Annotated in this window: 100 protein-coding genes and 1 other RNA gene (2 of these 101 only partly in view); 62 read left to right on the top strand and 39 right to left on the bottom strand. The window is 32.1% G+C overall.

Annotation, left to right across the window (positions count from 1 at the left end; genetic code table 11):
* The 15 genes from ychF to MARIT_RS07040 form a co-directional block, all read left to right on the top strand.
* On the top strand, positions 1–922 hold the 3' portion of the coding sequence (ychF, locus tag MARIT_RS06970; protein ID WP_024742132.1) for a redox-regulated ATPase YchF. The gene continues 170 nt to the left of window position 1, outside the view; only the last 922 of its 1092 coding nucleotides appear in the window; its start codon lies beyond the left edge, outside the window; it ends in the stop codon at positions 920–922.
* Between the two features lie 125 nt (positions 923–1047).
* Entirely contained in the window at positions 1048–1722 is a 675-nt protein-coding gene (locus MARIT_RS06975) for a DUF2461 domain-containing protein (protein WP_174683265.1), read from the top strand.
* Between the two features lie 397 nt (positions 1723–2119).
* Entirely contained in the window at positions 2120–8755 is a 6636-nt protein-coding gene (locus MARIT_RS06980) for a T9SS type B sorting domain-containing protein (protein ID WP_157926222.1), read from the top strand.
* 18 nt (positions 8756–8773) lie between these two features.
* On the top strand, positions 8774–9724 hold the full coding sequence (locus MARIT_RS06985) for a PorP/SprF family type IX secretion system membrane protein (protein ID WP_231975175.1): 951 nt from the start codon (positions 8774–8776) through the stop codon (positions 9722–9724).
* Between the two features lie 18 nt (positions 9725–9742).
* The gene (locus tag MARIT_RS06990) at positions 9743–11677 is read left to right on the top strand and encodes an OmpA family protein (RefSeq protein WP_100211137.1); all 1935 of its coding nucleotides are present in this window, start codon (positions 9743–9745) and stop codon (positions 11675–11677) included.
* Positions 11678–11838: 161 nt separating this feature from the next.
* The gene (locus MARIT_RS06995; RefSeq protein WP_024742594.1) at positions 11839–12333 is read left to right on the top strand and encodes a helix-turn-helix domain-containing protein; all 495 of its coding nucleotides are present in this window, start codon (positions 11839–11841) and stop codon (positions 12331–12333) included.
* Positions 12302–12910 (top strand): IS630 family transposase, encoded by a 609-nt coding sequence (locus tag MARIT_RS07000; protein ID WP_100211083.1) that lies wholly within the window; start codon positions 12302–12304, stop codon positions 12908–12910. Before MARIT_RS06995 ends, MARIT_RS07000 begins: the two co-directional genes overlap by 32 nt.
* 554 nt (positions 12911–13464) lie before the next feature.
* Complete coding sequence (locus tag MARIT_RS07005; RefSeq protein ID WP_100211138.1) at positions 13465–13857, top strand: acyl-CoA thioesterase; 393 nt, start codon at positions 13465–13467, stop codon at positions 13855–13857.
* A 31-nt stretch (positions 13858–13888) separates the two neighbouring features.
* Positions 13889–15007 (top strand): DEAD/DEAH box helicase, encoded by a 1119-nt coding sequence (locus tag MARIT_RS07010; protein WP_024742500.1) that lies wholly within the window; start codon positions 13889–13891, stop codon positions 15005–15007.
* 2 nt (positions 15008–15009) lie between these two features.
* Positions 15010–15639: a trimeric intracellular cation channel family protein gene (locus tag MARIT_RS07015; protein ID WP_100211139.1), complete on the top strand. Its 630-nt coding sequence runs from the start codon at positions 15010–15012 to the stop codon at positions 15637–15639.
* A 175-nt stretch (positions 15640–15814) separates the two neighbouring features.
* Complete coding sequence (locus tag MARIT_RS07020; RefSeq protein WP_024742498.1) at positions 15815–16363, top strand: LysM peptidoglycan-binding domain-containing protein; 549 nt, start codon at positions 15815–15817, stop codon at positions 16361–16363.
* Positions 16364–16497: 134 nt separating this feature from the next.
* Positions 16498–18183 carry a glycosyl hydrolase family 18 protein gene (locus tag MARIT_RS07025; RefSeq protein WP_100211140.1) on the top strand — a complete coding sequence of 562 codons (1686 nt, stop codon included), beginning with the start codon at positions 16498–16500 and terminating at the stop codon, positions 18181–18183.
* A gap of 8 nt (positions 18184–18191) precedes the next feature.
* Complete coding sequence (locus tag MARIT_RS07030; RefSeq protein ID WP_100211141.1) at positions 18192–19817, top strand: Ig-like domain-containing protein; 1626 nt, start codon at positions 18192–18194, stop codon at positions 19815–19817.
* Positions 19814–20737: a chitinase gene (locus tag MARIT_RS07035; protein ID WP_100211142.1), complete on the top strand. Its 924-nt coding sequence runs from the start codon at positions 19814–19816 to the stop codon at positions 20735–20737. Before MARIT_RS07030 ends, MARIT_RS07035 begins: the two co-directional genes overlap by 4 nt.
* Positions 20738–20832: 95 nt before the next feature.
* Complete coding sequence (locus tag MARIT_RS07040) at positions 20833–21738, top strand: IS982 family transposase (protein ID WP_038026585.1); 906 nt, start codon at positions 20833–20835, stop codon at positions 21736–21738.
* A gap of 135 nt (positions 21739–21873) precedes the next feature.
* On the opposite strand, the gene MARIT_RS07045 is transcribed toward MARIT_RS07040, so the two are convergent.
* From MARIT_RS07045 to MARIT_RS07060, 4 genes are all read right to left on the bottom strand, one after another.
* The gene (locus MARIT_RS07045) at positions 21874–23700 is read right to left on the bottom strand and encodes an ABC transporter ATP-binding protein (protein WP_024740860.1); all 1827 of its coding nucleotides are present in this window, start codon (positions 23698–23700) and stop codon (positions 21874–21876) included.
* Complete coding sequence (locus tag MARIT_RS07050; RefSeq protein WP_100211143.1) at positions 23701–25410, bottom strand: phospho-sugar mutase; 1710 nt, start codon at positions 25408–25410, stop codon at positions 23701–23703. It abuts the gene before it with no gap.
* 33 nt (positions 25411–25443) lie between these two features.
* Positions 25444–26400 carry a glycosyltransferase family 2 protein gene (locus MARIT_RS07055; protein ID WP_024740858.1) on the bottom strand — a complete coding sequence of 319 codons (957 nt, stop codon included), beginning with the start codon at positions 26398–26400 and terminating at the stop codon, positions 25444–25446.
* 67 nt (positions 26401–26467) lie between these two features.
* Positions 26468–26989 (bottom strand): DUF4199 domain-containing protein, encoded by a 522-nt coding sequence (locus tag MARIT_RS07060; RefSeq protein ID WP_100211144.1) that lies wholly within the window; start codon positions 26987–26989, stop codon positions 26468–26470.
* 179 nt (positions 26990–27168) lie between these two features.
* Here MARIT_RS07060 and ffs point away from each other — a divergent pair.
* Positions 27169–27267, top strand: an RNA gene (gene ffs, locus MARIT_RS07065) — signal recognition particle sRNA small type.
* A 27-nt stretch (positions 27268–27294) separates the two neighbouring features.
* On the opposite strand, the gene xerD is transcribed toward ffs, so the two are convergent.
* Positions 27295–28209 carry a site-specific tyrosine recombinase XerD gene (gene xerD, locus MARIT_RS07070; protein ID WP_024740856.1) on the bottom strand — a complete coding sequence of 305 codons (915 nt, stop codon included), beginning with the start codon at positions 28207–28209 and terminating at the stop codon, positions 27295–27297.
* Positions 28210–28313: 104 nt separating this feature from the next.
* Here xerD and MARIT_RS07075 point away from each other — a divergent pair, with 104 nt between their 5' ends.
* From MARIT_RS07075 to aroQ, 5 genes are all read left to right on the top strand, one after another.
* On the top strand, positions 28314–28802 hold the full coding sequence (locus MARIT_RS07075; protein WP_100211145.1) for an outer membrane beta-barrel protein: 489 nt from the start codon (positions 28314–28316) through the stop codon (positions 28800–28802).
* A gap of 150 nt (positions 28803–28952) precedes the next feature.
* Positions 28953–29543 (top strand): porin family protein, encoded by a 591-nt coding sequence (locus tag MARIT_RS07080; protein ID WP_024740854.1) that lies wholly within the window; start codon positions 28953–28955, stop codon positions 29541–29543.
* A gap of 187 nt (positions 29544–29730) precedes the next feature.
* Positions 29731–30333, top strand: a complete 603-nt coding sequence (locus MARIT_RS07085; RefSeq protein ID WP_157926223.1) for an outer membrane beta-barrel protein — start codon at positions 29731–29733, stop codon at positions 30331–30333.
* Positions 30334–30792: 459 nt separating this feature from the next.
* Positions 30793–31296 (top strand): outer membrane beta-barrel protein, encoded by a 504-nt coding sequence (locus MARIT_RS07090; protein WP_136438222.1) that lies wholly within the window; start codon positions 30793–30795, stop codon positions 31294–31296.
* Between the two features lie 17 nt (positions 31297–31313).
* Entirely contained in the window at positions 31314–31736 is a 423-nt protein-coding gene (gene aroQ, locus MARIT_RS07095) for a type II 3-dehydroquinate dehydratase (RefSeq protein ID WP_024740850.1), read from the top strand.
* Here aroQ and MARIT_RS07100 read toward each other — a convergent pair.
* The 3 genes from MARIT_RS07100 to MARIT_RS07110 form a co-directional block, all read right to left on the bottom strand.
* On the bottom strand, positions 31704–32906 hold the full coding sequence (locus MARIT_RS07100) for a lipoprotein N-acyltransferase Lnb domain-containing protein (protein WP_100211146.1): 1203 nt from the start codon (positions 32904–32906) through the stop codon (positions 31704–31706). The genes aroQ and MARIT_RS07100 overlap by 33 nt on opposite strands.
* Positions 32890–33960, bottom strand: coding sequence for a putative type IX sorting system protein PorV2 (locus MARIT_RS07105; RefSeq protein ID WP_024740848.1), 1071 nt, complete (start codon positions 33958–33960; stop codon positions 32890–32892). The genes MARIT_RS07100 and MARIT_RS07105 overlap by 17 nt, the downstream gene beginning before the upstream one ends.
* A 77-nt stretch (positions 33961–34037) precedes the next feature.
* Entirely contained in the window at positions 34038–35021 is a 984-nt protein-coding gene (locus tag MARIT_RS07110) for a YheT family hydrolase (RefSeq protein ID WP_024740847.1), read from the bottom strand.
* A 95-nt stretch (positions 35022–35116) separates the two neighbouring features.
* On the opposite strand from MARIT_RS07110, the gene MARIT_RS07115 reads away from it, so the two are divergent.
* The gene (locus MARIT_RS07115; RefSeq protein ID WP_095341186.1) at positions 35117–35860 is read left to right on the top strand and encodes a CDP-alcohol phosphatidyltransferase family protein; all 744 of its coding nucleotides are present in this window, start codon (positions 35117–35119) and stop codon (positions 35858–35860) included.
* Between the two features lie 145 nt (positions 35861–36005).
* On the opposite strand, the gene lptB is transcribed toward MARIT_RS07115, so the two are convergent.
* The 4 genes from lptB to MARIT_RS07135 are packed head-to-tail and all read right to left on the bottom strand — an operon-like array spanning position 36006 to position 38897.
* Complete coding sequence (gene lptB / locus MARIT_RS07120) at positions 36006–36740, bottom strand: LPS export ABC transporter ATP-binding protein (RefSeq protein WP_024740845.1); 735 nt, start codon at positions 36738–36740, stop codon at positions 36006–36008.
* A gap of 30 nt (positions 36741–36770) precedes the next feature.
* Positions 36771–37124: a carboxymuconolactone decarboxylase family protein gene (locus MARIT_RS07125; RefSeq protein ID WP_024740844.1), complete on the bottom strand. Its 354-nt coding sequence runs from the start codon at positions 37122–37124 to the stop codon at positions 36771–36773.
* Positions 37117–37923 (bottom strand): twin-arginine translocase subunit TatC, encoded by an 807-nt coding sequence (gene tatC / locus MARIT_RS07130; protein WP_024740843.1) that lies wholly within the window; start codon positions 37921–37923, stop codon positions 37117–37119. The genes MARIT_RS07125 and tatC overlap by 8 nt, the downstream gene beginning before the upstream one ends.
* 2 nt (positions 37924–37925) lie before the next feature.
* Positions 37926–38897 carry a KpsF/GutQ family sugar-phosphate isomerase gene (locus MARIT_RS07135; RefSeq protein ID WP_024740842.1) on the bottom strand — a complete coding sequence of 324 codons (972 nt, stop codon included), beginning with the start codon at positions 38895–38897 and terminating at the stop codon, positions 37926–37928.
* Between the two features lie 267 nt (positions 38898–39164).
* Between MARIT_RS07135 and recQ the strand changes: the two genes are divergently transcribed.
* Positions 39165–41345: a DNA helicase RecQ gene (recQ, locus tag MARIT_RS07140; protein WP_038025467.1), complete on the top strand. Its 2181-nt coding sequence runs from the start codon at positions 39165–39167 to the stop codon at positions 41343–41345.
* 76 nt (positions 41346–41421) lie between these two features.
* Here the strand turns inward: recQ and MARIT_RS07145 are convergent, their stop codons facing one another.
* The 4 genes from MARIT_RS07145 to porX all read right to left on the bottom strand — a co-directional run bounded on the left by MARIT_RS07145 (position 41422) and on the right by porX (position 45073).
* Complete coding sequence (locus MARIT_RS07145; RefSeq protein ID WP_024740840.1) at positions 41422–41796, bottom strand: DUF4258 domain-containing protein; 375 nt, start codon at positions 41794–41796, stop codon at positions 41422–41424.
* A gap of 63 nt (positions 41797–41859) precedes the next feature.
* A complete protein-coding gene (locus tag MARIT_RS07150; RefSeq protein WP_024740839.1) occupies positions 41860–43056 on the bottom strand; it encodes an alanine dehydrogenase in 1197 nt (398 codons plus the stop codon).
* Between the two features lie 5 nt (positions 43057–43061).
* Positions 43062–43469 carry a tRNA (adenosine(37)-N6)-threonylcarbamoyltransferase complex ATPase subunit type 1 TsaE gene (tsaE, locus tag MARIT_RS07155; protein WP_100211147.1) on the bottom strand — a complete coding sequence of 136 codons (408 nt, stop codon included), beginning with the start codon at positions 43467–43469 and terminating at the stop codon, positions 43062–43064.
* 56 nt (positions 43470–43525) lie between these two features.
* The gene (gene porX, locus MARIT_RS07160; protein WP_100211148.1) at positions 43526–45073 is read right to left on the bottom strand and encodes a T9SS response regulator signal transducer PorX; all 1548 of its coding nucleotides are present in this window, start codon (positions 45071–45073) and stop codon (positions 43526–43528) included.
* Positions 45074–45222: 149 nt separating this feature from the next.
* On the opposite strand from porX, the gene MARIT_RS07165 reads away from it, so the two are divergent.
* From MARIT_RS07165 to MARIT_RS07200, 8 genes are all read left to right on the top strand, one after another.
* Positions 45223–46458, top strand: coding sequence for an HD domain-containing protein (locus MARIT_RS07165; RefSeq protein WP_024740836.1), 1236 nt, complete (start codon positions 45223–45225; stop codon positions 46456–46458).
* Between the two features lie 29 nt (positions 46459–46487).
* A complete protein-coding gene (gene lpxD, locus MARIT_RS07170; protein WP_024740835.1) occupies positions 46488–47519 on the top strand; it encodes a UDP-3-O-(3-hydroxymyristoyl)glucosamine N-acyltransferase in 1032 nt (343 codons plus the stop codon).
* A gap of 2 nt (positions 47520–47521) precedes the next feature.
* Complete coding sequence (locus MARIT_RS07175) at positions 47522–48913, top strand: bifunctional UDP-3-O-[3-hydroxymyristoyl] N-acetylglucosamine deacetylase/3-hydroxyacyl-ACP dehydratase (RefSeq protein WP_100211149.1); 1392 nt, start codon at positions 47522–47524, stop codon at positions 48911–48913.
* Between the two features lies 1 nt (position 48914).
* On the top strand, positions 48915–49697 hold the full coding sequence (gene lpxA / locus MARIT_RS07180; protein ID WP_024740833.1) for an acyl-ACP--UDP-N-acetylglucosamine O-acyltransferase: 783 nt from the start codon (positions 48915–48917) through the stop codon (positions 49695–49697).
* Between the two features lie 29 nt (positions 49698–49726).
* Positions 49727–50293 carry an elongation factor P gene (efp, locus tag MARIT_RS07185; RefSeq protein ID WP_024740832.1) on the top strand — a complete coding sequence of 189 codons (567 nt, stop codon included), beginning with the start codon at positions 49727–49729 and terminating at the stop codon, positions 50291–50293.
* A gap of 36 nt (positions 50294–50329) precedes the next feature.
* Positions 50330–51256, top strand: a complete 927-nt coding sequence (locus MARIT_RS07190) for a UDP-3-O-(3-hydroxymyristoyl)glucosamine N-acyltransferase (RefSeq protein ID WP_100211150.1) — start codon at positions 50330–50332, stop codon at positions 51254–51256.
* Between the two features lie 67 nt (positions 51257–51323).
* A complete protein-coding gene (gene sucD, locus MARIT_RS07195) occupies positions 51324–52205 on the top strand; it encodes a succinate--CoA ligase subunit alpha (protein WP_024740830.1) in 882 nt (293 codons plus the stop codon).
* Positions 52206–52300: 95 nt separating this feature from the next.
* Positions 52301–55276: a M16 family metallopeptidase gene (locus MARIT_RS07200; RefSeq protein WP_024740829.1), complete on the top strand. Its 2976-nt coding sequence runs from the start codon at positions 52301–52303 to the stop codon at positions 55274–55276.
* Positions 55277–55803: 527 nt separating this feature from the next.
* On the opposite strand, the gene ttcA is transcribed toward MARIT_RS07200, so the two are convergent.
* Positions 55804–56598: a tRNA 2-thiocytidine(32) synthetase TtcA gene (gene ttcA / locus MARIT_RS07205; protein ID WP_100211151.1), complete on the bottom strand. Its 795-nt coding sequence runs from the start codon at positions 56596–56598 to the stop codon at positions 55804–55806.
* A gap of 121 nt (positions 56599–56719) precedes the next feature.
* On the opposite strand from ttcA, the gene MARIT_RS07210 reads away from it, so the two are divergent.
* The 15 genes from MARIT_RS07210 to MARIT_RS07280 all read left to right on the top strand — a co-directional run bounded on the left by MARIT_RS07210 (position 56720) and on the right by MARIT_RS07280 (position 69627).
* A complete protein-coding gene (locus tag MARIT_RS07210; RefSeq protein ID WP_100211152.1) occupies positions 56720–57871 on the top strand; it encodes a class I SAM-dependent methyltransferase in 1152 nt (383 codons plus the stop codon).
* A 14-nt stretch (positions 57872–57885) separates the two neighbouring features.
* Positions 57886–58479, top strand: a complete 594-nt coding sequence (locus MARIT_RS07215) for a Crp/Fnr family transcriptional regulator (RefSeq protein WP_231975206.1) — start codon at positions 57886–57888, stop codon at positions 58477–58479.
* Positions 58480–58567: 88 nt separating this feature from the next.
* On the top strand, positions 58568–59230 hold the full coding sequence (locus tag MARIT_RS07220; protein WP_100211153.1) for an NAD(P)H-binding protein: 663 nt from the start codon (positions 58568–58570) through the stop codon (positions 59228–59230).
* 14 nt (positions 59231–59244) lie between these two features.
* On the top strand, positions 59245–59877 hold the full coding sequence (locus tag MARIT_RS07225; protein ID WP_024740824.1) for a nitroreductase family protein: 633 nt from the start codon (positions 59245–59247) through the stop codon (positions 59875–59877).
* Between the two features lie 213 nt (positions 59878–60090).
* Positions 60091–60426 (top strand): DUF2834 domain-containing protein, encoded by a 336-nt coding sequence (locus tag MARIT_RS07230; protein ID WP_024740823.1) that lies wholly within the window; start codon positions 60091–60093, stop codon positions 60424–60426.
* A gap of 108 nt (positions 60427–60534) precedes the next feature.
* Positions 60535–61323 carry a type 1 glutamine amidotransferase domain-containing protein gene (locus tag MARIT_RS07235; protein WP_100211154.1) on the top strand — a complete coding sequence of 263 codons (789 nt, stop codon included), beginning with the start codon at positions 60535–60537 and terminating at the stop codon, positions 61321–61323.
* A gap of 318 nt (positions 61324–61641) precedes the next feature.
* Entirely contained in the window at positions 61642–62499 is an 858-nt protein-coding gene (gene hisG / locus MARIT_RS07240) for an ATP phosphoribosyltransferase (protein ID WP_024740821.1), read from the top strand.
* A gap of 1 nt (position 62500) precedes the next feature.
* Positions 62501–63799, top strand: a complete 1299-nt coding sequence (hisD, locus tag MARIT_RS07245; RefSeq protein ID WP_024740820.1) for a histidinol dehydrogenase — start codon at positions 62501–62503, stop codon at positions 63797–63799.
* On the top strand, positions 63799–64845 hold the full coding sequence (gene hisC, locus MARIT_RS07250) for a histidinol-phosphate transaminase (protein WP_100211155.1): 1047 nt from the start codon (positions 63799–63801) through the stop codon (positions 64843–64845). Before hisD ends, hisC begins: the two co-directional genes overlap by 1 nt.
* A 1-nt stretch (position 64846) precedes the next feature.
* On the top strand, positions 64847–65980 hold the full coding sequence (hisB, locus tag MARIT_RS07255; protein WP_100211156.1) for a bifunctional histidinol-phosphatase/imidazoleglycerol-phosphate dehydratase HisB: 1134 nt from the start codon (positions 64847–64849) through the stop codon (positions 65978–65980).
* Between the two features lie 27 nt (positions 65981–66007).
* Positions 66008–66595: an imidazole glycerol phosphate synthase subunit HisH gene (gene hisH, locus MARIT_RS07260; protein WP_100211157.1), complete on the top strand. Its 588-nt coding sequence runs from the start codon at positions 66008–66010 to the stop codon at positions 66593–66595.
* Positions 66596–67327 (top strand): 1-(5-phosphoribosyl)-5-[(5-phosphoribosylamino)methylideneamino]imidazole-4-carboxamide isomerase, encoded by a 732-nt coding sequence (gene hisA / locus MARIT_RS07265; RefSeq protein WP_100211158.1) that lies wholly within the window; start codon positions 66596–66598, stop codon positions 67325–67327.
* Positions 67328–67341: 14 nt separating this feature from the next.
* On the top strand, positions 67342–68097 hold the full coding sequence (gene hisF, locus MARIT_RS07270) for an imidazole glycerol phosphate synthase subunit HisF (protein ID WP_024740815.1): 756 nt from the start codon (positions 67342–67344) through the stop codon (positions 68095–68097).
* Positions 68098–68109: 12 nt separating this feature from the next.
* Entirely contained in the window at positions 68110–68715 is a 606-nt protein-coding gene (gene hisIE / locus MARIT_RS07275; protein WP_100211159.1) for a bifunctional phosphoribosyl-AMP cyclohydrolase/phosphoribosyl-ATP diphosphatase HisIE, read from the top strand.
* 15 nt (positions 68716–68730) lie between these two features.
* Positions 68731–69627, top strand: a complete 897-nt coding sequence (locus MARIT_RS07280; protein ID WP_024740813.1) for an EamA family transporter — start codon at positions 68731–68733, stop codon at positions 69625–69627.
* 197 nt (positions 69628–69824) lie between these two features.
* On the opposite strand, the gene aroB is transcribed toward MARIT_RS07280, so the two are convergent.
* The gene (gene aroB, locus MARIT_RS07285) at positions 69825–70889 is read right to left on the bottom strand and encodes a 3-dehydroquinate synthase (RefSeq protein WP_100211160.1); all 1065 of its coding nucleotides are present in this window, start codon (positions 70887–70889) and stop codon (positions 69825–69827) included.
* Between the two features lie 103 nt (positions 70890–70992).
* Here aroB and MARIT_RS07290 point away from each other — a divergent pair, with 103 nt between their 5' ends.
* From MARIT_RS07290 to MARIT_RS07300, 3 genes are all read left to right on the top strand, one after another.
* Entirely contained in the window at positions 70993–72156 is a 1164-nt protein-coding gene (locus tag MARIT_RS07290) for a proline dehydrogenase family protein (RefSeq protein WP_100211161.1), read from the top strand.
* On the top strand, positions 72156–72440 hold the full coding sequence (locus MARIT_RS07295) for an LETM1 domain-containing protein (RefSeq protein ID WP_024740810.1): 285 nt from the start codon (positions 72156–72158) through the stop codon (positions 72438–72440). Before MARIT_RS07290 ends, MARIT_RS07295 begins: the two co-directional genes overlap by 1 nt.
* An 84-nt stretch (positions 72441–72524) precedes the next feature.
* Complete coding sequence (locus MARIT_RS07300; protein WP_100211162.1) at positions 72525–73838, top strand: DEAD/DEAH box helicase; 1314 nt, start codon at positions 72525–72527, stop codon at positions 73836–73838.
* A gap of 119 nt (positions 73839–73957) precedes the next feature.
* On the opposite strand, the gene MARIT_RS07305 is transcribed toward MARIT_RS07300, so the two are convergent.
* The 3 genes from MARIT_RS07305 to dnaX form a co-directional block, all read right to left on the bottom strand.
* The gene (locus MARIT_RS07305) at positions 73958–76183 is read right to left on the bottom strand and encodes a SulP family inorganic anion transporter (RefSeq protein WP_100211163.1); all 2226 of its coding nucleotides are present in this window, start codon (positions 76181–76183) and stop codon (positions 73958–73960) included.
* A gap of 2 nt (positions 76184–76185) precedes the next feature.
* Positions 76186–77019, bottom strand: a complete 834-nt coding sequence (locus MARIT_RS07310; protein ID WP_024740807.1) for a universal stress protein — start codon at positions 77017–77019, stop codon at positions 76186–76188.
* 63 nt (positions 77020–77082) lie between these two features.
* Positions 77083–78789, bottom strand: coding sequence for a DNA polymerase III subunit gamma/tau (gene dnaX / locus MARIT_RS07315; protein WP_100211164.1), 1707 nt, complete (start codon positions 78787–78789; stop codon positions 77083–77085).
* A gap of 185 nt (positions 78790–78974) precedes the next feature.
* Between dnaX and msrA the strand changes: the two genes are divergently transcribed.
* Entirely contained in the window at positions 78975–79625 is a 651-nt protein-coding gene (gene msrA, locus MARIT_RS07320; RefSeq protein ID WP_024740805.1) for a peptide-methionine (S)-S-oxide reductase MsrA, read from the top strand.
* A 147-nt stretch (positions 79626–79772) separates the two neighbouring features.
* Here the strand turns inward: msrA and lysA are convergent, their stop codons facing one another.
* The 4 genes from lysA to MARIT_RS07340 all read right to left on the bottom strand — a co-directional run bounded on the left by lysA (position 79773) and on the right by MARIT_RS07340 (position 84063).
* Positions 79773–80978, bottom strand: a complete 1206-nt coding sequence (lysA, locus tag MARIT_RS07325; RefSeq protein WP_100211165.1) for a diaminopimelate decarboxylase — start codon at positions 80976–80978, stop codon at positions 79773–79775.
* A gap of 171 nt (positions 80979–81149) precedes the next feature.
* Complete coding sequence (pepT, locus tag MARIT_RS07330; RefSeq protein WP_100211166.1) at positions 81150–82388, bottom strand: peptidase T; 1239 nt, start codon at positions 82386–82388, stop codon at positions 81150–81152.
* A gap of 36 nt (positions 82389–82424) precedes the next feature.
* Positions 82425–82988 (bottom strand): hypothetical protein, encoded by a 564-nt coding sequence (locus MARIT_RS07335; protein ID WP_157926224.1) that lies wholly within the window; start codon positions 82986–82988, stop codon positions 82425–82427.
* Between the two features lies 1 nt (position 82989).
* Complete coding sequence (locus MARIT_RS07340) at positions 82990–84063, bottom strand: DUF3810 domain-containing protein (RefSeq protein WP_100211168.1); 1074 nt, start codon at positions 84061–84063, stop codon at positions 82990–82992.
* A gap of 138 nt (positions 84064–84201) precedes the next feature.
* Between MARIT_RS07340 and dnaB the strand changes: the two genes are divergently transcribed.
* The 4 genes from dnaB (at position 84202) to bshA (ending at position 89765) form a co-directional block, all read left to right on the top strand.
* Positions 84202–85722, top strand: coding sequence for a replicative DNA helicase (gene dnaB / locus MARIT_RS07345; protein WP_024740801.1), 1521 nt, complete (start codon positions 84202–84204; stop codon positions 85720–85722).
* A gap of 148 nt (positions 85723–85870) precedes the next feature.
* Complete coding sequence (locus tag MARIT_RS07350; RefSeq protein WP_038025463.1) at positions 85871–87055, top strand: hypothetical protein; 1185 nt, start codon at positions 85871–85873, stop codon at positions 87053–87055.
* A gap of 114 nt (positions 87056–87169) precedes the next feature.
* Positions 87170–88015, top strand: a complete 846-nt coding sequence (locus tag MARIT_RS07355) for a transketolase (protein ID WP_100211169.1) — start codon at positions 87170–87172, stop codon at positions 88013–88015.
* Positions 88016–88637: 622 nt separating this feature from the next.
* Positions 88638–89765, top strand: a complete 1128-nt coding sequence (gene bshA / locus MARIT_RS07360; RefSeq protein ID WP_100211170.1) for an N-acetyl-alpha-D-glucosaminyl L-malate synthase BshA — start codon at positions 88638–88640, stop codon at positions 89763–89765.
* Positions 89766–89811: 46 nt separating this feature from the next.
* On the opposite strand, the gene MARIT_RS07365 is transcribed toward bshA, so the two are convergent.
* The gene (locus tag MARIT_RS07365; RefSeq protein WP_100211171.1) at positions 89812–91632 is read right to left on the bottom strand and encodes an endonuclease; all 1821 of its coding nucleotides are present in this window, start codon (positions 91630–91632) and stop codon (positions 89812–89814) included.
* A 153-nt stretch (positions 91633–91785) separates the two neighbouring features.
* On the bottom strand, positions 91786–94362 hold the full coding sequence (locus tag MARIT_RS07370) for an endonuclease (RefSeq protein ID WP_100211172.1): 2577 nt from the start codon (positions 94360–94362) through the stop codon (positions 91786–91788).
* 174 nt (positions 94363–94536) lie between these two features.
* On the opposite strand from MARIT_RS07370, the gene pheT reads away from it, so the two are divergent.
* The 4 genes from pheT to lon all read left to right on the top strand — a co-directional run bounded on the left by pheT (position 94537) and on the right by lon (position 101411).
* Entirely contained in the window at positions 94537–96963 is a 2427-nt protein-coding gene (gene pheT, locus MARIT_RS07375; RefSeq protein WP_100211173.1) for a phenylalanine--tRNA ligase subunit beta, read from the top strand.
* Between the two features lie 173 nt (positions 96964–97136).
* Positions 97137–98186, top strand: coding sequence for a quinone-dependent dihydroorotate dehydrogenase (locus MARIT_RS07380; RefSeq protein ID WP_100212015.1), 1050 nt, complete (start codon positions 97137–97139; stop codon positions 98184–98186).
* On the top strand, positions 98186–98803 hold the full coding sequence (locus MARIT_RS07385; protein ID WP_100211174.1) for a LysE family translocator: 618 nt from the start codon (positions 98186–98188) through the stop codon (positions 98801–98803). The genes MARIT_RS07380 and MARIT_RS07385 overlap by 1 nt, the downstream gene beginning before the upstream one ends.
* Before the next feature lie 151 nt (positions 98804–98954).
* Positions 98955–101411, top strand: a complete 2457-nt coding sequence (gene lon, locus MARIT_RS07390; protein WP_024740793.1) for an endopeptidase La — start codon at positions 98955–98957, stop codon at positions 101409–101411.
* A 100-nt stretch (positions 101412–101511) separates the two neighbouring features.
* Here the strand turns inward: lon and MARIT_RS07395 are convergent, their stop codons facing one another.
* From MARIT_RS07395 to ruvX, 5 genes are all read right to left on the bottom strand, one after another.
* Complete coding sequence (locus MARIT_RS07395; RefSeq protein ID WP_024740792.1) at positions 101512–102240, bottom strand: SDR family NAD(P)-dependent oxidoreductase; 729 nt, start codon at positions 102238–102240, stop codon at positions 101512–101514.
* Between the two features lie 49 nt (positions 102241–102289).
* Positions 102290–103069, bottom strand: a complete 780-nt coding sequence (mazG, locus tag MARIT_RS07400) for a nucleoside triphosphate pyrophosphohydrolase (protein WP_100211175.1) — start codon at positions 103067–103069, stop codon at positions 102290–102292.
* Positions 103070–103140: 71 nt separating this feature from the next.
* Positions 103141–103569 carry a DUF5606 family protein gene (locus MARIT_RS07405; RefSeq protein WP_100211176.1) on the bottom strand — a complete coding sequence of 143 codons (429 nt, stop codon included), beginning with the start codon at positions 103567–103569 and terminating at the stop codon, positions 103141–103143.
* Between the two features lie 29 nt (positions 103570–103598).
* Positions 103599–104186, bottom strand: coding sequence for a peptide deformylase (gene def / locus MARIT_RS07410; protein ID WP_024740789.1), 588 nt, complete (start codon positions 104184–104186; stop codon positions 103599–103601).
* A gap of 55 nt (positions 104187–104241) precedes the next feature.
* Positions 104242–104652, bottom strand: coding sequence for a Holliday junction resolvase RuvX (ruvX, locus tag MARIT_RS07415; RefSeq protein WP_024740788.1), 411 nt, complete (start codon positions 104650–104652; stop codon positions 104242–104244).
* A gap of 186 nt (positions 104653–104838) precedes the next feature.
* On the opposite strand from ruvX, the gene MARIT_RS07420 reads away from it, so the two are divergent.
* Genes MARIT_RS07420 through MARIT_RS07435 form a run of 4 tightly spaced genes read left to right on the top strand, consistent with a single transcriptional unit; the run spans position 104839 to position 109060 of the window.
* A complete protein-coding gene (locus tag MARIT_RS07420; RefSeq protein WP_100211177.1) occupies positions 104839–105654 on the top strand; it encodes a 2,3,4,5-tetrahydropyridine-2,6-dicarboxylate N-succinyltransferase in 816 nt (271 codons plus the stop codon).
* 35 nt (positions 105655–105689) lie between these two features.
* Positions 105690–107468, top strand: coding sequence for a glycosyltransferase (locus tag MARIT_RS15475; RefSeq protein WP_157926225.1), 1779 nt, complete (start codon positions 105690–105692; stop codon positions 107466–107468).
* 6 nt (positions 107469–107474) lie between these two features.
* Positions 107475–108491: a hypothetical protein gene (locus tag MARIT_RS07430; protein WP_157926226.1), complete on the top strand. Its 1017-nt coding sequence runs from the start codon at positions 107475–107477 to the stop codon at positions 108489–108491.
* Positions 108492–108499: 8 nt separating this feature from the next.
* A complete protein-coding gene (locus MARIT_RS07435) occupies positions 108500–109060 on the top strand; it encodes an L-threonylcarbamoyladenylate synthase (RefSeq protein ID WP_024740784.1) in 561 nt (186 codons plus the stop codon).
* Between the two features lie 4 nt (positions 109061–109064).
* Here the strand turns inward: MARIT_RS07435 and pseI are convergent, their stop codons facing one another.
* The 7 genes from pseI to pseC all read right to left on the bottom strand — a co-directional run.
* Positions 109065–110084 carry a pseudaminic acid synthase gene (gene pseI / locus MARIT_RS07440; RefSeq protein ID WP_024740783.1) on the bottom strand — a complete coding sequence of 340 codons (1020 nt, stop codon included), beginning with the start codon at positions 110082–110084 and terminating at the stop codon, positions 109065–109067.
* 218 nt (positions 110085–110302) lie between these two features.
* Positions 110303–110884, bottom strand: a complete 582-nt coding sequence (locus MARIT_RS07445) for a GNAT family N-acetyltransferase (protein WP_024740782.1) — start codon at positions 110882–110884, stop codon at positions 110303–110305.
* Positions 110868–111446, bottom strand: a complete 579-nt coding sequence (locus MARIT_RS07450; RefSeq protein ID WP_231975207.1) for a GNAT family N-acetyltransferase — start codon at positions 111444–111446, stop codon at positions 110868–110870. Before MARIT_RS07450 ends, MARIT_RS07445 begins: the two co-directional genes overlap by 17 nt.
* 13 nt (positions 111447–111459) lie before the next feature.
* Positions 111460–112767 carry an aminotransferase class III-fold pyridoxal phosphate-dependent enzyme gene (locus tag MARIT_RS15755; RefSeq protein WP_024740780.1) on the bottom strand — a complete coding sequence of 436 codons (1308 nt, stop codon included), beginning with the start codon at positions 112765–112767 and terminating at the stop codon, positions 111460–111462.
* A 1-nt stretch (position 112768) separates the two neighbouring features.
* Entirely contained in the window at positions 112769–113527 is a 759-nt protein-coding gene (locus MARIT_RS15760; protein WP_024740779.1) for a cytidylyltransferase domain-containing protein, read from the bottom strand.
* The gene (locus MARIT_RS07460) at positions 113524–114402 is read right to left on the bottom strand and encodes an aldo/keto reductase (protein WP_024740778.1); all 879 of its coding nucleotides are present in this window, start codon (positions 114400–114402) and stop codon (positions 113524–113526) included. The genes MARIT_RS15760 and MARIT_RS07460 overlap by 4 nt, the downstream gene beginning before the upstream one ends.
* A 12-nt stretch (positions 114403–114414) precedes the next feature.
* A protein-coding gene (gene pseC, locus MARIT_RS07465) for a UDP-4-amino-4,6-dideoxy-N-acetyl-beta-L-altrosamine transaminase (RefSeq protein ID WP_100211178.1) crosses the window boundary here: on the bottom strand, positions 114415–115343 show its 3' portion. It continues 217 nt past the right edge of the window; the window shows 929 of its 1146 coding nt (coding positions 218–1146); the start codon falls outside the window, past its right edge; the stop codon is at positions 114415–114417.

Here is a 115343-nt window from a genome sequence, read left to right on the forward strand (position 1 = left end):
TCCAGAAAGAGTCTTGCCAGCTACTGTTGAAATAGTAGATATCGCAGGTTTGGTTCGTGGAGCAAGTAAAGGAGAAGGTCTTGGAAATCAGTTTTTAGCAAATATTCGCGAAACAGATGCTATATTACATGTTTTAAGATGTTTTGATAATGATAATATTATTCATGTGGATAGTACTGTAGATCCTGTTAGAGATAAGGAGACTATTGATATAGAGCTTCAGTTAAAGGATTTAGAGACTGTTCAAAAACGTTTAGAGCGGGTAAAGAGAACGGCGAAGACAGGAAATAAAGAAGCTCAAATAGAATTAGAAATATTATTAAAGGTAGAAGCAACTTTATTAGAAGGGAAATCAGTTCGAGCTATAAAATTTACAGAAAAAGAGTTAGAAGTAGTAAAAACATTACAATTTATAACAGCAAAACCAGTATTATATGTATGTAATGTGGATGAGAAAGCTGCTGTTTCAGGAAATGATTATGTAAATAAAGTAAAAGAAGCTGTAAAGGACGAAGAAGCAGAGGTAATCGTATTAGCGGTGGGCACTGAAGCAGATATAGCAGAGTTAGAAGATTATGAAGAACGTGAAATGTTTTTAGCTGATATTGGTTTAGAAGAGGCAGGTGTTTCTCGTTTAATACGTTCTGCATATAAATTGTTAAATTTACAGACATATTTTACAGCGGGAGTCAAAGAAGTTAGAGCTTGGACTATTCCAGTAGGAGCAACAGCACCACAAGCAGCAGGGGTTATCCATACTGACTTTGAAAAGGGGTTTATTAGAGCTGAAACAATTAGTTATGAAGATTATGAAACTTATGGAAGTGAAAATAAGGTGAAAGAGGCAGGAAAAATGAGAGTTGAAGGAAAAGAATATATAGTAAAAGATGGTGATGTAATGCATTTTAGGTTTAACGTATAGTATCTTTTACCGAAAAGAATTAGATAGCGTAGCAATATACTTTGCTACGCTATTTTTGTTGTTATAGAAATAATCGATTTGTTTTATGCTTTTTTTTATTTAAATTGAAATGCAAATAAAAGTAAATGATACAGATAGAAAAATCAACTTTTTCATTTTTAAATGAGTTAAAATCAAATAATAATCGCGACTGGTTTTCTGATAATAAATTAAGGTTTATTAAAGAGCAAAAAAGAGTAAAAGATTTTTACAATGAAGTGAGAGGAGCTTTAGAAAAGCATGATGAAATTGATGATTTTAAGTTGTTTAGGATATATAGAGATATTCGATTTTCAAAAGATAAGACACCTTATCAACCTCATTTTGCGGGAGCTTTTTCAAGGAGGACTAAAAAGTTAAGAGGAAGCTATTATTTGAGAATACGGCCAGAAGGTAGCTTTTTAGCGGGAGGTTTTTGGAAGCCAAATAAAGAAGATCTATTAAGGATAAGAAAAGAGATAGAAATAGATCCTGTTGAAATTCAAAATATTTTAGAAAATAAAAATTTTACTAAATGTTTTGGAGGGGTTCTTCATGGAGAAGAACTAAAAACAGCTCCTAAGGGCTTTGATAGAAATCACAAAGCAATTCACTTAATTCGAAAAAAAGGGTTTATAGCAATTCGCAATTTTACAGATAAAGAAGTCTTGTCAAAACAATTTTTGGTAGAGATAGATAGATCTTACAAGACATTAAGACCTTTTTTGGATTATATGAGCGATGTATTAACTACCAATGAAAACGGAGAGTGTTTGATTTAGAAAATATTTTTTAACTTTTTTTTAAGAAAAAAAATAAAAATATAGCAATATCTCTAAAAAAAAAGTATGTTTGTAAGTAAGGCTGTTGTAGTTAGCAGCCTTAATGTAAAGAAAGATAATCATTAAATAATCCTCCAAATGAAAACAAAAAACTTAAGAAGAGCCCTACTCTCCCAATTCCATTTTTAGTAATCTAACAAACTAAACTACTATAACTAACACGGCACAAAATACAACTCTTTTTTATGAAAGAGTTTTTTGTGAATCAAACGATCAGGGTAAATCTATTTTTAGATTTACTATTTTGTATAGGGTAAAATATGGTAATAAACATAACTTTATAATGATCAGGTTTGAAGGAGCATATTAAAAATGAACAATACCAAAAATCAAATATATGAACAAAAAATACTTTTTCTTTCAAAAGAAAACTTTCAGGAATAGCGTTCTATTCATAGGGATGATGGTTTTTTCTTTGAGTTTATTCAGTCAAGGTGCAACATGTCCCACAGCGGAAGTATTGTGTACGCCAAATGCAGCCTTTCCAGCAGAAACTTCTGCTCCTGATTTAGGACCGCTTCCTAGTTGTGGTACGTCGGGAGTTGAACCAGGGTATCCAGTAGCGCCTACATTGAGTACAACTCCCAACCCTGCTTTTTATACTTTACAAGTAGTTCAGTCAGGAGATTTGTATCTCTTTATAAATACATCACCTCAGACAGATGTGGATTTTGCGATTTGGGGACCCTTTTCAGACCCAGACGCTGTAAACAACTGTCAAGGAGGGAATTTTCCGCCAGGAGTACCTATAGATTGTGATTATAGTTCAAATAAATCAGAGCAGATAGATGTACCAGGAGTATTGGCAGGTGAGTCGTATATTTTAATGATAACTAATTATGAAGGCCTGCAAACTGATATTACGCTTTCTCCTAATAATGACCATGGAACAAATACGGCAGTTTTAGGAGGTCCTCTTGCTTTTCAAGTTTCAGCTGCAGGACCTTATACAACAGGAGATACTCCGGTTGATTTAGCAATAACTCCAGAGGCTTCAAATCCAAATGTAAGCGGTGTTAGTTTTTCAGGAACGGGAATTATAGATACTACTAATGGTACTTTTGATCCTGTTGCAGCGGGGGTAGGTACTCATAAAGTGACAGTAACAGGAACATCTTATGGGTGTGTTGTTTCTACAGAAATTGATATTGTAGTTAATGATAAATGTGATCCAGTAACTTCAGGAAATCTAGATTCCGATAATGATGGAGTCTCAGATGTTTGTGATTTAGATGATGATAATGACGGTATTTTGGATGTGAACGAAAGACCTTGTGCTGTGTTATCTGAAGATTTTGGTTCAGGAGTAGGAAGTCCTGAAAATAGCCATCCTAATGTACCTGCGGGGAATGTAGGAAATGTAAGAGTAGGAGCAAATGCTGATTTCAATGGTCAATCTTGGTTTCAGCCGAACTCGGGAGCAGATGCAACAGGTAACTCAGTAGGTAAGTATTTAGCATTAGATAATCCTAATGGAACCTCGCCTGTACTCATGTACCAAGAGAATATAGCGGTACAAATAAATCAACAGTATTCATATAGTTTGTTTGCGGCGGCAGCAAAAGAAGCTAGTGGTCAGCCAACAAGTGTTTTTCCTGATGTTAGAATGCAAATAAAGGATGGGACAGGTACTGTTTTACAAACAATAAATACAGGAGTGCTTAGTTTAAACTGGCAGAGGTTTGAGTTTTTATTTGTCTCTACTACACCTACAGTTACTGTAGAAATTTATAATAATAATGTTGGAGCTCAATATAACACATTGTTAATAGATGAAGTTTTTGTTTCGTTAATTTCATGCGATACAGATGGAGATGGAATTCCTAATTATTTAGATTTAGATTCTGATAATGATGGATGTAATGATGCTATAGAATCAGGAGGAGCAGATGCCAATGATGATGGGCTTGTAGATGGAGATGGTGTTAATTCTTCTGGTCAAGTAACTACTGGAGGAGCGATTTTAGGAACTAGCTATAATGGAACGACAGGAAGAGAAGATATTGCTACAAGGTTAATTGTAGATGCTGCAAGTTTAGTTAATCAAGCTGTGTTAAATGGAAACCCCGTAACGTTTGGAATAACTTCAGCAATTGCAACTAGTACAACTGTTTTTACAGGTACGGCTCCATCAACGGTGCCTAATTATGCAGATGCATCTGCTATGGATGTTTCAGGTGCTATTGTATATCAATGGCAGGAAGATGGTGTTGATTTATCAAATACAGGGGTGTATTCAGGAGTCAACACAACTATATTAACAATAAGTAATGTAACTGGGTTAGATGGAAAAGTATATAAATTAGTAGTAACGCATCCTGATAATCCTTGTACAAGGATAGTAAATGAAGCAACTTTAAAAGTTATTCCAATAATAGATGCATTAGATGATGATTTTACAGGAAGTCCAGTTACAGCAGGAGATAATACGTCTAGTGTAGTTGGTAATGATACGTTTGACGGCAGTGGAGTAGTGATAGGAACAGGAGTTGGCGAGGTAAGTTTAAGTGGAGTTACGGTTCCAGCAGGCTTGACGCTAAACGGAGATGGAACAGTTAGTGTGGCTACTGGTACACCTTCTGGTAGTTATGCAGTGGTGTATGAGATTTGTGAGAATGGAGCGACTCCGGCGAATTGTGATCGAGCTACGGCAACTATAGTGGTATCGAATCCAATAGATGCAGTAGATGATGATTTTACAGGAAGTCCAGTTACAGCAGGAGATAATACGTCTAGTGTAGTTGGTAATGATACGTTGGATGGCAGTGGAGTAGTGATAGGAACAGGAGCCGGCGAGATAAGTTTGAGTGGAGTTACAGTTCCAGCAGGCTTGACGCTAAACGGAGATGGAACAGTTAGTGTGGCTACTGGTACACCTTCTGGTAGTTATGCAGTGGTGTATGAGATTTGTGAGAATGGAGCGACTCCAGTAAATTGTGATCGAGCTACGACAACTATAGTGGTATCGAATCCAATAGATGCAGTAGATGATGATTTTACAGGAAGTCCAGTTACGGCAGGAGATAATACGTCTAGTGTAGTTGGTAATGATACGTTGGATGGCAGTGGAGTAGTGATAGGAACAGGAGCCGGCGAGGTAAGTTTGAGTGGAGTTACAGTTCCAGCAGGCTTGACGCTAAACGGAGATGGAACAGTTAGTGTGGCTACTGGTATACCTTCTGGTAGTTATGCAGTGGTGTATGAGATTTGTGAGAATGGAGCGACTCCAGTAAATTGTGATCGAGCTACGACAACTATAGTGGTATCGAATCCAATAGATGCAGTAGATGATGATTTTACAGGAAGTCCAGTTACGGCAGGAGATAATACGTCTAGTGTAGTTGGTAATGATACGTTGGATGGCAGTGGAGTAGTGATAGGAACAGGAGCCGGCGAGGTAAGTTTGAGTGGAGTTACAGTTCCAGCAGGCTTGACGCTAAACGGAGATGGAACAGTTAGTGTGGCTACTGGTACACCTTCTGGTAGTTATGCAGTGGTGTATGAGATTTGTGAGAATGGAGCGACTCCAGTAAATTGCGATCGAGCTACGGCAACTATAGTGGTATCGAATCCAATAGATGCAGTAGATGATGATTTTACAGGAAGTCCAGTTACAGCAGGAGATAATACGTCTAGTGTAGTTGGTAATGATACGTTGGATGGCAGTGGAGTAGTGATAGGAACAGGAGCCGGCGAGGTAAGTTTGAGTGGAGTTACAGTTCCAGCAGGCTTGACGCTAAACGGAGATGGAACAGTTAGTGTGGCTACTGGTACACCTTCTGGTAGTTATGCAGTGGTGTATGAGATTTGTGAGAATGGAGCGACTCCAGTAAATTGTGATCGAGCTACGGCAACTATAGTGGTATCGAATCCAATAGATGCATTAGATGATGATTTTACAGGAAGTCCAGTTACAGCAGGAGATAATACGTCTAGTGTAGTTGGTAATGATACGTTGGATGGCAGTGGAGTAGTGATAGGAACAGGAGTTGGCGAGGTAAGTTTAAGTGGAGTTACGGTTCCAGCAGGCTTGACGCTAAACGGAGATGGAACAGTTAGTGTGGCTACTGGTACACCTTCTGGTAGTTATGCAGTGGTGTATGAGATTTGTGAGAATGGAGCGACTCCAGTAAATTGTGATCGAGCTACGGCAACTATAGTGGTATCGAATCCAATAGATGCAGTAGATGATGATTTTACAGGAAGTCCAGTTACGGCAGGAGATAATACGTCTAGTGTAGTTGGTAATGATACGTTGGATGGCAGTGGAGTAGTGATAGGAACAGGAGCCGGCGAGGTAAGTTTGAGTGGAGTTACAGTTCCAGCAGGCTTGACGCTAAACGGAGATGGAACAGTTAGTGTGGCTACTGGTACACCTTCTGGTAGTTATGCAGTGGTGTATGAGATTTGTGAGAATGGAGCGACTCCAGTAAATTGCGATCGAGCTACGGCAACTATAGTGGTATCGAATCCAATAGATGCAGTAGATGATGATTTTACAGGAAGTCCAGTTACAGCAGGAGATAATACGTCTAGTGTAGTTGGTAATGATACGTTGGATGGCAGTGGAGTAGTGATAGGAACAGGAGCCGGCGAGGTAAGTTTGAGTGGAGTTACAGTTCCAGCAGGCTTGACGCTAAACGGAGATGGGACAGTTAGTGTGGCTACTGGTACACCTTCTGGTAGTTATGCAGTGGTGTATGAGATTTGTGAGAATGGAGCGACTCCAGTAAATTGTGATCGAGCTACGGCAACTATAGTGGTATCGAATCCAATAGATGCAGTAGATGATGATTTTACAGGAAGTCCAGTTACAGCAGGAGATAATACGTCTAGTGTAGTTGGTAATGATACGTTGGATGGCAGTGGAGTAGTGATAGGAACAGGAGCCGGCGAGGTAAGTTTGAGTGGAGTTACAGTTCCAGCAGGCTTGACGCTAAACGGAGATGGAACAGTTAGTGTTGCTACTGGTACACCTTCTGGTAGTTATGCAGTGGTGTATGAGATTTGTGAGAATGGAGCGACTCCAGTAAATTGTGATCGAGCTACGGCAACTATAGTGGTATCGAATCCAATAGATGCAGTAGATGATGATTTTACAGGAAGCCCAGTTACGGCAGGAGATAATACGTCCAGTGTAGTTGGTAATGATACGTTGGATGGCAGTGGAGTAGTGATAGGAACAGGAGCCGGCGAGGTAAGTTTAAGTGGAGTTACAGTTCCAGCAGGCTTGACGCTAAATGGAGATGGAACGGTAACAATTGACGCAAATACTCCTGCGGGTAATTATACTATAGAGTATGATATTTGTGAGAATGGAGCGACTCCAGTAAATTGTGATCGAGCTACGGCAATCATTGTAGTGGTACCACCTGTAATAGAAGCAGTGGCGGATACAGTAGCAGGTGTTGATGGATTAGCGGGAGGAACGACACCAGCGTTGACGGGTAATGATACATTAAATGGAGTGCCAGTAAATATTGGGACAGGTCCTGGAGATGTTGAGTTAACGCCAGATAATGTTCCAGCAGGATTGACTTTAAATGCAGACGGAACAGTAACGGTAGCACCAGGTACTCCTGCGGGTAGTTATGATGTAGAATACACGATTTGTGAGGTAACGAATCCGATGAATTGTAGCAGTGTAATTTCAGTAGTAAATGTATTAGGAGCGCCAATTGTAGCAAATAACGATACGGATGCATCTGGATTGGATACAGTCAATGGATTTACAGGAGGCATCGCAGGAGATGTAACAGAGAACGATACGTTAAATGGTGTTTTGGTAGATGACAATGATATTTTAATAACAGTATTAAATGAGGGAGGACTGACAGGAGTTAGTATAGATGGTTCAGGAAATTTAATAGTACCTTCAGGTACTCCTTCGGGAAGCTATACAGTTACGTATCAGATATGTGAGGTTTTAAACCCAGGGAATTGTGATACGGCAACGGCTTTGGTTGTTGTAGAACCAGATACAGATGGCGATGGGGTTGTAGATTCAGTAGATTTAGATGATGATAATGATGGGATTTTAGATGTTATAGAGGAGAACGGTACCCCAGGATTGGATACAGATAACGATGGTATTCCAGATACCTTAGATTTAGATAGTGATGGGGATGGTATTTTGGATATAGTGGAGAGTGGTCAAGATGCAGGGAGTTTAGATACAGATGGAGATGGCGTTTTAGATAGTACAACAGATTTAGATGGCGATGGAATTGTGGATACTGCAGATGCAGATGATACGAATCCTTCGGGAGGAGGAAAGGTAAATCCAGTAGATACAGATAATGATGGTTCACCAGATTTTCAGGATATCGATGACGATGGCGATGGAGTGAATACGATTGATGAGAATCCAGATCCAAATACAGATGGTAGTGTTACAGATGCACAGGATACGGATAATGATGGTATTCCAGATTATTTAGATACGGATGATGATGGTGATGGAGTGAATACGATTGATGAGAATCCAGATCCAAATACAGATAGTATTATAACAGATGCACAGGATACGGATAATGATGGAGTTCCAGATTATTTAGATACGGATGATGATGGCGATGGAGTGAATACGATTGATGAGAATCCAGATCCAAATACAGATGGTAGTATTACAGATGCGCAAGATACGGATAATGATGGTATTCCAGATTATTTAGATATGGATGAAACCGTTACTATCTATAATGAATTTACGCCTAATGGAGATGGTGATAATGATACTTTTTATATTGAATTTATAGAGCGTTACCCGAATAATAATTTAGAGATTTATAATAGATGGGGTAATTTGGTTTATAGTAAGAAAGGATATGATAATACATTTAAAGGAGTTTCGAATGGACGCTTAAATATAGATGAGAATTCTAAATTACCAGTAGGGACGTATTTTTATGTACTGGATTTAGGGGAATCAGGGAAAGAACCTTTAAAAGGATGGTTATACATTAATAGGTAGTATAAATTCACAGGAAACATGAGATTAACACAAATACAAAGCAATATGAATATTTTACTACAACGCAATATTTTATTACTAGGAATATTCTTGCTATCATTTACGATATATGGTCAGCAAGACCCTCAGTACACACAGTATATGTATAATACGATGAGTGTAAACCCTGCGTATTCTGGATCGCGGGGGCATACAACAATTACAGGTTTGGCACGTACACAATGGGTAGGATTTACAGGAGCCCCAGAAACACAAACACTAAGTTACGATACTCCACTAGGTTATAGTGGAGTAGGCTTAGGAGTTAATTTGGTAAATGATAAGATTGGTCCCGTAAATGAAACGTCATTAGATGTGAATACTTCTTACACCTTGCGTACTAGTGATGAAGGGAACTTTGCCTTTGGACTAAAACTAGGAGCTCGTTTGCTTAATATTGATTGGAGCAAAGGGAGGTACCGAGATGCAACGGATAAATTATTGAATGAAAATATCAATAATAAGTTTTTACCTACGGTAGGAGCGGGGTTGTATTATTATACCCCAAAATGGTATGCAGGTATTTCTGTTCCAAATTTTTTACGAACGGATCATTATGACAATGATTTAGAATCTGTAGCAGCAGAGCGTATGCATTATTTTTTAATAGCAGGATATGTTTTTGAATTAAACGATCGTATAAAGTTTAAACCTGCGGTTTTAACAAAAGTAGTATCCGGAGCACCTTTATCTTTAGATGTTTCAGCGAACTTTTTATTCCATGATCGATTCAATGCGGGTATTTCTTGGCGTTGGGATGATTCGATCAGTGGTATTTTAGGATTTCAAGTAACGGAGGGTCTTCATATAGGATATGCTTATGATTTGACAACGAGTAATTTGCAGAATTACAATTCAGGAACTCATGAGATTATGTTACGCTATGAGATCTTTAAGGAGGTAAGTGTACTATCACCAAGATTTTTTTAACTCAAATAAGGAACAATTATGAAACACTATATATTAATATTCGTTGCCTTATTGGTAACCACGTTTAGTTTTGGTCAGCGAAAATATGCTGCGGACCGGTATTTTAAAGAATACTCTTATAAAAAAGCCTCAGAATTATATAAGAAGTTATATGAAGGAGGAGATCGATCACAATTAGTTTTGGAACGTTTAGGAGATTGCCATTACCTTAATTCAGAAACGAATGAAGCATCACATTGGTATGGAGAGTTATTAAGCAAGTATGCGTCCAGTGTATCTCCGGAGTATTTGTTTAAATATGCTCAAAGTTTAAAGAGTAATGGGGAGCAATCTTTATCAGATAGTTGGATGTTAAAGTTTAATGCATTACAAAAGGAAGATAGTCGTGGAGGAGAGCTATTGAGTAATAAAGATTATTTTTCAGCTTATACCAATAAGCCAGAGACTTATTTGAATGTGCATAATTTATCAAGTAATACGAAGTACTCTGACTTTGGAGGTTTTATTCAAGGAAATAAGCTTTATTATGCATCTTCTAAGGCGGTTGGAGGCAATCCGAAGTTGTATAAATGGAATAAACAACCTTATTTGAACCTATATGAATCGTCGATGAAGCTGGATGAATTAATGGGTGATTCGAGTGATATTCTAGAGGTTGAAGAAACGGTTTCAATAAAATCACCAATAGCAACGGGATACCATGAATCAAATGCGATCTTAACCAAAGATGGTCGCACAATGTATTTTACGCGAAATAACTATGATGGAAAGCGTTTGCATAAAGATAAAAAACGAACGTCTCGTTTAAAGATTTATAAATCGGTATTAAAAGAGGGAGTTTGGAGTACTCCGGAGGAACTTCCTTTTAATAATGCGTCTTATTCCGTAGGGCATCCAGCATTAAGTGTAGATGAACAAACGTTGTATTTTGTATCAGACATGCCTGGAGGATTAGGATCTTCAGATATTTATAAAGTATCTATAGAAGCATCAGGAGGATATGGGAAACCAGAAAATTTAGGAAGACCAGTTAATACAGAAGGTAGAGAGATGTTTCCATTTATAGGATCAGACCAAACGTTGTATTTTTCGTCAGATGGGCATTTGGGCTTAGGGTTATTGGATGTATTTGAGAGCAAGAAAGAAAATGGAGTTTATACAAAACCGGAGAATTTAGGAAGTCCAATTAATAGTAATCGGGATGATTTTTCATTTGTATTGAACCAAGGTTTAGATAAAGGATTCTTTTCCTCTAACCGTGATGGAGGAAAGGGAGATGATGATATTTATAGTTTTTTAATTTATGAATGTGTTCAAGGAATTTCTGGAGAGGTAAGAGACTTACGAACAGGAGTAGTTTTAGCAGAAGCAATGGTGAAGCTCATTGATGAATCAGGGTCGATCATAGCGAGTCAGCAAACCGATTCGAATGGAGTATATACTTTTGAACAGGTTTCGTGTAAATCGAATTATGTAGTTGTAGCAGAGCAGTCAGATTATAAATCAGCACAAGAGGCAGTGGCTACTAGTGGTAAACGATCGGGAATACAAGAAGTAGATTTAGGATTAGTTCCATTAATAGTGGAGGATCAAATAGTAATTAAACCTATTTATTTTGATTTTGACAAGTGGGATATTCGAGAGGATGCGGAGTATGAGTTAGAGCATATTGTATCAGTAATGAATAACCACCCGAATATGGTGATAAGGATAGAATCGCATACAGATAGTCGAGGGTCTAAGGGGTATAACCGAAGATTGTCAGATAGGAGAGCTAAATCAACCCGAGATTATTTAATTTCACGAGGTATTGAGGGTTCAAGAATAGCGAGTGCAATAGGATATGGCGAAGATCAATTATTAAATCATTGTGATGACGCACATAGAAATAAGTGTAGTGAAGAAGAACATCAACTAAATCGAAGATCTTATTTTTATATAGTTAAGAAATAGTGATTATAGTTGTTTGTTTGAGAAGCAAGTAAATAAAAAGTGCCTTAGAATTTTAGTGATTCTAAGGCTTTTTTGTTTTATGGAGAGTACTAGGAAGTCTCGTATTGTTGGTGTAATACCAATTAAACTTTAATTTAAGTTAAATTTATTATCTTTAAGGTATGGGAAGACTGACTCAAATCCGTATTAGAGAAGATTTAGACACATTAGAATCGTACAAACAAAAAGTAACCAATTTTAAGAGTTCACAAAAGCTTAAAGTTTTGTTTTTAATTAGCTCAGGAGGTTATAAAACATTAGGTCCAATAGCTAGTATCCTTTCTATCAATTATAGTACTCTTCATAGATGGTTGAAGATATATAGAGAAAAAGGAATAGATTATTACCTAAGTCCAGACAAACGTAATAGATCCTCAAAAATAATTACTCCTGCTATTCACAAGGAGTTACAGAATCTGTTGAACCAAGAAAGAGTTCAATTCAATGGTTATAAAGATGTTCAAAAGTGGTTAGAAGTAAATCACGGTGTTAAGATTGAATATCAATGGCTTTGGAAATACTTAAAAACTAAATTAGGTACTACTCTTAAAGTTCCAAGAAAAAGTAACGTTAAGAAAGATAAAGATGCTTCGGCTGAATTTTTTAAAACTTCCTGATAGGTTTAATTCGATTAGAGATAGTCTAAATAAGAATAATAGATTTGATAGCGTCAATTTATATTTTCAAGATGAATCTCGATTTGGTCTGAAGACCTTTGTAGGTAAATGTCTATCGTTAGTAGGATTAAAACCAGTAGTGTCTTACCAACATAAATTTTCTAATACTTACCTGTGGGGTAGCTATTCTCCTATAAATGGAGATAGTTTTGTGTGGGAAATTAATGGAGTAGATTCAAAAATATTTGAAGCCTATTTAGCGGCTTTTTCTCTACATAATCCTAACGAATATAAAATTGTAGTTATAGATAATGCCGCTTTTCATTCCTCAAAAAATATTAATGTGCCTGATAATATTTTTCTCTTGAGAATACCTCCGTACACACCAGAACTTAATCCCTGTGAACAAATATGGCAATATATCAAGTATCGTTTTAGAAATAAGTATTTTCAAAATATGACAGAATTAAAACAATGGTTATATCAAATTGTAAATCAAATGGACAATGAACTTATAAAATCAATTGTAGCTGATTATAGATACAAAGAAATATTTATAACGCATTTTAAAGTTTAAATCGTATAATTCATAGTTAATATAAAAAAATAATAAAATAACCTTAAAAGGAAATGTTGTTGATTTCGAATGATCAAGCTAGTAAAATGTATGATAAGGCACTAGGAATGAGTAATAAGTCTCTTCCTAATACTGGCAGCTTTCAATAAAAATAGTTTGACTCAAATCAAGTAGTTTGTAGTATCAACATCACAGAAATCATTGGTCAGTAGGTTTGGAAACGTTAAAAACTATTGTAAACAACTTTAGAAAGCGCCAACGATTAGTAGCATAGTCTTCTATGATAAAATAAAATTTAAAGTATTATTTTTTATTTGCATGATTTATAATCAGCAGTTATTTTTTGCGGAAATCGATAGATATTATAGTGATAAATAGACCTTTTAAATAAAGAGAATAGTTAGGAATCAATTGTTAGAATATCCTGAGCTAGACAGATATCTAAGAAAAATGAGAGTATTCAAATAGCTCCATAAAATATATCTAACGAATAAATACGAATTATAATGAGTATTGTTAAATAAAATGCTAGTAATTTCGCTTAAAAAAGTATTATGGAATTTTTTGAATTTAAACATACCGTTATCTCAAGCGAAATAGATTATTTAAACCATGTAAACAATGTTGTATATTTAGAATGGGTGCAAAGGGCTGCTGATAAACATTGGAGTTTTCTAACTCGTAATGAAAAAGATTTTCCTTATATGTGGTTTATTATCCGTCATGAAATTGACTATTTACAGCAAGCTGTATTAGGAGATGTAGTAACTATAAGAACTTGGGTAGGAAAAACAGCAGGAGTAAAATCGGTAAGACATGTGCATATATTAAAAGAAGAAAAGGTACTAGCAAAAGCAGAAACAACATTTTGTCTGTTAGATAAAAAAGGAAGACGACCGGCCAGAATAACAGAAAGTGTTTTAAATCTATTAAATCCAGTAAAATAAAATTACCTTTGCCTGAATTATAGAAAAGATTATGTCAACATTTTTAGAATTAGGAGTCCATAAAAGTTTTGTAAAAGGATTAAAAGAGTTAGGGATAAAGCACCCAACTCCAATTCAAAAAGAAACAATTCCTTTATTATTAAATGCTTCTACTGATTTTATTGGATTAGCACAAACAGGAACAGGAAAGACGGCTGCTTACGGTTTACCTGTTTTAAATAAGATTAATACTTCTAATTCCAATATACAAGCTTTAATTTTATCGCCAACAAGAGAATTGGTTCAACAAATAAAGAAACAGTTATTTAAATTTACCAAGTATGTTGATAGTCAGATTTTTGTAGAGGGAGTTTATGGAGGAGAAAAGATAGAAAAGCAAGTTAAAAACTTAGAACGAGTAACCCATATTGTTGTTGCAACGCCTGGGAGGTTAATCGATTTAATAGAAAGAGGTGCTATTAACTTGAGAGAGATAAAAACATTGATACTTGATGAAGCAGATGAAATGTTAAGTATGGGGTTTAAGCAAGACCTCAATAGAATACTAAGATATACAAATGGAGCTCGTAATACATGGCTATTCTCAGCAACTATGCCTGAGGAAATCCAAAGAATCATAAAAACTTATATGTCTCCAAATGCTAAAAGGATAGAAGTAAATAAAAATGCATTAGTAAATGCTAATATTACACATAGGTTTGTAAAAACAACAATAAAAGAAAAGGTAGATGTTTTGATTCGTTTTTTAGAAGGCAGAGGAAGCGAACGAGGTTTGATTTTTTGTAGAACGAAAGCAGGAACTCAAAATTTAACAAAATTATTAAAAGAAGAAGGGTTTTCTGTAGATGCTCTAGAAGGAGATATGCAGCAAAGAGAAAGAGAAAAAGTAATGCGTATGTTTAAAAATGAGAGCTTACAATTATTAGTTTCTACGGATGTGTCTGCTAGAGGGATTGATGTTCATAATTTAGCCTTTGTATTACATCATCAATTGCCAGAAAATATAGAGTATTATACACATAGAAGTGGTAGAACTGCAAGAGGTGGAAAGAGAGGTATTTCTTTGGCATTGATTCTTCCTAATGAATTAGAGCGTATTTATGAGATGCAAAAAGCCTTAGATATTGAGTTTACTGAAGTGAACATCTAAAAATGAGTGTAATTTATGCATTAGACATTTTAGGTACTTTTGCTTTTGCAATTTCGGGTGCATTAGTAGCTATAAAGAAGCAGTTTGATATATTTGGAGTAATTATCATTGCATTTGTAACCGCAGTTGGTGGAGGAATGTTGAGAGATGTTCTAATTGATTCACATCCGATAAATTGGATTAGTGATATGAACTATATTTGGACAATACTCATAGCTGTATTTATAACTTTCCTGTTTAAGAGTAAAATTGCTCCCTTACGAAAAACGTTCTTTTTATTTGATACCGTAGGAATTGGTGTTTTTACTCTATTAGGATTGGAGAAATGTCTTGATTTTGGATTGCACCCTTTTATTGCTTTAATCATGGGAGTTATTTCAGCAGTTTTTGGAGGGGTGATTCGAGATGTTTTAACTAGAAAAGTTCCATTAATATTTAAAAAAGAAATTTATGCTTCTGCTTGTTTTATTGGTGGAATAGTGTATTTGATACTAGAGTTTTTAAGTACGAACGCTACCATTCAATTTGTAATTTCTGCTTTAACTATCATTTTAATTAGGGTACTTGTAGTTCGTTATGAGCTAGAGCTTCCAAGGATAAGAAAAGATGTTTTTGGAAAAAAAATGGAATAGATTCTATAAAAGAACATTTAGATGTGTTTCGGGTCTTTTTCAAATAAAATAGCAAGGATAAAAAGGCATTTCATTTTAATATTTTCAAGTTATAACTAGTGTCAAACTATTTGTTTATGGTGTAAATTTTGTGATTAAGAATCAAATTCATAAAATTGCATAAATTTGTTAAGTTATGATTATTAGTAAATTAAGGAAGGAGTTGTTTATATTAGTTTTTACTGTGTCAGTGAGCTTTTCGCAAGAAAAAACATTACCAGAAGGTTGGGATGAAATTCTTTTAGAAGGGAAGACAGCATATATGAATTTGGTTACGGGAGATGTTAGCTATAATTATCCAGAGAAACCATTTAAAAAAGAAAGAGCGAAAGAAGAATTTGATCCTACCATAACGCATCGCGTAAAAAAAGGAGAAACATTGTATGCTATTGCTCGAAAATATGGCATTCGTATTCAAGATATTTATAATTTAAATGCGTATTTTGATTACGACGATATAAAACCAGAACAAGATATTGTTATTGGTTATAAAAAAGAGCGTGAACAAGAAAAAGAAGTTTCTTTAGAACATAAATTAAGAGAAGGAAAGCACCACGTTGTTAAAAAAGGAGAAACATTGTACCGGATTTCTAGGATATATGGAATTTCTGTAAAAGAATTAAAGGAGCGGAATGGAATAGAGTTAAATAGAATTTTAGTAGGAGAGGTATTAGAAATAGAATAGTGATCTTACCTATTTCTATAGGTTAAAAAAGGTTGTATATTGGCTTTTTTATGTTGTTAATCTATTTTTTTTTGAATTAATTATTAGAAATCTCATTTTGCGTGGATATTAACTAATAACTTAATTTAAAACTTATGAATTCCCTTCAACAAGTAAGGAAGAATATATTATATGTATTCTTCTTTTTAATTACAACTACATTTTCGCAAGTAAATACAGGTGGAAAAGCTACTACAGCACATCATCAAAAGCAAATTATAGGCTATCTTAGTAATTGGGATGCTTGGAAAACAAATAATGCAGGTGTTCCTGGACAAGGAGCTTTAACACACCTTAATATTGATTATACTAAATATACGATTTTAAATTATTCTTTTTTTGGAGTTGCTAATGATGGATCATTGCATAGTGGCGATTTAAGAAACAAGAAAATACATGAAAAAGGAGAAGTACAATTACCAGCAGATATTTTTTATACAGATATTTATAGTAGCTGGGATTTGCATATTCTTTTTGGAGAGCTAGATCCTGTACAATATATAAATCAAAATGCGAAGGAAAGAGCTGAAAAACAAGGTTTCGAGGTGGCGTTGAATGGAACTACGTGGAGGCATCCTATTTGGGGACTTAGTGGAACGTTACCTGTACCTTTACATAAAGAAGGAGGTGCTTTGGGGGTATTAGAATTAGCGCATCAACAAGGAGTAAAAGTTATGGCTTCTATTGGAGGATGGAGTATGAGTAAACATTTTCCTGAAATGGCGGCTGATCCTGTAAAAAAAGCAAGGTTTATAGCAGATTGTAAAAGGTTAATCGCTATAGGTTTTGATGGTATCGATTTGGATTGGGAGTATCCTGGTTATTCAGGAATGAATTTTACAGGAACAAAGGCAGATTTCTATAATTTTGAACTATTAGTAAAGGATTTGAGAGCTGCTATTGGTACTGAAAAATTAATAACTACGGCAATGTCTTCTGATCCGAATAAGTTAGCTAGTTTTAATTGGGATACTTTAACGAATACGATAGATTATTTTAATATGATGTCTTATGATTTCAATGGAGGTTGGTCAGATAAAGCAGGACATAACGCACCAGTTTATCCTTATACCAATGCAGAAGTAAGACACTTTAATTGGAAGTCAACATTGAAAAAAATGTTAGCATTAGGGGTACCGAAAAATAAAATATGTATGAGAGCTCCGTTTTACGGGAGAGGTGTAATTACTGCAAACAAAGCAGCTTTGAATGGAAACACGGTTAAGCGTTTAGAAATGGTACAGCCAGATGGTTTAGTAGCAACATCCGCAGATTTTACTAATTGGAAAAAAGATATCTATGATGGAACTCCTATGTATCACTATATCAAGCAAACAGCTTTAAAAGAAGATAGTGGTTGGGAAAGAAAATGGGATAGCGAAGCAAAGGTGCCATATTTGGTGAAAAATAATTTCTTTCTTAGTTATGATGATGAGGAATCGATAGCTATAAAGGCAGCATTTATAAAAGATCATGATTTAGGGGGAGCAATTATTTGGACTGTTTTTGGTGATTTGGAGTTTCAAGGTGCTTATACTTCTTATGGAACTAAGTTAAAGAGGTGGAATGAAGTGAAATCCCCTTTGGTAAATACAATCAACGAAGTTTTTGCAAGTAAAACGGATTCGTCTAATGATAATATAGTTCCTATAGTAAGTATAATAGCTCCTCTAAATGATACAATGGTTGAAGAAGGAACTTCTTTAAATATAAGAGCAACGGCATCAGATATAGATGGAAATATTGTTAAAGTAGCTTTTATAAAGAAGGTGTTTTTTTAGGAGAAGATATGAGTTTTCCTTATGAATATAACATAACAACTTTAGAAGTAGGGAAACATACTTTTACTGTGAAGTCTTTTGATAATGAAGGAGCTTCAACAAAATCTTTAGAAATTACAATTTTAGTAGAGGAAAAAACACAACTCCCTAAGATTAAAATAACAAATCCTCAACATGACACTTTTTTAAAATTAGGAGAAACAATAGAATTGTGGGCAATTGCGGAGAATTTTAAAGAGGGTATTGATGAAGTTTTTTTTGAAGTAAATGGTATTAAAATTACGGGAAAGAAAGAAGGTCAAGTTTATAAAGGAGTATATACCCCTTTAGAAGAAGCAAAATATGAGGTAAGAGCAATAGCAATTGATCGTAATGGTGTTAAGAGTGAAGATCAAATTTCATTTTATACAATGCCTACAACGGTGAGCTTTTGTGATAATTATGAGGTATGGTCTTCAGAAAAAATATATGTGAAGGGAGATAATGTTCAAAAAAATGGAACTCATTATAGTGCTAAATGGTGGACAAAAAATGAGAACCCAGAAACTAACTCAGAAAATGGAGTTTGGGAAAGAATAGCAGATTGTAGTGGAGAAATTGATAATACTGCACCTGTTATTGATATGAGTGTTTTGAATGATAAAACAATGATAAAAGAAGGAGATCCTTTGGAATTATTCATAAATGCTACGGATATTGATGGGGAAATAAGCTTTGTAAAGCTTTATAAAGGAACAGAAGAATTAAAAATAATTGATAAAGCTCCTTATACACATATAATTTATGATTTAGCAGTTGGAACCTATGAGTTTTGGGCAATAGCAACTGATAATCAGGGTGCTGTAACAGCTTCTAATAAAGTGATGGTAACGATTACTAATGTTGTGTCAGATGAATGTAATGGTTTGCCTACTTATGTAAAAGGAAGTTCTTATACAGAAGGTGAAAAAGTTCAAAATAAAGGAAGTCGGTTTAGTTGTAGTGTACCAGGGTGGTGCTCCTCAGAGGCAGCATGGGCGTATGCTCCTGGAGAAGGAACTTATTGGGAAGATGCATGGATAAAAATAGGTGGTTGTACGGTAAATATAGAAGAAGATACAGTTGGTACCTCATCTATAAAAATAGAATCGCCTATTAATTATTCGACATACAATAAAGGAGAAAATTTAATTATAACTACAGCATTAGTAAAGAAGGAAAATATTTTAAAGGTAGTATTTTACAATGGAGCAACTTTATTAGGAGAAACAACTACAAGTCCGTATTCTTATACAATTACAAATGCAAATTTAGATAGTTATGACCTTACAGCCGTGGCTATAAATGAGGAAAATGATCGTATTGTATCAGAAAGGGTGCTGGTTAATGCGGTTACAAGTAATGAAGAGCATACTAGTACAGCAATTTCAGAAAAGATATTGGTAGGGTATTGGCATAATTTTAATAATGGGGCTGCAATTCCGAAGTTAAGAGAGGTTGCTACTGATTGGGATGTAATTTGTGTAGCTTTTGCTGAGCCTGTAGTAGGAAGTACTTCTAAGATGACATTTGCACCGTATGAGATATATGGAGGGAATAAACAAGAATTTATAGATGATATTACTTTTTACAAGAAAGAGGGCAAAAAGTATTGATATCAATAGGAGGGGCAAATGCAATGGTGCATTTGGAGACGGAAGAAGACAAAGAAGCTTTTGTTTCTTCTATGACAGATATTATAAGAACTTACGGATTTGATGGGTTGGATATTGATTTGGAAGGAAGTTCTCTTTCGCTAGATCAAGGAGATATGGATTTTGAAAAACCTGTAACTCCTGCAATTGTAAATTTAATAGCAGCAACAAAAGAAATACGTGCCTTTACAGGAGGAGCTAATTTTATTTTAAGTATGGCACCTGAAACAGCTTACGTACAAGGAGGTTATGGTTCTTATAAAGGTATTTTTGGTGCATATTTGCCTATTATAAATGGACTTAGAGATGAATTGACGTATATTCATGTACAACATTATAACACAGGGTCTATGTTTGGTAAAGATGGAAAAATATACCAACCAGGAATGGCAGATTTTCATGTAGCAATGGCAGAAATGCTAATTACAGGTTTTCCAATAGCTCAAACAGGATTGTTTTTTCCTGGTTTGAGAGAAGAACAAGTACTTATAGGCTTGCCCTCAACAGTTCAAGCAGCTGGTAGTGGATATACTTCTGAATTCATTGTACAACAGGCAATGGATTATTTGGTAAAAGGAACTGAATATGCAAATAGTACCTACAAAACAAGTAAAATATATCCTAAATTTAGAGGGATAATGACTTGGTCTATTAATTGGGATTTAACTAATAACTCGTCTTTTTCTAAAAGTCACCGTAGTTATTTAAACGGGGTATTAAATGAAAAAGCTTTATTGAAAGAAAGTTTAAAAAATGATTTTACGAAATGGGATAAAGTAACTAGAGTTTTCCCAAATCCAACCAATGCCTTGCTTCATTTGGAAGGTTGCGAAAAAGGAGGTAAAGTAGAAATATTTGATGCTAAAGGTATTTTAACGTGAGTTCGACGTAAGAAATCTATTTTTACTATAGTAAAAAAGCAGAAAATTTAGTATATTAAAGTGTTGAATTCCAATAAACTAAAATTATTCTGCTTATGATTTCTGACACTAAAATAATTGAAATATTTTGTAATCTTGACGATTTTATGAAAGAATTTGAAACAGTTTTAATAAAAAACAGTATTTCAGAGAGTTCTAAAGTTAAAAAGCGCAAGAGAAAATCCAAAATGAGCAAAAGTGAAGTAATGACCATTATGGTTATTTTTCATCTAAAATCCTATCGAAATTTAAAACACTTTTATTTGTATTACGTGTGCAAATACATGGATGATTTCTTTCCTGATCTTGTCTCCTATAATCGATTTGTAGAACTACAAAAGAAAGTTATTCCACCTTTAGCAGTGTATTTAAAACTACACGGATTAGGTAAGTGTTCTGGTATCTCTTTTATTGATTCCACAGCACTAAAAGTGAGTCATTATAAAAGAGAAAAACAACACAAGGTATTTAAAGGAATCGCAGAAAAAAGTTACGGGACATTGGGTTGGTTCTACGGTTTTAAACTTCATTTAGTCTGTAATGATAAAGGACAAATAGTTGATTTTATGATTACTAAAGCAAATGTAGATGACAGATATCCTTTAAAGAACAAGTGCTTTCACGATAAGATATTTGGAAAAATATATGGTGATAAAGGTTATTTAGGCAAAGATCTATTTGATAAATTATTTGTGGATGGTATCCATTTGGTTACCAAATTAAGAAAGAACATGAACAAGAAAGCTCTTGATTTTATGGATAAAGTTTACTTAAGAAAAAGAGCAATTATAGAATCTGTAAATGACGTATTAAAAAATACCTGCCAGATGGAACATTCTAGACATCGCTCGTTTGATAACTTCTTAGGAAACCTAATTGCTGGATTGACTGCTTACTCTTTTCTTGAATCAAAACCGAGCATTAAAATACAAAGGTTCTTACCTAATCTTGGAATAAGTTAAGTCGAACTCACGTTAATTATTAATTATATATGTAAGTTTTTGAGTAAGTATATTATTAAAGCCCCTAAAGAATGATTTGATATTCCTTTAGGGGCTTTTATTTTTATGATTTTAATTTTTCTAATATAGTTTTTATTAAGTTAAGGATTGCATATCAACAAGTTTCTTGTATACATTATTATTCGCAATCAGATTTTCATGAGTTCCTTGCTCTACTATTTTACCTTTTTGCATTACTACGATAATGTCTGCTTTTTGAATGGTAGATAATCGATGTGCAATAATAATAGAGGTTCTATTTTTCATCATTTTTTCCAAGGCATTTTGCACCAATTTTTCAGACTCTGTATCTAGTGCAGAAGTTGCTTCATCTAAAATCATAATAGGAGGGTTTTTAAGGATAGCACGAGCAATACTTAAACGTTGCTTTTGACCTCCAGATAGTTTATTACCGCTATCTCCTATATTTGTATCATATCCATTGGGCAATTCAGAAATAAACTCATGAGCATTTGCAATTTTTGCAGCTTCTATAATTTCAGCATCTGTTTTGTTAGGAACACCTAAGGCAATATTGTTTTTGATACTATCATTAAATAAAATAGAATCTTGGGTAACCAATCCTTCTAGTTGTCTTAAAGATGATTTTTGGAGAGCTTTAAGATCAACCCCATCAATTGTAATAGCTCCTTTATTTACATCATAAAATCGAGTTAATAAATTTGCAATAGTTGATTTACCACTACCAGATTGCCCTACTAAGGCAACCATTTTACCTTTAGGAATCGTTAATGAAAAATCTTTTAAAACGTATTCTTGTTCGTATTTAAAAGAAATGTTTTCAAAAGAAATATTATTTGTAAAAGCATCCTTCTGAATAGCATTAGGAATATCTTCTAAAACATTTTCCGTTTCTAGGATTTCAAGCACTCTTTCTGCCGCGGCATTTCCTTTTTTGACACTATAACTAGCTTTTGAAATAGCTTTTGCTGGAGTTAAAAAATTATATGCTAAGCCCATGTAAGCAAGAAAATCTTCCCCATCTAGAGACTGATCAACAAGAACAAGTTTTCCTCCATACCAAAGCAATACAGAAATAACTCCTATTCCTAAAAATTCACTAGTTGGACTAGCTAGGTTGGTTCTATTTAAAAGAGTATTTGAAAAATGATAAAATCGAGAGGTAGATTGCTGAAATTTTTTGTTAAAAGTTTGTTCAGCATTAAATGCTTTAATAATTTTTAATCCACTTAGAGTTTCTTCTAAAAGAGATAAAAAGTGCCCTTGTTCTTGTTGAACGTCATCTGATTTTTGTTTGAGACTTTTTCCTATCTTAGAAATAAAGAAACCAGCAATTGGGATAAAAATAAATACAAAAACGGTTAATTTAAGGCTAATCATGACCATGGCAATTAGTGTAAAAACCAAGGTAAGAGGTTCTCTTACTAACATTTCTAGGATAGACAAGAAAGAAACTTGTATTTCTAAAACATCGGTTCCTATGCGTGCCATGGTATCTCCTTTACGTTTTTCTGAAAAGAAAGAAATAGGTAAATTTATAATTTTATTATATAGATCATTTCGTATATCCTTTAAAACACCATTTCTGAGATAGGTGATAAAGAACATTGCCAAATAGTTAAAAATATTCTTCAAGAAAAATGTTGTAATCACCAAGGTAACCACTGCAATCAAGGCTTTAGATTTATCTTCTCCAGCAAATTGATGGATAGCATAATTCATATAGTTTTTAAAAAAATCTATAGATTTCGTAATCCCTGTAAAAATAGGAGCTTCTGTAATTGGTTTCTTATCAGGTTTAAAGATAACTTCTAAAAGAGGCATCAAAACAATGAAAGATAGCGTTGAAAATATTGCATATAAAATGTTAAATACGATGTTTAAAAAACCATATTTTTTATAGGGTAGTGCGTATCTTAATATTCTTTTAAAATAATTCATTTATAATTTTAATTCTTTAATAACTCGTTGAATTTTAGCGTCTAATTCTTGCTCTACTTCAAGAGCATTATCCATAGAATCCAATGGTGATTTTACACTAAAATAGAACTTTATCTTAGGTTCTGTTCCACTTGGTCTCACTGCTATTTTAGCTCCGTCTTCTGTATGATAAATTAATACATTAGATTTAGGAACGTCCATTATTATTTCCTCTCCTGTTAGTAAGTTTTTTTGAATAGACGATTGGTAATCACATAAAAACTTTACTTTAGAACCATCTATTTCCGTGAATGGGGTATTGCGTAAATTAATCATTATTTGTTTAATTTGCTCGGCTCCGTCCATTCCTTTTTTAACAATGGCAATTAAGTGTTCTTTATAAAATGAATGGTTTGTATATAAGTTTAGTAATTCTTTATAAAAAGAGCTATTGTTGGCTTTTGCATTCGCAGCTATTTCGCAAGCTAGCAATGTAGAAGTAACAGCATCTTTATCACGTACAAAACTACCAACCATATATCCAAAACTCTCCTCGCCACCGCCAATGAATTCTTGTTGAGGATGGTCTTTAATCATTTTAGCAATCCATTTGAAGCCTGTAAGTCCAACTTTTGTTTCTACCTCGTAACTTTTTGCTATTTCATTAACTAAGTTAGTAGAAACTATAGTTGATCCAATGAATTGTTTTCCATTTAATTTCCCCTTTTTTTTCCATTCATTGATTAGGAAGTTGGTCATCATACTCATTGTTTGGTTTCCGTTCATTAGCTTCATGTTGCCATTTAAATCTCTAACAGCAATTCCTACTCTATCAGAATCAGGATCTGTACCGATAACAATATCTGCATCTATCTCATTAGCTAAGTCAATAGCCATTTGTAAGGCTTCTGGTTCTTCGGGATTGGGTGATTTTACAGAAGGGAAATCACCGTTAGGTATTTCTTGCTCTTTAACGACGTGTACTTGAGAATATCCTGCTCTTTTTAAAACTTCAGGGATTAGAGTTATAGAGGTGCCATGTAAAGAAGTAAACACTATCTTTAGATTTTCACGCTCTTTTACTCCAAAAGTACCATTTGCGAGAGAAGCTTCCCAAAAAGCTTCATCCATTTCGACTCCTACATAAGAAATTAAGGAGTCATTACCATTGAAATTAATATCAGCATATTCCAAAGAGTTTACTTCATCGATAATGCCTTTATCTTGAGGGGGAACTATTTGCCCTCCATCATTCCAATATACTTTATATCCGTTATATTCAGGTGGGTTATGTGAAGCTGTTAATACAATTCCAGCATCGCAATTCAAATAACTCACCGCAAAAGATAACTCAGGAGTAGGGCGTAAGTCTTTAAATAAAAATACTTTTATATGATTAGCTGAGAGCACATCGGCAACGAGTTTAGCATATTTCTTACTGTTATGACGGCAATCATAGGCAATGGCTACCTTTAGCTCTTTATTAGGAAAAGATTGTTGTAAGTAATTGCTAAGCCCTTGTGTAGCTTTTCCTAAGGTGTATTTATTAATACGATTGGTGCCTGCTCCCATAATGCCTCGCATTCCTCCAGTTCCAAATTCTAAATTTTTATAAAACCGATCTGCTAATTCGTCGGATTTGGTAGCTATTAGTTGTGTAATTTCATTTTTTGTTTCAGCATCAAAGGTATCTGAAAGCCATTGTTTCGCGTTGTTTATTATCTTCTCCATGAATAGGGTTAAAAGAGTGAATAAAGATAGTTTTTAGAAATTTAGTTTTTCTTTTATAGCATAGTGCTTTTGATTTTCATTAGATTTTAGAAGTAATTCGCCAATGAATCCAGCTAGGAAAAGTTGCGTACCAATAATCATACAAGCTAATGCTATGTAAAACCAAGGATTGTCTGTTACTAATATGGTTTTCATGCCTTTTGCTAATTTATATAGTTTCATAAAACCTATATAGAAAGCAGATAAAAAACCAAAAGAAAACATGAGACTCCCTAAAAGTCCAAAAAAATGCATTGGACGTTTTCCGAATTTAGATAAAAAAGAAATTGTTATTAAGTCTAAAAACCCATTGATAAAACGACTCATTCCAAACTTAGTAACACCGTATTTACGAGCTTGGTGTTGCACTACTTTTTCTCCAATGTTGTTAAAGCCTTCATTTTTAGCAAGTACAGGAATATATCTATGCATTTCCCCACTTACTTTGACGCTTTTAATAACTACATTTTTGTATGCTTTTAGTCCGCAATTGAAATCATGTAATTTTAAGCCAGATGTTTTACGAGCTGCCCAGTTGAATAGTTTAGAGGGAATGTTTTTAGTGACAACATTATCATAACGCTTCTTTTTCCAACCAGAAATCAAATCGAAGTTCTCTTCAGTAATTAGTTGGTATAGTTCAGGAATTTCATCAGGGCTATCTTGTAAGTCAGCATCCATTGTAATTACTACCTTTCCCATAGCCATTTCAAAACCAGCATCTAAGGCCTGTGATTTGCCATAATTTTTTTGAAACTTAATCCCTTTTACAGTGTTGCTTTCTTGTGACAGTCTTTCAATAATTTTCCAAGAAGTATCTGTACTTCCATCATCAATAAAAATTACTTCATATAAATAGGAATTGGATTGCATAACTTTTGCAATCCAATTATATAATTCTTTTAGTGACTCTTCTTCATTAAGAAGTGGTATTACTACCGATATATCCATATTTAATGCTTAATATAAAACAAAGGTAAGAAAGTTTTATGTGAGACCTTGGGTATTTGGTGAATTATTAATATTGTTCTTCTGGTGTCTTTTTCATAACAGCTCCAGCAATAGCGGATATGATAAAGCCTATAATTGCAGAGCTAATAATTCCCATTGCAGCTCCCATGATGGGAGAGCTCATTCCTTTAGCCATTGCGTTAGCGGCATCAATTTGCTCATCAGTCATTCCGTTTTCTAACATCCTTTGGTTTTGAATTTCCATCATTTGATTCATAAAATCAGGTTCTATAAAAGTTACAAATGTATAGTTGTAAATAACGCTGGCTAAGGCAGCTATAAGAGAAATTCCTACACCTACTTTTACAGCTTGCCCCCATGAGATAAAACCACTGCTTGCAACTTTATATTGTTTAATCCCCATAACAATTAATACCACAAATAAAATACCTGAAATTATAGATAATGACCAGTGAGGTTCTAAGTGTTTACCCATGGCATACATGGTCACACTTAATAAAATACTAATGATACCTAAGATGAGACCATTATTAATAATAATACTTTTACTATTTATTTGATTTTCCATTTTATCTGGTGTTTAATTAGTGAGACAAATATATTGATTTGCTTTAATGAAATTGCAGTTATAAAATATTTTAAAAAAATATTAAAAACAATATATTAGTACACAGTGACTTAAAAATGTTACATGAAATTTCATGAATTTTTAATTGTGAGAAAGAAAAAAAGGATGTAAGTTTGCAGCGGCAAGTCCTACACAACTAGCTCCCTTTGAATCCCCCAGGGCGGGAACGCAGCAAGGGTATTAGGTTGTAGCAGTGTGATGTAGATAGCTTGCCATTTTTTGTATCCAAACATTTCCTTTTTTCTTTAATTATTCATGTTGATATTGCTTCTAGGGTGGTGTAAATCAATAACTTCCTTTAAATAGCTAGTGTCTAAATGTACATATATTTCGGTAGTGGTAATGCTCTCATGACCTAGTAATTGTTGTATCGCTCTTAAGTCCGCGCCTCCCTGTAGTAAATGAGTAGCAAAAGAGTGGCGTAATGTATGAGGACCAATTTTTTTGCTTATTTGTGCTTTAATTGCCAATTTTTTAAGAATAATAAAAATCATTTGTCGGGTTAATTTTTTTCCCCTTCTATTTAAAAATAAAATATCTTCATCAGCATTACAAGCAGTAATTCCGCTTCTTATTTCTTGAAGATAATGGAGAATTAAAAGCTGGGTTGTATGGTGTATAGGTACAAAACGGTATTTATTCCCTTTACCTAATACTTTAATATAGTCTTCTTCAAAAAACAAATCAGAGCACTTTAAATTAATTAATTCACTAACACGTAAGCCACAGCTATAAATAGTTTCAATAATAGTTTTATTTCTTTCTCCTTGCGGATGTCCTAGATCTATTGCTTTTATTAATTGGTTAATTTCGTCATTAGAAAGTGTATCGGGCAACTTTCTAGCTAGTTTTGGAGACTCAATGAGGTCTGTAGGGTTATCTTTTCTATAATTTTCAAAAATTAAATAATCGAAGAAGCTACGCAATCCAGAGATTAGTCTAGCTTGGCTTCTTGGATTATTTTTTTTAGCCACCTCATATATAAATTGTTGAATAATAGTATTGGTAACAAATGAAGGCGAGCTATTAATAGTATGCTCAGAAAGATAATTAATCAATTTCTTAATATCTCTAATATAAGCGTCGATAGAGTTTTTTGATAGCCCCTTTTCTATTTGTAGGAATTCTTTATAATCTTGTGTTAATTCTTGCCAATTCATAGTGTATCCTGATAGGGTTTTTAACCTTTTTTTAACGGGTGTAAAATAACTTTAAAAATACGTAAAATGCTACTTTTGTCGTAAATTATAAAACGATAGATATTATGAAAAAATTGTTGTTATGCGCAGCTATGATTGCATTTAGTTTAACAGCTAATGCCCAAGAAGGAAAGTTAAACGTAGGAGGTACTGTTGGATTACCTACTGGAGGAGCTAGTGAAGCAAATGTTACAGGAGCAGTTGAAGTTAATTACTTATTAAAGGCAACTGATAAATTTATGGTTGGACCTTCTGTATCCCATTTACATTTTCAACAAGAAGGAGCTGATGTAGCATTTATCCCTTTGGCAGCTGCATTTCGTTATGAAGTAGCTGATAAGTTATTTGTAGGTGCTGATTTAGGTTATGGTCTTGGAGTTAGACCGTCAAAATCTACTGTAAACGGGGTTTATTATAGACCCGTAGTAGGGTATCAAGTGAGTAAAAAGATAATGCTTCATGTAGATTATTCAGTAATTGATATTGATGAGAGGGCTATGAAATCTACACTTTCTACAGTAGGAATAGGAGGAACTTATTCTTTTTCGTTGTAAGAAAGCCATATCTTCTTAAAAAAGAATTAAAATTAGAAACATCACATCATTTTTAATTTTAATTCTTTTAACTTTTTTTTAACATTATAAAAGAGAGCTATTGGAGATATAAAGTATTAAATTTGCCGAAAATTTTAAAAATTATACATTATGAAAAAATTGTTATTTATCGCTATGGTTGCGTTTGGTTTAACTGCTAATGCACAAGAAGAAAAAGGAGGTTTTGAAAAACAAGATCTTTATATTACAGGTACCGCAGGATATAGTCAAAGATCTGTAGGTGGGGTGGATACTGATGACACCGTATTTACTTTTTCACCTTCTGTTGGTTATTTTATTACTGATAATATAGCCTTGGAATTAGGAGTAGGCTTTGGAAGCAGTAAGAGAAATCAGGGGTTAGGAGAAGTAAAAACAAATAGCTTTGATATTAATTTAGGAGGTAATTATTTCTTTACGCCTAAAAAAGATTTTTCTTTTATGGTTGGAGCTGGTTTATCTTATGGAAAAAGAAGTGCTAAACAAGGTGCTGTTAAAGGTCCAGATTATAACACTTTTGGTTTTGTAATAGCACCAGGTGTGAACTATTTTATTTCTGAATCTTTTGCTTTAAGAGCTTCAGTGGGAGCACTTTCTTATACAAATGTAAAAGCGGATGTTTCAGGAGCTAAATCAAATAGTTCTTTCGATTTTAATTTAGATTTCTCTGATATTAATTTTGGATTGACCTATAAATTCTAAATCGAATTATCGTACAAAATAGTAGAAAAGAGAGCAATTTATTGCTCTCTTTTTTTGTTACTAAAGAATGGAAGTGTTAGATAAAGGGAGACTAAATAAGAACCTTTAACTTTTATTTAACTGATTGGGGCAAATTTGCTGAATGTATAAAGATTTATCTTTGTTAAGAATTAAAAACTATCTAAATATGAAAAAAATATTTCTTTCCCTAGTATTGATAGTATTAGGACTGACTAGTAATGCTCAAGAAAAGGAAAAAGCAAAAGGAGGCTTTGAAAAAGAAGATTGGTATGTTACAGGTACGGCTGGTTATAGTAGTGAAACTAAAGGAGGATTGGATGTAAGTGCTACTGAGTTTACTTTTTCACCTTCAGCAGGTTATTTTATTACAGATAATATAGCATTAGAGTTAGGATTAACCTTCAAAAGTATTACGGTTCCTGCTGGATTAAACGAGAGAATAACTAATTCTTTTGGAGTAGTAGCAGGAGGAAGTTATTTCTTTACTCCTAAAAAAGATTTTTCTTTTGTGGTTGGAGCAGGAGTATCCTATTCATCAAATAGCTTAGAAACTAATAAGATAAAAGAATCAGATGTAGCTACTTTTGGAATAGTAGTTTCGCCTGGCGTAAACTATTTCTTATCTGAATCTTTTGCTTTAAGGGCTTCAATAGGAGCATTGTCTTATTCAAATGAAAAAATGGAAGCACCGAATGATAGCACTGCTACTGGCTTTGGTTTTAACTTGAATTTATCTGATATAAAATTAGGATTGACTTATAAATTCTAATAAAATTATAGAGAATAATAAATGAAGGAAGCAAAATTAGCTTCCTTTTTTTATAGATTAAAAATAAAAAATTAACTTTTGTTTGATCTAGTTGCTTAGGTGCTATCGAGGTAATAAGAATTGTATTTGCTAAATAATAAGATTGTTTTTTATAAGGAAAGTATTTCTAAGTCTGGTCTTAATTATGTTAGGTTTAATAGTTAAAATACAACAGTTGGTTTTCATCAAATAAAATCGACTATATCTGATTTTTAAAAGAGTTTTAAAGGTGAATCCCTTTTGTGGAACTTATATACAATATAAGGTTCTTCAAATGGGGGTAGGTTATAAATTTTAATACATAGATAATTATTGTATAAACAAAAGGAAAAGGAAGCTGGTTTAGCTTCCTTTTTCCACTTATAAATAACTTTAAACTACTTAAAAATTTATATTTTTGTATTATAAAATTTAAAGATAATGAGGAAAATAATTTTGTTAATACTGGTATTCTTTTCAATGATTAGTTATGGCCAAGAAAGAAAATTTAATATAGGAATACATGGAGGTTTAACTATTGGAGATGTAAAGAATAAGTCCTCAATTGGTTTTGGAGGAGATATTAATTATTTGTTCGATTTATCTGAAGAATTATTTATAGGTCCATCCTTGAGTTTATTATACTTTTCGCCAAAAGATAAGAATGACGCGTTATTGTATTTACCTTTGGGAGGGGCTATTCGATATAATAACTTAGAAGACCCTTTTTTCGTAGGAATGGATTTAGGTTATGCGATAGGAGTTTCACCTAGCGGTGATAGAGGAGGGCTTTTATTTAAACCAATGGTAGGGTATAATTTAAGTGATAATTTTCAGCTAAGTTTATCTTATATAGGAGTTAAAAAAGAAAAGAATACATACAGCTATATAGCTCTAGGGGTTTCTTTTGATATTTTTGGAGGAAGCGATTATTATATGTATTAATTTAATTAAGAGGATAGATGAAAATTATTATATTGAATGGACCTAATTTGAATTTATTGGGCAAGAGAGAACCTGAGATATATGGGAATCGTACTTTTCAAGATTACTTTTTGGATTTAAAAAGAAAGTTTTCAACGATTCATTTAGAGTACTTTCAATCTAATATTGAAGGGGAAATTATAGATAAATTGCATGAGGTTGGTTTTGAGTATGACGGAATTATATTGAATGCAGCGGCTTATACTCACACATCTGTAGGAATAGGAGATGCAGTAAAAGGAATAGAAACACCAGTTGTTGAAGTGCATATTTCTAATGTACATTCGAGAGAGGATTTTAGACATATAAGCTATATTGCTCCAAATGCTAAAGGAGTTTTATCAGGATTTGGTTTGCAAAGCTATGATTTAGCTATTCAAAGTTTTATGGTAAAGGAATAAATAGCGGATAACTAGTAAAATAAAAAGAGGTAATAGTGCCCAAGAAAATAATTGTATTTTACTAAGCCATAGTAAAGGAATTATCCCCATTAATATTAATAAAACCAGTAAATATTTTCCAAGCCAGCTAGGTAGTTTTTCTTCTTTTAATAAGCGTATTGATATGAGTAGGTTAGGAGCAAATGCCCAAAGAAAGTTGAAGTTATTAGGAGCTGTAGAGTGATTGGTAAAAAACCAAAGAAAAACAATTAAAAACCCAAAGAAGCCTGTTAATAGAAACAATATAAAATCAAAAAAAATGGATCTTTTATTGTGTTTATAATCGCGAAATGTAATTAATAACCCCAAGAACATGATAATGAGAAGAACAAAGAGGGGATTAAAAAAAGAAGTCTTTGTGCTTTTCTCTTCAAAATCTAGAATAGTAGTTTGCTTTTTTACAAGCTTGCTTTCCCTTCCCTTTATTTTGATAAAGGCAGTATTAAATCCTTTTAAAGCATAATCAGGTAGGTAAAAATATTCATTTGCATCAGCTATTTGATCTAATCTACTTCCTAAAGCAATGTTGATACCTAAATTACCCCAAGTATTCCAATAAATTTCTTCATTCATTAATTGACGTAGTGATTGTTTTTTAAGAATGAAGTGTTCTTTGAATAGTACTTTGTCGCCTAAAATAATTTTAGTTATATCTCTAGGTTTGGTAGCACAATTATCAAAAAAGGGGTCGTATTCATATGTAGCATTTTGAGGTAGGGCATTTTCTTTTAAATAATTGAAGAAGCGCTGACTCTCTTCATCAGATAAATTTAAAATTTGCTCTTTAACCCAGCGTTTTTCTTGGTTTTTATCTCTTAAAAAATAATGAAATGGATAACTAGCAACTTTATAAAGCAATTTCCCTTTTGTGAAATTTAAGTAAAAGTTAGGAGCATTAAAGTCAAAAATACCATAATCAAATATAAGGTCTATATTTTTATTTATGGCTTTAACCCTTATCGCAGAATGCCCAAATTTTTCATATAATTCTTCTCCAGGTCCAACAGTAATTATACTTATTGAAAGTTGTTTTTGTTGGCCGATAATGGAATTACTACGAATAAAAAAAAGGAAAAATATAAAACAATTGATGAATTTAATCAAATTTGTACTGTTACCTAAAAAAGTCATAATCAATTTTTATTGAAAAAACGTTAGAAAAAAGCGCATTTCCAACGCTACCTATATTGGTTAAGGCATAATCTATTTGGATACCTCTGTATTTAAAACCTATGCCGAAGTTTGGTTGTACTGAAAGAGATTTACTATGGTCAAAATCAGTGGTTCTTTGTATGTTTCCAATACCAGTACGTAAATACACCAAATCATCGTAATTTAGCTGTAAGCCTAAAGCAGGATCAATACTCACAAAAGAGCTAGAAATGATGTCATTTGTTTTGGTAAACCTCATATTCAAATCTATTTCCGTAAGTAAATTAAAGTAACGTCCTATTTTATAGATTCTAGCAATTCCTAATTGTAACTTGGGTTTGGTGATTTCAGTAGTTTCTGGTAGTTCTTGGTTTTTATCGGGAATTGCATTTTTAATCTTTTCAAAAGCAGACTTATTGATGCTCCAAGAATTGAAAGTAGTTGTGATATCCCGCGCCATTAATCCAATTTTCCAATTGTTTCTCTCAAATTGAACTCCTAGATCAAAGCCAAACCCCCAAGAGGAAGCAAAATCGCCAATAATTCTACGAATTATTTTAGCATTGACACCAAGGTAAACATTTTTAAAAATTAAATTTTTAGCATACGAGATATTAAAAGCGTAATCAGCGGCAGAAAATAAACTAATTCTATTAAAATTGATATTTCCATCTTTATCAATAAGTTCGGTGGTATTTAAGATGTCGTCAACTCCAAAACGTATGATAGAAAGACCTAATGCACTTTTATCATCAATAGGCATAGCAAATCCTGCATAATTGTAATTAGCAATTCCGGCAAAATAAGAAGAATGCATAAGAGCCCCTTGGTAATCTTTGATACCAACTAAACCAGCAGGATTCCAGTAGGTAGAAGTCACGCCATTTGTAGTTGCTACTACCGATTTACTCATTCCAAGAGCTGCTGCATCTACACCAATATTCAGAAACTCGTTAGAATAGTTCCTAAAAGTTTGCCCGCTTAGCAATAAGGGGAATATCAGAAGAATACATGAAGTAATTATTTTTTTCAATAGTAAAGAAGGCTTTAATTGAATACAAATATCTTAATTCTTAATTAAAATAACTGCTGTTTTATAAAAGATATTGCTTATAGCATTTCAATGTGTATTGTTTCTTTGATAAAATTGATGATTTCTTTTTCTAACCAAATATTTTCTTTAGGAATAAAAGAAGACATAAAACCAACATGTCCTCCGTATTTAGTTACCATCAAATGAAAATAACTAGAGTTTTTAGCCTCCTCATATGGATAGCATTCTTTAGATAGAAAAGAGTCATCTTTAGCATTGATTAATAAAGTAGGTTTTGTTATTTTAGATAAATAAGGTTTAGCACTAGCTTTTTTCCAGTAATCTTCGGGGCTCTTAAAACCGAAAACAGGAACTGTATATAGGTGTTCTAGATGTTTAAAGCGAGTAGCTTTAAAAAGTTTTTCTTTATTCAGTTGATATTCGGGGAATTTATGTGCTTTTTCTAAAATTTTATTTTTCATAGTTTTAAAAAAGATTTCTATATAGAGTTTGTTTTTTAACATATCCATTTCTTTTTCAGCAGTTGTTATGTCAACGGGAACAGAAACAGCAACTGCACCTTTAATTTTTGATGGCTGTGTATTGGCAAATTCTCCCATGTATTTTAGGGTTAAATTGCCTCCTAAACTAAAGCCAATTATAACTAAACTTTCATAAGCATAATTGTTCACTAAATGCTGTACTACAAAATCTACGTCTTCCGTTTTTCCGCTATGATAGGTTCCTAATAATAAATTGTCTTCTCCGCTACATCCTCTTAAATTAAAACAAACAGTATCAATACCAATAGCGTTTAATTGATTAGAGGTGGAGGCTATGTATTTAGAGCTAGAGTTACCTTCTAATCCATGAATTAATAAGGCAAGGGTATTTCCGCCTACCAATGAGAAGTCAAGGTCAATAAAATCAGCATCCCAAGTAGTAATTCTTTTTCGATTATATTGGCAAGTATCTTTCATAAAGAGAGGGCGGTAAATTGTATTGAAATACCCATTCTTGAATGGGATTTTAGGAATAAAATCTGATTTTAATAAGGGCATAAGAATAAGGTTTGAGGTTATTGAAAAACAAATATGGTGAAAATTTTAAAAAACAGGAATCTATTTTATATTTTCGTGTAAAATCTAAATAACTCATGAATATAAAAAAACACCTCCCAAATCTATTAACATTAGGAAATCTCCTTTGTGGTACTATAGCTGCAATATTTGCTGTGAAAGGAGACTTTGAAGCTACGGCTCTATTGGTGGTTACTGGAATTTTATTTGATTTTTTAGATGGATTTGTAGCTCGATTGCTAAAAGTTCAAGGAGAATTAGGGAAGCAGCTAGATTCATTAGCGGATATGGTTACAAGCGGAGTCGTTCCAGGAATTGTAATGTTGCAATTGATTGTGATTAGCATAGATAAAGATGCTGTAGGGTATTTTGGCGTTGATATTGATGGAGCTACAGGGAGCAATGTACCTTACATAGGTTTGTTATTAACTTTAGCGGCTTGTTATCGTTTAGCTAATTTTAATATAGATACGCGCCAGTCAGATTCTTTTATAGGGGTTCCTACTCCTGCAATGACCTTATTTATAATTTCATTGCCTTTGATTCTTAGTTTTTCTGAGAATTCTTTTTTTACGGATTTGATTTCGAACCCTTACTTCTTAATTGGAATGACAGTTTTATTAAGCTATTTAATGAATGCAGAACTGCCTTTATTTTCTTTGAAATTTAAAGATTTTTCATTTAAGAAAAATGCTGTAAAATACTTGTTTTTGGTTATAGCTTTAATATTGTTAGTACTTTTTAAAGTGGTAGCGGTTCCTATGGTAATTTTATTTTATATTTTATTATCAATACTGCATAATCTGACTAAATCGAAATAAAAAGTTATTTTTTCCTTACAGGAAGTAAAGTGTGAGCAAATAGGACTTCGCTTTAAAAATTTACATAAAGAAAAACCTCTTTTAAAATGAGTTGTATAGTATTTTAAAGGAGGTTTTTTATATACAGGAATACTTGTAAGGGCATTTAAAACCTTTTCTTTTTCAGTTCAAAATCTTTACCAAGATATACTTTTTTAACAATTTCATCAGCAGCCAATTCCTCAGGAGTCCCTTCTTTTAAGATACTTCCATTATACATAAGATAAGTTTTGTCAGTAATAGCTAATGTTGCTTGTACGTCATGATCTGTTATTAAGATACCTATGTTTTTATGCTTTAAGTGGGCTACAATACTTTGAATATCTTCAACGGCAATAGGATCTACTCCAGCAAAAGGTTCGTCAAGTAAGATAAATTTAGGATCAGAAGCAAGGCAACGAGCTATTTCCGTTCTTCTACGTTCGCCTCCGGAGAGTAAATCTCCTCTGTTTTTTCTAACGTGTCCTATGTTGAATTCCTCAATTAATTCCTCCAGTCGTTCTTTTTGTTGTTGTTTAGTGCGATTTGTAAATTCTAGTACAGACATGATATTGTCTTCTACAGATAATTTTCTGAAAACAGAAGCTTCTTGCGCTAGGTAACCAATTCCTTTTTGTGCTCGCTTGTACATAGGATCTTCTGTAATTATTTCATCATCAAGATAAATAGTTCCATGATTTGGTTTAATCATTCCTACAATCATATAAAAGGAGGTTGTTTTACCAGCTCCATTAGGACCTAGTAATCCTATGATTTCTCCTTGTTTTACTTCTAAAGAAATACCTTTAACAACCTTTCTTTTACCGTATATCTTTTGAATATTATCTGCTTTTAAAATCATATTTTCTATTTCCGTAAAATATTTTTAGAGTTATTTTGAGTCATTTACTGCTAAGGCTTCCCAAAATTCTACTGCTCTGCGTAGATGAGGAATCACAATAGTTCCTCCTACTAAAGTAGCAACAGACATTGTTTCCATCATTTCTTCTTTGGTAACTCCTTTATTATAAGCTGTTTCTAAGTGATATGCAATACAATCATCACAACGCAAAACAGCAGAGGCAACTAAACCTAATAGCTCTTTGGTTTTTACGTCTAGATGGCCAGCTTTATAGGTATTGGTATCTAAGTTAAATATGCGTTTGATTACTTTATTATCTGAAGCTAAAATTTTTTCGTTCATTTTAGAACGATATTCGTTAAATTCTTGAACTTTATTAGGCATTTTGTTGTTTTTTAATGACGAATTTTGATACGTAAATACTTATTTCGTATAATATTAAAATGGGAATGGAAACAATTACTTGGCTAGCAACATCTGGAGGAGTTATGATAGCAGCTACTATAAGTACTAAAACAAGGGCATGTTTTCGATATTTTCTTAAAAAATCAGGAGTAACGAGTCCTATCTTAGAAAGGAAAAAGATAAGAACAGGCAGTTCAAACATAATTGAAACTCCTAAAAGTGTATTATTTACCAGATCTGTATAGGAATCTATCGTAAAGTTATTAGATATTTTATCACTAATCTGATAACCGTAGAAAAATGAGACAGACATAGGAACAATCACAAAATAGCTGAACAAAGCACCTAAAAAGAATAGGAGGGACGCTATAAAAATGAACCCTTTTGATTTTTTACGTTCTTCATCATGCAATCCAGGAGAGATAAATCTCCATATCTCCCATAAGATATAAGGAAAAGCTATAATAAATCCAAGAATCAAAGAAGTCCAAATGGCAGTCATTAATTGTTGAGTTAAAGCTAAACTTTGTAATTCTCCTTTAAAATTAATATTGCAAAAGCTACTATCAATACCGATAGAAGCAAAAGTTTTACAGAAGAATTTGTAAGTAATAAAATCAGGATTTAAGTGCGCTAATAAATAGTAGTTAAATACCCATTCTTGAAATATAAATAATAAGATAGCTATGATAAAAACAGCCGTAAAGCTACGTACTAAATGCCACCTTAATTCTTCAAGATGCCCCAGAAAAGACATTTCATCTTGTTGCTTTGTCATTTTTAGAAAATTCCTTCTTTAATTAAATCGTGTAAATGTACAACTCCTACATATTTATTATCAAAATTTGTTACTAAAATTTGAGAAATATTGTTAACTTCTAAGGTATCCAACGCGTCAACAGCCATAGCGTTCATGTGGATCGTCTTAGGAGAATTACTCATAATATCAATAGCTGTTAAATCATCTATTTTAGTAGTTTTATTTAACATTCTACGGATATCACCATCGGTAATAATTCCTACGATCTCATTATTTTCATTAGTAACAGCAGTTACTCCAAGTCTCTTTTCAGAAATTTCAACAATAACCTTAGCTACTTTATCAGTTGTTGCAACTTTAGGGGCTTGATTATTTTTAATCAGATCAGAAACACGTAAATACAATCGTTTTCCTAGAGCTCCTCCAGGATGATATTTAGCAAAATCGCTACTCGTAAACCCTTTTAATTCAAGTAAGCAAACAGCAAGAGCATCTCCCATGACCAATTGAGCAGTTGTGCTAGTAGTTGGAGCAAGGTTATTAGGGCAAGCTTCTTTTTCTACATAAGTGTTTAGGGTAAAATCAGCATTTACTCCTAAAAAAGAATCGGCATTTCCTGTAATAGCGATTACTTTATTATTAGAATTTTTAATTAAAGGAACCAACACTTTTATTTCAGGAGTATTTCCACTTTTAGAAATGCATATAACAACATCATTTTGTTGAATAATCCCTAAATCGCCATGAATAGCATCTGCAGCATGCATAAATATAGCAGGAGTACCAGTAGAATTAAGGGTTGCTACAATTTTAGTAGCAATGTTAGCACTCTTGCCTATTCCGGTAACAATAACACGTCCTTTGGAATTAAAAATAAATTTAACGGCTTTTTCAAAATTTGTATCAATTAAATTTGTTAAATTCGCGATTGCTTTACTTTCAGATAGTATAGTTTCTTTTGCAATAGCTAAGATTGAGCTGAAATCTTTCAAGGTATATTTTGATTTATATTTTGTTAGTTAAAAGACAAATTATAAGCTTATTTTTTATAGAAAATAGGCCTATAAAAACTGATTGTAAAAGTAGGTAATATTTTTATGGAACCGAACCTTAGTTTTAAATAAAATTACTAACCCCTTCAAGTTTGACTTTTATTTTAACGCCAACAAAGGTTAATAAGAGTTGTCATGTGTAATTTTTTTTAGTAAATTAGTTCGATTTATTTTATTAGATAAGTAATTAAGATGAATAAAAAGGAAATGGATTTACATGGCCCGTTAAAAAAGTTTTTTGGTTTTAACCAATTTAAAGGTTTACAAGAAGATGTAATTAAGAGTATTATGAATGATAATAATACTTTTGTAATTATGCCTACTGGTGGAGGGAAATCTTTATGCTATCAACTGCCTGCTTTAATGAAAGAAGGAACAGCTATTGTTGTTTCTCCGTTAATAGCATTGATGAAAAATCAGGTTGATGCAATTAGAGGTATTTCAGAAAATCAGGGTATTGCGCATGTTTTAAATTCATCTTTAAATAAAACAGAAATAGCACAAGTTAAAAAAGATATTTCAGAAGGGGTAACAAAATTATTATATGTAGCTCCAGAATCATTAATAAAAGAGGAATATGCAGACTTTCTAAGAACTCAAAAAATATCTTTTGTTGCTATTGATGAGGCGCATTGTATTTCGGAGTGGGGACATGATTTTAGACCTGAATACCGCAATTTAAGACATATTATCAAACAAATAGATAATGTTCCTGTAATAGGGTTGACTGCTACTGCTACAGAAAAGGTACAGGAAGATATCCTAAAGACCTTAGGCATGAGTGATGCGAATACTTTTAAAGCCTCTTTTAATAGAGCAAATTTATTTTATGAAGTGCGCCCCAAAACAAAAGAAGTAGAAAAAGATATTATTCGTTTTGTGAAGCAACGAGTAGGAAAATCGGGTATTGTTTATTGTTTAAGTCGTAAGAAAGTAGAGGAAATAGCACAAGTTTTACAAGTTAATGGAATTAATGCATTGCCTTATCATGCAGGTTTAGATGCAAAGACAAGAGCTAAGCATCAAGATATGTTTTTGATGGAAGATTGTGATGTTGTAGTGGCTACAATCGCTTTTGGTATGGGAATAGATAAACCTGATGTACGTTATGTAATACACCATGATATCCCAAAAAGTTTAGAAAGCTATTATCAAGAAACTGGTAGAGCAGGACGTGATGGAGGTGAAGGACACTGTTTAGCTTTTTATGCTTATAAAGATATTGAGAAATTAGAAAAATTTATGGCAAATAAGCCAGTAGCAGAACAAGAAATAGGGCATGCTTTGTTACAAGAAGTTGTTGGTTATGCTGAAACATCTATGAATCGTCGTAAGTACATTCTTCATTATTTTGGAGAAGATTTTGATGAAAAGAATGGGGAAGGGGCAGATATGGATGATAATACAAGAAACCCTAAAAAGAAGCATGAGGCACAAGAAGATGTTGTAAAGTTATTATCAGTAGTTAGAGACACTAATGAGAAGTATAAGGCAAAGGAGATTGTAAATACTTTGATAGGAAAAGAGAATGCGATGTTGAAATCTCATAGGACTCCTAGTCAACCATTTTTTGGAATTGGAAAAGATAAAGATGGAAAGTATTGGATGGCATTGATACGTCAGGTTTTAGTTGTTAATTACTTAAGAAAAGAAATAGAGCAATATGGTGTACTGAAAATAACAGCAAAAGGGAAAGAGTACATTGATAATCCGAGCTCTTTTATGATGACAAAAGATCATATTTATAATGATTCGGATGATGGAACAATAATTACCAATGCCAAATCTACTGCTATTTCTGATGATAAATTAGTTAAGTTACTTAAAGATTTACGTAAAAAAGTAGCAGTAAAACAAGGAGTTCCTCCTTTTGCTGTTTTTCAAGATCCCTCAATAGACGATATGGCTTTAAAATACCCTATGACTTTAGAAGAATTATCTAAAGTGCATGGTGTAGGAGAAGGAAAAGCGCGTAAGTTCGGGAAAGATTTTATAAAATTAATAACAGCTTATGTAGAAGAGAATGATATTATACGTCCTGATGATTTAATTGTAAAAAGTACAGGCGTTAATTCAGGTTTAAAATTGTATATCATTCAGAATACTGATAGAAAATTACCATTAAATGATATCGCGCAGTCTAAAGGTCTTGAAATGGAGGAGCTTATAAAGGAGATGGAAGCTATTATTTTCTCAGGAACGAAGTTGAATATAGATTATGCAATAGATGATATTTTAGATGAAGATCAGCAAGAAGAGATTTATGATTATTTCATGGAAGCTGAGACAGATAAAATTCAAGATGCCTTAGATGAATTTGATGGAGATTATGATGATGAAGAATTGCGTTTAATGCGTATTAAGTTTACAAATGAAGTAGCTAATTAGTAGTAAAATAAAAATAGTAAAAAAACCGTTTTAATAACAATTTAAAACGGTTTTTTTTATGAAATAATGTAATATTTTAGTTTAGTAAATAAACGTTTGTAATGGTAGCTATAGAATCACATCGCTTAATATACAAAGAAATGTTTTGTAAATTATCTGCTCCTGTTATATAATACTCGGCACAAGGTTTCTTACGAGCTTTACTTTTGCTGAAATTTACGTCTCCGTATTTTAAAACCTTAGAAATTTTAGTTGTGTCTATATTATATGTAAGCATATTTTTTTTTGCTTCTGAACTAAAGACTCTCTTTTTAATTCGTATAGATTTTAAGGTACGTGCGTCCATACCATAATCAAAAGATACTTTTTTGTTTTTCCAAAAGAAAAGCACTACAAATGAACCTAAGGTAAGGCCTATAAAGTAATAACCAAATCGTTTTAACCACTGCATAATTTAATTTTAAAGTAGGGCAAAAGTAACAGAAATCTAGTAAACTAATATGTTTATTTAAAATTAAATAATTAACAGATTAATATCTCTAAAAGGCAGCTCAAACCAATCAGCAACAGTTTTATTAGTTAAAATTCCATGGTAGAAATACATACCATTTCTAAGGCTTTTATCAAAACGAACAGCGTTTTCGAATCCACCACCTTCAGCGATATTTAATAAATAAGGGGTAAAGATATTGCTGATAGATACAGATGCGGTTCTAGCATATCTAGAAGGGATATTCGGAACACAGTAATGAATAACTCCATGTTTAGAAAATGTAGATTTACTGTGCGTAGTTATCTTAGAAGTTTCAAAGCAACCTCCACGATCAATACTAACATCAACAATAACGGCGCCGTCTTTCATCTGTTCTATCATCGCTTCTGTGACGACAATAGGAGAGCGGTCTTTTCCACGGATAGCTCCAATAGCTACATCACATCTCATGAGTGCTTTGGCTAGTGTTTTTGGTTGTACAGTTGATGTATAAATAGGGGTGCTTAAAGAGTGTTGTAAGTTTCTTAGTTTCGTTATAGAATTATCGAAAACTTTTACACAAGCACCAAGACCGATGGCAGAACGGGCAGCAAATTCACCAACAGTTCCTGCACCAAGGATAACTACATCACTAGGAGGAACTCCTCCTATATTTCCTAATAACAACCCATTTCCTTTATTAGCACTGGTCATTAATTCAGAAGCAATTAAAACAGAAGCAGTTCCTGCTATTTCACTTAGAGATTTCACAATAGGATAAACTCCATGTTCATCTTTGATATAATCAAAGGCTACTGCTGTAATTCGTTTTTTAGCTAAAGCTTCAAAATACTTCTTGTTTTGGGTTTTTAACTGTAAGGCAGAAATTAGTACAGATTGAGGTTTTAACATCTCTATTTCACTTGAAGATGGAGGAGCTACTTTTAAAACGATATTACAAGCAAAGGCCTCTTTTATATCATAAGAAATTTTTGCTCCAGCGTCAGAATATTCTTTATCTGTATAGTTAGCACCCTCTCCAGCACCTGTTTCCATAACAATTCTGTGACCGTGAGCTGTTAGTGCTGCCACAGCATCAGGAGTCAAACTAATACGTTTTTCTTCAAAATGAGTCTCTTTAGGTAAACCTATAAATAAATCACCTTTTTGCTTTTTTATTTCTAGCATTTCCTCTTGTGGAATAAGCTCTTCTTTACTGAAAGGAGAATATAAACTCATACTTTTTATTTGATTAGAATGTTTCGTTGTCCATTACTTTGCAAAGAAATATATATTTGCACAGCATCTAAAGGTAATAAATTTTCTACATTCTCGGGCCATTCTATCAAAGACCAGTGGTTTGAGTACAGGTAATCTTCGATTCCTATATCATAGGCTTCCTCTTCACTTTCAATTCGATAAAAGTCGAAGTGATAAACTGTTTCGTTAGTACTTGTTTGATATTCATTTACTAAAGAAAAAGTAGGGGAATGAGTTATGTCTTTGATTCCTAGTTCTTTACAAATCTCTTTGATGAGTGTTGTTTTACCAACTCCCATTTCTCCATGAAATAGTAAAATTTTATGCTTAGCAGAGCTTATGATTTCTTTAGCAATCATATTGAGCTCATTTAAAGAGTAGTTTTTATTCATGGCTCCAAATATAATTGTAAAAACAGAAAGCACAAAGTATAAAATATGTGTACTACTTACTTAGGAGAATATATGGCACAAGGAATAATTATTTCTTCAAGAGATATGCCTCCATGTTGATAGGTGTTTTTGTAATATTTAACAAAGTGATTATAATTATTGGGATACGCGAAAAACAAATCCTCTTTAGCAAAAATAAAAGGGCTGTTGATGGCTACGCTAGGTAAAAAAACATCTTTAGGATTTTTAACCGCATATACATCTTTTTCGTCATAAGATAAGCTCCTTCCTGTTTTATAGCGTAAGTTTGAGCTGATATTTTTGTCACCAATAACTTTCGTAGGACGGTTGGAATTAATTGTGCCATGATCTGTAGTGATTATTAATTTTTGACCAATCAATTTAGCTTTTTGAATGATTTCAAATAATGGAGAGTTTTTAAACCAACTTTCTGTTAGAGAACGATAAGCTTTATCATCTCCCGCAAGTTCTTTTATAACCTCCATTTCTGTTTTAGCATGAGAAAGCATATCTACAAAATTATAGACAATAACGGTTAAATCATTTTGCTTGGTACGGTTATAATTATCCGCTAGATCCTTTCCTCCTTTGAGAGAAGTTATTTTATGATATTCATGTTTAATATTTAGGTTTAAACGTTTTAATTGAGCGGTTAAAAACTCATTTTCATAAAGGTTTTTTCCGCCTTCGTCGGTATCATTTTTCCAGTAATTGGGGTGCCTTTTTTCCATTTCGGAAGGCATTAATCCAGAAAAAATAGCATTTCTAGCGTATTGGGTAGCTGTAGGTAAAATACTAAAATAAGAAAATTCTTCACTTTTTTGGTAATATTTGTTGATGAATGGTTCCAATACTCTATATTGATCGTAACGTAAATTATCAATAACAATAAAAAGCGTTCCTTTTTCTTTGTCTAAATTAGGAACGATATAATCTTTAAAAAGTGTATGAGAAAAAACGGGCTTATCATCTGAAGTTAGCCAACCTTGGTAATTTTTTTTGATGAATTTAAAAAAATGATTATTAGCTTCTAATTTTTGGCTTTCCAAAATGCTTAGCATACTTGTATCATTGATATTTTCCAATTCAAGTTCCCAATGAACCAATTTTTTATACAATTCAATCCATTCTTCATAAGAATTTACCATTGCTAAATCCATGGCTATTTTTCTAAATTCTTGTTGGTAATTGGAAGTTGTTTTTTCAGAAATAAGTCGAGAATGATCTAAACTCTTCTTTAGGCTCAATAATATTTGATTAGGATTGACTGGTTTTATAAGATAGTCAGCTATTTTAGAGCCAATGGCTTCCTCCATAATATACTCTTCCTCACTTTTAGTAATCATAACGATAGGAAGATTAGGCTGTTTCTGTTTGACGGCGCTTAAGGTTTCCAAACCAGTTATACCAGGCATATTTTCATCTAAAAAAACGATGTCAAAAGGTTGCTCATCTATTAGTTCAATAGCATCAGTGCCATTGGTACAAGTTGTAACCAAGTAATTCTTTTTTTCTAAAAAAAGAATATGGGGTTTTAATAAATCTATTTCGTCATCAACCCAAAGTATGTTAATTTTTCTCATGTATAAAAATTAGTATCGTCTTTAAAAACTATAAAAATAGTTTTTTGTTGCCTTAAAAAAGATAAAGTTACGTTAATAAATAGATGTTTTTGTTGGTTTTGTGGTCTAATTACAATTTCTTTGTAAGATCTTGTTATAAAGCAACTACTTTGAAAAAAATAAAAACGAATAAGCTTAAAATATTAAATGATCCTATATACGGATTCATAAGTATTCCTAATTCATTAATATTTGATATCATTGAACATCGGTATTTTCAGCGTTTGAGAAGAGTCAGCCAAATGGGATTGTCGAATCTTGTATATCCAGGAGCTAATCATACTCGCTTTCATCATGCACTTGGCTGTATGCACTTAATGCAAAAAGCTGTAGCTGTTTTAAGAAATAAAAATGTAGTTATTTCAGATGAAGAAGCAAATGCTTTATACTTAGCAATTTTATTACATGACATTGGACATGGAGCTTTTTCGCATGCGTTAGAACATAGCATTGTCAATGAAATTTCTCATGAAGAAATTTCATTGAAGTTTATGAAGAAACTAAACAAAGAATTTGAAGGAAAGTTAAGTTTAGCAATAGAAGTGTTTGAAGGAAAATACCATCGTCCTTTTTTATGCCAGTTGATATCTAGTCAACTAGATATAGACCGATTAGATTATCTCAAGAGAGATAGTTTTTATACAGGAGTTGCAGAAGGCAATATTTCTTCCGATAGATTAATAGCCATGATGAATGTAAAGGAAGAACAGTTGGTAATAGAGCAAAAAGGAATTTATTCTGTAGAAAAGTTTATCATTGCTAGAAGGTTAATGTATTGGCAAGTTTATTTACATAAAACAGGATTGGTTGCTGAAAATATGCTTGTAATGGTGTTAAAAAGAGCTAAAGAACTAGCAAAAGAAAAAGTAGTATTATGTGGAAGTAAAGCCTTTCGATATTTTTTATACAATGAGATTTCAGAAGACAACTTCACAGAAGAAACATTAGAGGTGTTTTCAAAATTGGATGATTACGATATTTTAGCAGCAATAAAAGAATGGGAGAACCATTCTGATGAAGTGCTATCTAAGTTATCAAAAATGCTTATTTATAGAAATTTACTGAAAATAAAAATTCAAGATAAGCCATTTGATAAAACATATGTGAAAGATGTGATGAAAAAGAATAAAATAGTAGGAGTATCTGATAAAGATTTACACTATTTTTTATTTGCTAAAGAAGTTTCAAATCAAGCATATGATAAGAAAAAACCTATACGGATTTTAGGAAAAGAAGGAAGCATGACAGCTATAACCAATGTGTCAGATCAATTAAGCTTACAAGCATTGACTAAACCTGTTGTAAAGTATTATTTTTGCTATACAAAAGATATGATATTAGATTAATCGTTGGTTTTTTTATACTTTTGCGTTTCATGAAATTTACAGCCACACAAATAGCAGAGATTTTAGAAGGTGAAATTGTTGGTAATCCTAACGAAGAAGTTTTTAAATTATCTAAGATAGAAGAAGGAGAGAAAGGTTCTTTAACGTTTTTGTCGAATCCTAAATACAACTCATATTTATATACCACAAAAGCGTCAATAGCCATTGTGAATAAAACTTTTCTTCTAGAAAAAGAAGTAACAGCTACTTTGATAAAAGTACAGGATGCTTATAAATCTTTTTCGAGATTATTAGAGTTTTATAACCAGGTAAAAAATAATAAGGTAGGTAGAGAAAATCCGCACTTTATAGCAAGTTCTTCGTGTATAGGAGAGCACGAATACATTGGAGCTTTTGCTTATATTGGAGAAAATGTTAAAATAGGAGATAACGTTAAAATATACCCTAATAGTTACATAGGAGATAATGTTACGATAGGAAATAATTGCACTATTTTTTCAGGAGTAAAAATTTATTCAGAAACACAAATAGGAAATAATTGTAAAATTCATTCAGGAGCTATTATTGGTTCAGATGGATTTGGATTTGCTCCAGATGAAAAAGGAGAATATAAAGCCATCCCCCAAATAGGAAATGTTATTATTGAAGATAACGTAGATATTGGGGCGGCATCTACCATTGATAGAGCTACTTTAGGTTCAACTATTATAAGAAAAGGAGTAAAGCTAGACAATCAAATTCAAATAGCTCATAATGTTGAAATAGGAAAGAATACGGTCATAGCTTCCCAAACAGGAATTGCAGGATCTACCAAAGTAGGAGATAACTGCATGATTGGAGGTCAAGTAGGTATTGTTGGGCATATTACCATAGGAAATAATGTGAAAGTGCAAGCGCAATCAGGTATTGCAAGAAGCTTAAAAGATAGCGAAACAGTACAAGGAACTCCAGCTTTAGGTTATTCTGACTTTAATAAATCATATGTTCATTTTAAGAACTTACCTAAGATGGCCGCTGTGTTAAACAAATTAGAGAAAAATATAAATACTCAAAAGGAGTAATTATGAGCAATAAACAACAAACAATAAAAAGCGAAGTAAGTTTATCTGGTGTAGGGTTGCACACAGGAAACAATGTAACAATGACTTTTAAACCTGCGCCAGCAAATCATGGGTTTGCTTTTATGCGTATAGATTTAGAAGGGAAACCAACTATTGAGGCAAAAGCGGAATACGTTACAAACACGCAAAGAGGTACTAATTTGGAAAAGAATGGAGTTCAAATTCAAACCTCAGAGCATGTGCTAGCTGCCGCGGTAGGTTTGGGTATAAACAATCTATTAATAGAAATAGATGCCTCTGAGCCACCAATCATGGATGGTTCTTCAAAATTTTTTATTGAAGCTTTAGAGCGTGCGGGAATTGAAACGCAAGAAGTTGAAGTAGAGGAATATATCGTAAAAGATATTATTTCCTATAAAGATGAAGCTACAGGGAGTGAAATTATTTTAATGCCTGCCGATGAATATCAAGTTACAACAATGGTAGATTTCGGAACTAAAATCTTAGGAACTCAAAATGCTACTCTAAGTAAAATGTCTGATTTTAAAGAGGAGATAGCAGATGCTAGAACTTTTAGTTTTTTGCATGAATTAGAAATGTTGTTAGCTAATAATTTGATTAAAGGAGGAGACTTAAATAATGCTATAGTGTATGTAGATAAAGAGATATCTGAAAGCACGATGCAAAAATTAAAGGAAGCTTTTAATAAAGAAAACATAGCTGTAAAGCCTAATGGTATTTTAGATAATTTAACCTTGCATTGGGCTAATGAAGCCGCTAGGCATAAATTATTAGATGTTATCGGTGACTTAGCATTGGTAGGAACTCGCATTAAAGGAAAAGTAATAGCTAATAAACCAGGGCACTTGGTAAATACAATGTTTGCTAAAAAATTAGCTAAAATTATTAAAGCGGAAAAACGTAATAATGTACCTAAGTACGATTTGAATAAACCACCATTATTAGATATTCATCAAATAATGGATATTTTACCTCATAGACCACCATTCTTATTAATAGATAGGATAATGGAATTATCGGATAAACATGTGGTAGGAATGAAAAATGTTACGATGAATGAAAACTTTTTCGTAGGTCATTTTCCAGGGGCTCCCGTGATGCCTGGTGTATTACAAGTAGAAGCAATGGCTCAATGTGGAGGAGTTTTAGTGCTAAGTACAGTGCCAGATCCAGAAAATTATTTAACTTATTTCATGAAAATGAATAATGTTAAATTCAAACAAAAAGTTTTACCAGGAGATACATTGATTTTTAAAGCAGAATTGATAACACCTATCCGAAGAGGGATTTGCCATATGCAAGCTTATGCATATGCAAATGGAAAATTAGTAGCAGAAGCGGAATTAATGGCACAAATAGTGAAAAATAAATAATATGAACCAACCCTTAGCATACGTACATCCACAAGCAAAAATAGCTAGAAATGTTGTCATAGAGCCGTTTACAACAATACACAATAATGTTGAAATAGGTTCTGGAACATGGATAGGTTCGAATGTAACCATTATGGAAGGTGCTAGAATTGGAGAAAATTGTCGTATTTTTCCAGGAGCTGTTATTTCGGCAATACCTCAAGACTTGAAATTTGAGGGGGAAGATTCTTTGACAGTTATAGGAAACAATACAACAATTCGCGAGTGCGTTACAATAAATAGAGGAACAAATGCTTCTGGTCAAACAAAAATAGGAGATAACTGTTTAATAATGGCAACTGCTCATATAGCTCATGATTGTATATTAGGTGATAATTCTATCATTGTAAATGGTGTAGCATTAGCAGGGCATGTAACGATAGGAAAACATGCTATCATAGGAGGATTAGCAGCCATACATCAATTTATTCATATTGGTGATCACGCAATGATCTCAGGAGGATCTCTTGTCCGTAAAGATGTTCCTCCATATACCAAAGCAGCAAAAGAACCATTATCTTATGTAGGAATCAATTCCATAGGTTTAAGACGTAGAGGATTCACGACAGAAAAAATTAGAGAAATACAAGAAATATACAGAATTTTATACCAAAAGAATTATAACAATACGCAAGCTTTAGAAAAGATAGAAGCAGAAATGGAGGCAACTTCTGAGCGTGATGAAATTATTTTATTTATTCGTAATTCTCAAAGAGGAATTATGAAAGGATATTTTGGTGGATAAATAATAAAACAATTTAACAAAATAATACAATGGCAACGACATCAGATATAAGGAATGGATTATGTATCAGGTACAATAACGATATTTATAAAATAGTAGAGTTTTTGCATGTAAAACCAGGTAAAGGACCTGCATTTGTGAGAACTAAATTAAAAAGCTTGACAAATGGAAAGGTAGTAGATAATACGTTTCCAGCAGGAAGAAAAATTGAAGATGTTCGCGTAGAAACGCATAAATTTCAGTTTTTATACCCAGAAGGAACTACGTATCATTTTATGAATACAGTTGATTATAACCAAATTACTTTAGAAAAAGCTGTATTAGATGCTCCTGAATTGATGAAAGAAGGAGAAATAGTTACTGTAATTATCAATTCTGAAGATGAGATGCCTTTGGCAGTAGAAATGCCACAGAGCGTTATTTTGGAAGTAACTCATACAGAACCAGGGGTAAAAGGAAATACAGCAACAAATGCAACGAAACCAGCAACTGTAGAAACAGGGGCTAGAATTAATGTACCTTTGTTCATTAATGAAGGAGATAAGATCAAAATAGAAACAGCTAAAGGTACATACCAAGAGCGTATAAAAGCATAAAATTATATTCCCGTTAGGTCGGGAATTTTTTTATATATGAAATTTAAGAAAGCACAAACTTTAGAGGGAATAGCTTCTTTATTAGATATAGAATTTGTAGGGAATTCTAATTTTCCAATAACAGGAATTAATGAGATTCATGTAGTAGAAAAAGGAGATATCGTTTTTGTAGATCACCCTAAGTATTATGAAAAAGCACTGAATTCTAAAGCAACTACGGTTCTAATTAACAAAAAAGTGGCTTGCCCTGAAGGAAAATCATTGCTAATTTCGAAGGATCCATTTCGTGATTTCAATAAATTGACGAAACATTTTAATCCATTTATTGCATCTAAGAGTAGTATTTCAGAAAGTGCTAATATAGGAGAAGGAACAATAATTCAGCCAAATGTTTTTATAGGAGCTAATGTAACCATAGGAAAAAATTGTGTACTTCATCCAAACGTAACTATATACAATGATTGTATTATAGGAGATAATGTAACAATTCATGCCAATACGGTATTAGGAGCTGATGCCTTTTACTATAAAAATAGGCCGGGAGGATTTGATAAGCTTATTTCTGGAGGAAGAGTAATTCTTGAAGATCATGTAGATTTAGGAGCCTCGTGTACAATTGATAGAGGTGTTACAGGAGATACTACCATAAAAGAAGGAACCAAAATAGACAACCAAGTTCATGTAGGACACGATACAGTTATAGGGAAAAAGTGTTTGATAGCTTCTCAAACAGGTATTGCAGGTTGTGTTGTAATAGAAGATGAGGTAACTATTTGGGGGCAAGTAGGTACAAATAGCGGAATTACTATTGGTAGAGGAGCGGTTATTTTAGGTCAAACAGGAGTCACTAAATCAGTTGAAGGAGGAAAATCCTATTTTGGAACTCCTATATCAGAGTCTAGAGAGAAGCTAAAAGAATTGGCAAAAATTAAGCGATTTTTAAAGGAACAAAAAAAAGGATAAAAATTTCTGAAATAAGTTGTAAAAAACTATTTTTGTAGTATCAAAATTTTAAAATAAAAACAAACCAATGAGTGTTTTAGTAAATAAAGATTCAAAAATTATAGTACAAGGTTTTACTGGTAGTGAAGGAACTTTCCATGCTGGTCAAATGATTGATTACGGAACCAATGTTGTTGGTGGTGTAACTCCAGGAAAAGGAGGACAAGAGCATTTAGGGAAACCTGTATTTAATACAGTTGAACAAGCTGTGAAAGAAGTAGAAGCGGATACGTCTATTATTTTTGTACCACCAGCGTTTGCTGCGGATGCAATAATGGAAGCCGCAGACGCAGGAATTAAAGTAATCATTTGTATTACTGAAGGAATTCCTACAGCTGATATGGTAAAAGTTAAAAACTATATTGATACTAAAGACTGTACATTGGTTGGTCCAAATTGCCCAGGTGTTATTACTCCTGAAGAAGCTAAAGTTGGGATTATGCCAGGATTTATCTTCAAAAAAGGAAATGTAGGTATTGTTTCTAAATCAGGTACTTTAACTTATGAAGCAGCTGATCAAGTGGTAAAGCAAGGGTTTGGTATTACAACAGCTATTGGTATTGGAGGAGATCCTATTATAGGAACTACTACTAAGGAAGCTGTAGAGTTGTTGATGAATGATGACGAAACAGATGCTATCGTAATGATTGGAGAAATAGGAGGTAACCTAGAAGCAGAAGCGGCTAAATGGATTAAGAAAGATGGTAATCGTAAACCTGTTGTTGGTTTTATAGCAGGGCAAACAGCACCAGCAGGTAGAACTATGGGACATGCAGGAGCTATTGTGGGAGGAGCTGATGATACAGCGCAAGCAAAAATGAAAATTTTAGCAGAAAATGGAGTACATGTAGTAAGTTCGCCAGCGAAAATTGGAGAAATGGTAGCTAAAGTCTTAAAAGTTTTAGCATAACTGTTAAAAAATACTTAAAAAAATATCGTTTTAAATCCGATGCTATACCTTTAGCATCGGATTTTTTATAGATACAATTAAACCAAATACATTATATGAGAAGAATAATTCAATTATTTAGCGTATGCTTTCTTTTTATAAGCTACACGAGTTGTAAAACAAATGAAGTGCCTAATTCAACAGAAACAAAAGTAAAAGAACATATTGATCAAAAAGGGTTCAAGTATGAAACAGTTACAAATGACCCAACTAAGTTACGGTTATATACTTTAAACAATGGCTTGAAAGTATATTTAAGTAAAAACGTTGAGGAACCTAAGGTACAAACATACATAGCGGTTCGCGCTGGCTCTAATTATGATCCTAAAGAATCAACAGGATTGGCGCACTATTTAGAGCATATGGTGTTTAAGGGAACTCATAAAATAGGTACGATTAATTGGGAAAAAGAAAAGGAATATCTAGAGAAGATTTCTACGTTATACGAAAAACATAGAAAAGAGAAAGATAGCGCTAAAAAATTAGCGATTTATAAAGAGATTGATAAGATTTCGTTAGAAGCATCTAACTACTCTGTAGCAAATGAGTATGATAAAATGACAGCTTCTTTAGGAGCAACAGGTACGAATGCCCATACTTGGTTTGAGGAAACAGTTTATAAAAATAAAATACCAGCAAATGAATTGGATAAATGGTTAGCCTTAGAGGCAGAGCGCTTTAGTACATTAGTACTGCGTTTATTTCATACTGAATTGGAAGCTGTTTTTGAAGAGTTTAATAGAGGACAAGATAATGATTTTAGAAAGAGTTATGCTGCTATGTTAGATGGTTTATTTCCTAATCATCCATATGGTCAGCAAACTACTATTGGTAAAGGAGAGCACCTAAAAAACCCTTCTATGGTAGATATCCATAACTATTTTAATAAGTATTATGTACCTAATAATATGGCAATAGTATTGGTAGGTGATTTAGACTTTGAAAAAACAATAGAAAAAGTTAATGAAACGTTTGGTAAGTTTAAAAAGAAAGAATTAAAGCATCCTGTACTTCCAAAAGAAAAACCAATTGAAAAAATAGTTGTAAGAGAGGTGTTTGGACCAACTTCAGAGTCGGTCTCTATAGCATATAGGTCGGGAGGAATACACACGGAAGATAAAAAATATGTGACTCTTTGTGATATGATTATGGCAAATGGCAATGCAGGTTTAATTGATTTAAATTTGAATCAAAAACAACTTGTCCAAAGAGCAGGATCTTCTCCAACTTTTCTAAATGATTACGGATATCATTCTTTTACAGGAAGTCCTAAATCTGGACAAACTTTAGATCAAGTAAAGGATTTATTATTAGAGCAAATAGAGAAACTTAAAGGAGGAGAGTTTGAAGAGTGGATGATTCAAGCTGTTATAAACGATCTTAAGTTGAGTCAAACAAAAGAATATGAGAATAATACAGCTTTGGCAGGAGCATATTTTAATGCCTTTATCCATCATGAAAACTGGATTGATAACATTAACTTTTTAAATGATCTTAAGAAGATTTCTAAAAAAGAATTGGTTGATTTTGCGAATAAGTTTTATAGAGATAATTATGTGATCACCTATAAGCGTAAAGGAGAAGATAAAAATATAGTAAAAGTGGAAAATCCAGGAATTACTCCAGTAAATTTAAATAGGGATAAAAGTTCTGCTTTTTTACTAGCTTTTAATGAGACAATTTCAAATCCACTAAAACCGAAATATATTGATTATAAGAAGGAGATAAAAAAGGCTAAAATGTCAAATGGAATAGATGTTTCCTATATTTTAAACGAAAAGAATGACTTGTTTGATCTGAATATTATTTTTGATATGGGAAAAGATAATGATAAAAAAATTAGCCTTGCTGCTGGATATTTAGAGTATTTAGGAACAGACATATATACAGCTGAACAAATTAAAAAGGAATTTTATAAATTAGGAATTAAGTACTATGTTAGAGCACAGGATGATAAAACCTATGTAGGTCTAGAGGGATTAAAGGAAAATTTGCCTGATGGATTAAAGTTATTGGAACATTTATGGGATAATGCTAAAGCAGATCCAATTGCATATGATAAGTATGTTGAGAAAATTTATAAAAGCAGGCAAGATGGAAAAACTCAAAAAGGAAATATTCTTTGGAGTGGTTTAATGAGCTACGGTAGGTATGGAGAAAATTCTCGACTGCGAGATATTATGCAATTTGATGAATTAAAATTGATAAAACCAGAAGAGTTAGTGGCTTTAATAAAGAAAATGAAAAACTATAAGCAGCGTATTTTTTATTATGGAAAAGATATTCAAAATGCCATAGAAACTTTAAATGAGTACCACCAAGTAAAAGAAGGATTTAAAGAATATCCAAAAGCTAAAAAGTACACAGAAGTTGAAACAGGAGGGAATGTTTATTTCACAGATTATGATATGGTGCAAACAGAATTACTTTTCTTAGCGAAAGGGAATCCTTTTAAGCCTGAAAATATGGCAGCATCAACATTGTTTAATACCTATTTTGGTAGTGGTTTATCTTCCATTGTATTTCAAGAAATTAGAGAGAGTAAGTCGTTGGCGTATTCAGCTTTTGCAGGATATGGAAATGCTAATAAAAAGGAAGCCCCAGATTTTGTATATGCTTATGTAGGAACGCAAGCTAATAAGTTAGCGCAAGCTGTTGAAGCAATGATGGAGCTTATGAATAGTATGCCTGAAGCTGAAAAGCAATTTAATGCAGCGAAAAAAGCAACTTTGAAAAAGATAGCCGCTCAAAGAATTACAAAATCGGCTATTTTTTGGAATTATGAAAGGTTACAGAAATTAGGTATTGATAATGATAATCGAGAAGAAATATACAGAGCTATTAAGAATATGACATTAAATGATTTAAAAGATTTCTTTAACAAAAACATCAAGGGAGAATCATATAATGTAATGGTCATAGGAAATAAAAAAGGCTTGGATGTAAAATCTTTGGAGAGGTTAGGAAAGGTTACAGAATTAGATATTGATTATTTATTCAACTATGTAAACAAAAAAAAAGTTGAAATGTAGTTTCTAATAATTGATGTGGCGGTTTAACATAGCGTTACAAAATCAATAAGTCAAAGGTAGTAATTTTAGATTGCTACCTTTTTTCTTTTTAATTTATTTTGTTGGTGTACTTCATTAGATCTTAATATGTGATTTGATGCGTAAGGTATAACGTCATTTATATATTTTGATAATATTTTTAACTAGGTGCCTTTTTATTTTTTTGCAATTCCATTTTCGTAAAAGGAATAGTTTTAAGCGATACTCATTTTAATATTATTTTGGTATTTATTATAAAAAATATTGGAAGCCTCTATTTGAATGGTATGTTAAAATATTTTGATTATAAGTTCTTTCGAATTACCAATCTTATTTGAATGCGATACTTACCTATAGCTTGAATCCAGATTAAGAAACCTTTCTTATACTATTTAGGTTAAAATAGATCTCCTAGTCTTTTTGAATACGTTTTAGATAAAATAACCTTTCGTTGCCTATGTTTAGTGTAAGATTATTTTAGGGAACGATATTATACAATAATAAAAATACTACTCTAATAAAGGTTCTTTGATTGTGTCTTCTAAGTTTTTAAAGTCGTATAAATTATGATCTAATAAATGAGAAGGAAATACATTTTGTAAAGCATTCATCATGATGGCATTTCTATTAGGAAATTCAGTTTCCCAATTGCTCATCATTTGCTTCACTTTTTTACGCTGTAAATTTTCTTGAGAACCGCATAAATTACAAGGAATAATAGGAAAATTCATTGCATTTGCATACGAAGCTATATCATTTTCCTTACAAAAAGCCAAAGGTCTTAAGACAATTAAATCGCCGGCATCATTTTTAAATTTAGGTGGCATTGTTTCTATCTTTCCTGAAAAAAATAAATTTAAGAAAAACGTTTCTAAAATATCATTTCGATGGTGCCCTAAAGCTAATTTATTACAATTTAAATCTTTAGCAGCTTCGTATAAAGTACCTCTGCGGAGTCTAGAACAAAGACTGCAAGTAGTTTTTCCTTCTGGCGTTTTTTCCATGACAACTTTATACGTATTTTTCTCTATGATTTTATAAGGAACTTTTAATTCCTCTAAATACTTGGGAAGTGTTTCTTCTGGAAAACCAGGCTGCTTTTGATCTAAATTAACCGCTATGATTTCAAAAGAAATAGGCGCTACTTTTTGAAAATGTAATAACATATCCAAAAGTGTATAGCTATCTTTTCCACCAGATAAACAAACCATAATTCTATCTCCTTCATCAATCATTGAAAATTGATTGATCGCTTCTGCCGTTCCGCGTTGTAGCTTTTTTTTAACCTGCTTTATATCTTCCATAGCTGCAAAATTACTATATCAAAGGTGAAGTATAAAGTGTATTTTGAATAAAAATTCGCCATCTTTTAAAAGAACACTATTTTATAGCAAAAAGTACTTATCACTTGTTTATTTTTGTAACATGAATGAGTTCCAACAATTAAAAGACACCTTAAGTAAAAGTGTTTTAGAAAATAACTTTGTAAAGCTAACATTAAGTAAACCGATACGTAAAAGTGATGGTTTGCCAAATGTGTATATTCGATTGGTAAGAATTAAAGGTGCAGAAATGTTACAATTCACATATCATTATACCACAAATGATCGCGTAAAAAATTACACGATACAGGAAGCTATTGCAGAATTAACGTTGTTATTAATAGAAAATTTTCGAGCAGCAACATTATTTACACTAAAAAATGATTTATTGGTTTTTATTTCTAAGAAAAAGAAAGTATCCTATAAGTTAAATGCAGCTAGCTTTAAAAATAAATTACCAGAAACTCATGATAAACCTAAAGAACGATTGGCAAAAGCAAGTAGTTATTTATATTATTTAGGCGTTATTGATAAAGAGGGGAGGATTGTTCATAAAATGGCGGATAAATATCGGCAAATTAACAAATATTTAGAAATTATTGAAGGACTGCTAAAGTCTGTAAAATTACCTAAACATATCCATATTGTAGATATGGGATCAGGTAAAGGCTATTTAACTTTCGCTCTGTATGATTATTTGGTACATCAAAAAAAATACAACGCAACTGTTACAGGAATTGAATTGAGAAAAAATTTAGTAGATTATTGTAATGAGATAGCAGTGAAAAATGAATTCACGAATTTATCATTTGTAGCGCAACCAATTGAAACGTATGATACCAATAAGATAGATATTCTCATCGCATTGCACGCGTGTGATACCGCTACAGATGATGCTATTTATAAGGGATTATCAGCTAAAGCTGAGCTAATTATTTGCGCTCCTTGCTGCCACAAGCAAATTAGGCAGCAAGTAAAAGGTAAAGAGCAAGAAAGTCCCTTATTAAAATACGGAATATTTAAAGAGCGTCAGTTTGAAATGGTCACAGATACTATTCGTGCTTTAATTTTAGAAAAATATAACTACAATACGAAGGTTTTTGAATTTATAAGTAATGAGCACACACGTAAAAATGTAATGTTAGTGGGTGCTAAATCATCAAAAAAGAATGATATCGCTAAAATAAGTACCAAAATAGGAAGTTTAAAAGCTGCTTATGGAATAGAAAAACATTACTTAGAAACTCTTTTGTAAAACCTAAAAAAACTGTGATTACATATCAAATGATGGAAAAAGAATTATCATCAATCTTTAATACCTTGGCACTTTCAGAAAGTGAATTAAACCTTATTGCTAAAAACTTTGTAAAAATAAATTTTAAGAAAGGGGATATCGTATTGCGTAGTAATGAAGAAGTAAAATATCAGTATTATATATTAGAAGGTTGCTTAAGAACATTTTTTATAGATAAGAAAGGGAAAGAACATACTATGCAATTTGCTATAAATGATTGGTGGATTAGTGACTATATAGGGTATTTTTCAGCAACAAAATCTGTTTTAACAATAGAGTGTATAGAAAATGCAACTTTACTAAGAGTAACCAAAGAAGCAGTAGAAAAAACATATGATTCTATTCCTAAAATAGAGCGTTTTTTTCGAAAAAAAATGGAAAGAGCTTTTGTAAGTTTCCAAAGAAGGATTTTATCAAATTTATCTCAATCAGCAAAAGAGCGGTATATCAATTTTACAGAAACATATCCAAATATAGAGCAACACGTAAAAAATTATCACATTGCTTCTTATTTAGGAATTACTACCGAAAGTTTAAGTAGAATACGAAAAGAGATTCTGTCAAAGTAATTTCTTATCATACATCAATTTTTCTTACTTCTAATTACTTTACTTTTACTTAAGAATTCGTAAAAGAAAAGATTAATCATAAGAAGTTGTGAAAAAAACAGCAATAATACTCGGTGCTACGGGGTTAACAGGAAGTTTTCTGTTAAACAATCTCCTTGTAGATGAAAGGTATGATACCATCAAATTGTTTTCAAGAAGAAGTATAGGGAGAAAACACCCAAAAATAAAAGAATACATCATTGACGTTTTAAATTTACAAGAGTCAAAAAAGGATTTCATTGGAGATGAAGTGTTTTGTTGTATAGGAACTACGGCAAAAAAAACAAAAAGGAAATCTATTTATAGAAAGATTGATATAGGTATTCCAGCGGCAGCAGCAAAACTAGCGAGAGAAAATAAAATTAATACTTTTATTGTCATCTCTGCTATGGGAGCTAACGAAAAAAGCAAGTTCTTTTATAATCGTGTAAAAGGTGAAATGGAGAAAATTATTTTAGAAGAAGGTATCAAATATACCTATATTTTAAGGCCTTCTTTAATTATAGGAAAAAGAAAAGAAAATAGATTTGGAGAAGATTTAGGAAATTTGTTTGCTAAGGTGTTGAACCCTTTTTTATTAGGTAGTTTGAAGAACTATAGAGCAATTTCGGCAAAAACAATAGCAAAAGCAATGCAGGTATTAGCAGAAAGCAAACCCAAAGAAATAAAAATACTCTTATCGAGTGAAATATATACGATAACAACTTATTAAATTATTAAAGTATCATGGAATTATTAGATAAATTAAATTGGCGCTATGCAGCCAAAGCGATGAACGGAGAAAAAGTTGCTGAAGAAAAAATCAATAATATTATTGAAGCAGCTTCTTTGGCACCTACTTCAAGTGGACTACAACCTTTTGAAATTCTTATTGTTAAAAATCAAGAAATTAAAGAAAAAATTAGACCAGTATCATGGAATCAATCAATTATAACAGATTGTTCTCATTTACTTGTTTTTGCAGCTTGGGATACTTATACGGCAGAGCGTATTAATAAAATGTTTGATTTGACTAACGAAATCAGAGGTTTTAAAAACGAAGGATGGGAAAATTATCGTCAAATGCTATTAGAGAGTTATCCACAACGAGATGAAGAAGAAAACTTCAATCATGCGGCAAAACAAGCTTATATAGCATTGTCGCAAGCAATAGCTGCTGCTGCATTTGAAGGAGTAGATTGTACACCAGTAGAAGGATTTGATCCTAATGCAGTAGATGAAATTTTAAATTTAAGAGAAAAAGGGTTAAGAAGTTGTGTAATGCTTCCTGTAGGATACAGAGATGCAGCTAATGATTGGTTAGTGAATTTACCAAAAGTTAGAAAACCTAAAAAAGATCTAGTAACTGTTTTAGATTAATTTTATTTGATTTACGAGTTGAGATTATGGTGAAAGAATGGCTCTTTTATAATAATTTTAAATTGTAATTAGTAATGCAATTCTAATAATAGATTTCTTTTTAGAGAAAAGTGCTTTACAAAGAAACTCATTGAAGCTTTTTTAATTTATGTAAAAAGTTTTAATGAGTTTTATAGCTTTTGTAAAAAAAATAACTAATAAACATTATTTGAAATGAAACGTAAACATATTTATTTAGCCTTGGCAGTTTTAGGAGTTTGCTATACTTGGTATTATAATATCCAATATTTTCAAGTAGGAGACAATCCTTCTTTTATGAATTTTTTTCAATTAGCAAAGTCTAATTTACCAGGACAATCATTAGCAGCAGATTTATCAGTAGTAGTACTTACATTTTTTGTGCTTTATATTCCTGATGCAATTAAGTTAAAAATAAAATTTTGGTGGGTTTTAATACCACTTACTTTTATCATAGCTATTGCATTTACTTTTCCATTGTATTTATATCTAAGAGAAAGTGCTTTAGAAAAGCTAAAATTAGAAAACTAATATTAATCAGGATTTAAAATTATTTCTAAAAAATGCATATTTCTTTTTTATCATAGATCAATTTTTAAAAGGAAGTAAGCTCGTAATTTTGTCTTAAAATTAAAACAAATGAAAAATATAGTCATCGTAATTTTAGCAATGACACTTTTAAGTTCTTGTAGAGGTAAGGATAAAGAAAAAGGGCAACAGAAAAATAATAATCAAGAAAGCATAATTAAAATGAAAAAAGTACTATTTGTATTAACAAGTCATGAAGATTTAGGAACTACAGGGCATAAAACAGGTTTTTGGATTGAAGAGTTTGCAGCTCCATATTATAAATTAAAGGATGAAGGAATTGAAATAACATTAGCTTCTCCAAAAGGAGGGCAACCTCCAATTGATCCGAAAAGCAATGAGCCTGATTTTCAAACACCAGCTACCGTACGCTTCAATAATGACAAAGAAACACAGGCTATTTTAGCCCAAACGGTAAAATTAGAAACGGTAAAGGAAGCAGATTACGATGCTATTTTTTATCCAGGGGGGCATGGTCCTTTGTGGGATTTAGCAGAAGATAAAAATTCTATAGCGTTAATAGAATCTTTTTACAATAATGGAAAGCCTGTTGCTGCGGTTTGTCATGCACCAGCAGTATTTAAACATACAAAAAGAGCTGATGGAAAACCTTTAGTGAGTGGTAAAAAAATAACTGGCTTTTCAAATTCAGAGGAAGATGCTGTACAACTAACATCAATAGTACCTTTTTTAGTAGAAGATATGTTGCAAGCTAATGAAGGAATTTATTCTAAAGGAGCTGATTGGGGAGCTTATATGGTAGAAGACGGAAATCTAATTACTGGTCAAAATCCAGCCTCTTCTGAATTAGTAGCAGAAAAGTTAATGACTAAGTTATAAGTATTGAGGGAGCTTATAATTTAGTAAAGCCATCCAGTTTTTTTTTGGATGGCTTTCATTTTTAATAAAAAAAGCACAAATAAATTAGGTTTATTAAAAAATAATTATAAATATTTGCATTCCATAAAAACGAAAGAATGAATTTTATTCAATTACATCATCATCATTTTCATATTTGCACTCAGGCGAATTGAAGATGTATGGAATAAAATCTAATATATATTTAAAACCCGTTTGAGTAAATCAAACGGGTTTTTTAATTTCTTTTCTAGAAATTTTATTTCCAAAGAAGATTTACTCAGCAAAAAAGGTAAAAACATGAGTAAATTAAAAATAGCCATTCAAAAAGTAGGTAGATTAAACAAAGAATCCCTACAAATTTTAAAAGATTGTGGAATTTCGATAGATAATGGAAAAGATCAATTAAAAGCGCAAGCAAGTAACTTTCCTTTAGAAATTTTTTATTTGAGAAGTGGAGATATTCCTCAGTATCTAAAAGATGGGGTTGTGGATATCGCTATTATTGGAGAGAATACCTTGATAGAGAAATCGGGAGATATCACCATTATAGAAAGATTGGGTTTTTCCAAATGCAAATTATCTTTGGCCATACCTAACCATGAAAAATACAATGCAATAGAGTATTTTGAAGGAAAAAGAATAGCTACTTCTTATCCAAATACAATTAGAAAATATTTGAAGAAAAAAAGAGTTAATGCTCAAATTCACATAATCAATGGTTCTGTTGAAATAGCTCCTAATATAGGATTAGCAGATGGTATTTGTGATATTGTATCAAGCGGTTCAACGCTGTTTAAAAATAATCTAAAAGAGGCAGAAGTAGTCCTACATTCAGAAGCTGTTTTAGCGGTTTCTCCAAAGATATTGCCAGAGATAATGGCAATTGTATATCAATTACAATTTAGAATCCAATCTGTGTTAAAAGGAAGAAATTCTAAATATGTATTGCTGAACGCTCCAAATGAAAGATTAGAAGCTATTATCAATATTTTACCAGGAATGAGAAGTCCTACAGTATTGCCATTAGCAGAGCAAGGTTGGAGCTCAGTACATGCTGTTTTAAGTAAAAATGAGTTTTGGAAGGTTATAGCACGCCTAAAAGATAATGGAGCAGAAGGAATACTAGTTTGTCCAATCGAAAAAATGGTAGTATAAGATGAAAGTAACAATAGCAACCCAAGAAAATCAAAAAGAGTTATTAAAAAGACCTACAAAAACTGTAGCGGCAATAGAAGAAGAAGTGTATAAAATTTTTGAAGAAGTAGCAAGAGAAGGAGATAGAGCTATTCAAAAATATACCACTCTTTTTGATGGAGTTTCTTTAGATCATTTTTTAATAAAAAAAGAAGAAATAAAAGAAGCAGAAAAGCAGGTACCTACTTCACTAAAAAAAGCCATTCAACAAGCCAAGAAAAACATAGAAAAATTTCATAAAGCTCAAAAAGTAGCACGCATAAAAATAGAAACAGTAAGAGGGGTTGTATGTTGGAAAGAACAAAGGCCTATAGAAAAAGTAGGTTTGTATATTCCAGGAGGAACAGCGCCTTTGTTTTCTACAATATTAATGTTAGCTGTACCAGCAAAAATAGCAGGCTGCAAAGAATTAATATTATGTACTCCTCCTAATAAAGAAGGAAATGTGAATCCTGTAATTTTATATGCGGCTGCTCTTTGCGGTGTAACAAATGTATATAAAGTAGGAGGAATACAGGCAATTGCAGCGCTTACATTTGGTACGGAAACAATTGGTAAAGTGTCTAAGATATTTGGACCAGGCAATCAATATGTTACTGTGGCAAAACAATTGGCAACAAAATATGAGGTTGCGATTGATATGCCAGCAGGGCCAAGTGAATTGCTAGTTTTAGCAGATGTCTCTGCTGATCCAGCTTTTGTAGCTTCAGATTTGTTAAGTCAAGCAGAGCATGGAGTAGATAGTCAAGTTATTTTAGTATCAGATTCTTTGGAACTAATTAACGAGACGCTTGAAGAAATCAAAAAACAACTCTTAAAGTTACCAAGAAAGAATATCGTAAAAAAGGCATTGGAAAATGCTCAAGCAATCTTAATTAAAGACAAATATGATGCTATAAATTTTGTAAATGAATATGCACCAGAGCATTTAATTATAACAACTAGAAATGATGATTTTTTTATAGAGAAGCTTATAAATGCGGGTTCTGTATTCATAGGAAAATACACTCCTGAAAGTGCAGGAGATTATGCGTCAGGAACAAATCATACATTACCTACAAACGGATTTGCAAAAGCTTATTCGGGAGTTAATTTAGATAGTTTTATGAAGAGCATAACCTTCCAAAAAATATCTAAAAAAGGAATTCAAAACATAGGTGAAATTATTGAAATAATGGCAGAAGCAGAAGGATTGCAAGCGCATAAGAATGCTGTAAGCCTAAGGTTAAAAAGATTAAATGATACGAATATTAATAATTAATGATGGAGCAATTAGATATACAGAGTTTAGTAAGAGAGAATATACGAAATATTAGTCCGTATGCTTCTGCAAGAGAGGAGTTTACCAAATGTGAAAGAGAGATGATTTATTTAGATGCAAATGAAAATCCTTTTAAAAGTAATATAAATAGGTATCCAGATCCGCATCAAAAAGAAATAAAAGAGCTCTTGTCAAAGAGAAAGAATATTCCAGTTGAAAATATTTTAATAGGTAATGGTAGTGATGAAATCCTCGATTTAATTTTTAGAGCTTTTTGCGAACCGAAGAAAGATAATGTACTCATATTACCCCCTACTTATGGAATGTATAAGGTATTGGCATCAATTAACGATATTGCAGTAAAAGAAGTGTCTTTGTCAAGAGAGTATCAGCCTAAAGTAGAAAAAATTTTAAAAGAATCAAATACGTATAGTAAGATACTCTTTTTATGTTCTCCTAATAACCCAACAGGAAATAGTTTTGACACAGCATTAATGGAAAAGTTGATAAGAACATTTAAAGGAATTGTTGTTTTAGACGAAGCTTATATTGATTTTTCTTCGAAAAATAGTTGGACTGATCGATGGAATGAATTTCCAAACTTAATCATTACTCAAACAGCATCAAAAGCTTATGGAATGGCAGGAGTTAGATTAGGTATTGGTTATGCTGCTGAACAGATTATACGGATTTTGAAAAATATAAAACCTCCTTATAATGTAAGTACAATAAGTCAGAGAAAAATGAGAGATAGATTACAGGAAATAGGTAGTGTTCAGCAAGAAATACAAGAAATAAAAAGGCAACGTTTTTGGTTGGAAAATGAATTACTTCAAATTTGCTTTGTAAAAAAAATATACCCTTCGGAGGCTAATTTTTTATTAATAAAAGTGGACGATGCAAGTTTAAGATACACTCAATTACTAACAAAAGGAATTGTAGTAAGAAATAGAACTAAAGAAGTTTTATGTAACAATTGCTTACGAATTACCGTAGGGACTAAAGAAGAAAATCAAAAGCTTATGCAAGTATTAAATACCATATGAAATGAAGCGAGTATTATTTATAGATAGAGACGGAACCCTTATTAAAGAACCAGCGGATGAACAAACAGATTCATTTGAAAAATTGGAGTTTTATCCAAATGTATTTGAAGGACTTGGTAAGATTGCAAGAGAATTAGATTTTGAACTTGTATTAGTAACTAATCAAGATGGCTTAGGAACAGAAGTATATCCTGAAAATACCTTTTGGCCAATACATAATTTTGTGATGAAAACTTTGCTAGGAGAAGGCATTGTTTTTTCAGAAGAAATTATTGATAATACGTTTGCAAAAGAGAATCGATTGACTCGCAAACCAAATACGGGTTTGCTAACTAAATATTTCTCAAAAGAATATGATTTAGAAAATTCTTTTGTTATTGGTGATCGCTTAACAGATATAGAATTGGCTAAAAATTTAGGAACAAAAGGAATTTATATTAATGATAAAAGATTTTTAGGAACTGATGAAATTACGGTAAAACAAGAGGAGTTAGAGCAGTATATAGCTTTAGAAACTAATGATTGGAATGCTATTTATAAATTTTTAAAGCTAGAAAAAAGAATCGTAAAGATGACTAGGAATACTCATGAAACAGCAATTGATATCATATTGAACTTAGATGGAGTTGGTAAAAGTAACATTGATACAGGAATTCCTTTTTTTGATCATATGCTAGATCAAATAGCACGTCATGGACAAGTAGATTTATCTTTAAAAGTAAAGGGAGACTTGGAAGTGGATGAACATCATACTATTGAAGATACGGCGATTGTATTAGGGGAAGCATTTGCAATGGCTCTAAAAGAAAAAATAGGCATAGAAAGATATGGCTTTTGTTTGCCTATGGATGATTGTCTTGCGCAGGTAGTTATTGACTTTGGAGGAAGAAATTGGTTGGTTTGGAAAGCTGATTTTAATAGAGAAATGATTGGTAAAATGCCAACAGAAATGTTTTTTCATTTTTTTAAATCTTTTACAGATGGTGCTAAATGTAATTTGAATATTAAGGCAGAAGGAAGAAATGAGCATCATAAAATAGAAGCTATTTTTAAAGCCTTTGCAAAGGCAATCAAAGTGGCAGTTAAAAGAGATGTTAGTAAAATGATTTTACCCTCAACAAAGGGAATGTTATAAAATAAGATGTGAAAAAATAGGAAGCTTATGAGATTAGTAATTATAGATTATGGGGCAGGAAATATAAAAAGTATTCAATTTGCTTTTAAAAGACTTGATGTAGAGGCTGTTTTGTCGAGTGATATGCATGAAATAAAAAATGCCGATAAGGTTATTTTTCCAGGAGTAGGAGAAGCTGGTTTTGCAATGAAAAAACTACGAGAAAGTGGTTTAGATAAAATCATACCTACTTTAGAACAGCCTACATTGGGAATTTGTTTAGGAATGCAGCTAATGTGCAATTTTACGGAGGAAAGTAATACTACTGGGTTAAAAATATTTGATACTACAGTAAAACAGTTTCCAAAAGAAATTAGAAGTCCTCAAATTGGATGGAATTCAATTAATAACTTGGCATCTCCTTTATTTAAAAATGTGAAAGAAAAAGAGTTTATGTATTTAATACATAGTTTTTATGCACATAGTTGTACTGAGGAAATAGCGACAGCTTATTATGGCGGACTGAATTATGCAGTGGCTTTGCAAAAAAACAATTTTTATGGAGTGCAGTTTCATCCTGAGAAAAGTGGAAAAGAAGGAGCGAAAATTTTATATAATTTTTTACAATTAAAATAAATGAGAATTATACCAGCAATAGATATTATAGAGGGCAAATGTGTTCGCTTAACTCAAGGTAACTATGACACTAAGAAAATATATAATCAGAACCCATTGGAAGTAGCAAAACAATTTGAAAACAGTGGTATTGAATATATACATCTGGTAGATTTAGATGGAGCAAAAGCAAATAGCGTCATAAATCATAAAATATTAGAAGAAATAACTTCTAAAACAAGACTGAAAGTTGATTTTGGAGGCGGAATAAAATCAGATGAAGCTATAAAAGTAGCATTTAACGCTGGAGCTAATCAAATAATAGGAGGAAGTATTGCTATTAAAAATCCATGCCTGTTTAAAAAATGGATAGCTGATTATGGAAAGGATAAAATTATATTAGGGGCTGATGCTTATAATGGTAAAATAGCAATTTCAGGATGGATAGAAAAAAGTAATGAGCATGTAATACCTTTTATAAAAGATTATCAGAAAGAAGGGGTACAATATGTAATGGTAACAGACATAGCAAAGGATGGGATGTTGGCAGGACCTTCTTTTGAATTGTATAAAGATATTTTAAAGGAAGGAAATACAAATTTAAAACTAATAGCTTCGGGAGGAGTGTCAACTCTTAATCAAGTATTAAAGTTAGAAGCCATGGGCTGCGAAGGAGTTGTCATTGGAAAAGCGATCTATGAGCATAAAATAACGTTGAAAGATTTAGAGAATTATAGAATTAACAGTGTGTAAAATAAGAACTTTATATGTTAACGAAAAGAATTATTCCTTGTTTGGATATCAAAGACGGACGTACCGTTAAAGGTGTCAACTTTTTAAATTTGCGAGATGCAGGGAATCCGGTGGAGCTAGCAAAAATCTATGCGAAAGAAGGAGCTGATGAACTGGTTTTTTTAGATATATCAGCAACAGAAGAAAGAAGGAAAACATTAGTAAATCTAGTAAGAAAGATAGCAGAACAAGTAGATATACCATTTACTGTGGGAGGAGGAATTTCTTCTGTGGAAGATGTTACTGTATTATTAAAATCGGGAGCTGATAAGGTTGCTATAAACTCATCAGCAATAAAGAGACCAGAACTGATAAATCAATTGTCTAAGCAATTTGGAAGCCAATGCGTAGTTGTTGCTATGGATGCAAAATATAATAATAATGAGTGGGTCGTGCATTTAGCAGGAGGAAAAATACCAACAAAACTCAACTTGTTTGAATGGGCAATGGAAGTAGAAAGCAGAGGAGCAGGTGAAATATTATTTACTTCAATGAATCATGATGGTACTAAGAGTGGTTTTGCTAATAATGTACTAAAAGAGCTGTCAGAGTTGGTAAATATACCAATTATAGCTTCTGGAGGTGCAGGTTGTATAAAGCATTTTCAAGATGTGTTTATTGAAGGAAAAGCGAATGCAGCATTGGCTGCCAGTGTTTTTCATTTTAAAGAAATTTCAATTTCAAGATTAAAAAGAGAACTACAAGAAAAATCAATTCCAGTAAGGATATAATGTATGTAAATTATGAACATTAATTTTAATAAAAATAAAGAAGGTTTAGTTCCTGCTATCATACAAGATGCGAATACTCAAAAGGTACTAATGTTAGGTTTTATGAATGAAAAAGCTTACGAAAAAACAATAGCAACAAAGAAAGTAACTTTTTATAGTAGAACTAAGGATAGGTTATGGACGAAAGGAGAAGAAAGTAATCATTTTTTAGATTTGGTAAGTATAAAAAATGATTGCGATCATGATACTTTATTGGTTCAAGTCATACCTAATGGCCCTGTATGTCATAAAGAGACCGATACTTGTTGGGGAGAAGAGAATACTAATTCACTCAGTTTTATAACAGTATTAGAAAATATTATAGAGAAGAGGTTTTCGAAAAGAGAACCTAAAAAATCCTATATAGCTTCTTTATTTGAAAAAGGTATAAATAAGATTGCTCAAAAGGTAGGAGAGGAAGCTGTAGAAGTTGTTATTGAAGCGAAAGATCATAATGGTTCTTTATTTTTAAATGAAAGTGCAGATCTATTATTTCATTATTTGATTTTGTTAAAAGCTAAGGGATTTAAATTAGCTGATGTAATAAAAGTATTAGAAAATAGACAGAACCAAAAATAATAGTACTTTTAAAAAATGAAAAATTCTAAAATACTAGTAGTAATAGCATTCTTTTCAATTTATGTAATTTGGGGATCTACTTATTTGTGGAATAAAATGGCTGTAGCAGAGGTGCCTCCATTATTATTAGCTTCAATACGTTTTATGATTGCAGGAGTTTTGATAATGGGTATTGCAAAACTAATGGGACTTTCGCTACATTTGAAAAAAAATCAATTCATTAATTCAACCATCGCAGGGTTTCTTTTCTTAGTGTATGGAAATGGCGTTTTTGTTTGGGCATTGAAATATGTAGATAGTGGTTTTGCTGCTTTATTAGCTTCTACTCAGCCATTATTTGTATTGTTTCTAATGCGGTTGATAGATCGAAAAAAGATGCAAAAAAAATCGATTATAGGCGTCTTTTTAGGAATTTTTGGGATGTATTTATTAGTAAGTCAAAAAGATATTGCTACTTCAGAAGGAAATATTTTAGGGATTTTTATGATTTTAACCTGTGTATTAAGTTGGAGCTATGGAAGTGTATTTGTTTCCAAAGCAGATCTACCTAAAAACTTTTTTGTAAGCACAGGTTATCAAATGTTAATTGCAAGTGTATTGCTTTTAATTTCAAGTTTGATTTTTAAAGAGCATTGGATATCACCTTTAGATTGGAGTTTTAAAGTGCAAATAGCAATGGTATTATTAATACTTTTTGGAAGTATTGTAGCATTTACGGCTTTTAATTATTTATTAAAAGTAGTTTCTACAGAAAAAGTATCAACTTCGGCTTATGTAAATCCAGTAGTAGCTTTATTGTTAGGATGGTATTTTTTAGATGAAAAATTAACATCTCAATCCATTATAGCTTCTGTAGTATTACTTACAGGGGTTTATTTTATAACTTCCAGAAAACGATTGACTAAAAATTAAAATATATTTTAACCTGAATAGGCTTTATTCTTCCAAGTCAAAAAAAGCTTCCTGACTTTTTGAAAGGGGCTATTCAAAATCTCTTTTATCTAAAAATAAAAGAGATTTTCAAGTTTATACAGAAGCTAAGGGCAGTACTTTATAGTGCAATTGCTTTATATAACCTAATATTTAAGAGCTTGTTCAAATTAAAAAATCTAAATAAGTTCATTATAATACTCTAAGCTTTGAATTATCAATTCAGTAGGAACTTTACAATCTAATTTGAAGTCTTCAATTTTATTCAGTAAAACAAAATTTATTTCTCCTCCTATATTTTTCTTATCATGTTTTAATAAATTAATAATAAAAGAGAAATCTTCTTTTAAAATTGCGGCTTTTCCATAAATAGAGATAATGACGCTTTTAATATTATCTGTATCTTCTTTAGAGAAATTAAGTAATTTAGAAGAAATAAAGCATTCACATATCATTCCTATAGCAATCGCTTCTCCATGGGTTAAATTTTCTTTGCTATCTGTATCTAAAAAATAGGATTCAATGGCGTGTCCAATGGTGTGTCCAAAGTTTAAGATTTTGCGAAGAGATTTCTCTTTAGGATCTTGTAAAACCACTTCGTTTTTTATTTCAATAGAACGAGGTATTAGATTTACAATATTTAAGTTTTCATGGTTGCATATTTCATCAAAAAGGCTTTTATCGTAAGTAAGCCCGTATTTAATAATCTCAGCAGTTCCAGAACGAATTTCTCTAGGAGTAACCGTTTGTAAATATTCAGGATCTATTAGCACAATTTCAGGATTGGCAAATAAACCAATTTGATTTTTTAAAACCCCAAGGTCAACACCTGTTTTTCCTCCAACAGAAGCATCTACCATTGATAGTAGGGTAGTAGGAATATTTACAAAATCAATACCTCGTTTATAAGTAGCGGCTACAAAGCCTCCCATATCAGTAATAACCCCACCTCCTAAAGTGATTAGTAAGCTATGTCTATCAGCGTTCAATTCAGTCATCACATTCCAGATTCCCATACAGGTATCAATATTTTTATGAACTTCACCTGATTCAATTTCAATCACTTCAATAGGGATGTTAGTAGCAACATGTTGAATACATCTAGGATAGCAGTGCTCCATTGTATTTTCATCTACTAAAATAAAAATAGAGGAGTAGTTTTTGGTTGCTATTAAGTTAGATAGTTCTTGATAAGCTTTTTGTTCAAAATGAATTGGATATGTTGCTGCTTGAATTGATTTCATTTCTCGTATAATATTAATGATGCAAATTAAATAGAAAATATTCAAATAATTCATATTGGTAACCTATATTTGCTCGTATCAATAAAAATAAACAATCAAACTAATGAAACTTTTTGATAATACTGAAATAGCATTTGCTTTAAAATCAGATTCAGCGTTAGAACGTGCCTATTTTCTGTTTAGGATGATTCAAAATCAACCTATGGTTCGTATAGGTACTGCAGTTACCAATTTTGCATTAAAAGCCCATTTACCAGTAGAAGGTTTAATTAGATCGACAGTTTTTGATCATTTTTGTGGAGGTGTAACAGAAGATAATTGTTTACCTGTGATAGAAAAAATGTACGAAAAAGGAAAGGTGCATAGTGTTTTAGATTATTCAGTAGAAGGAAAGGAAAGTGAAGAAGAATTTGATAATGCGTTGGAAAAAACATTAAAAACAATTGATTTTGCAGAAGAAAAAAAATCAATTCCTTACGCTGTTTTTAAACCAACAGGTTTTGGACGCTTTGCTTTATATGAAAAAATATCAGAAAAAAGAGTTTTAAAGCCAGAAGAACAAGAAGAATGGAATAGAGTTGTAGCGCGTTTTCATGTTGTATGTAAAGCTGCCAAAGCTAAGAATGTACCAGTATTAATTGATGCAGAAGAAAGCTGGATGCAGAATGCTGCTGACGATTTAATAGAGGATTTAATGGAAGCGTATAATACAGAAAAAGCTATTGTATTTAATACATTGCAAATGTATCGTCATGATAGAATGGCTTATTTAAAAGCTTTATACCAAAGAGCCCATCAAAAAGGATATCATATTGGAATGAAAGTAGTACGTGGAGCTTATATGGAAAAAGAAAGAGAAAGAGCTCAAGAACAAGGATATACATCTCCAATATGTAAAGATAAGCAAGCAACGGATGATAATTACAATGAAGCAATTAAATTTATGATGGAACATAAAAATATGGCTTTATTTGCAGGAACTCACAACGAGGAAAGTTCTTATTTATTGATGGATTTAGCAAAAGATCATAAAATAGCTCCAAGTGATATGCGTTTATGGTTCGGTCAATTGTATGGAATGAGTGATCATATTAGTTTTAATCTGGCTAACGAAGGATATAATGTGACTAAATATGTTCCTTTTGGCCCCGTTCGAGATGTAATGCCGTATTTGATTCGTAGAGCAGAAGAAAATACTTCTGTAGCAGGGCAAACAAGTAGAGAACTAAATTTACTTAAAACAGAGCGTAAACGTAGGAAATTATAATGAATTCGGTTGACGAAATAAAGTTATTACTTACAAGAAATAAGAAACGACTAGCTAAAGAGCTTGATGAAAGCAAAGAGCTAGTCGTTTTACTAAAAAAATCGATGGAAACAAATTTATCTATCGAAGAGAAAGAAAAAGTAAAAGAACAACTTCTAGATATTTGTAAAGCAATACCCGCATTTACTATATTTATGCTCCCAGGAGGAGCGCTATTGCTTCCTTTACTGGTTAAAGTGATACCAACGATTCTTCCTAGTGCTTTTAGAGAAGATATGGATTAAATTTATAAGCACTTCGAATTAGCTTTTTTCAAAGGGTTAGTTGTATATTTCTGAACCCTTAGATAATTTATAGATCAACAAAATATGACAAATATTATAAAAACACAAGAAGCTATTTTAGCAAAATTAAATATCTATGAATTAAATGAAATGCAAAAAAAGGCTATTTCAGTTATTAAAGATGTTTCTAGTACTATTATATTATCTCCAACAGGAACAGGAAAAACATTAGCCTTCTTGTTACCCATGCTTAACTATATCGATCCTAATAGCAAAAATATTCAAGCATTAATTTTAGTACCCTCAAGAGAATTAGCAATTCAAATAGAACAAGTTTTACGTGAAATAGGAACAGGACTTAAGGTAAATGCTGTATATGGAGGTAGGCCAATGGCTAAAGATAAAAAAGAAATAAAGCATGCACCTAGTATTTTGATAGGAACCCCAGGTAGAGTAGCAGATCATTTTGCAAACGACCGCTTTTCTAAAGATGGTATTAAAACTTTGATTTTAGATGAATTTGATAAGTCTTTAGAAGTAGGTTTTGAATATGAGATGAAGGGTATTATGAATCAATTACCTAACATAGAGAGACGTATTTTAACATCGGCGACACAAGAAATGGAACTTCCTAGTTTTGTGAAATTAAAGGAGCCTGTTACTTTGAATTATTTAAAAGATAAAACATCGAAAAAGCTAACCATAAAAACAGTTACTTCTTCCACCAAAAATAAAAAAGAAACTCTTTTAAAAGTATTGCTATATTTAGGAAATCAACCCGGAATCGTGTTTTGTAACTTAAAAAGTAGCATAGAAGAAGTTAGTGATTTCTTAATAAAAAATAAAATAACTCATAGTTGTTTTTTTGGAGGTATGGAGCAAAAGGATAGAGAACGCTCATTGATTAAGTTTAGAAATGGAACCAATCAAATATTATTAGCTACGGACCTAGCTGCTAGGGGGATTGATATTCCTGAGTTAAAATATATTATACATTACGAGTTACCCCAAAGATTAGAGGAGTTTGTGCATAGGAATGGGAGAACGGCGAGAGTAAATGCTAAAGGGACAGCTTATATATTGAAATGGAAAAAAGAAACGCTGCCAAATTTTGTAAAAGGGACTAGTCATATAGAAATAACGACTAAGGAAAAGTTAGTATCCAGTTATTGGGAAACGTTATTTATTTCAGGAGGGAGAAAAGATAAAATATCTAAAGGAGATATTGCAGGGCTATTTTTTAAGAAAGGAAATTTAAGAAAAGACCAACTAGGTATTATTGAATTAAAACAAGACTGTGCTTTTATAGCGGTACCAAAAGAGGTAGCTAATAAATTGGTAGAACTCCTAAATAATACTCGTTTAAAGAATAAAAAGGTTCGTATTTTTTCTATTTAATTTTAAACTAAAAATAAGATTTTTAAGAGAGAAAAAATAATAATATCCAGTAAGAATAAAAGCCTTTTGTAATATTACAAGAGGCTTTTTTGAGATGTATAGTTGTTTGAAGTACTATTTTAAACAAGGATTGGAGATTTAGATTTGACTACTTTTTTTAATCGAATCCCATAATCAGCAAGGGCTTTGATTTCTTTAACACCCGCTAAACGCTCATTTCCTATAATTAGCAAACTTTTCTTATTCGCTTCAATATGATAATATTCATTGCTTTCAAAGAAGAGAATGAGTTCGTCACTAAAAAACTGTTTAATTCCTTCTGTGTCCTTTCCTGATAGGTAAAAACGTTTAGAAAAATCAGGATGATGATCTATATGAATGTCTTCAAAGCCTGCAAAATGATAGATGTATTCAAAAAAACCTTCCCTGTCTAATGTGAATTGAGGTACTTCTTCTTCTAAATTAATATGGAGCATTGTGGCTTTTATCACCTGTTTTGCAATAAGCTCTCCTTCAGAAAACTCAATGTCAAATAAAGAGCAATTTTCATTAGATAAAATATTAGATACCTTATTGATTTTTCGGGTTTTGAAATATCCGAATTCAGGTAGTTCTTTAATTTTTTCAGAAGGATTTAAGGTATAGTTCCAATTTAATTCAGTGCTTATATTTTGAAGCGATTTTTGTCGTTTTGTGAGTACTGCATTCAAAGCAGGCTCACTTTCCTTTATTTGGTTAAATGTGTTTTTACGGAGCGCAAATGGATGCTCGCTTCCAGTTTTATAGCCATCTAATCCTATAAGTTCAAAATGCCCTCCTTTTCTTTCAAAAGACTCTGCATAATTGTTCATATTTTCCATGACAGAATGATCTACAAAATCGCATAGAGAGAAGTCAACGATAGCATCTTCATTTTCTGGAATTTGATCTAATTTAGATTTCAGCTTCGTATAATTTAGAAAGCTTGAAAAATTTTCTACAGAAACAAAGTATTTTTCATCTTCTTTAAACATCAATACATTCGGTTTAAATATATTTCTAGCAAATAAAGCTATATTCTTATTAATGACAATATGGATGATAAAGGTAGTTATGATTCCAACTAAAATACCCGTAATTAAACTCGTTGTAATTGTTGTTAAAAGCGTTATTAGAAAAATAACTAGTTGCTCTCTGCCTATTTTAAACACTTTTTTGATATTTTCGGGAGAAGCTAATTTATACCCCGTATATACTAGAATTGCTGCAAGTGCAGGTAATGGGATTTTACGTAGTTCACTAGCAAATAATAAAATAAAGATAACAAGGAACGCTGAATGGAAAAAATTAGCAGACCTGTTAGTTCCATTGTTATTAACATTAACAGAACTACGAGCAATTACAGTAACTACATTTAAACCTCCTAAAAAACCACTAATAACAGTTGCAAGCCCTAAAGCCCTAATATCTTTATTCACATTAGAGCGGCGTTTTTGCGTATCCAATTTATCAACTGCTTTAATACTTAATAAACTTTCTATACTAGCAATTAATGTAATGGAAATTACTGCACTAATAAAATCGATATGATATGCTTTTCCAAAATCAGGAAAGGCGAAGTTGGCTAATACGTCATTGGGTAAATTTATCAGTAATTCTTTATGAATAGGATATGGAGTATTCGAAAATAAATCAAAATAATAAAACATTCCAACACTCAATACAACGATCCACATTGGAGCAGGAATCAATTGAAAATATTTATTTCTTATTTTACCATAAAAAACCATAATCAATAAACTAATAACACCTACTGAGCCCGCCCAAAAAATGCTAGAATTATCAGTTGTTAAAAAATCTAAGACTCCTTTGGGAGTTTGAAATAATAGCTCTAGAATGCTCCCTTTTGCATTCAAGTTCCCAAACATAACATGTATTTGTTTAGCAAAGATACCAATACCAATAGCAGCAAGCATTCCTTGAATAGCAGAAGAAGGGAAAAAGTCACCTAAAGCTCCCATTCTAAGAAATCCTAAGATGATAAGGAGTACACCGGAAATAACAATAGCGGCGAGGGTATATAAAAAACCTTGATGCATATCGCCAGCACCAAGCGTGGTAATAGCTCCTAAAATAACAACAACCAATCCGTTTCCAGGACCTGTAATAGTTACGTTAGAGCCTCCTAAAAGAGCCGTTACAGTACCTCCAATAATAGCAGCAATAATTCCTGAAATGGGGGGCGCTCCAGAAGCTAATGCTAGACCTAAGCCAAGTGGTAAGGCTATTAAGGAAACAACAAAACCAGCAAATAAGTTTTTAGGTATTTCACTTACAAATGTTTTAAACGTATTTTTTTTTACCATAATTATTTAACAATTAAAACATCAGTTGGTAACTCAGATAAAATATATTCTAAGTCATGCGGAAAAATACGATCTAAGAGACCTAATTTAGTAGGAGCATTCATGATGAGTAAATCAGCTCGTTTCACTTTAGCAAAATGACCTATTGAATAACCTCTTTTTCCGAAGATGCTTTGGGATTTTACGATGATATCAGAGCAATTAATATTTTTTAAAATATTTCTAACACGTTTGTCTTCTCGTGTTTTAATTCGTTCTTTTTTTATAGTTGCTTCTCGTAAACTTTTATCATCGTTTACTTTTACAGCAAGTTCTGCTTGGCTAATTTCCTCAACAATAGTAATGCGCTTGCAACCTAAGTCTTTAGAAATATTGAAAGCTATTTTAATAGTCTCTTCTGTTCGCTTATCTTCCAATCCATTCACAACAATATGTTTACAACTAACTCTTTCAATTGAAGGTTTGATAAGAAGCAAAACCGAACAGGACGCTTTTCTGGTAAGTTCGCGAGCAATTGAACCAACGTAGTATTTATAAATATTTTCTTGTTGTAAAGCACCTAAAACAAGTAAGTTAATGTTTTCTGTTTTGCATATTTGAAGAATAGTATTTACAGGTTTTCCACTTTGCCAAATAGTTTTTATAGGTGTTTTTAAAGGGGGAGCTTGCTGTAATAATTCCTTTAGCTGTTTTTCTTTTTTATCAGATTTACCACCAACATGTACTCCTACAAGCTCTGCGTTAAACATATTAGCCAAACGCACCGCTTCAAACAAGTTGGCTTTAAGATTTGGAGAAAAAGCAATACCAATTAAAATTTTTTGTATTTGTTGCAAATTTTAAAGCTTTAAAATAAATTATGAGAGCTAAAGATACTAAAATGAATGAAAAAACAAAATTTAAAGCTCTAAATGAAATGTTTTTCTAAGTAAATCGATAAAAGGATTCTTTTCTTTAAGCTTTTCATATTTCTCTTGAGGGGTATAGGCAAACTTTTTTTCAACAACCTCGCTAATGGTAATTTGAATATGAATCCCATAGTTATTTAATCGCTCCCTTAGAAAACGAAGTAACTTGGGTTTTCCTCGTTCTAATTGATCAGACATCAATTTATTGGGTAAAGAGTAATTAACGTTAAACCCTTTTTGTAATTGAGGTTTTCCTGCTGAAATGATAGAAGCAATACTCTTTTCTCCTTTGTCAATTAGTTTGAAATAGTACTTCTTCCAAGTTTCCTCTAATTGCTCTTGCGTAAATAAGTCTTTAGGATAGTTATCAAAGTTTTCTTCTAAATCAATAGTTTTTTTATCGTCTTTTTTCTCGTGAACGCTTTTTAAAGAGAGAGAAGAAGATCTTCTACGAACTCCCTCTAGCTGTGTTTTTTTAGGCTTGGTAGTACTTTTAACAACTTCTTCTATTTTTTCAATAGTAGAAGGTTTTACTGTTACTTCTGGCTCTGAAGTCCTTATTTTCTTTTTAGTTAGAGCAGGTGAGAGTGCTGTAAAAAAAGTTGCAGGAATTATGTAGTTACTGGATTTTTTTTTTGCTCCATCAAAAGTGATAGAGGCTATTTGCATTAAGGTTAATTCCACCAGTAATCGCTGATTTTTACTGCCTCTATATTTTAAATCACAATCATTAGCTTTGTCAATAGCTGGTAATAAAAATTGCATACTAGCTTTAGTTGATTGTTCTAAATACTTTTTCTTTGTATTATCACCAACCTCTAGTAAATTAATAGTAGCATTGTCTTTAGCCACTAATAAATCTCTAAAGTGAGAAGCTAAGCCATTTATGAAATGATGTCCTTCAAAGCCTTTTGAAAGAATAGTATTAAAAGCCATCAATACCTCGGGTATTTTGTTGCCTAATAACAAATCTGTCATATTAAAGTAGGTATCGTAATCAAGAACATTTAAGTTTTGAGTAACCGCATCCCTCGTTAGATTATTTCCTGAAAAGCTAACAACTCTATCAAAAATAGATAGTGCATCTCTCATAGCTCCATCAGCTTTTTGAGCAATGATGTGCAAAGCATCATCTTCAGCAGTTATATTTTCTTTAAGAGAAATACTTTTTAAGTAATTTTTAGCGTCTAAAACTCCTATTCGTTTAAAATCAAATATTTGACAACGAGATAGGATGGTAGGTATAATTTTGTGCTTTTCTGTAGTGGCTAGAATGAAAATAGCGTGGGCTGGGGGTTCTTCTAATGTTTTTAGGAAAGCATTGAAAGCAGCTTGTGATAGCATATGGACCTCATCAATGATATATACCTTATATTTTCCTGTTTGCGGGGGGATGCGAACTTGATCTGTTAAATTACGAATGTCATCAACAGAGTTATTGGAAGCAGCATCGAGTTCGAAGATGTTAAAAGCAAAATCTTCATCGTTATGAGTGGCATCTTCTTGATTTATCCGTTTGGCTAAAATGCGGGCACAAGATGTTTTTCCTACTCCACGAGGGCCTGTAAATAACAGAGCTTGCGCTAAATGATTATTCTTTATAGCATTTTCTAACGTATTGGTAATAGCTTGTTGCCCAACTACATCTTCAAAATTTTGAGGACGATATTTACGTGCTGATACTATAAAGTGCTCCATTAATTGCTATCTAATTTGAAAGGGCAAATGTAGGTATCTAAAAGCTGAATTACAAATTGGATTCTTAAGAAAATAGTAAAGTTGTAAACAAATTGTATGAATTTTAGTTTTCATACGACGAAACCAACAAATAAGATTTAATAACAGTTTTTAAGTTATTTACTAAACCAATTCAGTTATATAAAATGAAATATTTAAAAATTCTTACGAGTGTTGTAATAGCCTTATTTCTAGCAAATTTTATTACGAAAAAGAAAGAAATAAATCAACATGAAATAGGTTCAAAGATGGAGCAAACAAGTAAGGTTGCTTATTTTGCAAGTGGTTGCTTTTGGTGTGTAGAAGCTATTTTTGAAAGCGTAGAAGGTGTAAATGAAGCTGTTTCAGGATATGCAGGAGGACATACAAAATCGCCAACTTATCAGACAATAGGAACAGGACGTACAGGGCATGCTGAAACAGTTGCTGTATATTACAATCCTGAAAAGGTAACCTATGAAACATTAGTAAATATATTTTTTGGTTCTCATAATCCGACTACTAAAAATGGACAGCATCCTGATTATGGAACCCAATACCGTTCAATTGCTTTTTATACGGATCTTTCTGAAAAGAAAATTATAGCACAAATTATAAAAAAATTAAATGAGAAGGTGTACGATGGGAAGATAGTAACGGAAGTAACAAAGTTGACTCAATTTTTTCCAGCAGAAGAATACCATCAAAATTATGAGAAATTACATCCTGATAATCCATATGTAAGAAATGTATCTGTACCTAGATTGAATAGGTTTAAAAAGAAATTTCCAAATATTTTAAAAATGAAGGAACACTGATGGCGTTTGGATAAGATAAGCTTTGGGGGTGCTTATACTTGAAGGGATAGGAGTGTTTCTTTATTTTTTAAGGTTAATTTTTAGTTTTTTCGAGTGTGTAATTTAGTATTACACATAAAAAATACCACTTGGGGGAGTGGTATTTTTTTATTTTATAACAAGTTCTTGATTCCTAATAAGATCTTCAAAGGTTTCTCTTTTTCGAATGAGATAGTCTTTTCCATTGTATAACATTACTTCAGCAGGGCGATAACGCGAATTGTAATTTGAAGCCATAGAAAAACAATATGCTCCTGCATTATGAAAGCACAAGATATCATTTTCAGCAATTTCATTTATTTTTCTGTTAGTACCAAAAGTATCTGTTTCACAAATATATCCTACGATGGAATAGTAACGTTCTCTTCCTTTAGGATTAGAGAGGTTTTCAATATGGTGATAAGCATCGTAAAACATAGGACGTATGAGGTGATTTAACCCGCTGTCAATACCTGCAAAAACAGTAGATGTAGTTTGTTTGATTACATTTACCTTAGCTAAAAAATATCCTGCTTCACTTACTAGAAACTTGCCAGGTTCAAACATTAGAGTAAGCGCTCTTCCGTATTCTTTACAAAAATTATTAAATCGTTCTGAAAGTTGCTTGCCTAATTGCTCTATATCGGTAGAAACATCTCCTTTTCGATAAGGAACTTTAAAGCCGCTTCCAAAATCAATAAAACGAATGTTTTTAAATTCTCTTGCCACATCAAATAAAATATCAGAAGCTCTTATAAATGTATCAATATCTAAAATATCGGAACCTGTATGCATGTGAATTCCATTTATATGCATCCCCGTATTTTGAACGACTCTTTTGATATGAGGCACTTGGTGAATTGAAATCCCAAACTTAGAATCGATATGCCCCACTGAAATTTTGTTATTTCCTCCAGCCATGATATGTGGGTTGATTCTTATACAAACGGGAATTTTAGGATGTTTCTGACCAAATAATTCTAAGATAGATAAGTTGTCAATATTAATTTGAACGCCAAGTTTGGCAACTTTTTCTATTTCTTCTATGGATACTCCATTAGGAGTATAAATAATATCACTAGGATTGAATCCGGCTAAGATGCCTAATTTAACTTCCTGAATAGAAACCGTGTCTAATCCTGATTTTTCCTTATGGAATATTTTTAAGATATTAATATTAGACAATGCTTTTGCAGCATAATTTATTTTTACATTTTTAACCTTATTGAATGCTCTTGTGATACGCTTGTATTGCGAAATAATTTTATCAATATTATAAACATATAAAGGACTTTCATATGTTCTTGCTAAATGTAATAATGTTTGTCTATCCACTTTATTTTGTATTTATGTATCAACAAAATTAGAAAAAGTAAAGAAGTTAGGTTATTTATTTAAAAAATAAAACATATTCATTTGTATTTGTGAAAAAACATACAATAGGTTACCAAAAAAAATAAACTCCTACTGTTTTAGTAGGAGTTTATTTCATGTAAATTTAAACGTTTATTGGAATTTAGTAGCTACTTTTTGAGCAATTCCTACAATTACTTCCGTTGCTTTTACAATACTTTCAGCTGGAACATATTCATAGCGTCCATGAAAATTATGTCCTCCTGCAAAAATATTAGGACAAGGCAATCCTTTATAGGATAGTTGAGAACCATCCGTACCACCTCTAATAGGCTTAATTAAAGGAGTAATTCCCATATCTTTCATAACTTCTTCAGCAATATCAACAATATGCATTACAGGAGTTACTTTTTCTTTCATGTTAAAATACTGATCTTTTATTTCGATTTCAATCAATTCTTTACCTAATTTTTGATTTATATCTTTGGCAACTTGTAACATTTGAGTCTTACGTTGTTCGAATAAATCTAGATCATGATCTCGGATGATATATTGCAAAGTAGTTTGCTCTACTTTTCCATTCATGTTATGCAAATGGAAGAAACCTTCGTATCCAGTAGTTTGTTCAGGAACTTCATTGGCAGGTAAACTATTAATAAATTCACTAGCTATGGTCATAGAGTTTATCATTTTCCCTTTAGCATAACCAGGATGTACTATTTTTCCGTTAATAGTCACTTTTGCTCCAGCAGCGTTAAAGTTCTCGTACTCTAATTCTCCAATTTGACTACCGTCCATGGTATATGCCCATTCTGCACCAAATTTTTCTACATCGAATAAATGAGCTCCTTTTCCAACTTCTTCATCAGGAGTAAAACAAATACGTATTTTACCATGTTTGAGTGTTGGGTTTTGAATTAAGTATTCCATAGCAGAAACTATTTCAGTAACCCCCGCTTTATCATCAGCTCCTAAAAGAGTAGTTCCGTCTGTAGTAATTATTGTTTGTCCTTTATATTGTAATAAGTCTTCAAAATAATCAGGAGATAGCACAATGTTTTCTTCTTGATTTAAAAGGATATCTTTTCCGTCATAATTTTTATGAATTTGAGGCTTTACATTAGCACCTGTAAAATCAGGGCTTGTATCAATATGAGCTACAAAACCAATTGTTGGTACTTCATAATCTAAATTACTAGGTAAGGTGGCCATGATGTAGCAATTATCATCTAAAGTTACATCTTCCATACCAATTTGCTTTAGCTCTTCTACTAATATTTTAGCTAAATCCCATTGTTTTTCTGTGCTAGGAAAAGCAGGGTTGTTAGGATCGGACTCTGTATCAACCGTTACATATTTAACAAAACGATCAATGATATGTTGTAAGTTCATTTTTGTATATTTAAGAAAGGCAAAAGTAAAAAAATACTATTGATTTAGTTCTATTAGCTCTATTAATTTGATAGCTTCACAAAAGCGCTTGTCAACTAGAGAGTCTCCATAAACTTCTGTTTTAATATGTATGAAGTTATCTGAGTTTGTTTTTATAAAAAGATTTAGAATATGATAGGTATATTTACCTCTTTTTCCTTTTGCTAGGTTAAAATAAGAAACTCGTTTAAAGAACGAAAAAGATCTTGATTTTAAAATATGTAATTGCTCTGCTTTGCTCTGCTTCTCCATTTTTTTTTGAAAGTCAACATCGAAATTAATTGGGTTATGAATAATTGTTACATCTATCAAAGTACTTTTAGTAAGGCTTTTGGTTGTATCAGCGGTATATATTGAAGATTGCGTATTATCATAATATAATTTGGTTTTCCAATGCTTTGGTATTTTCATATTGAATAAACCTCGAACATCAGCGTGCTTTTTTAAATTAGAGTAAGAAGTTTTATGATTACAATTAAACTCTGTTTGTAAATCAGATGTAGTATTACAAGAACAGACAGTAATAACGAGTGAGAGTAGAAGAAAGTATGGGGACTTCATATTAAGAATGATTATCATTGAAATAAGAAATAAGTAAATCAACAACATAATTATAAGATGCTATTCCATTTACTTGGTTGTTTGCTTTTAAATAAGAATTATACCCTTTTTTTAATAAAGGTTCAATAGGATTTTCATATTGCTTCCAAAAGTTATTAGCATTTTGGAAGTCTTTGATAATACCTTTGTGTACTGTTTTCCAGAGTTTTTTGGCAAGTAATTTATCTCTTCTTCCTAAATCATACAAACACTTAACCAAAGCCATTCTATAGCCAGCATAATTAAAGTAAATATCGTTATTAAATATTGCAGCTAAGAAACCAACGAAATTAGCTTCATTTTCAGCAGCAAATCCGATTTGATGAGCAATTTCGTGAGTGGTAGTAAGTAAGCTTCCTGTTTTAGGAATCATGTCATTAACTTGGGCTTCTCCTGTGATGGGGTTTAGGTATCCTGAAGTTCCGTTATAAGATTGAAAAAGGCTTACTAAAGAACTCTTTATAGAAGGGGTGGTGTAAGTGAATTGAGGATATATATAAGCGGCATTCTTATAACCATTACTAGCCTTCATGTAAATTTCTTTATAGGTATATGGAATTACTACCTTTACAGTATCATTTTGGGTGATTTTAAATTGTAATTTATTGGTTTTTGAAATGAGTTTTTTCACTACCTTAACTAATGCTTCTGTACTATATTTAGTTTGAGTATATCCTAAGCTTTTAGCTAAAGGCTCTCGAAAATAATTAAGTCCCCAAAAAGCATAAAAACAAAAATAAAGTACAGATAAAAAAGCTGTAAAGCTTAATAAGGAGGTTTTGAAGTGTTGAAACTTATTCTGAATAAGCTTGTAAAATGAGCGAATAGCATAAGTGAGTAACATGATTCCTAAAAAATCACCAAAAGAAAAAGGAATCCACCCAAAAAGAATTCTAAAGAAAGAAGAGATATACGGATAAATACCTGTTGAGTAATAAGTTTCTACCCAATTAGGCTGTTGGCTTACAAATTGCACTAGTGCAATTTGTACTCCTAGTAAAATAGTTAAAATGAAGTTTCTTCTTTTGTTTTGCATCGGTGTAAAAGTAGAAAACTATTTTGAAAGTTATGAGGTTATCAACAGATTAATAACAATTAATTTGACAGAAAATGTGGATAAAGAAATTTGAAAATGGGCTTAAAAATATCAATCTAAAAAATTACATTTGCTGCTATGGAAAAAACACAGCCCGTTAGAGGAAAAAAGGTAGATAAAGCAAGGGTGGTTAATTTAGAGAAAGGAAAAATTCCACCACAAGCTTTAGAGTTAGAAGAAGCTGTTCTTGGAGCAATGATGATTGATAAGAAAGGAATTGATGAAGTAATTGATATATTACATCCTGAAGCCTTTTATGATAAAAGACATCAAGAAATATATGCCGCTATTTACACGTTATTCCAAAACTCAGAGCCAATTGATTTATTATCGGTATCCAATCAGTTAAAAAAGGATGCTAAATTGGATATTGCGGGAGGAGATTTTTATTTAATAGGATTAACTCAAAAAGTAGCTTCATCAGCGCATATAGAATTCCATTCACGTATTGTATTGCAAAAATATATCCAACGTAAATTAATTACTATATCTAGTGAAATTATAGAAAATGCTTACGACGAAACAGTGGATGTATTTGATTTATTAGACGATGCAGAAGGGAAACTTTTTGAAGTAACTCAAGGAAACTTAAAAAAAGGATCTGAAGGAGCAAGTGATTTAGTTCGTCAGGCATTGGCAAAAATTCAAGAAATTTCTAATAAAGAAGGAATGAGTGGTTTGGCAACAGGTTTTACTAAACTAGATGCGCTGACCTCTGGATGGCAACCTTCTGATTTAATTATTATAGCGGCTCGTCCGGGTATGGGTAAAACCGCATTCGTAATATCTATGGCAAAAAATATGGCTATAGACTTCGGGCATGCGGTAGCGTTGTTTTCTCTGGAGATGTCTTCAGTACAATTGATTACGCGTATGATTTCATCAGAAACAGGATTGACCTCAGAAAAACTTCGTAAAGGAAACTTAGAACCTCATGAATGGGAGCAGTTAAATGTAAAAGTAAAGCGCCTATCGGATGCTCCTATATTTATAGATGACACACCGGCTTTATCTATTTTTGATTTAAGGGCAAAAGCCCGTCGTTTGGTTTCGCAGCACGATGTTAAAATATTAATTATAGATTATTTGCAGTTAATGACAGCAGGTGGGGCAGGAGGAAACCGCGAGCAAGAAATATCTACTATTTCTCGTAATTTAAAAGCGTTAGGAAAGGAGTTAAACATTCCGGTAATTGCATTATCTCAATTATCTCGTGCGGTAGAGACTCGCGGGGGAAGTAAACGACCATTATTGTCAGATTTACGTGAATCTGGGGCCATTGAGCAAGATGCTGATATTGTATCGTTTATTTTTAGACCTGAATATTATGGAATGACAGAATGGGATGATGATGATCATTCATCGTGTGAAGGACAAGGAGAATTTATTGTAGCAAAGCATCGTAATGGTGGTCTGGATAATATTCGATTGAAATTTACAGGACATTTAGCAAAATTCTCTGATTTGGAAGAAGGCTTTAGTAGTGAATTTCAATCGAGTATGAATACAGGTTTTAGTGAAGAAATACCGTCTAGTAGTTTCCCATCAGCATCTGATGCCTTTGGAACACAAGATGATGGTGGAGATGTGCCGTTTTAAAATAAGATTGGTTCAGAAATAATTTTGTAGCTTTGACAAGCTTGTTTATTTATAGATAAAGACAAATATTTATTTGAAAAAACTTTTATACATACTACCGTTTTTATTAGCCACCAATTCAATGTTGGCTTCTTTTATTTATGTTCCAATGAATCATGATAATCAGAAAAACCATCTGAAAGCCTATGGAATTGTTTATTTCGGTTTAAAAAATGGGTTGAAATCTAAATGGTTATTAAACTATGATGGAGGAGCTTTTTTAATAGAACATAATCCAATTCTTGTTAAAGAATGCAAAATACGAGGAGTATCATACCAAGTCATATCGGATACAAAGGCACAATTAATTTTAGAGGAAATTAGCAGTCCATCTAAAAATATGGAAGCAGTAGCTTTAGAAAAAGCACCCAAAATAGCTGTATATTCACCAAAAAATAAAATGCCTTGGGACGATGCTGTAACAATGGTTCTAACCTATGCTGAAATTCCATTTGATGTGGTATATGATAAAGAGGTTTTAAATGATGAGTTGCTGTTATATGAATGGTTACATTTACATCATGAGGATTTTACAGGGCAATATGGTCGATTTTATGGAGCCTTTAGAGCAGCTCCATGGTATGTTAAGCAAAAAAAAGAAGCAGAGGCATTAGCGGCAAAATTAGGGTATTCCAAAGTGGCTAAAGAAAAGGGAGCTGTAGCTAAAAAAATACGAGATTACGTTATTGGTGGAGGGTTTATGTTTGCAATGTGTTCTGCAACGGATAGCTTTGATATTGCTTTAGCTGCAGATGGTATTGATATTGTTGAAGGAATGTTTGATGGAGATGCCTCTGAACCAAACTATCAATCTAAAATAGATTTTGATAAAACATTTGCTTTTAAAGATTTCGATTTGATTAGAGATCCAACAGTATATGAATTTTCAACAATTGACATGACTCGTAAGCGTCGTATTAAAAAAGAAGTAGATTATTTTTCATTAAAAGAATTTTCAGCAAAATGGGATCAAGTTCCAACAATGTTAACGCAAAATCATACACGGTTAGTAAAAGCTTTTATGGGGCAAACTACTTCCTTTGATAGGAATACTGTAAAACCAGCAATTTTAGTTTTAGGAGAAAATAAAACGAATGGGGAAGCGCGTTATATTCATGGTACAAAAGGAAAAGGGTTATTTACTTTTTATGGAGGTCATGACCCAGAAGACTATCAGCACAGGGTAGGTGATCCAAAAACAGAGCTAGATTTACATCCCATGTCGCCTGGATATCGTTTAATTTTAAATAATGTGTTATTTCCTGCTGCTAAGAAAAAGAAACAAAAAACATAATGATAAAAATGAGGAATAGCCTGATAAGAAAATGAAACTCCTTGATTTTACTTCCCATTAGCTATTGTTTATTGTATTATAAAAAGTTACTTTTGCTCAAATAAAAATAACGTAATGCCAACAACACAACAATTAGAGGATTTCACACAACAAGTTCGTAGAGATATTTTAAGAATGGTACATGCTGTAAATTCTGGGCATCCAGGAGGGTCTTTAGGATGTGCAGAGTTTTTAACCGTTTTATACCAAGAAATAATGGAGCATTCGTCTGAATTTAAGATGGATGGAGTTAATGAAGATTTATTTTTCTTGTCTAATGGACATATTTCTCCTGTTTTTTACAGTGTTTTATCTCGTAGTGGGTATTTTCCTGTAAATGAGTTAGCTACTTTTAGAAAACTAAATACGCGTTTGCAAGGACACCCAACAACACACGAAGGTTTGCCAGGTATTCGGGTAGCTTCCGGTTCTTTAGGCCAGGGAATGAGTTTTGCTATTGGAGCAGCAGAAACTAAAAAGTTGAATGGAGATGCTAAATTGGTTTATGTTTTACATGGAGATGGTGAATTACAAGAAGGGCAAATTTGGGAGTCAGCTATGTATGCTTCTGCTAAAAAAATAGATAACTTAATAGCAACAGTTGATTTGAATGGGAAGCAAATTGATGGAGCCACGGATGAAGTATTGCCCATGGGGAGTATTAAGGCTAAATTTGAAGCTTTTGGCTGGGACGTATTAGAAATAAAGGAAGGAAATAATATTGAGGCTATCGTAAAAGGAATGAATGAAGCAAAATCAAAAACAGGAAAAGGAAAACCTGTATGCGTATTGCTACATACTGAGATGGGGAATGGAGTTGATTTTATGATGCATACTCATGCATGGCATGGTAAAGCTCCAAATGATGAACAATTAGAGGAAGCATTAGCTCAAAACCCAGAAACTTTAGGAGATTATTAAAAAATAAAACCAGTATTTTTTAAGTAAGTTGAATTTATTGGTCAATAAAAGTCTATCTTGATTTTTTGTTTCTTAGAAAATGACTAGCATTACTTGGTAGTTTTATTTTTTATTGATGATGTGAGTCATTATGCTATTTGTAAAATAGCCTGTTCGGTTAAATTTTAAGCCTGTTTTTGAATAGAAGCTAAACATCAAGAAGACCTTTTATATATAGTAAAAGAGTTCAGTTATTTGGACTCTTTTTTTATTGTTTGCTTTGTACAGTTATACTATTCTAATAACTTCAAATTATAAATCAATAAAATGTAGTTTAAATCTCTATTTATTTCACTAAAACTTCATGGAAATGGTGTGTTTGCATATATAAAGACCCTGTTTAAAAAAACGACTAGAAATAAATAAGTATATATTAAGTTTATCTAATAAGCAATTGATCAAAAATAATTTAGATAGCTTGTTGGGGGGAAAAATGAAAAGGTATTATTCTATAGTAAGCTTATATAAAATTTTCAGAGAGGTAAGCAAAGTATAGTTTTGTGAAACACTTTTAATATTTTTTTCATAAAATGGTGTAAGCAAAGGTGTATCTTTACGTCGAAATGTAAACTAAATTAAGTAAATGAAAATTGGAATTGTATGCTACCCAACCTTTGGAGGTAGTGGAGTAGTTGCTACAGAATTAGGAATGGGGCTGGCTAATAAAGGGCATGAGGTGCATTTTATTACATATAATCAACCTGTAAGACTGGATTTTTTTACTCATAATTTGCATTTTCATGAAGTACTAATGGAAGAATATCCACTATTTCAATACCAACCATATGAATTAGCTTTGTCTAGTAAAATGGTAGAAGTAGCGGAGAAGTATAAGTTGGAAGTACTACATGCTCATTATGCTATTCCACATGCATATGCTGCTTTTACGGCTAAAAAAATGTTGCAAGAAAAAGGAATTAATATAAAAGTGATTACAACATTACATGGAACTGATATTACTCTTGTAGGAAGCCATCCTACCTATAAAACAGCAGTAGAGTTTAGTATCAATCACTCTGATGTAGTAACGGCGGTTTCAAAAAGTTTAAGAGAGGATACACTTAGGTTGTTTACCATTACTAACGATATTCATGTAGTTTATAATTTTATAGAAACAGAAAAGTACGATCATGCTAATGAAGAAGAATGTAAAAGGGTAGCTTTGGCAAAACCAGAAGAAAGAATTCTAACACACATTAGTAATTTTAGACCAGTTAAGAGAACTCAAGATGTGATTAAGATATTTGAAATAGTTCAAGCAGAAATACCTTCAAAATTACTAATGGTGGGAGATGGACCTGAGCGGTTAAAAGCGGAAAATTTAGCTAAAAAATTAGGTATTGAAGAAAAAGTGCTCTTTTTAGGGAATAGCAATGAAGTAGCAAAGATACTTTGCTATACAGATGTCTTTTTATTGCCTTCAGAAACAGAAAGTTTTGGTTTAGCTGCATTGGAAGCAATGGCAGCAAATACCGCAGTGATATCTACAAATGCAGGTGGATTACCAGAGGTTAATATCAACGGAGTAACAGGGTTTTTAAGTGATATTGGAGATGTAGTTGACATGGCAAAAAATGCCATTTCAATATTAAAGGACGAAGATAAATTAAAAATTTTTAAAGAGAATGCTAAAAAGCATACTAAAGCTTTTTCATTAGAAAACATATTGCCTATATATGAACGACTTTATAAAAGTTGTTCTAAATCATAAAAGAAAGACTCACCGGTTTAGTGAGTCTTTTGAAAATAGTTACTTATTATTTCTTAACAAATAGATGTTTTTTATTATTTAGTCTGATAATGTAAACTCCTGCTTGTAAATCGCGTATTTCTATTGGTTCATTCGCGACTCCCTTTTTTACAATTTTTCCAATAGTATTGATGATCGTGAAGTTGGTATTTTTGCTTCCTTTTAAATTTAGATGAATAAAATCAGAAGAGGGATTAGGGTAAACAATAGGTTGAACTTTAGAAATAACGTTGATTGTTCTTTCAGCAAGAGGGATGGAGAACTTCCCTAAATCGCTAAGATTTTCTTGTGGAAAGATGTCCCATTCAGCTATTCTATAAAATGGATTAGGGGAGATCGTATAAGGTTTTCTTCGTAATATTTCATTTTGAGAGAATACGACACTTTCATTTGTGTAGCCTAATAAATCTATTAAAGTATCGTTTTTGAATAAACCAATAGCATCATTCCCGTTAAAAGACATTACTCCATTGTTCGTTATATTTGCTTTGTTCCTTATTTCCTCAGAAGAATTACCATGTGCAATTACATAAATTTCTTTATCATGTAAAGTCCCGTTTAGAGATAAAATATTAGACCATGTACCACTTCCATTAGTTACTTTTTTTAAAGAATAAGCAGATAAATCAATTGTATATCCTGTAATATTCGCTATTTCAATTGCTTTATTATAAGAGTTTCCTTCTAAGTATTCAGAAATAAAAATATCAGAGATGATACTGTTATTGTTCGCTTCATAAGGAGAAGTAATTGTGCTGACGTGGTTACTAATTAATACTGTACTCCCTTTGGAATCAAATGATTTTACGTTGAAATAATATGAGGTTTCAGGAGTTAGGTTGCTAGCTGTAAAGTTGGTGTTATTGGTTGTACCTATTAACGAGCTACCTTTAAAGATATGGTATTCTATGGCTTTAAATGCACTATTTTCTGAAGGAGTCCAAGTTAACTCAATGCTTGTTTGAGTTTTATTGGAAATGGTTAGCGTAGTGGCTCCTGTAATGGCCTGTAAATTATCATTAATATTGATTTCATTTTTAAAAAGATTTTGTGCTATTGGTCCTCCCCAAATTTGTGTAGCAAAATTGGGGTTATCAATAAAAGGATTTCTATTCCCTTGCATTCTTTCCAGTACGGGATTTCGCTGTTTTTCAATATTAGAAACAGGATCTTCCGCATTCCATTGTAAAAGTAAATCAATCATATTAGGATCTGTAGCTATAGGATTTCCTACGCAAACTCCTGTAGGAAGTGTTTGATCTCCATAACGCAAATACATATACATTATCATTCGAGCAACATCTCCTTTCCATTCATCTCCTGGATACCAATTTCCTTCTGAGGTTATGTATGAAGAAGATCCGTTGCCAGTAGCAAACTTTCGATTATTTCTTGAAGAATTTCTTTGAGCGTCAGCGGGACGTAAATTATGAGCATCAGCTCCTGCACCTATGGTTCCTAGGTTTGGATTTGCTAATGATTTAGAATATACATGTTCTCGATTCCAAACACCGCTACCGCTACCGTGATCTTCCTTAAATCGAGTTCTATCGTCTGTGATATCGGTATTACTATTAGTTGTTTCCCATCCGTAAATTAATACTACGTTATCATTATTTGTAGGATCTACATCTGCTTCTTTTAGAGCTACCCATACCTCAGGGGTATAGCTCAATACTGTTGTGTGCGTGCTAATAATTTTTGTAGCGAGAGCATCTTTTAATTGATGGCCAGTAAGTTTAATGTTTACATCATTATAATATGAAGGGACTTGTGAAAATACAGACAATGAAATTGTCAGTGAAATGAGGGATAATAATCGTATCATCTTAATAAAATTAGGGGTTATGAATAAGCCGCGCAATAACCAATTTTAAACCTATATGTAGAGCAAAAAAAAGTTAATTTTTGGTTAATTATTAGGCATAAAAAAACCTTATCAATTTCTTGATAAGGCTTTAATATTTGAGGGAAGTAATTTTTACTTTTTAATAAACTTTTTAGTAAATGAGCGTTGTTTATCGTTTATCTCAATGATATAGGTTCCTTTCTTTAAATTTTGGACATCAATAGCTTTATTAATAATTCCTTGCTTTACAATTTCACCTAAGATATTTGTAATTTTAAAGAAAGTAGTTCGGTTGTCCTTTAACTTGATATTTATAAAACTTGTAGAAGGGTTAGGATAAAGAGCAGCGTCAAATATAGGAAACTCATTTCCTAATTCGGTAGCTACTTGAGTAATAGGAGTAGGATTTGCTCTAGAGACACCTCCAATATTGACTGTATAATCTTCAACTTCTCCGTAAGAGAATGTTTCACAAGGAGTAGGAGCTCCATCCCATTTCATCGAAACTCTCATTCTTGTAAGTCCTTTTAAAGCAGTGGAAGGAACAGAAAAATTGTAGTATAAATTACCTGCGTTAGAAGAGGAACCACTCGCAACAAGCTCTGTACTTTCAAAAGAACCATTTTTATTAAAATCGATCCATACTCTCCAATATTCAGTATATGAAGATCCAGAAAATCCAGCGCTTACAACAATCGTATTGTTTCCGTATGAAATGCTACCTACTTTATTTGTAAAATCACCGTATCCTTCATCAGCCATTGTGCTATTAGATATACCGCCAATGGCAACATTATCAATATATTCATAACTAGAATTATTTCCTTTAGAATCACAATAAGAAATGTCATTAGCTTGAGTCGTAATATTAATAGAGTTGCTAAAAGGAGAAAGGTTGTTAGTAGCATCTTTTGCTCTTACAGATAAGGTATATGTTGTGCCTGCTGATAAGTTTGTAAGTGTATAATTAGGATTTACTACAGTAGCTGTTTTAGTATTATTGATATAAATTTCATAACCTATTACTGCTGTATCGTCGGTGGCTATTGACCAAGTTAAATCAGCAGAAGTTTGTGTAATATTTGAAGCAACTAAAGTGGTTGGAGCTGTTGGAGCTTGTGTGTCAATGGTAGGTATTACAACTTCAAAATCATGGCTCCCTAATTTACTAAAATCATCTTTAGGAAAAATACTCCATTCGGTAGGTGTGTATGTAGTATTAGGACTTATAATATTGGCGTTTCTTCGTAAAGTTTTGTCTTGTGCAAATGTAGCGCTACTAGTAGGGTTTCCTATTAAATCAATTAAAATATTTCCTTTGAATAAAGCAATAGCATCATTTCCATTAAAAGACAATACACTAGTATCTGTTTTTTGGGCTTTGTTCTTTAGAGAAGAACTAGCGTTAGCATGCACTATCACATATACATTTCCATTTTCTAATTCGCCATTAAGAGGCAATGTATTAGACCAGTTAGCTCCTCCGTTAGAAGCTTTTTTTAATGAATACAAACTTAAATCTACAGTATTTCCTGTAAAATTAGCAATTTCAAGAGCTTTATTATTAGAAGAACCTTCTACATATTCGGAAATTAACAAATCTGAAGTATTACTGCTATTGTGCTCATTAGAGTTACCAGAAGATGTTGTGATATTAACAGTATTACTGGAGTTCGAAATATTATTAGCTGCATCTCTTGCTTTTATATAAAAAGCATAAGTTGCAGAAGGGTTTAATCCTGTTACTTTATAACTTGTTGTTGTGATAGTTGTAATTTTGTTATTTCCATTATAGATATCGTAAACAACAACGGTTGAATTATCTGTAGAAGGATTCCAAGATAAGTCAACAGAGTTTTCAGTAACATTAGAAAAAGTTAAATTTGAAGGAGTACTTGGTTTTTCTGTATCAGTAATACTTCCGTTTTCGAATAAGTTTTCTGCTTGTGGTCCTCCCCAAATTTGAGTAGCGAAAGCAGGATTATCAATAAAAGGGTTTCTGTTTCCTTGAATTCCTTCGATGACTAAATTACGTTGTTTTTCAAAATTGCTAACAGGATCTTCAGCATTCCATTCTAATAATAGATTAACCATGTTACTATCAGTGGTGTTGATGGTTCCCACAGCAACTCCTGTAGGTAAGCATTGATTTCCGTAACGCAAGTAAATGTAAAGCATCATACGAGCAACATCTCCTTTCCATTCATCTCCAGGGTACCATCCTCCAGAAACATCACCTGCATTGCCGCTACCATTAACAAATTTTTTACTGCTTCTTTGTGAATTAAAAGAAATATCAGTAGCTCTTAAATGGTGTACATCTGAACCAGGTCCAGAAGTTCCAAGGTTAGGATTTCCTAATGATTTTGGATAGGTGTGCTCCCTATTCCATTGTGTGCCTGCATTTCCTCCATTAGCATCCTTACTTCTGGTTCTATCAGTTATGTAGTTTCCATCCGTGTCGCTATATCCATAAAGAAGTACCACCTTAGAGTTGTCTGTAAGATCTACATCAGCTTGTTTAAGTGCATCCCAAACTCCTGGAGTGTAAGATAAATTTGTATGGTGAGTAGCAATAATTTTAACAGCTAAGGCATTTTTCAAAGCAATGCCTGTTTGATTCAAGTTTACATCATTATAGTAAGTAGGAACTTGAGCAAATATTGATAGTGAAATTATCAATAGTATAAATGATAATATTTTTTTCATTTAATTGTGTTTGAATTTGGTGTTTTTGTTTATACGGTTGCAAATTAACAAAATATTAACATAGGTTAACTTTATTAAAATGTTAAGAATTAACAAGATATGAACCATAAAAATTAATGGGTTTATCAATAGAAAATCACTAAATTTGCGGCTTTAAATCTTGAAAGAAAAGAAATGAAAATATCATACAATTGGTTAAAGCAGTTTTTGCAAATAGATTGGGAACCTACTAAGACAGGAGAATTATTAACTGATTTAGGTTTAGAGGTAGAAGGAATTGAAACCAAAGAGAGTATAAAAGGAAGTTTAAAAGGTGTTGTTGTAGGAAAGGTTTTAACCTGTGTACAACATCCAAATGCAGATAGATTAAGAATTACTACAGTAGATTTAGGAACAGAAACTCCTGTACAAATTGTTTGTGGAGCTCCTAATGTTGCTGCAGGGCAAAAAGTACCTGTTGCTACGATTGGAACTGTATTGTATGATGAAAAAGGAGACTCTTTTAAAATTAAAAAAGGAAAAATTAGAGGAGAAGAGAGCCATGGAATGATTTGTGCAGAAGATGAGTTAGGTTTAGGGAAAGGACATGATGGTATATTAGTTCTTGATGAAAACTTGGCACCAGGAACTCCAGTAGCAGACGTTTTTAAAGTAGAAACTGATGTTGTTTTTGAAATAGGATTAACACCTAATAGAGCAGATGCAATGAGTCATTTTGGAGTGGCTCGTGATTTGCGCGCAGGTTTAATTCAAAAAGATATTAACTTGGAGTTGATTTCTCCTTCAGTATCAGATTTTCATGTAGATGAAAGAACCTTAAAGATTGATGTGGAAGTAGAAAATAAAGATCAAACTCCTCGTTATTGTGGAATCACAATTACGGATGTTGAAGTAAAAGATTCTCCTGAGTGGATTCAAAATAGGCTGAAGGCTATTGGAATTACTCCTAAGAACAACATTGTAGATATCACAAATTATGTATTGCACGAGCTAGGGCAACCGTTGCATGCTTTTGATGGACAAAAAATAAAAGGAAACAAGGTTGTAGTCAAAACTTTGCCAGAAGGAACTAAGTTTACTACCTTAGATGATGTAGAAAGAGAACTGTCTGCGGAAGATATTATGATATGTGACGGAGATGCTAATCCTTTATGTATTGCAGGAGTTTTTGGAGGTGCTAAATCAGGTGTAACAGAGCACACTTCTATCGTATTCTTAGAAGCAGCTTATTTTAATCCTGTTTCAGTCAGAAAGACAGCGAAAAGGCATGGTTTAAATACGGATGCTTCTTTTCGTTTCGAGAGAGGAATTGATATAACTCAGACGAAGTATGCTTTAAAAAGAGCTGCTTTATTGATAGAAAAATATGCAGGAGGTAAAATGTCTTCTGATATTATGGATTTTTACCCTGAAAAAATAGAAGACTTTCAAGTATTCTTATCATTTGAAAATGTATATAAGTTGATAGGGCAAAAAATTCCAAAAGAAACCATAAAAAATATTTTAGCTTCACTAGAAATCAAAATTAATAGTGCAACAGAAGGTGGTTTGGGCTTAACAATACCATCGTATCGAGTAGATGTGCAACGAGAGGCTGATATTATTGAAGAAATATTACGTGTATATGGTTATAATAACGTAGAGTTTTCTCATAAATTAAATACCTCTATTTCTTTTGATAATGATATTGAAACAAAAGTAGAGAATATTGTTGCTAATCAGTTGACTTCATTAGGCTTTAATGAAACAATGGCAAATTCTTTGACAAAAGCAGATTATATTGACTTATCAGGTTCATTGAATGCAGCGCATAACGTTGAAATGCTAAATCCATTGAGTAATGATTTAAAAGTAATGCGCCAGTCTTTGTTGTTTAGTGGATTGGAGTCTGTTGCGTACAATATTAATAGAAAACAAAATTCATTAAAGTTTTATGAATTTGGGAAAACCTATCATAAATATGATAAGGGATATCAAGAAGATAAACATTTAACTTTATTTGTAACAGGAAATAGAGTAAAGGATTCTTGGAAAATGGAAAACCAAACGTCTGATTTCTTTTATGTAAAAGGGATTATTACGAATGTATTGGAAAGAGTGGGGATCACTAAAATAAAAACAACGCCAACGAAATTAGATGTTTTTTCAGAAGGGATAGCATTGAGTTTAGGAAAGATCAAATTAGTAGAGATGGGGGTTGTAAAACGTAGTGTTTTGAAAGAGTTTGGAATTAAACAAGAAGTATTGTTTGCTGATTTTAATTGGGAAAACGTATTACAGTTCTCTGGAAAGAAAAATATTAAAGTGGCTGAATTACCTAAATACCCTGCTGTAAAACGAGATTTGGCTTTGTTGTTAGATTCTAAAACGGAATTTAAAGAAATATATAACTTGGCTTTCCAGTCTGAAAAAAAACTTTTAAAGGAAGTAGATTTATTTGATGTATATGAGGGAGATAAATTGCCTGAAGGTAAGAAATCTTATGCTGTTAGTTTTATAATACAAGATGAAAATAAAACTTTGGCAGATAAGCAAATAGATAAAATAATGCAGAAATTGCAGGCGACTTTTGAAAAGAATGTAGAAGCCGTTTTAAGATAATTTCAAAAGCTCCAATTAAATTGGGGCTTTTTTTATGAGTTTTTGTAAAATAATGATATAAATATAGAAAGTTCTACTATTAAAATTAATATTCGAGTTTCTTGAAATGGAAGCTTTTCATTGAAGATGGCTTGTAATAATAAACATAGATGAACGTAAATCAGATAAAATATATGTATAAACTAATAATCCGTCCATTATTCTTTCTTTTTGATCCTGAAAAAATTCACTATTTTACATTTTCTTTAGTAAAATTTATTTCAAAAATTCCATTAGTACCTTTACTTTTAAGAAATTTATATCGTATAAATGATAAAAGGTTAACAAAAGAACTATTTGGATTGACTTTTAAGAACCCAGTTGGTTTAGCTGCTGGATTTGATAAGAATGCATTGCTTTATAATGAGTTAGCTAATTTTGGTTTTGGTTTTGTAGAAATAGGAACGGTGACACCGAAAGGGCAAGAAGGAAATCCTAAAAAAAGATTATTCCGTTTAAAAGAAGATAACGGAATTATAAATAGGATGGGGTTTAATAATGAGGGATTAGAAGCAGTAATAAAGCAGTTAAAGAAGAATAAAGGTGCTATAATTATAGGAGGAAATATAGGAAAAAATACGAATACTTCTCCAGACCATTATACAGATGATTATTTAGCATGTTTTAAAGGGCTTTATCCGTATGTAGATTACTTTGTACTAAATGTAAGCTGCCCGAATGTAGGAAGTCATGCAAAGCTAGATGATGTATTGTATTTAAAAGAGCTAATAACTAAGGTTCAAGAAGTAGATAGAACGTTATCCCTATCTAAGGGAAGTAAATCAAAACCTATTTTATTAAAAATAGCTCCCGATTTAAATAATCATCAATTAGATGAAATTATTCAGTTGATTAAAGAAACTAAAATAGCAGGGGTAATAGCTTCTAATACGTCTGTAAGTAGAGCGCATTTAAAAACCTCAAAAGAACGTTTGTTAGAAATAGGGAATGGAGGGGTTAGTGGGCAACCTGTAAAGGATAAAAGCACTAAGGTAATTAAATATTTAGCGACAAAATCTAACAAAGCTTTCCCTATTATTGGAGTTGGAGGAATTCATTCTGAAAAAGATGCTTTAGAAAAAATAGAAGCGGGGGCAGATTTGGTACAAATATATACAGGGTTTATTTATGAAGGACCTCGTTTAATAAAGCGAATTAATAAAGCGATATTGAAAAAAGTATAATGGAATTAGATGTATTAATTTCATTTATAGTAGCCACAATAGTTTTGGCTTGTTCTCCAGGTCCTGATAATATGTTTGTTTTGACACAAAGTATCACTCATGGAAGTAAATATGGGTTAGCTACCGTGGTGGGTTTGATATTGGGGTGCTTGGTACATACTACTTTAGTTGCTTTTGGAGTATCAGCGATCATAAAAGAGCATGATAACTTATTTTTTGCAATTAAAACATTTGGAGCATTGTATTTGTTATACTTATCATATCAAGTTTTTAGAGCAGATACAGAGATTCATTTATCTAAAAGAAATACACAAAGTAAACCGCTGTTGCAATTGCTTAAACAAGGATTTACTATGAACGTATTAAATCCAAAAGTATCTATTTTCTTTTTAGCCTTTTTTCCAGGTTTCCTATTTAGCAAAGAAATGAATAATGTACTTCAATTTTATATTTTGGGAGCCATATTCATGTCTGTTTCATTGATTATTTTTTCAATAATTGCGTTTTTAGCAGGAGTAATTTCAGAGAAAATAAAAAACAATAAACAGGTTGGAATTTATTTAAAATGGATGCAAATAGTTGCTTTTATGACCATTGCTATATTTATTTTAATCTAGAATTTGATTGGCATAACAATTGATTTTATAGGTATAGAATATGAAACAGTATTTTTTAGATGTTTGATATTCAAGGTTTTTAGTAAAAGAAATAATAAAGGTATTCATTTAAAGTTTAAATAATGATGCCATATTGACAGCATATATACTCATGAGTAAATCAAAAATTACACGATTAGACAATTTGTCGCTAGAAGAAATGTTTAATGAAAATTCAGAATTAATCCCCTTAATGACTCCGGAAGATGAAGAGATTATAAATAAAGAGAGCATTCCTGATATTCTTCCTATTCTTCCTCTAAGGAATACAGTACTATTTCCTGGCGTAGTAATTCCAATTACAGCAGGAAGAGATAAATCGATACAATTAATAAAAGATGCAAATGCAGGAGATAAGGTAATAGGAGTCGTTGCTCAAAAAAATGAAGAAATAGAAGAACCCACAGGAGAAGACATACACCAAACAGGAGTGGTTGCTCAGATATTGAGAGTTTTAAAAATGCCTGATGGAAATACCACGGTAATTATTCAAGGAAAGAAACGTTTTGAAATAGAAAATATTCTGCAAGAGAAACCTTATTTAAAAGCAAATGTAAAGGAAGCTAAAGAAGAAAAAGAAGTAGAAGATGAAAAAGAGTTTAGTGCAATTATAGAATCTATTAAAGAAAGGGCATTGCAGGTAATTAAAGAAAACCCAATGTTACCTTCCGAGGCTTCTTTTGCGATTAAAAATATTCAATCTGATTCATTTTTGGTGAACTTTATTTCTTCAAATATGGATTTAACAGTAACTCAAAAACAGGTTGTTCTAGAAAAAGATAGTTTAAAAGAAAGAGCTTTACTAACGTTAAAAAACTTAAATAAAGAGCTGCAAAAGTTGCAATTACGTAATGACATTCAGTCAAAAACACGTTCGGATTTAGATCAGCAACAAAGAGAATATTACCTGAACCAGCAATTAAAAACAATTCAGGAAGAATTAGGAGGTGTTTCTAACGATCAGGAGATTGAAGAAATGAGAACTAAAGGAAAGGCTAAGAAGTGGAATAAAGAAATTGCTGAAACATTTGAAAAAGAAATCAATCGAATAAAGCGAATGAACCCACAAATGGCAGAATATGGAGTTCAACGAAATTATTTAGAGTTGATGTTAGAATTGCCTTGGGGTGAGTATTCAAAAGATAAGTTTGATTTGAAGAAAGCGCAAAAAATTCTTGATAGAGATCATTTTGGTTTAGAAAAAGTCAAAGAACGCATTATAGAGCATTTGGCAGTTTTAAAACTTAGAGGAGATATGAAGTCTCCGATCATTTGCTTGTATGGTCCTCCTGGGGTTGGAAAAACATCTTTAGGAAAGTCTGTTGCAGAAGCGCTAGGTAGAAAATATGTTCGTATGTCTTTGGGAGGTTTAAGAGATGAGGCGGAAATAAGAGGGCATAGAAAAACATATATAGGAGCCATGCCAGGACGTTTGATTCAGAATTTAAAAAAGGCAGGTACTTCAAATCCTGTTTTTGTATTAGATGAAATAGATAAATTAGGGCAAAGTCATCAGGGAGATCCTTCTTCAGCAATGCTAGAAGTATTAGATCCTGAGCAAAATACTGAATTTTATGACAATTATCTAGAAGTTGGTTATGATTTGTCCAAAGTCTTGTTTATTGCTACAGCTAATAATTTAGGGCAAATACCGTGGGCTTTAAGAGATCGTATGGAACTTATTAATGTTACAGGGTACACGATTGAGGAAAAAACAGAAATAGCTAAGAAATATCTATTACCTAAGCAACTAAAGGAACATGGGCTTTCAGAAGAACATCTAAAATTAGGGAAATCTCAAATAGAAAAAATTGTTGAAGGATATACAAGGGAATCAGGGGTAAGAGGACTGGAGAAACAGGTGGCAAAAGTAGTGCGTTATGCAGCTAAATCTATAGCTTTAGAAGAAGCGTATAATGTAGCTTTGACAGAGGAAGATATTGAAACCATTTTAGGACCCGCTCGCTTGGAAAGAGATAAGTATGAAAACAATGATGTAGCAGGTGTTGTTACTGGTTTGGCTTGGACAAGCGTTGGAGGAGATATTTTATTCATAGAGTCTATTTTATCAAAAGGAAAGGGGAATCTTTCAATTACAGGGAATTTAGGAAAAGTGATGAAAGAGTCTGCAACAATTGCTATGGAGTATATTAAAGCCAATAGAGAAGATTTTGGAATAGATTCTGATATTTTAGAAAAATATAATGTCCACATTCACGTACCAGAAGGAGCAACGCCTAAAGACGGGCCTAGTGCAGGAATTACTATGTTAACCTCTTTAGTATCCGTTTTTACACAGCGAAAGGTAAAGAACAAATTAGCTATGACTGGAGAAATAACACTTCGAGGAAAGGTGTTACCAGTAGGGGGTATTAAAGAAAAAATCTTAGCGGCAAAACGAGCTAACATCAAAGAAATTATTTTATGTAAAGAAAACAAAAAGGATGTGGCTGAAATAAAAGACAGTTATTTAAAAGGATTGAAATTTCACTATGTAACTGAAATGAGTGAAGTTATTGAAATAGCATTGACAAAGCAAAAGGTTAAAAATGCGAAGAAGTTAAGTTAAGTAGAATAATAAACTAAGACAGAAATCTCCTCAAAAGTATATATTATATATTGAGGAGATTTTTTATATAGGAAGTTTCAAATGGTATTGCATAAAATTTTTAATAGAGATTTCTAATATCAAAAATATCACCATTCTTCAGAAGACTCTCCGTATCTATTTTATAAATAGCAGCTGCAACAAAGTCAGGAGTGTATAACTCATTATTTTCCTTTAAATTTACAAATCGTTGTAAGTTTTTAAAATTACTTTTGGGAGTGTTTCTGATTTGCTGTTGCATAGAAGTATCTACAACACCTGGATAAATTCCCATGACTTTAACAGTGTTTTTTAAAAGATTTTGCTCCGCCGCTATTGTTTTGGTCATCATGTCCATTGCAGCTTTAGAGGAGCAATAAACACTCCAACCTTCATAAGCTTTAATAGCTGCTCCAGAAGAAATATTTATAATTTGTTTCTTGCAATTTAAGTATAAAGTATGTTTTATAAATAAACTAGAAAGAATAAGAGGTACGGTAGTGTTTACTAAGATTGTTTTAGAAATATCTTCAACTTTTAGCTTTTCTAACGGAGCTATTTCTCCTAATCTACCAGCATTGTTGATTAAAGTAATGGATGATACCTCTATTTTCTCAAGTTCTTTAAATACCAAAAAGAAAGCTTCTTGAATTGCTGTCAGATCAGATAAATCTACAGAAAATTCGTTTATTTTGTCAGTTTTAGCAACACTTCTAGCTAAAGAGAATACGTTGTAGTTTTTTGAAGCGTATTTGGCAGCTAAAGCTTTTCCTATTCCCTTACTACCTCCTGTAATAATTAAGATATCCATGTAGTAAATATACAGAAACCCTAAGAGGTACGCACTGAAGGAGTATTATTTATTTAAATATTTTTTTAGATTCATTCCAATAAATGTCCATTTCAGCAAGTGTCATGTCTGTTAGTGTTTTACCTGCTTTCTTAGCTGCTTCTTCTAGGAATTGAAAACGATTGATGAACTTTTTATTGGTTTTTTCCAAAGCATTTTCAGGATTCACTCCTATAAAACGAGCATAATTTATCATTGAAAACAAAACATCTCCAAATTCGGCATTAATTTTATCTTGATCGCCTATTGCTATTTCAGAGTTTAGTTCTACTAATTCTTCTTGAACTTTTTCCCAAACCTGGTGAGGTTCTTCCCAGTCAAATCCTACACCAGCTACTTTATCTTGGATTCTACTCGCTTTTACCAAAGCAGGTAAACTTCTAGGTACTCCTTCCAATACCGATTTTTTTCCTTCTTTTAGTTTTAACTTTTCCCAATTTTGTTTGACATCTTGTTCATTTTCTACTTTAACATCGCCATAAATATGAGGATGCCTATCTATCAATTTATCAGCAATAGAATTTGCTACATCTGCTATATCAAAAGCTTTTTTTTCACTTCCTATTTTAGCATAAAAGACGATGTGCAAAAGCACATCGCCTAATTCTTTTTTTACTTCATCTAAATTCTGATCTAAAATAGCATCTCCCAACTCGTAAGTTTCCTCAATAGTTAAGTGGCGTAAACTTTCTAAAGTTTGCTTTTTATCCCAAGGACATTTCTCTCGAAGCTCATCCATGATATCCAATAATCTATTAAAGGCTTTTAACTGTTCTTTGCGAGCATTCATTGTGTCAAATTTGGAGTTACTACTTTATGCTAGCTAAAATCAATATTGTTTTAGCTACTGAATCTTGCTGTTTAGCTAGCTGATTCTTCTTCTTCTTTTGTTTCTTCAATAGCTAATTTTGAAAAATCAAATTCAGCATTCGCTAAAAGGTTGTACCACTGAATTACCTTTTTTATATTAGAAACATATACACGATCCGTATCATAATCTGGTAATATCTCTTCAAAATAGGCTTCTAATTTCTTTCCGTTTTCTTTATGAGACATAGTAGCTTTGTTATCTTCTTTATTAGCTATTGTTTTAAAAATAGTAGCTAAAGGTACTTCTGTTTCATAGGTATAAATAGCAATATTTTCTAATAGGCTAACATTATGAGTAGCCGTAATAGGCAAACGCTTTCCGTCAGTTAGCGACTTTACGATAACGCTATTTTTAGTTTGTGATAAAATTTCAAATAAACCAGGTTTACCGGTTACAGCTATGATTTTACTAAATTCCATATAATAAATATTTTAATGTCAATTATTGACTATCTTTTTTTTGCATTGGGAAAACGCATTCTATAGTCTGCGTTTACTTTTCCTTTAGATATATTTTCTAGCTTTTTTTTGATTAATCTTTTCTTGAGAGAAGACAATTTATCTGTAAAAAGAACGCCTTCTATATGATCATATTCATGTTGAAATACACGAGCAGCTAAACCGCTTAATGTTTCTGTATGTTTTTTAAAATTCTCATCTTCATACTCAATAGTAATTGTTTCTTTTCTAAAAACATCTTCACGAACATTAGGAATACTTAAACAACCTTCATTAAAAGCCCATTCTTCTCCTTGTTCTTCTACAATTTGAGCATTGATAAAAACTTTATTGAAGTTTTTAAGCGCTTCTCTGTCACTTTCTTTTAAATCTTCATCGTCAGCAAAAGGAGAAGCATCAATAACAAATAGTCGGATTGATTTTCCTATTTGGGGAGCAGCTAAACCAACACCAGAAGCATTATACATCGTTTCTTTCATGTTAGAAATTAACTTTTCTAGATCAGGATAATTTTCATCTATTTTTGCTCCTACTTTACGTAAAACAGGATCTCCGTAAGCAACAATTGGTAATATCATTTAGTATTGAATTAAAAATGTGGGCAAAAGTACAAAGAATGCTTTTGTTAAAAAATTATTTGCTATACAAATATGATTGAAGTATAATCGTAGCACTAATTTCGTCTATCAAAGCTTTATTTCGACGTTGTTTTTTACTTAAACCACTATCTATCATTGTTTGGAAGGCCATTTTAGAAGTAAATCGCTCATCAACTCTTTTAATAGGAACATTAGGAAACTCTTTTGATAGTTGTTCAATAAAGGGAAGAATGAGTACTTCACTTTCACTATCGGTATTATCCATCTGTTTGGGTTTTCCTATTAAAAATAGTTCAACAGTTTCTTTTTGTACATATCCTTTTAAGAAAGAAATCAATTCATTGGTATTTACAGTAGTTAAGCCAGAGGCAATAATTTGTAAATCATCAGTAATAGCTATTCCTGTTCTTTTTTTTCCAAAATCTATGGCTAAAATTCGCCCCATTTAAATATTATTTTCTACAAAAATAGGAGTTAAATTGAAAGAAAGCTAATAAATTATAGGAGAATCAACAATCTTTGAAAAGGAGAGAGTAGTAATTTAAACAAGTTAGAAATATCTGTTTAAAAAATGTATCTTCGCGGTATATATTTACTGTTAAATTTATATTTGCAGAAATTAAAACTTACAATGACTGAATTAAGGATAATTATAGAAAAAGCTTGGGAAAACCGAGAATTATTAAAAGAAGAGAGTACGATCAATGCCATTAGAAAGGTAGTTGATTTACTAGATTTAGGAGAATTAAGAGTAGCAGAGCCAACGGCAAATGGTTGGCAGGTGAATGAGTGGGTAAAGAAAGCTGTAGTGCTCTATTTTCCTATTCAAAAAATGAAAACATTAGAAGCAGGTATTTTTGAATACCATGATAAAATTCCTCTTAAAAGAAATTATGAAGAAAAAGGGATTCGTGTAGTACCTAATGCGGTAGCTCGTCATGGAGCTTATATTTCAGAAGGCACAATTTTAATGCCTAGCTATGTAAATATAGGAGCTTATGTTGATGAAGGAACCATGGTAGATACTTGGGCTACAGTTGGTTCTTGTGCTCAAATAGGTAAAAATGTACACTTATCAGGAGGTGTTGGTATTGGAGGAGTTTTAGAACCTTTACAAGCGGCGCCTGTGATTATAGAAGATGGTGCTTTTATTGGATCTCGTTGTATTGTGGTAGAAGGAGTTAGAGTAGAAAAAGAAGCCGTATTGGGAGCCAATGTAGTATTAACGATGAGTACTAAAATCATAGATGTAACTGGAGATGAACCCGTAGAAATGAAAGGAAGAATACCAGCAAGATCGGTAGTAATTCCAGGAAGCTATACTAAAAAGTTTCCAGCAGGAGAATATCAGGTGCCTTGTGCTTTAATTATAGGTAAGCGTAAAGAGAGTACTAATAAGAAAACCTCATTAAATGATGCACTTCGTGAATATGACGTAGCTGTTTAAAAAACAATTTTATATATCTTGAAAAATAAGCAGCATTGAAAAAAATAACTATAATAATTCCAACTTTAAACGAAGAATCCAACATTCAAAGAGCGTTGGATTCTGTTGCTTTTGCTGATGAAATTATAGTAATAGATTCTTTTAGTTCTGATAGAACGGTTGAAATTGTAAAAAACTCTAAAGCCGTTTTACTACAAAGAAAATTTGACGATTTTTCATCTCAAAAAAATTACGCAATAGCTAAGGCTTCTAATGAATGGATTTTACTTTTAGATGCAGACGAAGAAGTAACTCAACAGTTACAAGATGAAATTTTAAAAACGCTGGAGCAAGTAAAAGACGAGGTTGGGTATTACATTTATAGGAAACTCTTTTTTAGAAAAAAGAACATTAGGTTTAGTGGTTTTCAAAGAAGTAAAGTTATTCGTTTGTTTAGAAAAGATACATGTACTTATAAAGGAAAAGTCCATGAAACTATCGTTACTGACGGTATAATAGGTCAGCTTACCCATAGGTTAAATCATTATTCTTATAAAAGTTATACCCAATACAGAGCTAAGTTAGACCATTATGCAAAGCTGCAAGCAGAAGAGCTTTTTGCTAAAGGAAGCCACCTTACTTTTTTCCACTTATTATTTAAGCCTATAGTTAGATTTTTACTTCAGTATATTTTTAAATTAGGTTTTTTAGATGGCATTTCGGGGTTCGTGATTTCATACTTGCACGGCTATGGTGTTTTTATGCGTTATTTAGAGCTACTTAAGTTGAAATATGCTAGTAATATTTTAAAAGAAGACGCTTATGCTAGCATTAAAAGAATATACAATGAGAAAGAAAAGCAAGAGGTAGATGTTTCTATCATTATCGTAAATTATAAAAGTTGGAAGCATTTAAGAAATTGTTTACCGCCTTTAGAGCAGATAAATACAGCCGACTTTTCTTTAGAAGTAATTGTAGTTGATAACTACTCTGATGACGGTAAGTTAGCTGTTTTTTCTAAAGAGTTTACGAGAACAAAATTTATAGAGAACTCAGGAAATAATGGATTTGCGAATGGATGTAATGTTGGTGCTAAAAATAGTAATGGGAAATATTTATTATTTTTAAATCCAGATGCTATTGCTTCTAAAGAAGCGATCTCAAAAATGCTAATAACTTCCAAAAAGCATCCTAATTACGGGATTGTTTCTTGCTCTCAAGTAAATAGCCAAGGAAAGCCAGAAGATGCTATTCGTATTTTTCCAAACCTTTTTACCTTGTTTGGGGTATCAAGAGCAGTGTATAGAAGAATAAGTAAAGGATATAAACATATTGTAAATTCTAAAGAGTCTATTATATTTCCAAATTGGGTATCAGGCTCTACTATTTTTATCAGCAGGGATTGGTTGGATAGAATAGGAGGGTGGAATGAAGATTATTGGATGTATTATGAGGATGTAGATTTAAGTAAAAAGGTTACTGATTTGAAAGGAAAAGTAGCTTTACTAAAAAATGCCCAAATAATTCATAACCACGGAGGAGCTTCTAGAATTAATGTGAAAACAGCTGCGCTAACTAAATCAGAAGTATTAATCTCAAAGCATATTTATGTAAACACGCATTTTTCGGGATTGACAAAGTATATTAGCCAGTTTTTACTTGTTACAGAAAACTTAGTAGGTAAATTAGTATTAGGAGGGCTTGGTTTTATACTCTTCTTTATACCTAAGCTAAGCGTGCAATGGTTTATATTAGTGAATATGGTTAGCTATTATCTATTAGCTATTCAAAAAAGAACTTGGTTAAGTAAAAGATCTATTAATTTTAAAAAATAAACTTTAATGAAATCTATTTTCTTTATATGCAAACCTTTAGAAATGTTAGGGGCTATAGAAGCTAGAGAACAACTTAAATTATCTGCCCCCATCTTGATTATAAAATCAGATAAAAAGGATGATAAAACAATTGATTTTTTAATAAAGAAATCAGGTAACTGGGGGGAAATTATAAAAACTAAAAAGAAATCTTCTTACGGAATTTCGTGGTTAAAATTAACCCAAAGGCTCAAAAAAGAAAATTATGAATATTTATTTACAAGAGCTTTCCCAATAGCTTCTTATTTTGTGAATAATTTAAATTATAATAAATTGTATTTATTAGATGATGGAAATGCAACGATAAATATAGCTAAAGAATTTAGAGATAAGAAAAGCTTAACGAAGCGATTTTCATTATTTAAAGGGAAAAATAAAAAAGGAATAAAATATGATTTCGTAGAAAAGGTATATAATTTATATAACATAAAAACAGAAGGAATAGTAGATAAAGTTGGTTTTTATACTTATTATGAGCTTCCAAAATTTCCAAACCAGATTGTTTTAAAAAATGAGTTTAAATGGTTGAAAACGTTAAAAAAGAGTTCTACTCCTCAGTCTTCTAATGATATATATATCATAGGAACTGATATTGCTGAAGCAAATGTATTAGGGCAGGGAAATTATTTAATAACGTTGAGAAAAATAGCAGATAAGTATCCAAACAAAAAGCTTATATACATACCACATGGAAGGGAACAAGAAAATAGGATAGAGGAAATAAGAAAGCATATCAATTGCGAAATAAGATATAATGAATTTAATGTAGAGTTAGATTTTATATTTCGAAATGAGTATCCAACACATATTGTGGGCACTATTACTACAGCGTTGATAACATTAAAATTAATTTACCAAGAAGATATACGCATTGATTTCTATAACTTTGACGATTCTAGAATAATAGAAGATAAGAGAGATGATGTCAATGAAATTTACAAATACCAAAAGAAATACATTAATTTCATAGAGTTAGTTTATTAAGTATAATTATGGACATAGAAATTCAAAAAGCATTAGAAATTTTAAAAGAAGGAAAAACAATTTTGTACCCTACAGACACAGTGTGGGGGCTAGGTTGCGATGCTACAAATGTTAAAGCTGTTCAAAAAATATATGAAGTTAAAAATAGGGAAGCGTCTAAAAGCTTAATAATTTTAGTAAATTCGATTGAAATGTTAAAAAACTATGTAGAAAGTATTCCCCAAGAAGTAATTGCTCTTTTGAAAAAAATAAATAGTCCAACTACCATTATATATAATGCTCCTAAAAACTTAGCTAATAATGCTATAGCTAAAGATGATACTGTTGCTATTAGATTAATTCAAGATAAATTTTGTGTAAATTTAATCGAGGAATTTGGGAAGCCAATAGTATCTACCTCAGCAAATATCAGTGGAGAGCAAACACCTGCTTCCTTTAATTTAATTTCAGAAGAAGTAAAAAATAGAGTAGATTACATCGTAAGGTTAAAAGAGGATACTTCAAATACAAAACCATCTACCATTTTAAAAATTATGGAAGATGGTTCTATAAAAACATTAAGAGAATAGTAAACTACTCAAAATATTCTTCTTTTAAGGCTGTTCCCTTTTCAAAATTATTCTTGAATTTTTTACCAAGAATAGCATTGTAATGCTTTGGATGCAATCCGAAACCTGGTCTAACCGAACGAATATTTTCTTCCGTAAGAAAATCCCCTTTAGCTACATCACTAGTAATATACAAGGAGCGAGAAAAATCTCTTCCACTTTTCATTTTATTAGTTAAAGTATAGTTTATTTCTCCACTAGCTTTTTCCGCAGATCTAACAGCATCTACCATTTGTGTAAATTCGGTTTCGTCTAACGAAAAAGAAGCATCAGGCCCCCCAATGTCTTTATTTAAAATAAAATGCTTTTCAATAACAGTTGCTCCTAAGGTTACAGCAACTACGGGAGTAACAATTCCCATTGTGTGATCAGAAAGGCCAGACTTCACGTTAAATCGGTCTCTTAGATCTTTAATCATTAATAAGTTAGCTTCTTCAATAGGAGCGGGATATGATGATGTACACTTTAATAGCGTAATATCATTATTACCAACATTTCTACAAGCTGAAACAGCTAATTCAATATCTTCATCAGTAGCTATTCCTGTAGATATAATAATAGGTTTCATTGTTTTAGCAGCATATTCTATTAAAGGAATATCTGTAATTTCAAAGGAAGCTATTTTATAAATAGGATTATTTAAAGACTCTAATAAATCTACAGCTGTTTTGTCAAAAGGAGAAGAAAAAACAATTAAGCCTTCTTCTCTTGCTGCTTTATATAAATCTTCAAACCATTCCCAAGGCGTATAAGCTTGTTGGTATAAATCATGCAAAAACATACCATCCCAAATAGTACCTTGTTTTAGTTTAAAATCGTCTTTTTTAGAATTTAAGGTAATCGTATCTGCGGTATATGTTTGAAATTTAATAGCGTCAGCACCTGCTCTTTTGGCTGCTTTAATGGTTTCTATAGCAACTTCTTTATTTCCATTATGATTAGCTGATAATTCAGCAATTATAAAACATCTATCTGATGGGATCATTTTTTTCTAATTTATATATAAAACTATCTATCTTATTAAATTGTTCTTCTTTTATTTCATACCGAGCCATTCCTGCTGGTGAAGAATTGCTGTTTATATATTTAAAGATTTTATAAATTGAATATTAATGTTTTATATCACCTCTCACAAATCGGACATTTCTTACTATTCATTATTTTAATAGGTAAGGTACAGCCATAAACAACAATTGCAACATATTAATTTTGTTTATACCATTTTCTATATTTGGCTTCTTCTATATAAGTTTCGCTAAAGTATTTTGGATTAAAACAACCTACTAGAATTCTATCTTCATTCTTTCCTTCATTAATATAATGTCCTTTCAAAACGCCTTCAACAATCCATCCAGCCCTAGTATATGCTTTTATGGAAGGAATATTACTAGCATACATACCTCCAAAAAGTTTTCTTATATCTAGGATCTCAAAAGCAAGTTTTACGCCTAATTCAATAGCTTCAGTGCCGATACCTTTTCCAAAATCTCCTCTTTCTCCTATTAAAGCTACTAAATCAGATGTTTTATGAGCACTATTAATCGGACCTATTTTTATTGTTCCAATAATACTATTACTATCACTATGTACTATAAAATAAGTAAAATTATTTTTTTGTTCTTTACCTTTCTTTATACTATCAATAAGTATATCTTTTGTAATTGCTTTTTTTGAATTAGTATAATACTTCATTAGATCAGTATTACTAAACCAAGACATTATTTTTTCGTTAAGTAGATTTTCATCAAACTCTATTAAGTGTAAACGATTAGATGATATTTTCATGATTTATTTTTGAATGAATAATTACATTTTTAAACTCATTATTATGCAGGCAATGCTCTTTTAAAACAGCTTCTTCTAAATAGTTACTTTCTTCTAGAACCTTGTAAAGGTGAGGTCTTAAATCAAAAGCATAAGTAACAAGTTTATGGAGCTTAAGCTCTTTGAAAGCTACTTCTTCTATAAGAGATAAATAGGTTTTCCAGTGAAAATCAAAATATTTTTTTTCTAGTAAAGTATCCATTATAAAGGATATTTCGGCATTTTTATCAATCCAATTTATATGGACTAGTCCACCATAGCCAATACATTTATTATCTTTTAAATATGAAAATAAAATTTGATTTGGCTTTTCTTCTTTAAATAATTTAGAAACTACATTCTTAAAGTACTCTTTTTGATCTTCTTCTGTAAGAATTTTGGCTTGACGCAAATGATAAATTTGTTCATTTCTCCATTTCATTATATCTAATTTATCTTTGAAGCGAATCGGAACTATTGCGTAACTACCTTCTGAGAAAGATTGCTTTTTTAATACTTTGTAAGTGGGATTATTGTTTTCCAAAACGTTAGTATTTTTAATTTAATCTTTTAAATCCACCATGACACACAGGGCTTTCTAATAAACTGTCAATTTGTAAACTTCCATTTTCACATTTTTCAATCGTTTGAAAAACGGTATTTAATTCTTCTAAATAAGTGTTTATAATAGGTTTAGTATGTGTTGTGCAACTATATAAAACAGTAGATGCCAAATATCCCTTTTTTAGGAGTTCTTGAGTAATAAAAGTCTTATATTTTAACGCATTTTCTGAAGCAAAAGAAAATCCAGCTAATGCAGGAATGCCGAAAGTGTTTATTTTTAAATTATTTTGTTGGGCAATTGCTTTCCATTGTTCTTTTACATAGCTACCCATTTCGGTAATATAATTCCAAGGTTTTTCCTTTTCCATAACTTCTAATGTTTTTAGAGCAGCAGCGGGACCTATTCTTTCAGTCCAAAAAGTAGAACTAATAAACGTATTCTGCGCAGCTTCCATTATTTCTTTTTTACCTACAACAGCGGTTAAAGCATAACCATTGGCTATTGTTTTACCAAATACAGTCATGTCAGGTTCGACGTCATATTTTTTAAATATAGGCCCATAAGTTTCTCTAAAACCAGAAGTACATTCATCAAATATTAAAACAATATTATGATCGGTTGCCAGTTTTCGTACTTTTTGTAAGTAACCTTCTTTTGGAGGTTGATTACGTTGTACTTCCATTTTAATAACACCAACGTCATGGTTCTTTACTAAGTTTTCTAATTCTTCGTAATCATTGTATAAAAAAGGCAAAGTGCTTCCTTTTAGGTGATTTGGAACACCAGCAGGGTCTAAACCAGGTAGTAAATGTTGATCCAAACCTTCGTCATTTCCTAAATTGGTAGATAAATACCAATCATGCCATCCATGGTAGCCGCATATAGCTACTTTATCTTTACCAGAAGCGGCACGAGCAATTCTAATAGCAATGGCGTTTGCCTCGCCTCCTGAGCGTGCAAAGCGAACCATATCTGCCCAAGGATTCATGGCTATTAGTTTTTCTGCTAAGTAAACTTCCTCAGGGCAGTTAAATGTAGACATATTTCCAGTCTTGATTACGTTAGTAACAACTTCGTCTATTTCTTTATTTCCATACCCTAAAATGTTGGTTCCAATTCCCATAATTGAAACATCTGTGTATTTATTACCGTCTAAATCCCATACGTGGCACCCCTCAGCCTTTGAATAATAAGAGGGCCATTTTTCGGGTAGAAACATTTCTGGCCTTTTAGAAAGCAACATTGTTCCTCCTGGAATTAGTTTTTTAGCTTTTTTATATAAATTTTGACCTGTATTCATTTTAGTCTTTTTTTAACGATTTTTGATATCCTTCATTTCTTGTAATTGTACCATTCAGATTTGAAATTTCAGGGGTAGTTAGGTACAATTCAGCGTACTTTTCCCAATCTTCATAAGTTCCCAGTTTGTCGATTAAGCTGGATATTACCTCAAAATCTTTAGGCTCATCAACAGTCATCCTAACATCTTTATATTGCAATGCTAATGAAGAGTAATTGTAAGCTTTAAATAATTTTTTGTTATAGAAAGATGAATTATTCCTTATGTATGGAGTAACGTGTTCTCTTTCAGAAAGTAAACTAGCATTTTTCCATGCTTTTTCTAAAGCAGAAAAGGTAAAAACTTCAATATCTTGACCATCTGGAAATGTTTCAATAATACCATTAGAACAGTAATCTACTTTTTTATCTATGGCTGTTTTTATAATCGTATCAATTAATTTTGAATCGAGTAGAGGGCAATCAGAAGTAACCCTAACAATGTAATTTGGGTGTAAATCTTTGACAGCATGGTAAAAACGATCTAATACATCATTTTCTGATCCCCTAAAATAAGAAACCCCCATTCTTTCAGCTTCTTTTTCAATTAAATTGTCTTCTTTTTTATTTGTTGTAGCAACAATAATATGAGTAGCTAATTTACTTTGTTTTATTCTTTCTATATGTATCTCTAATAGCGTTTTACTTTCAATAGTTTTCAAAACTTTATTAGGTAATCTCGTAGATCCTGTTCTGGCTTGGGTTACGATTACTATTTTCATAAGTTCCAATTTGATGGATTGAGTAATCCAGTTTCTTTAATGTTGATGTGATCGATTTCTTGAATCTGATCTCTTGAAATAGCTTTGCTTATTGATGCTAAATTATCTTGCAATTGACGAACTGTATCTACACCTATCAAAACATGATTGATATGTTTCTGAGAGTATACATAGTTTAAGGCTAGATCATTCATCTTATAATTATCAGAGCAGAGATCTTGTAATTTTTTAAGAGGAGCTTTTAAAGGATTCAAATGTCCTGTTAAATCATCAGGGGTTTTAAAAAATAACCCTTGTAAAAAAGCGGATCTTGCATGAATTTCAATGCCCTTTTTTCTAGCCTTAGATAAAATATCTCCTCTTTTAGAAATATTATCCAGCAAATTAAAAGGTAATTGAATCAAATCAATATTTTTAAAAGCTAGTACTTTTTCAAATTCTTCATTGGTATATACAGAAACCCCTATTTTAAAGACTAGCCCTGCTTCTTTCAAAGAGTATAAATCTTTTTCAAAAGATGAAAAATAAGAGTCAAAGTCAGCAAAAGAATGAAACATATAGCAGTAAAGATTACTTACATTTAAAGTTTCTATATTCCTTTTTACTCTTTCTTTTATATTGAAAGGTAAATTTTTAGTTGCTGTATTGAATTTCGTAATTATTTGAAATTTATTGGAAGTACTTCGGTGATATTCTCCAATTCTTTCCTGTGAATCGCCATAAGCTTCTGCTGTATCTAACAATTGTATTCCATTATTATAGGCTGTATCTAAAATAATTTTCACATCTTGTCTTGAAGGCTTTCCTACGGTGTTGTTTATCCCATAATCTAAACCAAGCTGAACCGTACCTAATATCAGTTTATTGTTTATCAAAATAAATATTCTTTAATTTATGAATTCTAAAACTTTATCAATTACAAATTGTTGTTCTTTATTTGTTAAATTAGGATACATTGGCAAACTAATACACTTTGAGTAATAATTCTCAGCATTTATTAAATTGGCATCATCGTAGCCGATACTTTGGTAATAAGGTAGTTTGTGCACAGGAATATAATGTATTTGCGCAAAAATACCATGATTTCTTAGGAAATCATATAGCTCTTTTCTATTTGTTACTTCAATAACAAATAAATGGTGAGCATTGTAACTATTGTTGGGTAAATACTGATGCTTGACTTTTCCCTGAAAAGCTTTTTTATAGGCATTAGATATTTCATTTCTTCTTTCAACTCCTGCTTTATTTTTTTTCAACTGGGTAATTCCTAATGCTGATTGAAAGTCTGTAAGTCTATAGTTAAAACCTAACTCTTGCATTTCATAAAACCAACCTCCATGATTCTCACTCATATTCTCTTTCGTAATTCCATGTGTTCTTAAAAGAGATAGCTTTTTAAAGATTTCTTCCGAATTTGTAGTGAGCATTCCACCTTCACCGCAAGCAATGTGTTTTACAGGATGGAATGAGAAAACACCTATATCAGCAAAATTACCATTACCACAATATTGTTTATTATTATTAGAGTCTAAGAAATACCCACCTGGAGCATGGCATGCATCTTCTACAATCCATAAATCATGTTCTATAGCTAATTCTTTAAACTTTTCTAAATCAACAGGCAATCCCGCAAAATCAACAGGAATAATTCCTTTAAAAAAACCTTTAGGTTTACTTTCTATTAGCTTTCGAGTAGCCTCAAGAGACAGTAAGTAAGTGTCAGGATCAATATCTGCAAACCATACTTCTCCATTCAAAAAACGAATACAATTAGCAGATGCAGCAAAGGTAATAGGAGTTGTGATAACCCTTTCTC

Origin of the sequence: Tenacibaculum maritimum NCIMB 2154 (genome assembly GCF_900119795.1) — a bacterium.
Lineage (GTDB): Bacteria > Bacteroidota > Bacteroidia > Flavobacteriales > Flavobacteriaceae > Polaribacter > Polaribacter maritimus.

Excerpts from the sequence above, each read along its gene's own strand:
- MARIT_RS06975 (WP_174683265.1), top strand. The coding sequence starts at position 1,048 with ATGATACAGATAGAAAAATCAACTTTTTCATTTTTAAATGAGTTAAAA.
- MARIT_RS06980 (WP_157926222.1), top strand. The coding sequence starts at position 2,120 with ATGAACAAAAAATACTTTTTCTTTCAAAAGAAAACTTTCAGGAATAGC.
- MARIT_RS06985 (WP_231975175.1), top strand. The coding sequence starts at position 8,774 with ATGAGATTAACACAAATACAAAGCAATATGAATATTTTACTACAACGC.
- MARIT_RS06990 (WP_100211137.1), top strand. The coding sequence starts at position 9,743 with ATGAAACACTATATATTAATATTCGTTGCCTTATTGGTAACCACGTTT.
- MARIT_RS06995 (WP_024742594.1), top strand. The coding sequence starts at position 11,839 with ATGGGAAGACTGACTCAAATCCGTATTAGAGAAGATTTAGACACATTA.
- MARIT_RS07000 (WP_100211083.1), top strand. The coding sequence starts at position 12,302 with ATGCTTCGGCTGAATTTTTTAAAACTTCCTGATAGGTTTAATTCGATT.
- MARIT_RS07005 (WP_100211138.1), top strand. The coding sequence starts at position 13,465 with ATGGAATTTTTTGAATTTAAACATACCGTTATCTCAAGCGAAATAGAT.
- MARIT_RS07010 (WP_024742500.1), top strand. The coding sequence starts at position 13,889 with ATGTCAACATTTTTAGAATTAGGAGTCCATAAAAGTTTTGTAAAAGGA.
- MARIT_RS07015 (WP_100211139.1), top strand. The coding sequence starts at position 15,010 with ATGAGTGTAATTTATGCATTAGACATTTTAGGTACTTTTGCTTTTGCA.
- MARIT_RS07020 (WP_024742498.1), top strand. The coding sequence starts at position 15,815 with ATGATTATTAGTAAATTAAGGAAGGAGTTGTTTATATTAGTTTTTACT.
- MARIT_RS07025 (WP_100211140.1), top strand. The coding sequence starts at position 16,498 with ATGAATTCCCTTCAACAAGTAAGGAAGAATATATTATATGTATTCTTC.
- MARIT_RS07030 (WP_100211141.1), top strand. The coding sequence starts at position 18,192 with ATGAGTTTTCCTTATGAATATAACATAACAACTTTAGAAGTAGGGAAA.
- MARIT_RS07040 (WP_038026585.1), top strand. The coding sequence starts at position 20,833 with ATGATTTCTGACACTAAAATAATTGAAATATTTTGTAATCTTGACGAT.
- MARIT_RS07045 (WP_024740860.1), bottom strand. The coding sequence starts at position 23,700 with ATGAATTATTTTAAAAGAATATTAAGATACGCACTACCCTATAAAAAA.
- MARIT_RS07050 (WP_100211143.1), bottom strand. The coding sequence starts at position 25,410 with ATGGAGAAGATAATAAACAACGCGAAACAATGGCTTTCAGATACCTTT.
- MARIT_RS07055 (WP_024740858.1), bottom strand. The coding sequence starts at position 26,400 with ATGGATATATCGGTAGTAATACCACTTCTTAATGAAGAAGAGTCACTA.
- MARIT_RS07060 (WP_100211144.1), bottom strand. The coding sequence starts at position 26,989 with ATGGAAAATCAAATAAATAGTAAAAGTATTATTATTAATAATGGTCTC.
- xerD (WP_024740856.1), bottom strand. The coding sequence starts at position 28,209 with ATGAATTGGCAAGAATTAACACAAGATTATAAAGAATTCCTACAAATA.
- MARIT_RS07075 (WP_100211145.1), top strand. The coding sequence starts at position 28,314 with ATGAAAAAATTGTTGTTATGCGCAGCTATGATTGCATTTAGTTTAACA.
- MARIT_RS07080 (WP_024740854.1), top strand. The coding sequence starts at position 28,953 with ATGAAAAAATTGTTATTTATCGCTATGGTTGCGTTTGGTTTAACTGCT.
- MARIT_RS07085 (WP_157926223.1), top strand. The coding sequence starts at position 29,731 with ATGAAAAAAATATTTCTTTCCCTAGTATTGATAGTATTAGGACTGACT.
- MARIT_RS07090 (WP_136438222.1), top strand. The coding sequence starts at position 30,793 with ATGAGGAAAATAATTTTGTTAATACTGGTATTCTTTTCAATGATTAGT.
- aroQ (WP_024740850.1), top strand. The coding sequence starts at position 31,314 with ATGAAAATTATTATATTGAATGGACCTAATTTGAATTTATTGGGCAAG.
- MARIT_RS07100 (WP_100211146.1), bottom strand. The coding sequence starts at position 32,906 with ATGACTTTTTTAGGTAACAGTACAAATTTGATTAAATTCATCAATTGT.
- MARIT_RS07110 (WP_024740847.1), bottom strand. The coding sequence starts at position 35,021 with ATGCCCTTATTAAAATCAGATTTTATTCCTAAAATCCCATTCAAGAAT.
- MARIT_RS07115 (WP_095341186.1), top strand. The coding sequence starts at position 35,117 with ATGAATATAAAAAAACACCTCCCAAATCTATTAACATTAGGAAATCTC.
- lptB (WP_024740845.1), bottom strand. The coding sequence starts at position 36,740 with ATGATTTTAAAAGCAGATAATATTCAAAAGATATACGGTAAAAGAAAG.
- MARIT_RS07125 (WP_024740844.1), bottom strand. The coding sequence starts at position 37,124 with ATGCCTAATAAAGTTCAAGAATTTAACGAATATCGTTCTAAAATGAAC.
- tatC (WP_024740843.1), bottom strand. The coding sequence starts at position 37,923 with ATGACAAAGCAACAAGATGAAATGTCTTTTCTGGGGCATCTTGAAGAA.
- recQ (WP_038025467.1), top strand. The coding sequence starts at position 39,165 with ATGGATTTACATGGCCCGTTAAAAAAGTTTTTTGGTTTTAACCAATTT.
- MARIT_RS07145 (WP_024740840.1), bottom strand. The coding sequence starts at position 41,796 with ATGCAGTGGTTAAAACGATTTGGTTATTACTTTATAGGCCTTACCTTA.
- MARIT_RS07150 (WP_024740839.1), bottom strand. The coding sequence starts at position 43,056 with ATGAGTTTATATTCTCCTTTCAGTAAAGAAGAGCTTATTCCACAAGAG.
- tsaE (WP_100211147.1), bottom strand. The coding sequence starts at position 43,469 with ATGAATAAAAACTACTCTTTAAATGAGCTCAATATGATTGCTAAAGAA.
- porX (WP_100211148.1), bottom strand. The coding sequence starts at position 45,073 with ATGAGAAAAATTAACATACTTTGGGTTGATGACGAAATAGATTTATTA.
- lpxD (WP_024740835.1), top strand. The coding sequence starts at position 46,488 with ATGAAATTTACAGCCACACAAATAGCAGAGATTTTAGAAGGTGAAATT.
- MARIT_RS07175 (WP_100211149.1), top strand. The coding sequence starts at position 47,522 with ATGAGCAATAAACAACAAACAATAAAAAGCGAAGTAAGTTTATCTGGT.
- lpxA (WP_024740833.1), top strand. The coding sequence starts at position 48,915 with ATGAACCAACCCTTAGCATACGTACATCCACAAGCAAAAATAGCTAGA.
- efp (WP_024740832.1), top strand. The coding sequence starts at position 49,727 with ATGGCAACGACATCAGATATAAGGAATGGATTATGTATCAGGTACAAT.
- MARIT_RS07190 (WP_100211150.1), top strand. The coding sequence starts at position 50,330 with ATGAAATTTAAGAAAGCACAAACTTTAGAGGGAATAGCTTCTTTATTA.
- sucD (WP_024740830.1), top strand. The coding sequence starts at position 51,324 with ATGAGTGTTTTAGTAAATAAAGATTCAAAAATTATAGTACAAGGTTTT.
- MARIT_RS07200 (WP_024740829.1), top strand. The coding sequence starts at position 52,301 with ATGAGAAGAATAATTCAATTATTTAGCGTATGCTTTCTTTTTATAAGC.
- ttcA (WP_100211151.1), bottom strand. The coding sequence starts at position 56,598 with ATGGAAGATATAAAGCAGGTTAAAAAAAAGCTACAACGCGGAACGGCA.
- MARIT_RS07210 (WP_100211152.1), top strand. The coding sequence starts at position 56,720 with ATGAATGAGTTCCAACAATTAAAAGACACCTTAAGTAAAAGTGTTTTA.
- MARIT_RS07225 (WP_024740824.1), top strand. The coding sequence starts at position 59,245 with ATGGAATTATTAGATAAATTAAATTGGCGCTATGCAGCCAAAGCGATG.
- MARIT_RS07230 (WP_024740823.1), top strand. The coding sequence starts at position 60,091 with ATGAAACGTAAACATATTTATTTAGCCTTGGCAGTTTTAGGAGTTTGC.
- MARIT_RS07235 (WP_100211154.1), top strand. The coding sequence starts at position 60,535 with ATGAAAAATATAGTCATCGTAATTTTAGCAATGACACTTTTAAGTTCT.
- hisG (WP_024740821.1), top strand. The coding sequence starts at position 61,642 with ATGAGTAAATTAAAAATAGCCATTCAAAAAGTAGGTAGATTAAACAAA.
- hisD (WP_024740820.1), top strand. The coding sequence starts at position 62,501 with ATGAAAGTAACAATAGCAACCCAAGAAAATCAAAAAGAGTTATTAAAA.
- hisC (WP_100211155.1), top strand. The coding sequence starts at position 63,799 with ATGATGGAGCAATTAGATATACAGAGTTTAGTAAGAGAGAATATACGA.
- hisB (WP_100211156.1), top strand. The coding sequence starts at position 64,847 with ATGAAGCGAGTATTATTTATAGATAGAGACGGAACCCTTATTAAAGAA.
- hisH (WP_100211157.1), top strand. The coding sequence starts at position 66,008 with ATGAGATTAGTAATTATAGATTATGGGGCAGGAAATATAAAAAGTATT.
- hisA (WP_100211158.1), top strand. The coding sequence starts at position 66,596 with ATGAGAATTATACCAGCAATAGATATTATAGAGGGCAAATGTGTTCGC.
- hisF (WP_024740815.1), top strand. The coding sequence starts at position 67,342 with ATGTTAACGAAAAGAATTATTCCTTGTTTGGATATCAAAGACGGACGT.
- hisIE (WP_100211159.1), top strand. The coding sequence starts at position 68,110 with ATGAACATTAATTTTAATAAAAATAAAGAAGGTTTAGTTCCTGCTATC.
- MARIT_RS07280 (WP_024740813.1), top strand. The coding sequence starts at position 68,731 with ATGAAAAATTCTAAAATACTAGTAGTAATAGCATTCTTTTCAATTTAT.
- aroB (WP_100211160.1), bottom strand. The coding sequence starts at position 70,889 with ATGAAATCAATTCAAGCAGCAACATATCCAATTCATTTTGAACAAAAA.
- MARIT_RS07290 (WP_100211161.1), top strand. The coding sequence starts at position 70,993 with ATGAAACTTTTTGATAATACTGAAATAGCATTTGCTTTAAAATCAGAT.
- MARIT_RS07295 (WP_024740810.1), top strand. The coding sequence starts at position 72,156 with ATGAATTCGGTTGACGAAATAAAGTTATTACTTACAAGAAATAAGAAA.
- MARIT_RS07300 (WP_100211162.1), top strand. The coding sequence starts at position 72,525 with ATGACAAATATTATAAAAACACAAGAAGCTATTTTAGCAAAATTAAAT.
- MARIT_RS07305 (WP_100211163.1), bottom strand. The coding sequence starts at position 76,183 with ATGGTAAAAAAAAATACGTTTAAAACATTTGTAAGTGAAATACCTAAA.
- dnaX (WP_100211164.1), bottom strand. The coding sequence starts at position 78,789 with ATGGAGCACTTTATAGTATCAGCACGTAAATATCGTCCTCAAAATTTT.
- msrA (WP_024740805.1), top strand. The coding sequence starts at position 78,975 with ATGAAATATTTAAAAATTCTTACGAGTGTTGTAATAGCCTTATTTCTA.
- pepT (WP_100211166.1), bottom strand. The coding sequence starts at position 82,388 with ATGAACTTACAACATATCATTGATCGTTTTGTTAAATATGTAACGGTT.
- MARIT_RS07335 (WP_157926224.1), bottom strand. The coding sequence starts at position 82,988 with ATGAAGTCCCCATACTTTCTTCTACTCTCACTCGTTATTACTGTCTGT.
- MARIT_RS07340 (WP_100211168.1), bottom strand. The coding sequence starts at position 84,063 with ATGCAAAACAAAAGAAGAAACTTCATTTTAACTATTTTACTAGGAGTA.
- dnaB (WP_024740801.1), top strand. The coding sequence starts at position 84,202 with ATGGAAAAAACACAGCCCGTTAGAGGAAAAAAGGTAGATAAAGCAAGG.
- MARIT_RS07350 (WP_038025463.1), top strand. The coding sequence starts at position 85,871 with ATGAATCATGATAATCAGAAAAACCATCTGAAAGCCTATGGAATTGTT.
- MARIT_RS07355 (WP_100211169.1), top strand. The coding sequence starts at position 87,170 with ATGCCAACAACACAACAATTAGAGGATTTCACACAACAAGTTCGTAGA.
- bshA (WP_100211170.1), top strand. The coding sequence starts at position 88,638 with ATGAAAATTGGAATTGTATGCTACCCAACCTTTGGAGGTAGTGGAGTA.
- MARIT_RS07365 (WP_100211171.1), bottom strand. The coding sequence starts at position 91,632 with ATGATACGATTATTATCCCTCATTTCACTGACAATTTCATTGTCTGTA.
- MARIT_RS07370 (WP_100211172.1), bottom strand. The coding sequence starts at position 94,362 with ATGAAAAAAATATTATCATTTATACTATTGATAATTTCACTATCAATA.
- pheT (WP_100211173.1), top strand. The coding sequence starts at position 94,537 with ATGAAAATATCATACAATTGGTTAAAGCAGTTTTTGCAAATAGATTGG.
- MARIT_RS07380 (WP_100212015.1), top strand. The coding sequence starts at position 97,137 with ATGTATAAACTAATAATCCGTCCATTATTCTTTCTTTTTGATCCTGAA.
- MARIT_RS07385 (WP_100211174.1), top strand. The coding sequence starts at position 98,186 with ATGGAATTAGATGTATTAATTTCATTTATAGTAGCCACAATAGTTTTG.
- lon (WP_024740793.1), top strand. The coding sequence starts at position 98,955 with ATGAGTAAATCAAAAATTACACGATTAGACAATTTGTCGCTAGAAGAA.
- MARIT_RS07395 (WP_024740792.1), bottom strand. The coding sequence starts at position 102,240 with ATGGATATCTTAATTATTACAGGAGGTAGTAAGGGAATAGGAAAAGCT.
- mazG (WP_100211175.1), bottom strand. The coding sequence starts at position 103,069 with ATGAATGCTCGCAAAGAACAGTTAAAAGCCTTTAATAGATTATTGGAT.
- MARIT_RS07405 (WP_100211176.1), bottom strand. The coding sequence starts at position 103,569 with ATGGAATTTAGTAAAATCATAGCTGTAACCGGTAAACCTGGTTTATTT.
- def (WP_024740789.1), bottom strand. The coding sequence starts at position 104,186 with ATGATATTACCAATTGTTGCTTACGGAGATCCTGTTTTACGTAAAGTA.
- ruvX (WP_024740788.1), bottom strand. The coding sequence starts at position 104,652 with ATGGGGCGAATTTTAGCCATAGATTTTGGAAAAAAAAGAACAGGAATA.
- MARIT_RS07420 (WP_100211177.1), top strand. The coding sequence starts at position 104,839 with ATGACTGAATTAAGGATAATTATAGAAAAAGCTTGGGAAAACCGAGAA.
- MARIT_RS07430 (WP_157926226.1), top strand. The coding sequence starts at position 107,475 with ATGAAATCTATTTTCTTTATATGCAAACCTTTAGAAATGTTAGGGGCT.
- MARIT_RS07435 (WP_024740784.1), top strand. The coding sequence starts at position 108,500 with ATGGACATAGAAATTCAAAAAGCATTAGAAATTTTAAAAGAAGGAAAA.
- pseI (WP_024740783.1), bottom strand. The coding sequence starts at position 110,084 with ATGATCCCATCAGATAGATGTTTTATAATTGCTGAATTATCAGCTAAT.
- MARIT_RS07445 (WP_024740782.1), bottom strand. The coding sequence starts at position 110,884 with ATGAAAATATCATCTAATCGTTTACACTTAATAGAGTTTGATGAAAAT.
- MARIT_RS15755 (WP_024740780.1), bottom strand. The coding sequence starts at position 112,767 with ATGAATACAGGTCAAAATTTATATAAAAAAGCTAAAAAACTAATTCCA.
- MARIT_RS15760 (WP_024740779.1), bottom strand. The coding sequence starts at position 113,527 with ATGAAAATAGTAATCGTAACCCAAGCCAGAACAGGATCTACGAGATTA.